This is a genomic window from Citrobacter sp. Cu233 (assembly GCF_030332225.1).
Classification (GTDB): domain Bacteria; phylum Pseudomonadota; class Gammaproteobacteria; order Enterobacterales; family Enterobacteriaceae; genus Citrobacter.
The window spans coordinates 1-115,343 of the sequence record NZ_JAOWIF010000021.1 but is presented as its reverse complement, the minus strand read 5'-3'; the positions used below and the strand labels follow the sequence as shown (position 1 = coordinate 115,343).

Genomic DNA, 115,343 nt, shown 5'->3' with positions numbered 1-115,343 from the left:
GGATCTGGGCGTATCTCGTGAGGAATGTGCAGCCAAAGCCGCGAGCCTGCTCACCCGCCTGAATGTTCCTGATCGCTTATGGCATCTCGCGCCATCAACCTTTTCCGGTGGTGAACAGCAGCGCGTTAACATTGCCCGGGGCTTTATTGTCGATTACCCCATTCTGCTGCTCGATGAGCCTACCGCGTCACTGGACAGCAAAAACAGCGATGCCGTGGTGGCACTGATTGAAGAAGCCAAAGCCCGCGGCGCGGCCATTGTCGGTATTTTTCACGATGAGACCGTACGCGAGCGCGTGGCGGATCGTCTGCATCTGATGGGAATAACAGCATGATTATCAACAATGTAAAGCTGGTGCTGGAAGATGACGTGGTGCAAGGATCGCTGGAGATTGAAGGCGGGGTTATTCGCACTTTTGCCGAAAGCCAGAGCAGCTTACCTGACGCGCTGGACGGTGAAGGCGGCTGGCTGCTGCCGGGGCTTATTGAACTGCATACCGATAACCTCGACAAGTTCTTTACCCCACGCCCAAAAGTAGACTGGCCTGCCCACTCGGCGATGAGCAGCCACGATGCTTTAATGGTTGCCAGCGGTATTACCACCGTGCTGGACGCGGTAGCGATTGGCGATGTGCGAGACGGTGGCGACCGTCTGGAAAACCTGGAAAAAATGATCAATGCGGTGGAAGAGACACAAAAGCGCGGGGTCAACCGTGCCGAACACCGTCTGCATCTGCGCTGCGAGCTGCCACACCACACCACCCTGCCGCTGTTTGAAAAGCTGGTCGGCCGTGAGCCAGTGACGCTGGTGTCACTGATGGATCACTCACCGGGCCAGCGTCAGTTCGCCAACCGTGAGAAGTACCGCGAGTACTATCAGGGCAAGTATTCGCTGACCGACGAGCAGATGGCCCGCTATGAAGAAGAGCAACTCGCCCTGGCGGCCCGCTGGTCACAACCCAACCGCACCGCCATCGCACAGATGTGCCGTGAACGGCAGATTGCACTGGCGAGCCACGATGACGCCACGCATGACCATGTCCTTGAATCGCATCAACTTGGCAGCGTGATCGCCGAATTTCCCACGACTTTCGCAGCCGCCGAAGCCTCACGCCAGCATGGCATGAACGTGCTGATGGGCGCGCCGAATATCGTGCGAGGCGGTTCGCACTCCGGCAACGTAGCAGCCCATAAGCTGGCCGAACTGGGGCTACTGGATATCCTCTCTTCCGATTACTACCCCGCCAGCCTGCTCGACGCAGCATTTCGTGTCGCGGATGACGATACCAACCGTTTTACACTTCCACAGGCTATTCGTCTGGTGACTCGTAATCCAGCGCGGGCGTTGAATCTTGACGACCGTGGCGTGGTTGCCGAAGGAAAACGCGCGGATCTGGTGCTGGCACACCGCAAAGGCGGCAACATTCATATCGATCACGTCTGGCGTCAGGGCAAAAGGGTATTCTGACTATGGGTAAACTGATCTGGCTGATGGGGCCATCCGGCTCAGGAAAGGACAGTCTGCTGGCGGAACTCCGCCTACAGGAACCGGCACAATTGCTGGTAGCACATCGTTACATCACCCGGGCGGCCAATGCCGGGAATGAAAACCACATCGCCCTCAGTGAACAGGAGTTTTTTACCCGCGCCGGGCAAAACCTGCTGGCGCTAAGCTGGCATGCAAACGGTTTGTACTACGGCGTCGGCGTGGAGATTGACCTCTGGCTACATGCCGGTTTTGATGTGGTGGTCAACGGTTCACGCGCCCATCTGCCGCAGGCGCAATCACGTTATGGCACGGCTTTAATGCCCATCTGCTTACAGGTTTCTCCGGCAATTTTACGCCAACGTTTGCAGGCGCGCGGGCGGGAAAGCGAAACAGAAATCGCCGCCCGCCTTGAACGCGCGGCTCGCTACGCGCCTTACGACTGCCACGTCCTGAATAACGATGGAAGTTTGCTACAGTCAGTCGATACACTGCTCACCCTGATGGGACGCAAGGAGAAGAAACATGTCTGTCTGTGAATTACGCCGCGCTACGCTGTACGACACCGATGCGGTTTACGCGCTTGTCTGCGAACTGAAGCAGGGTAAGTTCGACCACCAGGCCTTTAGCACCGGGTATATAGCAAATCTGCAAGACCCCAATATGCATTACCAACTGGCGCTGCTTGACGGACAGGTCATCGGGTTGATCGGTCTGCATTTGCAGTTTCATCTGCACCACGCTAACTGGATCGGTGAGATTCAGGAACTGGTAGTGATGCCACAGGCGCGGGGGTTAAAGGTAGGCAGCCAGTTACTGGCCTGGGCCGAAGCCACCGCGCGCGAAGCGGGTGCGGAAATGACTGAGCTTTCTACCAGCACGCAGCGCCTTGATGCGCATCGTTTTTACCGCCGCGAAGGTTATACGCAGAGCCATTTTCGCTTTACCAAGCCGCTGTAGGGGGATGCAATGAGTCTGACCATTACGCTTACAGGAACCGGCGGCGCACAGTTGGTACCGGCTTTTGGCTGCGACTGTGCCGCCTGCCAGCGAGCTCGTTTACAGGCGCAATACCGCCGGCGCCCCTGCAGTGGCGTGGTCAAATTCAACGACACGGTAACGCTTCTGGATGCAGGGATCCCACATCTGATGGACGACTGGCCGGCAGGCAGTTTCCAGCAGTTCTTGCTCACTCACTATCATATGGATCATGTACAGGGACTGTTTCCGCTGCGCTGGGGGGTGGGGAAAACGATCCCGGTGTACGGCCCACCGGATGAACAGGGCTGCGACGATCTGTTTAAGCACCCCGGTATTCTCGATTTTAGCCAGACCGTCGCGCCGTTTGTGGTGTTAGATTTGCAGGGATTACAGGTCACGCCACTGCCGCTCAACCACTCTAAGCTGACGTTTGGCTATTTGCTGGAAACAGCGCACAGCCGCGTGGCGTGGCTCTCCGATACCGCCGGGCTTCCCGACAAGACGCTGAAGTTTCTCCACAATAACCAACCTCACGTGATTATCATCGACTGCAGCCACGCCCCACGCGCCGAGCCGCCACGCAATCACAGCGATGTAAATACCGTCATCGCCCTCAACGAGGTGATCCGCTGCCCACGAGTGATCCTGACGCACATCAGCCATCAGTTCGATGTCTGGCTCATGGATAACCCGCTGCCGGAAGGATTCGAAGCCGGATACGACGGCATGGCGATTGTGATGGATTAACGGGTTATGCCGACAGAGAGTTCAGGCGCGAATGACAGTAACTGCCGGAAGCGTCAACGCCATGCCTCTGCGGAATCAATTTGCGGAAGGTTTAACCATATACATGGACAGAACCACGCGGCAGAAGGCATTGAAGAATTGTTCAAGTCGGCTAAAGCTTCCCGAGTCTTGCGCAAAAACCGATGAGCTGTCTACCAGATGAGTGAGAAGCAGGACCAGATCCTGACGCGGCGTATCCGCTTTTAATTGCCCCTGCTGCCAGGCGTATTCAACGGCCTGACCAATAACATCCTGCATAAGTTGAGTAAATGATGCAAGAGAACGGCACATTTCTTCTGTAAGTACATCCTTTTCCAGACGTAACCGACCAATAAGGCTCCACGGATGACATCCCTCGCCATCCGGATTATATTTTTTGTAAAGCTGGTAGTTATATGCCACCACATTAGACACTTTTTGTTCCAGCGTTGTGGTTTTATCCAGCCAAATAGTGCTTTGTTTTTTTTTGGCTTCAGCGACATATTCACTGACCACAATCTCAACAAGGTTATTTTTATTACCGAAGTGGTAATGAATATTGGTCGTCGTCACCTGTAACGCTTTGGCAATCACGCCGAACGTTGTTTTATGGTAGCCATGCGCAATCAGTAAGTTACGAGTAAGTTCTTTGATCTTATCCTGCATGGTGCTGTTTACTGTCGCACTCTGTTTCTGATCTGGTATTGACACAATCCCTCCCTGAGTCTGGCTCCGATATTCAACTTCATCATAATTTGAATACAGCGCCTGAACAGCTGATATCGGCGTAAAATCTTTAGCACTTTTTCAGGGAGATAGCAAAAACTCTGACAGAAGCAACGTCAGAAGACATGTTGGTGAAGAAAAAGAGAGCGCACAGTAAGCGAATCGCGCCCTCTTATAGATGTATCAGTATTGCATCATAAGTAACGTTTCGCCCTGCTGAATAACGACGTCCTGCTGGTTGATGACTTGCAACGCGAACGTAACAATCCCGCGCTCGCTATTCTTCGTTGGGCGTTTTTTCACAACACAGATGCGTGCGGAAATACGGTCACCGGGCAGTAAAGGTGCGCAGAATGACCAGTTCCAGCCTAATGTCGCGATGCCGCGCAACCGCACCGTGCAACGGGTTTTCAAACCATCGGTCAGCGCTAATCCTAATAAGCCATGAGCAATACGGCCAGGAAACCCCTGCTGACGGGCAAACTCGTCGTCCATGTGCACATCAAAAAAATCGCCTGTAATGCCAGCAAAGGCAACAATATGCGCTTCTGTCACAGTAATGGCTGAGGTGTGCCAGTAATCGCCAGGCTGCAAACTGTCGTAACCATACTCACCAGCCGACAGCCGCTTTTCCGTCGCGGGTAAAATCTTATCCATACGCTGTCTCCCTGCGTCTTAAAGACGTTGTAATGTTAATCCGCCGTCAGCGTGAATGACTGAGCCAGTGGCGAAAAACGCATCTGGTTTCAGCACCATGCTAACCGCCGCAGCGATGTCATCGCCTTTTCCCCAGCGTCGGGCGGGCACCGTTCCTTCGCCGATCAAGCGGTCATATTTTTCATTCACGTTGGCGGTCATATCGGTGCGGATAATGCCTGGACGGATTTCAAAAACGCCGATGCCGTCCGCCGCAAGCCGTGTTGCCAGCCCCTGAGCGACCATTGACAATCCGGCTTTCGAGATGCAGTACTCCAGCCGATTGACCGACGCCATTTCCGCAGAACAAGAAGTGATGAAGACAATACTGCGTTCACCTTCGGCAGTCGGGCGGGTAAGCATTCGTCGGGCCATTGCCTGGGAGAGAAAAAACGCCCCGCGCAGGTTGGTGTTCATCACCGAGTCGAAATTAGCCCCGGAGGTTTCAAGTACATCAAGCCTTTCAGGCGGTGCAATACCGGCATTGGAAACCAGCACGGAAACGGCTCCCAGTTGTTGCTCGACCCGATCAAGCAGCAGGTCATGCTGCGTAATATCGGCGATATCGCTGGCGAAATAACCGGCCTGTATACCGCAGTTTTCCAGCTGCGCTATAGCGGCGTGCGTGGCGTCGTCAGCATCACCGCTACCGGTAATCGCAATGTGATAACCATCTCTTGCCAGCCGTCTGGCGATGGCAAGACCAATTCCCCGACGCCCTCCGGTGATCAGGGCGACACGAATGGAACATAACGAACTCATTGCTCACCTCCTGCCGCGCTGAAAAAAGCGACATAGGGTTCGTTGTTGGCCAGACGCTGAACATAAAGCGCCAGCTCGCGCAGATGGTAATCTCCCCACATAGTCGCTTCGCCGAACGGGTTTTTATGCCCGGAACGCACGTAGTCCCAACCGTTGGGCCGATGATACTGGCTATGCAGCAAAAGCCCCTGGTGCTGCCTGTCCAGACTCAGGTAGCGGTCATCCAGTAGCGTTCTCAGCACCGACAACCCGGCCTGATGATAACGATCTGCGCCCGTGTGCCCGCTGGCGCGAAGCCAGGCCGCAAACCGAAGTAAGCCTTGCGCCGCAATCGCCGCCGCGGAGCTGTCCACGGGTTCGACTGCATTTTCAGGATCAGATTCACGATCGTAGGGCGCATCCACCGTCGCCAGACCTGGCGCGCCGGTATCCCAGTAGGGGATACCGTCCCACAGAGTAAAATCGAGATAAAAATCACACACAGCGGCAGCGGCCTTTTCCAGCGTCGCCATCGTGGTGGGTTTATCCCGTTCTGTTTGCCATTTTTCTGCAGGCAATACCTGGAGATATTCCAGTATTTCCGCGAAACCGCACATGGCCCAACTCAAACCACGAGTCCAGGTAGAGAAACCCGAATACCCTTGCTGTGTCCCCACGCAGCGGAATGCGCCGTTACGCGGGTTGAAGATAGCTTCGTGCGCCGTTCTGCCGCGAATGTCGTAAATATCCCGCCCTTCGCCATAGAAAATGCAGTAGCGCGCGCTGGTGAGCGCATGCGTCAGCGCCCGATCCAACAAAGAGATCGCCACATCACCCTCAATTTTCATGACATGCCCCAGGCTGTGCGCCAACAGCAGCGTGCGTAGGGTACGTAAGGTATCAATGAATAATGAATGCGCGCCGTTGAAAGAGTGGATGTATCCCTGTCCATCGCCCAGATCGGTCCAGCGATAGGCCTGTACCGCCCCGGAACAGCGAACGGCTAACTGGTAATAGTCCCTGACGCCCGGGTCTGTCGGCAGTTTTCCTTCCGCCATCAGGCGCAGTAACTGCCCATAAGTGCTGATTTGATTAAAGCCATGATCGTGTACGCCGAAATGAGTGATGTGCTGCGGCATATCGTGACGAATACGCGCCAGCGCCGTTTCCAGAAACGAGCGCTCGCCTGTAGCGTCAAACTGCAATAACGCGCTGCCGTACTCAAAACCCTGCGTCCAGTCCGTCCACCCTTTTGGTTGATAACGTCCGGCAATGGTATGTACAGGTGCGCCTTTGGTACGATCGGCGCTGGCGTCAATCGCAATGATTTTCCCGGCAGAGGCGTCCCACATACGTTCAATCGCGGGCAGCAAATCATGAGGCGTCAGCGTATTATCAATCTTCATGACGATCTCCTGTATTATTAAGATGTTCCAGGCGTGTAACGAGAGTGCTTAAGGTTGTATCTACCGGTTGTCGCCACCAGTTTTCCGCAGAGAAAATCTCCACCTCATAAAGCCCCTGATAACCAGTGTCGGCAACGGTTTGACATAAATGAGAAAGATTGATGACGCCATCGCCCGGCATGCCGCGATCGGTCAACAGGTGGCGGGTAGGCACCAGCCAGTCACTGAGATGAAAAGCCAGCAGACGCTGCATATTGGCTGCTCGCTGAAGTTGCGTGACAATATCGGGATCCCACCAGATGTGGTAAACGTCAGCGGCAATACCAACATCGGCCCCCAACCGTTCGCACAAACTCAGCGCCTGCGCCAGTGTGTTGATGCAGGCGCGATCGCCTGCATACATTGGGTGCAACGGTTCAATCGCCAGGCGAACATTTGCCATGCGCGCATGTTCCAGCATATCGGCGATGCCGTCTTCAACCTGCTGTCGGGCGTTGTCCAGATCTCTGGAACCGGCAGGCAAACCACCGACCACCAGCACCAGACAAGCAGCATCCAGCGCTGCGGCTTCGTCAATCGCCCGCAGATTATCCGCACGAATTTTTTCACGTTCAGTACGACTGGCAGCAGAAAACATTCCGCCACGGCACAATCCGCTCACCTGTAATCCCGCATCACGAATCAGACGACTGGCCTGGGATAAGCCGATTTCCGCCACTTTGTCGCGCCAGGGAGCGATGCCGCCAAAACCGTATTTCACACATCCCTGAACGGCATCATGCAGCGACGCGCCAGGCCCTAACGTGGCAGTGTTCAGGGAAAGATGTTGCGGAGTCAGCGTGAGCGGGCGCATAGCGACTCCTTATCGGCCAAACCAAAGAAATGAATAAACTCCGCCAGTTGTCCCTCAATCATCGGTTTGCCATTGACAGCATGACAGCCCGCACGTCGGGCATGGGCAAGCAGAGGGGTTTCAGCAGGGTGCATAATGATATCCACGACCTGCAACGATGGACTGAAGTCAGCGAATGGCGCAGGCAGGCCGTCATCAGGTTTCATACCTATGGGGGAACAGTTGATCAGCAGGTCAATGCCCACCAGTTCAGCCGGGGCGTCGCTGACGCGAGCGGGGTGTTGCGAATAGCTGGCGTTAATGCGTTGTGCCAGCGCCTGCGCCGCGTTGTCGTCAGGATCGCACAGAGTGACAGACGCCGCTCCCGCCGCCAGCAGAGCAAACGCAACGGCAGCGCCGCTCCCGCCAGCGCCGAGTTGCTTAACATGCTGCCCTTTCAGTACAAAGCCCTGCCTGAGCAGGCCAACAATAAGCCCCGTTCCGTCAAACATATCGCCATGCCATCCGCCATCTTCACAACGACGTAGTACATTGACGGCTCCCACGCGCTGCGCCTCTGCAGAAAGGGATTCCGTCAGCGCACAGGCGCGGACTTTATGCGGGACGGTGATCACCAGACCATCCAGATTACTCAACTGCATTACGCCGCGCAGACTGGCTTCAAACCCGCTCGTCGCCACCTGTAGCGGTACGCAGACCGCATTAATGCCGGTTTGCTGAAAAAATGAATTCAACAGCTCCGGGGTTTTGACCTGGGCAACCGGGTCGCCTGCGATGCCATACAGCCGGGTGCTGCCATTAATGACCATCGGCTTCATGGTTGTACCTTTGAGGATAATGACGCCAGTCGCGGGTGACATGAGCGGGGTTTAACCGCCATCTCCGCAGACAATCCCATCGGTTCCGGCGAAAAGAGCCTGGCGTCCATCAACTTCAGTTCGGCTGCGATACGAGGACGAAAACGCATTTGCTGCAAAATATCGCGTTCCAGATCAATGCCCGGCGCGATTTCAATTAACTCGAGTTCACCGTCCTTCACCTGGAATACCGCGCGTTCGGTCACAAACAGCGTGACCTGACCACGCTGACTGGCGTAAGGACCGCTGTAGGAAACCTGCTGTAATTGGCTGACGAATTTTTGATGCGCGCCTTCCTGCATAATCCGCAACTGCCCGCCCTGACAGGCTACGCGAAGCCCTCCGGCGGTAAAGGTGCCACCGAAGACCATTTTTTTCGCATTCTGGCTAATATTGATAAATCCGCCCACGCCAATCAGCTTATTGGCGAAACGGCTGATGTTGACGCTACCGCCGCCGTCAATTTCTGCCGCTGACAGGAAGGCGATATCAATGCCGCCGCCGTCGTAGAAATCGAATTGATAAGGTTGATCGATCATCGCGCTATAATTACGCGCCGCGCCAGCGTCCAGACCTGCGGCTGGCGCGCCGCCGATCAGCCCCTGCTCGTTAGTGAGGACGATCTGGTCGAGAATATTCTCTTCAGCGCCGACGAGACCGATACCCGTACAGATCCCCGAGCCAACGTTGCATACCGCCCCAGGCTGCAATTCCATCGCGCAGCGGCGGGCGACGATTTTACGCTCATCCAGCGGCAGTACCGGGAATCCATCAAGCGGAATGCGCAGTTCTCCGGTAAAGGCCGGGTCATTTGGACTTTGGTAGGTGACTGACTGCCCGGGATCGACAACCACCAAATCCACCAGCATTGCCGGAATTTTGACGCTTTTGGCGGGTAACGTACCGCGTTTGGCAATGCGTTTTACCTGGACTATCACTAACCCACCGTTGCGCCGGGTAGCCTGAGCCATCGACAGCATGTCGCCAAAAATAGCTTCCTGCTCCATGGTGATATTGCCGTCTTCATCCGCCGTCGTGCCGCGTAAAAATGCGATATCAACGTGAAAAGGCTTGTAATAAAGCCACTCCTTACCGGCAATTTCTATCAGACTAACGAGTTCCTCAGAACAGCACTCGCTTTGCCGACCGCCGCGTTGACGAGGATCGACGAAGGTATGCAGCCCGACATGGCTTATCAGGCCAGGCCGGCCGGCGGCCATTTCTCGGGTCAATTGTGAGAGTACGCCCTGCGGCAATGTCCAGGCTTCAATTTCATTATTCAGCGCCATTTTCGCCAGCGGCGGGGAATCAACCAGCGTGCCGCAGACGACCCGTTTTAATAAACCAGGGTATGCCAATCGCGACGCCCCGCGAAAGGTACGATCGCCCAGACCAACCGGATGAAACGCAGTAAGTTGTCGGGGGGAATTCTGCGCCTGATAACGACGCTCCAGCGCTTCCAGCAATGCCTCTGGCGTAGCATGCCCCGCACCAGACCCACTGATCATCAGAGTATCGCCGTCACATAACAACGAAACGGCTTCATCCGCTGTAACAATTCGCATAATAATTCTCCATAATAAAACATTGAAATAAATCCACACCTGTATATTGACGCCGAAGAAACGCCCATCGCAAAGAGGCAGAATTGAAATACCCGCAGCTGTAGAATTATTTCGTTTAGCGTTAATTAAATTTCGACAATATTAAATTGATGAGATTTGTTTCCCATTTATTGGCGATGAAACCAGCTCTGTCTTGTGATGCCGTGATAAGTGTTGCCCCAATCCGACAGAAACGGCAGTGAGCAGGCAAAAGAATCCTAAATAAACCATAACCCAGGTCGGCCTGCCATCAGCCAGTGCAACTAATGCGGTTGCAATAAAGGGCGTCGGCCCACCAATAACAGCACCTGAACATTCCCTGCACATCGCAATACCTGAAAAACGGTATTTTGTGGGGAAAAGGTTAGATAAAAATGCGCCTTGCGCTCCGCCGGTACATCCCCAACTGATACCATAAATAATGCTGACGCCCAGCGTTGCCAGTAAAGTATCTTTGGTATCGACCAAATAAAAGAGGGGATAAACAAAACAAAGAGCAAATAATGCACCGCAGATATATATTCTCGCACTACCAAAACGATCAGATAACCAGCCGCCGATTGGGCCGCAGATGAGAGTAAATGAAAGTGCGATAATTAATACCATAAGCCCGTCAGATTTAGGCATCCCCAGGGTATTAATCATATAGCTTAGCGCAAACGTATTGAGTACATATGTCAAAGCCTGGTGTCCTCCCATCGCAAAAAAACCACACAGCAGTTCACGCGGGCTTTCTTTAAATAGCTGACGGATCGGCGCTTTTTGCTGTTGTTTCTGACTGTGCGCTTTTTCCATTGCCTGGACATATTCGGGGGTTTCATCCAGCTTCGCGCGAATGTACAACGCAACGCCGAACAGCAGCACAGAAATCAGGAACGGAATACGCCATACCCATCCCAATAAAGTTTCTTCCGGCACCCACGAAAAGGCCAAAAAGGTCATTGTGGCAATGAGTACGCCAAAGTTTGTTGCGGTATTGGGAATAGACGTAAAAAATCCGCGTCGGTGAATTGGCGTATACTCTGCAACTAACGTAATCGCTCCGGCCAGTTCCGCCCCTGCGCCGAAACCTTGTAACATTCGTAAGAAAATAAGCAATATCGGCGCCCATATGCCTATGGTCTGCCAGGTCGGAAGAATACCGATACCAACGGTGGCGATCCCCATAATGGAAATACAGAAAATAAGCGCCGGTTTGCGTCCAAATTTATCACCAATATGAGAAATAACCACACCGCCAATGGGTCTGATAATAAAACCAATAGCGAATGTAGCAAATGCAGCCAGCGTTCCCCCAAGTTGACTCATCTCCGGGAAGAACAGTTTATTAATAATTAAACCGGAAGCGGCTGCATACAGACCATAATCATACCATTCAATTATTGTTCCCAATGTCGACGCAAAAATTGCACGTTTGACATTTTTATTCGCCCTGTATTCTTGTGATGATGCCTGACTCATAGAACATTCTCCTGCATATAGGGTAAGATGTTCTTCTTCACAGCATAATAAGAAGATCGTTTTGCCTTACATTTTTTTTACCATCCGATTGATTAGTGTGCCGATGTGATTGCACAATAATTTATCTTTGCAAACAAATACCCTATGGCCGCTGTTTACTGAATGCAGCCGTTCCTTGTTGGTAATTACCCACCGCAAAACAGAGTGTCGTAAGCTCATTTTCATATTGCATCCCCGCTTCAAGCGGCATAGACAATGCACCCCGCACAGCGCTTTTCACTGCCTGTACCGCCAGTGGATTATGCTCAGCCAACTTCTGACACAAGATCATCGCAACGTCATTAACCTCATCATCAGCCACCAAATATTCGATCAGCCCAATACGCCAGGCTTCCTGCGCATCAATATTGTCGCCACTTAACAGTAAACGCATCGCCTGACCGTACCCGACTAAACGGGGAAGAAATTGTGATGCGCCGCCCCCTCCAACCCAGCCACGGATAACCTCCGGTGCGCCAAATTTGGCGCTATGGCCAGCAATACGAATATCTGCCGCCAGCATCATTTCCAGACCACCGCCCAATACCCAACCTCTCAGGGCGGCAACCACCGGTTTGCGGGCGCGACGTACCGTTGTGCCGTAATCGATACGCTGGCGGAAATTGGCCGCGGAGGGGTAACTATCCAGCGCCTTTAAATCGCTACCCGCGCAAAATGCCCGCTCGCCTTCGCCACGAAGTAGTATTACACGGATCTCTTCATCATCATTGAGTTGTGTAAAACAACGCGCCAGTACTTCGCTCATTTCTGGCGTCATGGCATTCATTTTTTCCGGCCGATTGATCACCACTTCGGCAATCGCCCCGTGTCGATACACTACAATTTGATTGTTCATTGTCTGTTCCTGTGTAGAAAAAACATTCTCAGATTGCTGACAAAGCGCCCTGTTTTATTGCCGGACGGCACCTTATCAGACAAAATATCAAATAAATTCAAAAAATTATGAACACGCCATAGATCCGATAAGCCTGCGCCATTGGACGACCAGGGTTTTGTCATCGGTTTCCCTTCTGCGTTTATATTTATACTTACTTACTAGTAAGTAAGTAGTGATCGACATAACATTTTTATCACGTCGTATCCAATATGCTTTCAGAGAAGTCATTCGTAAAAACAAACAATGTGCTATGAATCAGGAGGATCTATGCAGAAAGTGGCTCTTATTACTGGCGGAAGTAAAGGCATTGGTTATGAGGCAGCAAAAGCGCTGCGCCAGATGGATTACATTGTGATTATTGTCGCCCGCCATGCGGAACAACTCATTCTTAATGAGGGTTATTCATCCCCAGAGCGTTTTGTCGCAATCAACGCGGATGTCACCAATCCCGCCGAGGTTGAACGCCTGTTCCAACACATTCAACACAGATTTGGTCGGTTGGATCTGCTGTTTAATAATGCCGGAATTAATAGCCCCAGCAAATCTGTAGAAGAGATCAGCGTTGAAGAGTGGTTGCGCGTATTTAATATCAATGTGCACGCCAGTTTTCTTTGCTCCAGAGAAGCAATCCGATTGATGAAACAGCAGCGACCAATGGGGGGAAGGATCATTAACAATGCGTCTATTTCTTCTGTCACACCTCGCCTGTTCAGCGCCGCTTATACATCTTCGAAACACGCGATAACGGGTTTAACCAAGTCGATCGCCCTCGATTGTCGAAAATTTAATATCGCTTGCGGACAAATCAATATTGGTAATGCGCGAACGCAGATGTCGGAACGCATGTCTGAAGGCGTTCAGCAAGCAGATGGGAATATGCGAGTCGAACCCGTGATGGATGTGGCTGATGTCACTGCGGCAATCCAAATGATAGCCGCCTTACCGACAACCACGAATGTGCTCGAATTAACTATCATGGCGAATGAAATGCCATTTGTTGGACGTGGCTAGCGATCGTAGTCCTCTTCCATTCTGCGCTCTTCATCTTCCAGTTGACGCCGTTCCTGATCGAGCTGCCGCTGGCGATCGTCTAACTGACGGCGGCGGTCTTCAAACTGGCGCCGGCGATCATTATATTGCCTGCGGCGATCGTCACTCATCTGACGCTGCCAGCCATCATCACGTGAGTCGTCATAATCCCGATTGTTATCCGGGTTATAAGCATCGCTGACGGCACGTTGAATATTGCCAATGGCGTCATCAATAATGTCTGCATGCGCCGAAATCGTCGTCAACATCAGCAAACTGAATAAAAAGAGCGTCGGGGAGCGTTTCATCAAACCAGCCTCATAAAGAAACTGGCTCCACGGTAATCAAAGTGCTTTGACGCGAGTAGCGGAGGAATCTCAATTACGTGCGCGTCGCAGCGCCTGGGCCAGTTCCCCTCGGGTAAACGGTTTACGCAATAGCGCCACATCCGGCAGCGCCGGATTATGCGCCGGACGTAAATCCTGACCGCTAATCAGCAGAATATTCAGTTGCGGATAATGCTTCAGGACATGATTGACCACATCCGCGCCACTCAATCCGCCTGGCAACATTAAGTCGCTGACAAGAATATCAATCTCTGCTGAAGCCGCCAGCATATGCATTGCCTGTTCGCCGTTAGCGGCTTCGAGCGTCAGGTAGCCCAAAAGATGTAATTGTTCGCACAACGTCTGACGCACATCGGCCTCATCTTCGAGCACCAGAACCAGCTTCTCACCGCTGGTCGCTGGATGCTCTGCTATCGGTTCGACCGGAACTTGCACCGGCACAATGGCACGAGGAAGCTGTAGCCTGACAGTGGTTCCCTGCCCTGGCGCACTTTCGATCTCTACGCGACCGCCAGATTGACGCACAAAGCCGTACACCATCGACAGCCCCAGTCCACTCCCACTACCGGTTTGTTTGGTCGTGAAGAACGGTTCGAAGACCTGTGCCTTAATTTCCTGTGACATGCCACTGCCCTGGTCAGCCACTTCCAGCATCACCATGTCCTGTTTGCGACCATCGCTACGCGTAACACGCTGATTCCACGAGCGGATCTTAATCATACCGGCCTGCCCATCCATCGCATCACGAGCGTTCATCACCAGATTGATAATGGCGTTTTCCAGTTGGCTGACGTCAATCCACGCCGGCCAGGCGGGCGATTGGGCCTCGATTTCCAGCATAAACGTGTTAGGTAGCGAATGGCGCATCAGTTCGCCCAGGTTCTCCAGCAGCGTTTTCAGCTCTACCGCGTGCGGATGCAAAGACTGTTTGCGTGAAAAGGCCAGCAGTCGCTGGGTCAGCATCGCCCCACGTTCAGCCGCTTTTAGCGCCCGGTTGATCCGTGGCGCATCGGGCGAATCCGGATTCACCAGATCCAGACTGCCGATAATCACCGCCAGCAGGTTATTGAAATCATGCGCTAATCCGCCGGTCAGTTGCCCTACCGCTTTCAGCTTTTGGCTGTGTAGCAGTGCTTCTTCCAGCCCCTGGCGTTCGGTGCGATCGATTTCCATCTGGGTGGTTTTTTCTTTCAGTAGCCGGGTGGTGTGCTCGAGCGACGCCGTATTGCGGGCAAACACGCTAAAGGCGCGGGCCAGTTCGCCCAGTTCATCACGCCGTTGCAGGGCCGGGACGCTGACATCTGATTCCCCATGCGCCAGGCGGGTCATCGCGCGCGAGATAGCCGTCAGGTTGGAGCCAAGATTGCGGTAGATATACCAGCCAGCAAAACCGGTGATCACCACCGCCAGCAGCGCAAAGGCCAGAATAAACAACGCGCCGGACTGTAACTCCTGGTGGCTTTGCGCCACCCGCTGTTCGGAGATTAACGCCACCTGCGAAGCATACTGGTTGATATCACTGTTGAGGATCGCTACCAGCGCTTTGATATGAAACATATACCAGTTGATCGCCAGGTCGCTTTGTTCCAGTGCGGCAGAAAGCGGTTCCAGCTTATGCAGTTCCTGATTGAAATCGTTGAGAATGCGGCTAATCAGCAGGTTACTGGCTTGCAGAGGCAGCGCGGGCATCACGCCGTCCAGTTGTTTGATTACCGAGCGCGGTGCGGGCGTCTCAATGGCAGCGACGATCAGGCGGTCCATCTGCGTAAGCAACGTGTCATCCTGCGCGCCGGTGAGTTTTTGCAGATGGCGTAAGTAGCTTTGATTCTGGTACAGCGAACTGAGCAGCGCGTTACGCTCCAGATGCCGCCGCTGTCCGCGCTGCAACATACCTTCCACACTGCTTTGCAGTTCATTGCTGCGTTGAATAATACGCTCGACCAGCCCCGGCTCCTGCTGTGCCAGCGGCGCAGCAGCCAGTTGTTCCAGTGAATGCTTCAGCGCCCGCTGGGTCTCCTGCAGACGTTCCGCTTCACCTTTGTATTCCAGCGCCCCCACCACCTGCGACAGTCGCACCGCCGCCGTTGCTACATTTGCCGTATCGCGCGCCAGATTCATGCTGCCGGTCATGTCATCAACCGTTTGCTGTTGCACCTGCTCCTGAATCTGACTGGCATGCTGAAAACCCAGCACCGCTACGCCGCTGACCATCAACGTAACAGCCACCACCAGCAGGTTGAAAAACAGTAATCGCCCGCGCGCACTGGCGAAAAAGAGATGTCCTGGTTGCGGCATATCACGCCCCATGAAGAAAAATCGCAATATGACAAATATGAACGGCTTCTGACATTTTGCATTTACATTCCTGTGATGGACTGCTGATATCGGCCACCCCGCAGGAGATCCGCTATGAGCAGGACACCGGTTCTGGAAATGCGCAACATTGCCAAAGCGTTTGGCAAATTTTACGCGCTGAAAGGGGTCGATTTAACGGTCTGGCCGGGTGAGATCCATGCCCTGATGGGCGAAAACGGCGCGGGGAAAAGCACCCTGATGAAGATCCTCGCGGGGGCCTATACCGCCACCAGCGGCGAGATCCTGATTGACGGACAACCTTTTCATATTCGTGGACCCAAGGATGCGTTAAGTGCAGGCATTACCCTGATTTATCAGGAGATGCAACTCGCACCAAATCTGACGGTGGCGGAGAATATCTTCCTCGGCAGTGAATTGTCGCGCGGTGGTCTGGTCCAGCGTAAAGAGATGGTGACGCAGTCGCAGAAGGTTATCGACCGACTCGGTGCCCAGTTTAAGGCCAGCGACCGGGTCATGACGCTGACCATTGCCGAGCAGCAGCAGGTCGAAATCGCCCGCGCCCTGCACCGTAACAGCCGTATCCTGGTCATGGATGAACCCACCGCTGCCCTCTCCTCGCGTGAGACGCACCGCCTGTTTGAACTGATCATGCGCCTGCGCGATGAAGGCATGGCGATTATCTATATCAGCCACCGTATGGCAGAAGTCTATGAACTCTCCGATCGCGTCAGCGTACTGCGCGATGGGCAGTATGTCGGTAACCTGACCCGCGACAAGCTTAATGCTTCGGAACTGGTGCGCATGATGGTTGGCCGCCCGTTAAGCGATCTGTTCAACAAAGAGCGCGATATCCCGCTCGGCAAAGCGCGCCTGAACGTGCATCACCTGACTGACGGCAACAAAGTGCAGCCGTGCAGTTTATTAGTGCGTTCCGGGGAAATTGTCGGCCTTGCGGGTCTGGTGGGCGCCGGGCGATCCGAACTGGCGCAGCTGATTTTTGGCGTACGCAAAGCGATCGGCGGCATGATTGAAGTCGACGGCGAGCCAGTGGTTATCCACTCCCCGCGTGAAGCCATTGACCACGGCATTGGCTTTCTGACCGAGAACCGCAAAGAACAGGGGCTGTTTTTGGAACTGGCGGCGGCAGAGAACATCACCATGGCGACGCTGGAGCGTGACGCCAACTGGGGCATGCTCGATCGCAAAAAAGCGCAGGCCATTTCCGATGACGCCATCCAGTTGCTCAACATTCGCGTGCCGCATGCGCAGGTCCGCGCGGGCGGCTTGTCCGGCGGCAATCAGCAAAAATTACTCATCTCGCGTTGGGTGGCGATTGGCCCCCGCATTTTAATCCTCGATGAACCCACGCGCGGCGTGGACGTCGGTGCCAAAAGCGAGATCTACCGGATCATGAACGATATGGCACGCAAAGGCGTGGCGATCCTGATGATCTCCAGTGAATTGCCGGAAGTGGTCGGCATGAGCGATCGGGTATATGTCATGCGGGAAGGCAGTATTGCTGGCGAGCTGGACGGGAAAAGCATTACCCAGGAAAATATTATGACGCTTGCAACCGGCGTGAACGACTCCCATCATCAGGCGGTGCCCCATGAATAATTCAACCCCTCCCCGGCAGGTGGCGAAATCCGCCTCCGCAAAAAAAATGTTGATGAGCGATCTGATGCAAACGGTCGGCATCTTACCCATTCTGATCCTGATTGTGGCGGTATTTGGCTTTATCGCGCCAAACTTTTTTACGGAGAGCAACCTGCTGAATATTACCCGTCAGGCATCGATCAACATTGTGCTGGCGGCGGGCATGACGTTCATCATTCTCACCGGTGGGATCGATCTCTCCGTCGGTTCAATTCTCGGCACCACTGCCGTTGCGGCGATGGTCGTTTCTCTTATTCCTGAGCTGGCCATGCTGTCGATTCCGGCAGCGCTGATGCTCGGCCTGGTACTGGGGCTGTTTAATGGCGCACTGGTCGCCTTCGCCGGACTGCCGCCGTTTATCGTCACGCTAGGGACTTATACCGCGTTACGCGGCGCGGCCTACCTGCTGGCGGATGGCACAACGGTGATCAACTCCAACATCAGCTTTGAGTGGATCGGCAACAACTATCTCGGTCCGGTACCGTGGCTGGTGGTGATTGCACTGGCGGTGGTGGTGGTGTGCTGGTTCATTCTGCGCCGCACGACGCTCGGCGTCCATATCTACGCGGTTGGCGGCAATATGCAGGCAGCACGCTTAACCGGTATCAAAGTATGGCTGGTGCTGCTGTTCGTCTATGGCATGAGCGGTTTGCTCTCAGGTCTTGGCGGGGTGATGAGCGCCTCCCGGCTGTATAGCGCCAACGGTAACTTAGGCATGGGTTATGAGCTGGACGCCATTGCCGCAGTGATCCTCGGCGGCACCAGTTTTGTCGGCGGGATCGGCACCATTACCGGCACGCTGGTGGGTGCGCTGATTATCGCCACGCTCAATAACGGCATGACGCTGATGGGCGTGTCTTATTTCTGGCAACTGGTGATCAAAGGGGCGGTGATCATCATAGCGGTGCTGATCGACAAATACCGTACCCGGCATCATCAAAGTGCATAACAACAAAACCCTACAGCTACGAGGAATACAACATGCGTTTGAAGCCATTAGTTACCGCGCTCTGTGCTGGCGCACTGCTTGCCGCGACGCCATATGTGCAGGCAAAAGAACTGAAATCAATCGGCGTCACGGTGGGCGATCTTGCCAACCCGTTCTTCGTGCAGATAACCAAAGGCGCGGAGCTGGAAGCACGCAAGCTGGCAGGCGATAGCGTTAAAGTGACGCTGGTTTCCAGCGGTTACGATCTGGGACAGCAGGTCTCGCAGATCGACAACTTTATTGCCGCCAAAGTGGACATGATCATTCTTAACGCGGCAGACTCCAAAGGCATCGGCCCGGCGGTCAAACGCGCGAAAGACGCGGGCATTGTGGTGGTCGCCGTTGACGTGGCAGCGGAAGGCGCAGACGCCACCATCACCTCCGATAACACCCAGGCCGGTGAAATGGCCTGTAAATACATTACCGACCGCCTGAAAGGGAAAGGTAACGTGGTGATCATCAACGGGCCACCGGTTTCCGCCGTACAGAACCGCGTGGAAGGCTGCCAGACCGAGTTCAAACGCCACCCGGACATCAAGGTGCTGTCGCATAATCAGAACGCCAAGGGCAGTCGTGAAGGCGGTCTGGAGATCATGACCGCCCTGCTGGCGGCTAATCCGAAGATCGACGGCGTATTCGCCATTAACGATCCTACCGCGATCGGTGCCGATCTGGCGGCAAAACAGGCGCAACGTAGCGAGTTCTTTATTGTTGGCGTAGACGGTTCGCCGGACGGTGAAGAAGCGCTGAAGCGCGAAAACTCATTATTTGTGGCGACCCCGGCACAAGATCCGCAGGTCATGGCTGCCAAAGCGGTCGAAATCGGCTATGACATATTACAGGGGAAACCCGCACCGAAAGAGCCCGTGCTGATCCCGGTGACGATGATCGATAAAAACAACGTCGGCAGCTATAAGGGTTGGACGGTGAAATAACCCGCCACAACAACGCCGGATGGCGGCAAAAATGCCCTGTCCGGCATGATATAAGGAGAATTCTGCCCATGAAACGCTCCGCAATAAACGAAATTCTTGGCCACACACGCCAGTTTTTTTCCCAGCACGACGTGCATCTCCCCGCTTTCGCCAGTTTCCCGCCCACGCAATGGCGAAAACTTGATGCTTCCGCCTGGAGCGAAGTCTTTGACCTTAAATTGGGTTGGGATGTCACCGCATTTGGCGGCAACAATTTCGCCGCTCAGGGCTTAACGCTGTTTACCCTGCGTAATGGCTCGCCAAAAGGTATGCCATACGAGAAATGCTACGCAGAGAAAATCATGCATGTTCGCGATGCCCAGCTTACGCCGATGCATTTTCACTGGCGCAAGCGTGAAGACATCATCAATCGTGGCGGCGGCAATCTGATTATCGAACTGTGGAACGCCGGTATCAGAGAACAAACGGAGGACAGCGACGTCAATGTGGTCATTGATGGTTGCCGACAAACCCATGCTGCAGGTAGCCAGTTACGCCTGGCACCAGGGGAAAGCATCTGTCTGACGCCCGGTCTGTATCACAGCTTCTGGGCTGAAGAAGGGTTTGGTGACGTGCTGGTCGGTGAAGTTTCTTCCGTCAATGACGACGACCACGATAACCATTTTCTGCAACCAATAGCCCGCTATAACGACATTGAAGAAGACGAACCGGCGCATCTGGTGCTGTGTAACGAGTACCGCCTGTTCCGTTAACCAAGGAGCGTATTATGCCGTTAATTTCCCTCGCCGATGGGCTTGCCCATGCCCGCGAGCACCGCTATGCCTTAGGGGCATTTAACGTACTGGACTCACACTTCCTGCGCGCGCTGTTTGCCGCCGCAAAACAGGAACGTTCGCCTTTCATTATCAACATTGCCGAAGTGCATTTTAAATATATCTCGCTGGATTCCCTTGTCGAAGCGGTCAAGTTCGAAGCCGCCAGGCATGACATTCCGGTGGTGCTAAACCTTGATCACGGTCTGCACTTTGAGTCAGTGGTTCGGGCGCTACGCTTAGGCTTCAGTTCGGTCATGTTTGATGGTTCCACGCTGGAATACGAAGAAAATATCCGTCAAACCCGCGAAGTCGTGAAGATGTGTCATGCGGTGGGTGTATCGGTGGAAGCTGAGCTCGGCGCGGTGGGTGGCGATGAAGGCGGCGCGTTGTACGGTCATGCTGATGAATCATTGTTTACCGACCCCATGCTGGCACGGGACTTCGTCGACAGAACCGGTATTGATGCGCTGGCCGTTGCTATTGGCAATGCACACGGCAAGTACAAAGGCGTGCCACAACTCGATTTTCCCCGTCTGGACGCGATTCGCCAGCAGGCGGCAATTCCGCTGGTACTCCACGGCGGCTCCGGCATTAGCGACGACGATTTCCGCCGGGCAATCGAGCTTGGCATTCACAAAATCAACTTCTACACCGGTATGTCGCAGGCGGCACTGGCTGCGGTAGAGTCGCGTATGGCTAATCGCCAGCCGCTGTACGACGAATTCGCCGAACTGCTGCTGAGTATTGAGGAAGCCATTACCGATACCGTTTCTGAACAGATGCGTATTTTTGGTAGCGCGGGGCAGATCTGATGGAACGTAAAGGCATTATCGCCGCAGGAAATATGCTGGTCGATCATGTACATCAGATTGTGCAGTGGCCAGAACGCGGCTGGCTGGCGGAGATCACCCGTAGCGAACGTGCAACAGGGGGGGCTCCGCTGAACGTGTTGCTCACGCTGGCAAAAATGCACACCGGGCTACCGTTGCAGGCAGTGGGCTTAATTGGCAAGGACAGCGATGGCGACTACATCATGGCGATGCTGGAACAGTATCACGTTAATCGCCAGCATGTTCAGCGCACGACATCAGCCCCCACGTCGATGTCGCAGGTGATGACCGATCCCAGCGGCCAGCGCACCTTTTTTCACTCACCGGGCGCCAATCGGCTACTCGATCTGCCTGCGTTTGAGCTGCTGGATACCTCGATGAAAATCTTCCATCTCGGCTATCTGCTGCTGCTCGATAGTCTGGATATGCCGGATGTGGAATTTGGCACTCGTAGCGCACGGCTGCTGGCGCAAATGCGCGACAACGGCTTTGAAACATCGCTGGATCTGGTCTCACGCAAAGGCGATCCACGCTACCAGCCACTGGTGATGCCAGCGCTGCGCCATCTCGACTATCTGGTGATCAATGAACTGGAGGCCGGGGAATTCAGCGGACTGGAGATCCGCCAGCCCAACGGCGAGTTGCATATTCCGCACATCGCGACAGCCGCCCGCGAACTCCTGGACGCAGGCGTGCGCCAGCGGGTGGTGATCCACTGTCCGGAAGGCGCATGGGGTGAAGCTCCTGATCAGGCTGGCACCTGGATACCCTCACAATTACTGGCCCAGGAAGAGATCGTCGGCAGCGTCGGCGCGGGGGATGCGTTTTGCGCCGGTTTTCTGTATGGCTGCCACGAACGCTGGTCACTGACGGATAGCGTCAGACTGGCACACGCCTGCGCACGGGCCAGTTTGCTGTGCGCCAACGCAATAGACGGCGCCAAAACGCTGGCAGAGTTAAAAACCGCAATGACTGATGCCTGATTACGCCGCCTTATCGTGATGCTGCACGTCGGCGGCAAAAACATAACCCAGCCCGCGCAGGGTTTTAATCAACATCGGCTGATGCGGGTTAGTCTCTATCTTTCGCCGTAGTCGCATGATTAACACATCAATAGTGCGGTCAAACACCTCAACGCTGTCACTGCGCGTGAATTCTAACAGTTGTTCGCGACTCAGCACCCGACGGGCGTTCTGTGCCAGCGCCAGCAGCAGACTGTATTCGCCCTGCGTCAGGTCCACCTTCAACTGCTGAGGATTACGTAACTGACAACCTGCGGTGTCCAGATGCCAGCCATTAAAGGATAACCCCGTGGTGTGTGGACCACTGCTTTCGGGTGTTAAAACACCGACACGCCTGAGCACGGCTTTTACCCGCGCCACCAGTACCCGCGCATTGAACGGTTTGCCGATATAATCATCAGCCCCCATTTCCAGCCCCACGACCACATCCGATTCGCTACCTAACCCTGTCAGCATCACCACCGGTAATCCTGGCCTTATTTTTTGCACCTGCTGAAGCACCATCAGGCCATTAATATCGGGCAACATCATGTCCAGCAATACCAGCGCGATATCCGGCTGAGTATCAATGCAACGCAGCGCGTCCTGTCCGGTATGACAGGCGGTCACCGCAAAGACGTGTTCACTCAGCACATCCTGGAGCAGTGTGCAGATTGCCTCGTCATCATCCACAACCAGTATGGCTGGCTTCATCGTTCCTCCCCATTTCTGGCCAACTTAAATGAGTGTGATTGATTCTGCACAGAGTGACAGTGATAAGGCACAAGGACATGTGGGAAACATAACCGCGGTCACACTGCCGGGGCGTCACGTATTGAAGATTCGTCACGTCAAATATGACGACAGGCTGTTTTTCGTCAGGGTTTTGCGCAAAATTCGCCCGTATTATCGGCGAATGCCCCTGATAAAAACATGGCATAAAAGATGCATAACGAAAGCGACAAGCGCGTATGCGCGATTTGATTAACTGGAGCGAGACCGATGAAAAAAGTCGTCACGGTTTGCCCATATTGCGCATCAGGTTGCAAAATCAACCTGGTGGTCGATAACGGCAAAATCGTCCGGGCTGAAGCGGCGCAGGGGAAAACCAACCAGGGTACCCTGTGTCTGAAGGGCTACTATGGCTGGGATTTTATCAATGATACCCAGATCCTGACCCCTCGTCTGAAAACCCCAATGATCCGTCGCCAGCGTGGCGGCAAACTGGAATCCGTTTCCTGGGATGAAGCGCTTAATTACGTCGCCGATCGCCTGAGCGCCATCAAAGCGAAGTATGGCCCGGACGCCATTCAGACGACCGGTTCATCTCGCGGTACGGGTAACGAAACCAACTATGTAATGCAAAAATTTGCGCGCGCCGTTATTGGTACCAATAACGTTGACTGCTGCGCTCGCGTCTGACACGGCCCTTCGGTTGCAGGTCTGCACCAATCGGTCGGTAACGGCGCAATGAGTAATGCCATCAATGAAATTGATAACACAGATTTAGTGTTCATCTTCGGGTATAACCCGGCGGATTCCCACCCTATCGTGGCGAATCACGTGATCAACGCTAAACGCAACGGGGCGAAAATTATCGTCTGCGATCCGCGCAAAATTGAAACTGCGCGTATTGCCGACATGCACATCGCGTTGAGAAACGGCTCGAATATCGCGCTGCTTAACGCTATGGGTCATGTCATCATCGAAGAAAAACTGTACGACCAGGCATTCGTCGCCTCGCGTACGGAAGGATTCGAAGAGTACAGCAAGATTGTCGAAGGCTACACGCCGGAGTCCGTCGAAGATATTACTGGCGTTAGCGCTCAGGATATCCGTCAGGCTGCACGTATGTATGCTTCGGCGAAAAGCGCAGCCATCCTGTGGGGCATGGGTGTTACCCAGTTCTATCAGGGCGTGGAAACCGTGCGCTCACTGACCAGCCTCGCAATGCTGACCGGTAACCTCGGTAAGCCAAGCGTCGGTGTTAACCCGGTTCGTGGCCAGAACAACGTTCAGGGCGCATGTGACATGGGGGCGCTGCCGGATACCTATCCGGGCTATCAGTACGTGAAAGATCCGGCTAACCGCGAGAAATTCGCCAAAGCCTGGGGCGTGGAAAGCCTGCCTGCACATACCGGCTATCGCATCAGCGAGCTGCCGCACCGTGCGGCCCATGGCGAAGTGCGTGCGGCCTACATTATGGGTGAAGATCCATTACAGACCGATGCTGAACTCTCCGCAGTGCGCAAAGGCTTTGAAGATCTGGAACTGGTCATCGTGCAGGATATCTTCATGACCAAAACCGCCGCTGCCGCAGACGTTATTTTACCGTCTACGTCATGGGGCGAACATGAAGGCGTATTCTCCGCGGCTGACCGTGGCTTCCAGCGCTTCTTTAAAGCTGTTGAACCGAAGTGGGATCTGAAAACGGACTGGCAGATTATCAGTGAAATTGCCACCCGTATGGGTTACCCGATGCACTACAACAACACCCAGGAAATCTGGGACGAGTTGCGTCATCTGTGCCCGGATTTCTACGGTGCCACTTACGAGAAGATGGGCGAACTGGGTTATATCCAGTGGCCTTGCCGCGACACCTCAGATGCCGACCAAGGTACGTCTTACCTCTTCAAAGAGAAGTTCGACACCCCGAACGGCCTGGCGCAGTTCTTCACTTGTGACTGGGTAGCGCCAATCGACAAACTCACCCCAGAGTACCCAATGGTACTGTCAACGGTGCGTGAAGTCGGCCACTACTCTTGCCGTTCTATGACCGGTAACTGTGCGGCACTGGCAGCGTTGGCAGATGAGCCGGGCTATGCCCAGATCAACACAGCTGACGCTGAACGCCTGGGTATTCAGGATGAAGATCTGGTGTGGGTTAACTCTCGCAAAGGTAGAGTTATCACCCGTGCGGCAGTGAGCGATCGCCCGAACAAAGGCGCGATTTACATGACCTATCAATGGTGGATTGGTGCATGTAATGAACTGGTAACCGAGAACTTAAGCCCGATTACCAAAACGCCGGAGTACAAATACTGTGCCGTTAATGTTGAACGCATTGCCGATCAGCGTGCTGCCGAACAGTATGTGATTGATGAGTACACCAAGCTGAAAGCCAGCCTGCGCGAAAGCGCAATGGGTTAAGCTTGTCTCTACGGCCTCCATTCGGAGGCCGTTTTTTTATGCCAATAATCTCTCTATACTGTCCATTCCCTACTCTAAATCTAAATATAAGATGAAACGACTTTTCGCCTTGATGTTGCTAATAACAGGCTTTGTTCATGCCGAAGAGCCTGGCAGTCAGTTTCTGAAGGCAGCCGAATCTGGAGACCGACGCGCACAATACTTTCTCGCTGATACCTGGTTTAGTTCAGGCGATTTGAGCAAAGCCGAATACTGGGCGCAAAAAGCAGCCGACAGCGGTGATGCGGATGCCTGGGCCTTACTGGCACAAATTAAGATAACCAACCCGGTCAGTCTGGATTATCCACAAGCCAAAACGCTGGCCGAAAAAGCGACCCAGGCGGGCAGTAAGGCGGGGGAAATTACGCTGGCAAGAATTCTGGTGAACACGCAGGCCGGGCGCACAGATTACCCCAAAGCGATTACATTGCTGCAAAACGCCTCGGAAAACCTGGAGAACGACTCCGCTGTCGATGCGCAAATGTTGCTCGGGCTGATTTACGCCAATGGCGTAGGCATTCCCGCTGACGATGACAAAGCGACGTGGTATTTCAAACGCAGCTCCGCCATTTCTCGCACCGGGTATTCCGAATACTGGGCCGGGATGATGTTCTTAAACGGTGAGCAGGGTTTTATTGAGAAGAATAAGCAAAAGGCGTTGCACTGGTTAAATCTGAGCTGTACGGAAGGGTTTGATACCGGTTGCGAGGAGTTTGATAAGTTAACGAATGGCTAGTACTGGCAGATTGCCGGATGGCGCTATGCTTACCCGGCAATCTGTTAATCGTTACTGAGCGGTCTTTTCAAATTTGCCCAGCACGTCGCGCTCATAAGCCAGCGCTTTCTTACGGTCAAACTTGTGTTCCCACTTGGCAATCACCAGCACCGCCAGCGCGTTACCCACCACGTTCAGCGCGGTACGTGCCATATCGAGGATACGGTCAACACCGGCGATAAATGCCAGACCTTCCAACGGGATCCCCACACTGCCCAGCGTCGCCAACAGCACCACAAACGATACGCCCGGCACGCCTGCAATCCCTTTCGAGGTTACCATCAGCGTCAGTACCAGCACGATTTCCTGCCACAATGACAGGTCAATACCGTACAGCTGGGCAATAAAGATAGCCGCGATACTCTGGTACAGCGTCGAACCATCCAGGTTGAATGAATACCCGGTCGGCACCACAAAACTGGTGATTGATGCCGGTGCGCCATAGGCCTCCATCTTCTCAATAATTCGCGGCAGCACGCTCTCAGAGCTGGCGGTAGAGTACGCCAGAATCAGCTCGTCTTTCAGGATACGAATCAGGATCCAGATACTCAGACCACAGACACGCGCCACGATACCCAGCACCACCAGTGCAAAGAACAGGATGGCAAAATGCACCAACAGCACCAGCTTCGCCAGCGGCCACAAGGAGGCAAAGCCAAAGTTTGCGACCGTGACGGCGATCAGCGCAAAGACACCGACCGGCGCATAACGCATGACCATGTGGGTCACTTTAAACATGGTTTCGGAGATAGAGCGGAACACGGTAACCAGCGGCTCACGGTGCGTGGCAGGCAGAGAAGACAGACCTAAACCGAACAGCACCGAGAAGAAGATAATTGGCAGCATGTCGCCTTTCGCCATTGACGCAACGATGTTGGTCGGCACCAGTGACAAAATTGTGCCCATCAGGCCATGTGCATGACTCTGCACTTCTGCCGTTGTGCTTTGATATTTCGAAATATCCACGGTCGCCAGCTGCGACATATCAACGCCGGTACCTGGCTGGAATACGTTCGCCAGCGTAATACCGAGGATAATCGCCACGGTAGTGATCACTTCGAAATAGATAATGGTTTTAGCGCCAATACGGCCCAGCTGTTTTGCATCCCCCACCCCGGCGATACCCACAATCAGCGTGGAAATCACAATGGGCACGACGATCATTTTAATCAGGTGGATAAAAATATCACCCGCCGGTTGCAACAGGTTTAATACCAGCCATTCGCGGCTGTCACTATGATAGTGCAGGTAACTCCCTAGCAAAATGCCCAGCACCATGGCGATTAAGATCTGCCATGCCAGGCTGACTTTCAAATTTTTCATAACAACGGACTTCCTCGATGGAGCGCTATTCCGCATATAAAAATGCAAGAACAGTACATACTGAAAGGGTATGATTTGTGTTGCGTTCGTTTATAGAGTTTTTTAACGCTTATTATCATTATCATTTGCACGCTATCTCGCGCAAGCCTTTCAGAACAGGGGGTTTAGCTGAAATTATGCATAAAAACGCGAGTTTATGTCGGTAATCATGAATAACTTTTTGTTATAAAAGAATTTTTATTTGATAAAAAATGAAGAAGTTCTGCCATGAGTTTTTTTTGTCCACTTGTTCAACTGCCTGTTTTTTAAACAGGCAAAATGATGCAAATCACAAAAAAAACAAATTTATTTTTGCCGATTCTGCAACAACTTCGCCATATTAATGGAGTCGATCAACTGCGCACGATTCACCCTTGGCGAGTTTAAATCCATTACTTTTTGCCACATTGAAATCGCCTGTACGTAATCAGCCTGCATAAACGCATCGGAAGCCAGCAGCATTAGCGCGGTGACTTCATTGCCGTCCAGCGCCAGGGATTTATCGATCATTTCGCGCGTTTGCGGCGTCATATGCTGCCCGGCCTGGTAATACAATACCGTCGCCAACGCCGAGTAGATTTCGGCGTTTTCCCCCCGAAAACGCAGCGCCTGCTCATAGGCCAGCAGTGCATTGTGATACGCATTTTGCCAAAGATAATATTCCCCCAGTTGCGCCCATAACACACCGTCCTGTGGAGTAGCACGGATCTGTGCCTGCAAGGAAAGCAGCTGTTTTTCCTGAACATTTTCATCAGAGAACGCGTGTAATGGATCGGCCAGTCGTGTTTGCTCCTGGCGGACAGCCTGCCATTTTGGCGTCATCAGATAAGCCCCAATGCAGGCAGTAACCATCAGTACAGCCGCTGCGGCCAGCCGTTTCACTGGCATCGGGCGGAACGGTGCCACGGCGCGTTCAGACTGACTCATCGCTCGTCCTCCTCGGTACGCTGGTGCGATCTCACCCGCCAAATCGCCACGCCCACCAGCAGCAATAACACGCACGGTAGCGCCCACAGAAACAGCGTTTGCTCATTCAGAGGGGGATTATAACGAACGAAATCACCGTAACGCGCGGTCATCCAGGCAGTGATCTCTGCTTCGTTTTTACCCTCTTCAACCATGCTGTAAACCTGATGACGCATACTGACCGCCACCGGCGCATTGGATTCCAGTAAGTTTTGGTTTTGGCACTGCGGACACCGCAGTTGGCTGGCAATAGACAGGGCTTTTTCCTGCTGTTGCGGGTTATCAAAGTGCCAGGTGTCCACAACCTGGGCATGCGTCGAGAAAGTGATGAAAAACAGGATGATAAAACCGCAGATACTACGCATCGCGCGTCCTCCCCCGCCAACCGCTGAGCAGTACGCCGAGCACCATCAGCAGTCCTCCTCCCCAAATCCAGCGCACACCGCTTTGCACGTACAGGCGCATCGCGTAGCGGTCCTGTCCGGTTTTTTCGCCCATTACCGCATACCAGTCATGCAGCAGGTTCCAGCGGATACCCGGCTCCATCATTTGCTGGCGACGCGCGGCATAGAAGCGTCTCTCCGGTTGCAGACTGCCGATACGTTTTTCATTCTGCCACAGCGTAATTAGTGCTTTTTCACTGGTGTAATTTCCTTTTGCTTCCAGATCGAGGCGCTCAAAACGGAAGAGATAACCAGCCAGCTCAACCTGCTGGCCCGGGCTCAGATTCAGGCTAATCTCCTGGCGGCTGCCGCTGGAAAACACGATCCCCGCCGCGAAAACCAGTACCCCACTATGCGCTAACAGGGCAGGAAGCTGGCTTCGTAGCGATCCTTTCCAACTTCTGATGGTTGCGATAACGATGACCGCCAGCATCAATAACCCAAACGGCAACGTGGCACGGTTAAAGTACGGCGCGCCAACCGAAAGTCGCCCCCAGCCAAACAGACCGTAAATCATGGGATAGAGCGTGCCGATCAGTACGATCAGTAGCACCGCGCAAAACAGCAGTAACGCAACCAGAATTAACATCTCGCGCGACCAGCCGCCGAAACGCGCAGTCTGGCGACCATCCTGTGCCCGCCAGGCGTACAGCCCGAGCGACGCCAGGCTTAAGACAGAAAATAGTGCAAACAGTGGCGCGGCACGGACATTATCCAGTGCGAAAGCATGAACAGACACCAGGATGCCGGAACGCACAATCAACGTACCCAGCAGCGATAAAATCAGCGTGACGATTGCCAGCAGCAGCGACCAGTGACGGAAGAGCCCACGCTGGCGCGAGACATACAAACTGTGCAGCAATGCGCTGGCAGAAAGCCAGGGTAATAAAGAGGCATTTTCCACCGGGTCCCAAAACCACCAGCCGCCCCAACCCAGTTCGCAGTACGCCCACCAGGAACCAAGGATGATGCCCAGCGTCAACGCACACCAGCCGGGTAAAGCCCAGCGCCAGCAGACCCATGCAGTTTCTGCGCTAAAGCCGCCACGCAGCAGCGAAGCCAGCGCCACCCCAGCCGCCACCATCAGACCACCGTAGCCCAGATACAGCAGCGGTGGATGCAGGATCAGCCCCAGGTGTTGCAGCATCGGGTTCAGGTCGCGCCCTTCAATAGCTGGCGGGAAGATACGCACGAACGGATCGGACCACACCACCACGAACAGCAGCAGTAAGGCCAACATCATTGACAGGACGCTGAGCGTCAGCGGGAACAGTGCATCAGACTCACGTCGATAACGTAAAGCGAACAGCGCACTCCAGCCGGAAAGAAACAGCACCCACAGCAGCAATGAACCTTCATGACCGCCCCATACCGCCGCCAGTTTTAATCCCCACGGCAGCAGGCTATAGCTGTGCTGAGCAACATAGACGACCGAGAAGTCGCTGGTCATAAAACAGAAGACCAGAATGGCAAAGGCGATCAGCTGTAGCATAAATTGCGTCCACGTTCCCACGCAGGCCAGCTGCATCACACCCTGCCAGCGCCGGCGGAGCCCCACCAGCGCGGCAAGCGGGGTCAACACGTTAACCCCGAAACTTAACAACAGAGCCAGAAAACCGGCTTCAGGAAGGAAGACGTCCAGATATCACCTTACGCAACGGTTAGCTGTCCTGCATACAAAATAAAGAAACGCAGCAGTAAAACACCAGTCAGGCTGGCACCACATACCGCCAGTACACCATGAAACGTTGAGCTACGATTAGCCCACGGTTTCAACAGCATCGGGAGGATCAGTCCAAGCCCGGCCACACCCAGCCAGAACCACCAGGTCCAGAACCCGCCGCCCAGTGCTGCCACCAGCGCGCGCATTTTGCCGTCATCACCCAGCGCCAGCCCGACAAAGAACGCCGCCAGCAGGAAGATTTCCAGCCACACCACCGGCGTTTCCATACGGTGGACAAAGTGCGCCTCGGTGCTATGCGGGTTACTGCGATGACGCAGCGCCATAGCGATCAGCGCCACCGCCGCACCGGAGGAAATCCCGGAGAACAGGAACAGCACCGGCAGGATCGGGTTATTCAGGAACGGGTAGGATTTCAACGCCGACAGCAGGAATCCGGTGTAGGCCCCGAGCAGAACCGCCAGCACCAGCATCACCGTTTCAAGCAACCGATGGAACGGTGCGATTAGCGTCAGGAGTTTTGGCACGATCGTCAGTCGCGGCACGAACCGCTGTTGCAGGGCAATCACCTCTTTTTCAAAGATTTTTGCCAACCACAGCACCAGCACCACCATGTACAACTGAAACAGCATGACCCCCATCGACATCACCGAGGTGAAGCTGTAGTGGAACATCAGCTTCCAGAAAGTCCATGGACGCGTCAGGTGGAATACCAGGATCAGCAGACCAAGAATAATGGCTCCCGGTCCCAGTACCAGCGTGGTGCGCAGCAACGTGCTGTCAGCACCGCCCGCTTCCGGGTGCAGCCGTCGTAACAATACCGACAGCGTCACCAGCCCGGCAGATATGCCTATCAGAAACAGATAGATGGCAATGGGCCAGTCCCACACCAGTGATTCAAAATGAAATGCAGAAGCGGGTGTCATTGGCTCACCTCCCCATATTTAAAGGGAACGCGGTAGACCTTCGGTTTCGTGCCCAGCGCCAGCTTGTAACGGTAGGTATTTTTCTGGTGCAACAACCGCGAGATTTCGCTGTTGGGGTCGTCCAGATTACCAAACGTCAGCGCTTTCGTCGGACATGACTCCACGCAGGCGGGCTGCTTGCCCGCTTTCAGGTTGGTTTTGCGGCAAAAATCGCATTTATCCGCCGTCTTGCTGACCGGATGAATAAAGCGCACGCGATAAGGACAGGCGGCGATGCAATACTGGCAACCGACGCACAAATCCGGGTTCACATCCACAATGCCGCTGGCGGCATCGCGATACGATGCCCCCGTCGGACAGACGTCAACACAGGGCGCGTGATCGCAGTGCTGGCACGAGTGACGGAAGAAACGATACTTCACATCGGGAAACGTCCCCAGCGGTTCACTGCGAATGATCGTCAGACGCGAGACGCCTTCCGGTACGCTGTTAACTTCCCGACAGGCATCCATGCACGCGGTACAACCGATGCATAATGACTCATCATGTACCATGCCGTAACGCACGCCATTAATGTTTAACGTCTTCGCTACGACGCGTCCCGCCGTCCCGCTAACAGCCACTAGCGCGCTGACGCCGGTGATAAACTGGCGACGAGAGCAACTCATGGATGCTCCTTAAGCAAGGGAATCGACGCCGGGTTAAAGTTTGGATTGTTACGCTGATCGCTGTGGCAATCGACGCAAATCTTGATCCGTCCTTTATCGCTTAACGTCTGCATCGTGTCTTGCTTCGGATGCAGTGAGTGACAGCTGGCGCACGCTACTTTCGTCACGTGAACATCGTGCGGCCAGAACGCTTTTTGCAACTGCTCAGGCAGGTGACAGGACATACAGACGCTGTTCTGCTGCTCCACGTTGTACATCGGCTCGTTAAAGCGCATCACATCCTTCACCCCTTCACGGTGCTTCGGCGACGGCTGGCCGTGACAGTTGGTGCAGGTAACCGGCAGTTTATTATTGGGGTTGATGACTTCTGCATGTTTACCATGCATACCTTCGGTATCCGGCTTGTGACAATCAAGGCACGCCGCATCCGGGTTACGCTGTTGGGTGACCGTCCAGCGTTGTTCTGACTCCTGCGGTGTTGGCGTGGCGGTTATCCCGCTCAGGCTCCAGAACAGACCTGACGCCAGCACCCCAGCAGTTAATAACGAACGTAATACGCTCATATTCACTCCGTTGAGTTATCCGCCCCTTACGAGGCGGAATGGGGTTATTGGCTTAACAGACCGTTTTTACGCGCCTGATCTTCCCATTGCGGAATCACCGTTTTGATGAAGTCCTGCTTCTCAGCGTTGATTTGCTGCATGTTCAGACCAATTGCCTGCTGGGCTTTCTCTTTGGTCGAGATATCCGGCAGCGGGATTTCATGCGTGATGCCTTTGGTCGCCAGCAGACGGACCAGTTTGGTACGCGCATCAGCGGCTTTATCCATCGCGCTCCCCAACATGCGCAGACCTTCTTCCGGTGCGTGCATATGGATACCATGAGAAGCAATCGACAGATCCCAGCGCCATTGTGCGTGGCGAATGTCTTCCAGAATCGGCTTCATTTCCGCTTCCGTCGCACCCGCATCCCACGCAGCCTTCGCTTCGAAGTGCGCATGTACCAGTTGATCTTCAACTTTGATTTTCAGGTCATGAATCGCTTGCTTACGCTCAGCAACCACTTTTTGCAGGGACGCTTTGTCCTGGGTGTGGCAGTTGGCGCAAGTCTGTGGGAAGTTGTCGAACGGATTACCAATCTTATGGTCGGTGTAGATTTTGCCTTCTGCGTTCTGCACTTTCGGCATGTGACAATCGATACAGGTCACGTTGTTCTTACCGTGAATGCCTGCACTCCAGGTTTCATACTCCGGGTGCTGCGCTTTCAGCATTGGGGTTTTAGACAGAGAGTTCGTCCAGTCGGAGAACGCGATAGCATCGTAATATTTCTCCATGTTCTCGACTTTCATACCGTCATCCCATGGGAACTTAACGGCTTTGTTCTTACCGTCAAAGTAGTACTCCACGTGGCACTGACCGCAAACCATGGATTGCTGATCAAAGCGGCTGGCTTTTTCAAACGGTTTGCCGATGGTTTCCATCGCACGCTCGGCATAAGGACGCGACAGCGTCAGTTCCGGCTTCCCTTTCGCGAAATCTGCTGATGCCGTGTTATGGCAGTCAGCACAGCCGAGGTTGTTAACAATTTCCGGGCCGCCACGCGCCCATTTACCGTGGAAGTACCCATCTTCACCGTCTTTCTGGATCAGACGCGCGACGTCCGGGCTTTTACAGCTCCAGCAGGCCATCGGCAACGGACCATCTTCTGTCGTTTTTGGCGCACCGGTACGTAACGTTTCACGCACATCGGTCACCGCATACGCGTGTCCACGCGGTTTGTTGTAATCGCGGGAGAAAGGATATCCCGCCCACAGGATCACCAGACGAGGGTCTTCTGCCAGCGCATCTTCACGGGCTGACTGTTCAGACGTGGCTTTCCAGGAGAGGTATTGATCAGGATGCTGAGGGGCGAAGGTTTCATTCTTCGCTTCAACGGTGACGGTCTTTGCGGGTACAGAGGTTTGCTCAGCGTGAACGGCAGTAATAAATAAAAACGGTAATATCAGGCTGAAGAAACGGCGTACGCGTGATTTTGTCCTTGCCATAGGGGTCTCATCCAGATGTCGCCATTATCTGCAATGGCGGTTCTTTTATTGTTTTCCATAACAGCAACCACACAATACTGTCATGACATTGCTCCACCCTATTTGTAACAAGAAACCCCACAAGAAATGTTGTTTTTAATCAATTGTAAGTGTATGTAAAATACCACTTTAGAGTTATTCACCCCCTCTAATCCCTCACTCTTTTGTCTATACCCGACACAGATCACCTTTTCAAAACTCTCTATATAACCGCATGTTATCGCGAGGTTTAATCAATTTTTGCTAGTTCTCTTCAAAATTCAGTTTGCCGCTAATTTGCACAATTCGGTTATTGCGTGATCTGTCGCCCAAATACTAAACAAAACTCGCAAAGCCCCTACATTTAACGTTTGTGCGACATATTATTAACATCCTACAAGGAGAACAAAAGCCATGAGCCAAATACACAAACACGCTATTCCCGCAAATATTGCGGACCGTTGCCTGATAAACCCGGAGCAGTACGAAGCGAAATACCAACAGTCCATTACCGACCCCGACACATTTTGGGGCGAGCAGGGAAAAATTCTTGATTGGATCAAGCCGTACAGCCAGGTAAAGAACACCTCTTTTGCCCCTGGTAACGTATCCATTAAATGGTACGAAGACGGCACGCTGAATCTGGCAGCAAACTGTCTTGATCGCCACCTACAGGAAAACGGCGATCGCACCGCCATTATCTGGGAAGGCGATGATGCTACCCAGAGTAAAAACATTACCTATCGCGAACTGCATCGCGATGTCTGCCGTTTTGCTAATACCCTTCTGGATTTGGGGATTAAAAAAGGCGATGTCGTGGCTATTTATATGCCAATGGTCCCGGAAGCCGCGGTTGCCATGCTGGCCTGCGCCCGTATTGGCGCTGTACATTCGGTCATCTTTGGCGGTTTCTCACCAGAAGCCGTTGCCGGACGTATTATCGATTCCAATTCACGTCTGGTGATCACCGCCGATGAAGGCGTACGTGCCGGACGCGGTATCCCGCTGAAAAAGAACGTGGATGATGCGCTGAAAAACCCGAATGTGAAGACGGTTGAGCATGTCATTGTCCTCAAACGCACCGGCGGAAAAACGGACTGGAAGGAAGGCCGCGATCTGTGGTGGTCCGATCTTATTGAAAAAGCGAGCCCTGAACATCAGCCGGCAGAGATGAACGCGGAAGATCCGCTGTTTATCCTGTATACCTCTGGTTCAACCGGTAAGCCAAAAGGCGTGCTGCACACCACGGGGGGATATCTGGTTTACGCGGCAACGACCTTTAAGTATGTGTTTGATTACCATCAGGACGATATCTACTGGTGTACCGCTGATGTGGGTTGGGTTACCGGCCACAGCTACCTGCTGTACGGCCCGCTGGCCTGCGGTGCCACCACGCTGATGTTTGAAGGCGTACCTAACTGGCCGACCCCGGCGCGTATGTCACAGGTCGTGGACAAGCACCAGGTCACAATCCTCTATACTGCGCCAACGGCTATCCGCGCCCTGATGGCAGAAGGTGATAAGGCGATTGAAGGCACTAACCGTTCATCACTGCGTATTTTAGGCTCTGTTGGCGAGCCGATTAACCCGGAAGCATGGGAGTGGTACTGGAAAAAGATCGGCAACGAAAAATGCCCGGTCGTCGACACCTGGTGGCAGACCGAAACCGGGGGGTTCATGATCACCCCACTGCCGGGTGCAACCGAGCTGAAAGCCGGTTCGGCAACGCGTCCATTCTTTGGCGTACAACCAGCCATCGTTGATAACGAAGGCAACCCGCTGGAAGGTGCGACCGAAGGCAACCTGGTGATCACCGACTCCTGGCCGGGTCAGGCAAGAACCCTGTTTGGCGATCACGATCGCTTTGAACAGACCTACTTCTCCACGTTCAAAAATATGTACTTCAGCGGCGACGGCGCACGCCGTGACGAAGACGGTTACTACTGGATCACCGGGCGCGTGGACGACGTGCTGAACGTGTCCGGCCACCGTCTGGGCACCGCTGAAATCGAGTCGGCGCTGGTGTCACATCCAAAGATTGCCGAAGCCGCCGTGGTGGGGATTCCACACAATATTAAAGGCCAGGCCATTTACGCCTACGTCACGCTGAATCACGGCGAAGAGCCATCACCTGAGTTGTACGCCGAAGTTCGCAACTGGGTACGAAAAGAAATTGGCCCGCTGGCAACGCCAGACGTGCTGCACTGGACCGACTCACTGCCGAAAACCCGCTCCGGCAAAATCATGCGCCGCATTCTGCGTAAAATCGCGGCGGGCGATACCAGTAATCTGGGCGATACCTCGACCCTCGCCGATCCTGGCGTGGTAGAGAAACTGCTCGAAGAGAAGCAGGCCATCGCGATGCCATCATAACCATAACCGTGAAATGCCCGATGGCGCGCTGCTTATCGGGTCTACAGGTTCAGCATCCCTTGTAGGCCCGATAAGGCTTTAGCCGTCCTCCGGCAAAATAAACAATACCCCCTACCCTTTCTCTGCATGGGAGAGGGAAATATAAAAAACCTCCCCCAAAGGATTTCGTGTTACAGGAAGGCGGAAAACGAGCACATCTCCAGGAGCATAGTTCACTATGTAACTGGGGTGGGCGAGTGCGGCCAACGAACCTGTAGCACGAAAGACGCAGGGGGACCTCTGGAGAGCTCTGTGATGAATGACCAAATTTATCAGCGGATAGAAGACAGTGCGCGTTTCAGGGAGTTAGTTGAAAAACGGCAACGGTTTGCCACCATTCTGTCCATCATCATGCTGGCGGTTTATATCAGCTTTATTTTATTGATTGCCTTTGCGCCGGGCTGGCTGGGTACACCGCTGCATGCGGGCACCAGCGTTACCCGGGGTATACCGATTGGGGTCGGCGTGATCCTTATCTCCTTCATCCTGACCGGGATCTATATCTGGCGGGCAAACGGTGAATTCGACCGTCTTAATAACGCGGTTCTGCACGAGGTTAAAGCATCATGAAGAGAGTCCTGACGGCGCTTGCCGCCACGCTGCCCTTCGCTGCAAACGCGGCGGATGCTATTAGCGGTGCAGTCCAACGCCAGCCAACAAACTGGCAGGCGATTATCATGTTCCTGATTTTCGTCATTTTCACACTTGGCATTACCTACTGGGCGTCTAAGCGCGTGCGTTCGCGTAATGACTATTACACGGCGGGTGGTAATATCACCGGCTTCCAGAACGGGTTAGCGATCGCGGGCGACTATATGTCGGCGGCCTCGTTCCTCGGGATTTCCGCGCTGGTCTTTACTTCTGGCTATGACGGGCTGATTTACTCGCTCGGCTTCCTGGTGGGCTGGCCAATCATTCTGTTCCTGATTGCCGAACGTCTGCGTAACCTCGGTCGCTACACCTTTGCCGACGTGGCCTCTTATCGCCTGAAGCAAGGCCCCATCCGTATTCTGTCAGCATGTGGGTCGCTGGTGGTGGTCGCGCTGTATCTGATCGCGCAGATGGTTGGCGCAGGCAAGCTGATTGAACTGCTGTTTGGTCTGAACTATCACATTGCCGTGGTGCTGGTTGGCGTACTGATGATGATGTACGTGCTGTTCGGCGGCATGTTGGCGACCACCTGGGTGCAAATCATTAAAGCGGTACTGCTGCTGTTCGGCGCCAGCTTTATGGCTTTCATGGTCATGAAACATGTCGGCTTCAGCTTCAATAATCTGTTCACTGAAGCAATGGCAGTACACCCGAAAGGCTCCGCAATCATGAGTCCTGGCGGGCTGGTTAAAGATCCGATATCCGCGTTGTCGTTAGGCCTCGGTCTGATGTTCGGTACGGCAGGCTTGCCGCATATTCTGATGCGCTTCTTCACGGTCAGCGATGCCCGCGAAGCGCGTAAGAGCGTGTTTTACGCCACCGGTTTTATGGGTTATTTCTACATCCTGACCTTTATCATCGGCTTTGGTGCCATCATGCTGGTCGGTGCAAATCCGGCATATAAAGATGCGGCAGGCGCGCTGATCGGTGGTAACAACATGGCGGCAGTACATCTGGCTAACGCGGTGGGCGGTAACCTGTTCCTCGGCTTTATCTCCGCCGTGGCATTTGCCACCATTCTGGCAGTGGTCGCTGGCCTGACGCTGGCGGGTGCTTCAGCAGTCTCTCACGACCTGTATGCCAACGTGTTCCGTAAAGGCGCAACCGAGCGTGAAGAGCTGCGTGTTTCAAAAATCACCGTGCTGGTGTTGGGCGTGATTGCCATCCTGCTCGGCGTGATGTTTGAAAACCAGAACATCGCCTTCATGGTGGGCCTGGCGTTCGCCATCGCGGCAAGCTGTAACTTCCCCATCATTCTGCTTTCCATGTACTGGTCAAGACTGACCACGCGTGGTGCAATGATGGGCGGCTGGTTAGGTCTGCTGACAGCCGTTGTGCTGATGGTGCTTGGCCCGACAATTTGGGTACAAATCCTCGGCCACGAAAAAGCCATTTTCCCGTATGAATATCCGGCGCTGTTCTCGATAAGCGTAGCATTCCTCGGGATCTGGTTCTTCTCTGCCACCGATAACTCAGAAGAAGGTAACCGTGAACGTGAGCAGTTCCGTGCTCAGTTCATCCGTTCCCAGACCGGGTACGGTGTGGAGCAAGGTCGCGCGCATTAATCTCTCTTTTCCTCCGGCCTTCGGGCCGGAGGATGTCGCCAAACCTCAGAACATAACTCTGGCAACCAGTGGTGCTGCCAATACTGTCACTACCCCCGAGAGCATCATCACCAGGCTGGCAACCACGCCCTCCTGCTGGCCCAGCTCATAAGAGCGAGCCGTACCTGCACCGTGCGATGCTGCGCCAAACCCAGCCCCTTTAGCCATACCTTCGCGGATAGAGAGTCGTAAAAACAACACATCGCCGACTGCCATACCGAATACACCGGTCACGACCACAAACAACGCCACCAGATCCGGCTGCCCGCCCAAGGGTTCTGCCGCTGCCAGCGCAAAAGGCGTGGTGACGGAACGTACCGCCAGGCTACGTTGGATCTCATCAGGCAGCATAAACAGGCGCGCCAACCATACGGAACTGGTGACAGCCACCAGCGTCGCCGTGATGACCCCCGCCGTCAACGACATCCAGTGACGCTTAATCACCGCGAGGTTATCGTAAACCGGAACTGCGAAGGCAATGGTCGCGGGACCTAATAGCCACAGCAGCCAGTGTGATTCGCCAATATAGTTTTGCCAGGAGATATGCCCGAAGACCAGCATCAGCACCAGTAACGCGGGCGTGAGAACCAGCGGCATCAGCGGCAATTTGCGAAAACGGCGATACAGACGCTTGTTGGCAAAATAGATCCCCAGCGTAATCACCAGACACAGCACGCTTAGCTGGAAGTTACTCACGGTTTAACCTGCTCATTTCATAGCGATACACTTTATCCACAACCCACGCGGTTGCGCCGAGAACCATCAGCGTGCTTATCGCAATGACAGCAAAAATACGCCAGCCATCGACTAACAGCAGCTGCGTATAGTTGACGACGGCCACCACCGCTGGAACAAAAAACAGCAGCATTTCAGCCAGTAACCAGCGGGCACCGGCGCGTATCCAGCTCAGCGGGATAATCCGACAGACAATCAGCGCCAACATCAGCACCATCCCAACCAGATTGGCGGGAAGCGGTAAATGCAGCCAGGAGACAAGATATTGAGCAAATACAAATAAACCTGCGTACAACAGTACCTGGACAGGTATCTGGAGTCGGTGAATGACAGCAGGCGTCACGCGGCTTATCGCCACAGCCATGAGGGTATGTCCTTAAAAAATAGAGAGCGCCAGTATAGAGAGCGCCCGTCCAGGACTGAAATGAATTAAACTCATTGCAGGCATAGTCTTAAGGAATAATCATGGATATCAGAACGCTGCGATATTTTGTTGAGGTGGTGCGTCAGCAGAGCTTTACCCGCGCAGCGGAGAAGCTTTTTGTCACCCAACCCACCATCAGCAAAATGTTGAAGAACCTTGAAGATGAGCTGAACTGCACGCTGTTAATCCGCGACGGACGACGGCTGTTGCTGACCGATACCGGGCAGGTTGTTTTTGAACGCGGTCTGGCGATTTTGGCCGAGTTTCGCCAGCTTGAAGCCGAACTTAGCGACATTAACCACCTGAACAAAGGGCTATTGCGCCTTGGTATCCCGCCAATGGTCGGTATGTTGATGGCAGGTCCTATCAGCCTGTTTCGCCAGCGTTATCCCGGCGTTGAACTTAAAGTATCAGAGTTTGGCGGCTTAACCGTCCAGCAGGCAGTAATGAACGGTGATTTGGATGTCGCAATGACGGCACTTCCGGTCGAAGAAGAGAGTGGACTGGCAACCTTGCCGCTTTTCAGTCATCCGCTCTGCGTGCTGGTCCCGCGCTCGGGCCAGTGGACAACCTGCGAATCCATTTCCCCCGAGGCGCTGGCGGAACATCCACTGCTTATCTACAACGAAGATTTCGCCCTCAGCCGTCAGTTACTGGAATTGTTTAACCAGCACGATGTAAAACCCCGCATCGCGGTACGTAGCGGGCAGTGGGATTTTCTGGCAGCCATGGTACAAGCCGGGGTCGGTATCGCCATTTTACCGGAGCCAATTTGCCAACGGCTGGATAAACAGACGCTACGCTGGATCCCTCTGGAGAGCGATTTACGCTGGCAACTCGGCATGATTTGGCGCGAAGGTGTGTATCTGTCGCACAGCGCTCAGGCGTGGCTGACATGCTGCGAAGGGTTTTGGTTAACGCAAGAATCGTAAGTGCCGGATGCGGCGTAAACGCTTTATCCGGCCTACCACTGTTTATTGATTTTCGATCAGTAACGCTTCCAGCAAATCCAGGTCGTGCAGCAGTTTTTGCAGCGTTTCATTACTGATTTCGCGCGTGGCGCGCAGGTGATAAAGTTCTGCTCGTTCCGAACGCAGCGCCGCCAGGCGGAAACGTCGCTCAAGGTTCTCTTCCTGTAATGAGCTTTCCACATCGTTACGTCCATCGACGCGACGACGCAGGTTACCGATTACACGAGAGCTCACTTCGGTCAGCAGTTGATTATCAATATTCTCTTCGCTGTCCGCCGCCAGACGCTCTTCCATTTTCTGGATAGCGACAATCGCGACTTCCGCCGTCGCAGCGCGGGCAATCCTTTCTTCTTTCAGTTGCTGTGAGTGATCCGCCACTTCCAGGTGTTGCAGCAGAATCGGCAGCATCACCACGCCAACAAACAGCGAGAACAGGATCACGCCCGCCGCCAGGAATACCAGTTCGTAGCGCGCCGGGAAGCCGCTACCATCCGGCAACAGCAGCGGGATGGAGAGCACACCGGCAAGCGTAATCGCCCCGCGAACCCCCGCAAAGGAGGCGATCAGGATTTCACGCGTTGTCCAGGAGCCAAACTCCATTGGTTTTTTCTTCAGGAAGCGCAGACTGAATTTTTTCATCGTCCACAGCCAGCCAAAACGCACCAGCATCAGCGCCACGTAAATCAGCACGATATCGGTAAACAGCATCCAGGTTTCAACGTTCGGATCGGCTTCTGCCGCCACCAGCGAAGACTCCAGAATCCCCGGTAATTGCAGTCCTAACAACAGGAAGACCATGCCGTTAAAGACGAACTCCAGCATTGCCCATGTGCTGTTAGCACGTAAACGCATCGCCAATGGCGCACGACGCATTACGCCTGAACGGGTTATCGTCATCCCGGCTGCGACCGCCGCGAGGATCCCGGAAACACCGATGTGTTCGGCAATCAGATAAGAAGCAAACGGCAGCAGGAACAACAGAACGATTTGCGTTGCTGGCTCATCACCCCCCCAGCGGCTAAGAAAGCGCAGAGAGCGTCCATACAACCAACTGACGACAAAACCCGCCAGGATGCCGCCAATCGCTACCTTGAAGAACTCAACCGTCGCACCGCCGACGGTAAACACCATCGTCCCCATTGCCACGGCCACAGCAAATTTCAGCGATACCAGGCCAGACGCATCGTTCATCAACGCTTCGCCCTGCAGGATACCCATGATTTTCTTCGGTATACGCCCCTCACCTACAATGCCAGAAAGGGCAACGGCATCGGTTGGCGACAGCACTGCGGCCAGCGCAAAAGCGGGGATCAGCGGAATCCCCGGGACCAGCCAATAAATCATAAAACCAATGCCGACCACCGTAACCAGTACGAGCGCCAGTGCCAGACCGAAGATCTCTCGTCCATGCTCCAGAAACTCCCGCGTTGGCGTCTTCCAGCCATCGGCAAACAGCAACGGCGGGATGAACAGAACCAAAAACAGTTCAGGGTCAAATTCCACATGCAAACCAAACGTCGGCCACGCCAGCAACGCGCCAATGGCTATCTGCATAAGGGGCAAAGGGACCTGAAAGGGCAATACGCGAGTAAATACCCCCGACAACGAGACCACAAGGGTCATGATGAGTATGGTAAAAAAGATTTCCATGCGTTCCCTGTTTGCGATGTTTCTTATGATTGGTGATGAGAGGCGTCGTGCCTCAATTCTATCTTCTTCAGAGTAACGCAAAAGACAACGGGATGTGTTCTGAAAATCAAAACGGGCGGCAAAAGCCACCCGTTTTCAGGATCAAGAGCGTATCGGGATTAAATAGCCCAACCGCCCGCATAGAATGCTACCAGCGCCACGGCAATCACCACCGTTCCGATATTCAGTTTGCGCCATTCACCCGAAACAATACGGCCAATGACCAGGGTGGCAAAACCGATCATAATGCCGGTAACAATATTACAGGTCAGCACGATAAAGACGGCAGTAATCAGTCCCGCCATCGCATCGACGAAGTCGGTAAAGTCGATTTTCGCCACGTTGCTCAGCATTAGCAAACCAACATACATCAGCGCCGGTGCCGTTGCGTAAGCAGGAACAAGGTAAGAGAGCGGAGAAAGGAACAGGATCAGCAGGAACAACACACCTACAGTGATCGCCGTCAGACCGGTTTTACCACCTGCCGCGGTCCCCGCTGCAGATTCAATGTAAACCGCTGCCGGAGCTGCCCCTACCAGACCAGAGAACACGCTGCTCAGGGAGTCAGTCGTTAACGCTTTGCCGCCATCGATAATCTGACCGTCTTTATCCAGCAGATTCGCCTGACCCGCAACCGCGCGGATGGTTCCGGTCGCATCGAAGACCGCAGTCATAACCAGCGCCAGCACGCTCGGCAGAACGACAGGGTTCAGCGCCCCCATAATGTCCAGGCTGCCAATCAGAGAGTTACCTTCAGCATCACTCAGAGAAGGCATGGCGAAGATACCGGAAAAATGCACCGCGGGATCGAAAATCAGACCAACAACGGAAATACCAATAATGGTCAACAGAATGCCACCCGGTACTTTCAGTTTTTCGAGACCAATAATCACCGCCAGACCAATCAGCGACATAATTACCGGGAAGGTGTCGAAGTCACCCAGCGCAACCGGCAGGCCGTCCAGCGGGTTCTTAATGACCAGACCCACACCGTTTGCCGCAATCAGCAGCAGGAACAGGCCGATACCAATACCTGTACCGTGCGCAACACCCTGTGGCAGGTTGCGCAGGATCCAGCTACGGATACCTGTCGCGGAAATGATGGTAAACAAAACACCCATCAGGAACACCGCGCCCAGCGCAACAGGCACGCTAATATGCTGCCCCAGCACCAGGCTGAATGCGGTAAACGCCGTCAACGAAATGGCGCAACCAATCGCCAGCGGCAGGTTCGCCCACAGGCCCATCACAATAGAGCCGACACCGGCTACCAGGCAGGTTGCCACAAATACAGCGGCTGGCGGGAAACCGGCTTTACCCAGCATTCCTGGAACCACGATAACAGAGTAGACCATCGCCAGAAACGTCGTTAATCCGGCAACGACTTCCTGTCGAACGGTACTGCCACGGTGCGAAATTTTAAACCAGGCGTCGAGTGAACCGCCGGTACGCGCTGAAGGCGTAGACATAGAAAACATCCCCTGAGAGTTTATTTTTCGTCATTATGCGTGCTGGACAATCCACTGCCTGCTTAACGTTTTCTCCCTGTGCCAGGTTTGCGTCAGTAGGGGTGTCGCAAAAAAGCAAACGTTTAGCTCCGCGCATAAAAAACGGGTGGTAAAAAAAAGCAAACGATTATCTAGCGATCATGTGCCGGTTTTCAACTGAACTTTGCCGCTTTTTACTCATTTCTTCTTATAACGCACAAGAAATAGCCAGTCGATGCGCAAACGTTATCGTCAATGCGCAATCTGGCAACAAATTTCGCGCAGTTATCACAACCTCGACAGTGACCTTTCACGTTCACTCGCACAAAAAAATGGATGAAGATGCGGAAAATCTTTCGGCTAAAAAATCATCAATTGGCTGGTAAATAGACGAGGGTGGCATACACTTATCTTATCAACACAAGCCGGAACCTCCCCTAATGTGCTCGATTGAGGGGTGTTGATGTCGGGGGAAACCCTCCCGTGAACCAGCGGGATAGAGTGAAAGACAAAGACCGGAACCAAACTAAAGCGCCCTCTGTGGCGCTTTAGTTTTATATCCGTAATAGTCGGCACATATTTTAAACCCATCAATCATCTTCCAGCAGGCGCGCCCCGGTTCCCTGCTCGCCAAGCTGGTCGCCCGGGTTACGTAACGGACAATCACTACGCGACAAACAACCACAGCCAATGCATCCATCCAGTTCATCACGCAACGCCACCAGGGTATGAATACGCCGGTCCAGCTCTTCACGCCATTGCGACGAGAGCTGTTTCCACTCTTTGGCGCTGAGCGAATGTCCTTCGGGTAATACCCCTAGCGCGTCGCCAATCGTCGCCAATGGTATACCGATACGCTGGGCAATCTTGATAATCGCGACATAACGCAACACATCACGTTTGTATCGACGCTGATTGCCGCTGTTGCGCATGCTGCTGATTAACCCTTTGCTTTCATAGAAGTGCAGAGTTGATACCGCTACACCGCTACGTTTTGCGACTTCACCTGGCGTGAGCAGCGCTTTTATCCGGGGTAATTTCTTTTCCATAAATCGCTTTACCTCAAGTTAACTTGAGGAATTATACTCGCCCACAGACAAAACGACGAATCGAATACTGAGAAAGAGGCAGCCCTATGTCCCATCAGCAGATAATTCAGACCCTTATTGAATGGATTGATGAACATATCGATCAACCGCTGAACATTGAGGCGGTGGCGAAAAAATCAGGTTACTCGAAGTGGTATTTACAGAGGATGTTCCGCACGGTGATGCGTCAGACGTTGGGTGACTATATCCGCCAGCGCCGACTTTTGTTAGCCGCCGTGGAACTACGGACGACCGAACGACCTATTTTCGATATCGCGATGGATCTCGGCTATGTGTCGCAACAAACGTTCTCACGCGTGTTCCGCCGCGAGTTTGATCGTACTCCCAGTGACTACCGTCATCGCCTGTAAGATTATTGCCCGCTCTGCGTCAGTATGGCGGGCGAGCGCTGTAGCCAGTGCATAAACTCCTGCGGCGGTAACGCTTTGGCAAAGTACCACCCCTGACAATACTGAACGCCACGCTCAAGCAGCCATTCAATTTGATCTGCCGTTTCCACCCCTTCAGCAATTGTCTTCAGCTGTAAGCTTTGCGCCATCTCGATGATATGTTCGGCAATCAGGTGGCTGGTACTGTTGGTCGCCAGCGTACTAATAAAAGATTTATCAATCTTCAGAATATCCACGTTCAGTGCCGCCAGATTGTGCAGATTGGAATATCCCGTCCCAAAATCATCAAATGCCACTTCATAACCTGCCTGACGGAATGCCTGGATTACCGGGGTCATTTTCTGCACATCAATAAATCCACGCTCCGTCACTTCGACTTTAATTTGCTGAGCAGCCACTGAGTAATCACGCGCTTTCTCAGCGATCAGGGCAATCAGACGGGATGAATGGAAATCAGAAGCTGAGAGGTTAATTGAGATATAAATCTGGGGATGCGCAGAAAGAAAATACCCTAAATCATTGAACACTTCTTCGACCACGTAATCCGTGATCCTTTCAATCATGCCTTCTTTTTCAGCCAGCGGAATAAATTCCGTCGGGCTCATGACCTCACCTTTACAACCTGGCCAACGCATCAGCGCCTCGGCCCCCACACATTGACCATTCTTGATATCGATGATCGGCTGGTAATGCAGGCGTAGCTGGCGTTTTTCCAGTGCACGTCTTAACAAACGACGAGGGGAATGGTATTGCTGGCGCGTGCGCCACCACATCAACAGCATCAGAATGCTGCAGATCACCCCAAAGGGGATCGTTAGTGCGGCTTCGTGATAGAAATTTTGATGGACGCGATCGCTGGTAGTCGAAACAATAATCGCGATCGGGCGTTTCTCAGAGCGAACGATGGTATAGAACCGATCGTCCAGTTGGAAGGTAGAGGCTTTACCGCGCACCAGTGGCAGAAATTGCTTAACATGCGACTGATTGCTGGCGGAGAAGAAAGTATCCGTTATCGTGTCATAGACGCCCCACAATAGGCCAGGGTCATCTGACATGACTTCGCTGTAAGATAATGGGTTAATGACAACGACGTAGTTTCCTCTTTGCATATACGTCATGTTGTAGCCAGAGAAAAAAGGCGTATCGCGATAGTAATAGATCGAAACGTCCGGCGTACGTTTATAGTCAGCGGTTGGCATAATATAGGGAACTGACGGCGCCATCGACGTAGAGCACAAAAAATGATCAGCCTGTGCATAAATTAGCTCGCTGATATATAAACGCCCGCGAATAATATTCAGCATACTTTTCTGATGTGCAGGGGTACACATCTTGCCCTGATACAGTTGAGCCATATCACGCGCTAAATCAGCTTGCTGGATCACCAGTTCCGTTTTATTTAACACCAGTTGAGCAAAAGAGTGGAGTTGAGTGCGGGTTTCGGACATCGCCCGGATATGAGCAAACCATAGCGCCAGCACCACGGGGAGCAATACCACCGTAAGCGTGCCGAGGAGCTTCAGCATCTTGCTTTGCGCACTGAGATTCATGTCAGCCCTATATCCCTGTTTCGTATATGCCAGTACCCATCAAGGCAGGATGCTATAAACACCAGCTGGTTAAGTTTCATGAATCTATCAACATTATCAACAGACGTCTCTATGTAAAAGTCTGATAATAGTGGATGATGATATTATTTTCCCGTAAGGCAAACTTAAAGTTACGCTTATTTTGCAACATCATTATCAAGAAGGAGTAATGTTTTACACGCGTTATACTGACGGCACGTATAAAACACATTAACTTTTTTAACGATTAATTTCGGATAAAGAAAACAAGCAACATGAATGCATCTTACATAACGCATAATTTATTATTCGTTTATGAATCATAATAACCACATAATAACAATGGGTAAAGACAGGCAAAAATAACGTCAGATACTGGTGAACAAACGAACAGTTGTGATATAGTTCACAGAAATGATGTAACAGAAACATTGTTTCATTCATGTTATTGCCCTCGGTAGCCAGAGTACCACACCCCCTGTGAACAACCCCGCGCTGTCCTGGGCATCAAGACTTTCTGAGGACGTTTTTCATGGCAACAATAACAACTGGCGTGGTTCTTCTGCGGTGGCAACTGCTTAGCGCAGTACTGATGTTTTTAGCCAGTACACTCAATATTCGTTTTCGTAAATCAGATTATGTTGGACTGGCCGTTATCAGTAGCGGTTTAGGGCTTGTTTTTGCCTGCTGGTTTGCAACCGGATTACTCGGTATCACCCTGGTCGATGTATCCACGATCTGGAATAACATCGAATCCGTGATGCTCGACGTGATGAGCCATACTCCGCCAGACTGGCCGATGGTGTTGAACTGATAACAGAAAGGAATGGGGTTACCCCGACACTGGGGCAACCCTGATTTACGAAATAAAGCAGAGGGATTAGAACGGAATATCGTCGTCGAAGTCCATCGGCGGTTCGTTAGACGGTGCTGCCGGAGCGGATTGCTGCGGGCGAGACTGTGCGCCACCGCTGAACTGGTTGCCGCCCTGTGGCTGCTGAGGCTGACCCCAACCACCCTGCTGCTGACCACCACCTGCCGGTGCGCCGCCGCCCTGACGACCACCCAGCATTTGCATGGTGCCGCCAACGTTAACAACGACTTCAGTGGTGTATTTTTCTACGCCGGATTGATCGGTCCATTTGCGAGTACGCAGTTGGCCTTCAATATAGACCTGAGAACCTTTACGCAGATATTCGCTGGCAACTTCCGCCAGTTTGCCGAACAGCACAACACGGTGCCACTCAGTCTGCTCTTTCATTTCGCCGGTCGCTTTATCACGCCAGGATTCGGAAGTAGCCAGCGTAATGTTGGCAACTGCGCCACCATTCGGCATATAGCGTACTTCCGGGTCCTGGCCCAGATTACCGACGAGAATCACCTTGTTTACGCCTCTGCTGGCCATGATCGTGTCTCCTGAAAAACGTTACTGAATAAGTGTAAGCGCGGGATTGTAGCATTTCCAATAGCGCTTTTACTACGTTGCGTAGTTGATTCCAGTAAACAACCTCAGCCAGACATTGTTGCACAGACGCCTGTGTTTTGCATTCCAATACTGTATATCCATTCAGGTTAGGTTGTGTCATAATTAACCGTTTGTGATCGCCGGTAGCACCATGCAGCCAGGCAAAAAAGCGTTTAATCCGGGAAAGATGAATGGATAAGATCGAAGTTCGGGGCGCCCGCACCCATAATCTCAAAAACATCAACCTCGTCATCCCGCGCGACAAGCTGATTGTCGTCACCGGGCTTTCGGGCTCAGGCAAATCTTCGCTCGCTTTCGACACCTTGTATGCCGAAGGGCAGCGTCGTTACGTTGAATCCCTTTCCGCGTACGCACGTCAGTTTCTGTCGCTGATGGAAAAACCGGACGTCGACCACATTGAGGGGCTCTCTCCTGCCATCTCAATCGAGCAGAAATCGACGTCGCATAACCCGCGATCCACGGTTGGGACAATTACCGAAATTCACGATTATCTGCGCCTGCTGTATGCCCGCGTTGGCGAGCCACGCTGCCCGGATCACGACGTGCCACTGGCGGCGCAAACTGTCAGCCAGATGGTGGACAACGTCCTGTCACAGCCAGAAGGCAAGCGCCTGATGTTGTTGGCACCAGTAATTAAAGAACGTAAAGGTGAGCACACCAAAACGCTGGAAAACCTGGCAGGCCAGGGCTATATCCGCGCGCGTATTGATGGTGAAGTGTGCGACCTTTCCGATCCACCTAAACTTGAGCTGCAAAAGAAACACACTATCGAAGTGGTGATTGACCGCTTCAAGGTACGTGACGATCTCACCCAGCGACTGGCTGAATCGTTTGAGACCGCACTGGAGCTTTCCGGTGGTACGGCGGTGGTCGCTGATATGGATGATCCGAAAGCAGAAGAGCTGCTCTTCTCCGCCAACTTCGCCTGCCCTATTTGTGGCTATAGCATGCGCGAGCTGGAGCCACGGTTGTTCTCGTTCAACAACCCGGCTGGCGCGTGTCCAACCTGCGATGGTCTTGGCGTACAACAGTACTTCGACCCGGACCGCGTGATCCAAAATCCGGAGCTGTCGCTGGCAGGTGGGGCGATTCGTGGCTGGGATCGCCGTAACTTCTATTACTTCCAGATGCTTAAGTCTCTGGCTGAGCACTATCAATTCGATGTAGAAGCCCCGTGGGCCAGCCTGAATCCTGCGGTTCACAAAGTGGTGCTATACGGTTCCGGAAAAGAGAATATCGAATTCAAATACATGAACGATCGCGGCGATACGTCAGTACGTCGCCACCCGTTTGAAGGTGTATTGCACAATATGGAACGTCGCTATAAAGAGACGGAATCCAGTGCAGTCCGCGAAGAGTTAGCCAAGTTTATCAGCAACAGACCTTGCGCCAGCTGTGACGGAACCCGTCTGCGCCGGGAAGCTCGTCATGTGTTTGTCGAGAATACGCCATTGCCTGCGATTTCCGACATGAGCATCGGCCATGCAATGGATTTCTTCAACAACCTGAAACTTGCAGGTCAACGGGCGAAGATTGCCGAGAAAATCCTCAAAGAGATCGGCGACCGCCTTAAGTTCCTGGTCAACGTAGGCCTGAACTATCTGACGCTGTCCCGTTCAGCAGAAACGCTCTCCGGTGGCGAAGCACAACGTATTCGTCTGGCAAGCCAGATTGGTGCCGGTCTGGTCGGTGTAATGTACGTGCTGGATGAACCGTCAATCGGTTTGCATCAGCGCGATAACGAACGTCTGCTCGGAACACTTATCCATCTGCGCAATCTGGGTAACACCGTGATTGTGGTTGAGCACGATGAGGATGCCATTCGCGCCGCCGATCATGTTATCGATATTGGCCCTGGAGCAGGCGTTCACGGTGGTCAGGTTGTGGCCGAAGGGACGCTGGAAGATATCATGGCGGTGCCTGAGTCGCTGACCGGCCAGTACATAAGCGGTAAACGCAAAATTGAAGTGCCAAAACAACGCGTTGCGGCTGACCCGGAAAAAGTGCTGAAGCTGACCGGCGCACGCGGCAACAACCTGAAAGATGTCACCCTGACGCTGCCGGTGGGCCTGTTTACCTGTATTACCGGCGTGTCCGGTTCCGGGAAGTCGACGCTGATTAACGACACATTGTTCCCGATTGCCCAGACTCAGCTTAACGGCGCCACGCTGGCAGAGCCCGCGCCATACCGGGATATCCAGGGTCTGGAACATTTCGACAAAGTGATCGACATTGACCAAAGCCCGATTGGTCGTACGCCGCGTTCCAACCCGGCAACCTACACCGGCGTGTTTACGCCTGTGCGCGAACTGTTTGCCGGCGTACCGGAATCCCGTGCGCGTGGTTACACGCCAGGTCGTTTCAGCTTTAACGTTCGTGGTGGACGCTGCGAGGCCTGCCAGGGCGATGGCGTGATCAAAGTCGAAATGCATTTCCTGCCAGATATTTACGTGCCGTGCGACCAGTGTAAAGGTAAGCGTTATAACCGTGAAACGCTGGAGATTAAGTACAAGGGCAAGACCATCCACGAAGTGCTGGATATGACGATTGAAGAAGCTCGCGAGTTCTTCGATGCTGTTCCTGCGCTGGCGCGTAAGCTGCAAACGCTGATGGATGTTGGCTTGACGTACATTCGACTGGGCCAGTCCGCGACCACGCTTTCTGGCGGTGAAGCCCAGCGTGTGAAGCTGGCGCGTGAGTTGTCAAAACGCGGCACCGGACAGACGCTGTATATTCTCGATGAGCCCACAACCGGGCTACATTTTGCCGATATTCAGCAACTGCTTGACGTGTTGCATCAGCTCAGGGATCAGGGCAACACCATTGTGGTGATTGAGCACAATCTGGACGTGATTAAAACAGCCGACTGGATTGTCGATCTCGGTCCGGAAGGGGGTAGCGGCGGCGGCGAAATTCTGGTTTCCGGTACGCCAGAAACAGTTGCTGAGTGTGAAGCCTCACACACGGCCCGCTTCCTCAAACCGCTGCTGTAATCGCGCTGCGCTGATCAGGCCTGCAGTATAGGCATAAAAGCTGTGCCTGATGGCGCGGTGCTTATCAGGCCTACGAATCGGCTCGAAAATCGATAAATAGCTGTAGGCCGGATAAGGTGCTTGCGCCGCATCCGGCGAAACAGATCAGGGCTGCGCCAGTATCCGGCGTTTATCTTCCGGCAGCGTGTTCACCGCCTGTTGATAAGAGGCATCGACCAGATAATAAATTTGCGAATCCGGCAACGAGCCATCCAGATACACCGTACTCCAGTGTGCTTTGTTCAGATGCCGGCTTGGTCGGACATCACTATGCTGCTGGCGTAACAACTCCGCCAGTTCCGGACTGGTTTTCAGAGAGACCGCCGGGCGTTCTTCCACCTCTTTTACCATGGCAAAGAGCACATCTTCGACTTTGATTTGTGTGGCTTTCCAGTCACTGTGCACGCTCTGCTCCGCACCGGTTTTCGCCATGCAGTATTGCAGCAACTCCGAATTCGTCATTTTTATTCCCCTTACCAGCAAGTCGCCTAATGAGAACATCATTTATTCAGTGTGCAGCAAGTCCGCAAAAGGTAAAAGCCGGCAACGTAATTTTGTTTAAAAAATCACCAATCCGCATTCGGTGACCTCAGTACTCTGAGTTTATGATCACCTCTTCGCCAAACCCTCCTGCCTGTGGCAGCGGCTTATAGGTAGAGTTAGAGGCGCGCAAAATACGAATCCCGCGGATACCAACATCGCGAGCGGCGGTGATGTCATTATCGGAGTCGCCGTAGAACATGCGGATATTTTTTTCCTGCAACCACTGCGTTTTGGTGTTCTGACCTGGCTTGTCACCGGCAAAAATAACCGGATTCATATTTGCAGACGGGATGTGGAAGTTATCAGATAGCGTTTTAGAGACCGTTTCGGTCTTCGTCGGGCTGCGTCCGGTCACGAAAAAGATGCTGTCCCCACGACGCACGTGCATATCAATCAACTGCCGCGCGACTTCTTTCGGAATGCTGAACTCATCCCAACCGTTGTTCATTTTCTCCCAAAAAGCCGGGTTTTTCAGGTAATCCTCGCTGTCCGGGGAGTATGTTTTTTTACCGCGCCAGAAGCCCGGGCTGGAAAAGAGAACCGTATCATCGATATCAAAGCCAACGGCCATCGGCGGGCGGCCCGTCAGACTATTTTCAATTTGTGCAACAGAGACCCAGTGAATGGGGGCCTGCTCAGCAAGTTTAGCAACGTTAGTACCGGGATTAAGCTGAGAAGGAGAAGAAACTAAAGCCTGGGCTGACTGATTCAACGTGAACAATAAACAAACGGCACTCAATGCCAACGTAATCTTGCGCATATTTTTCCCTAAGTAGTCAGTTAGTTATGATTTTTTATTTAACAACTGGTCAAAAAACTATCTGACCTTACCCCCTGAGGGAAGGGAAAGGAAGGATTTTCTCTGGTTTTGTTACAGAAAAAGAGGATGATCACACAGGAAAGCGTGCCTGATGGCGCTGCATTTATCAGGCCTACAAATGAAAAATCCATATGTCCTTGTAGGCCGGATAAGGCATTTACGCCGCCATCCGGCATCACAGTCCGATAAATGACAAACCCGGTTACATGACTGCGGCGAATGCCTTCGCAACCCGCTTCACGTTGCCGTGATTTAAGCCCGCAACGCACATGCGTCCGCTGGCAATCAGGTAAACACCAAACTCATCACGCAGGCGGTCAACCTGAGCCGCACTCAGCCCGGTATAGCTGAACATACCACGCTGTTGCAGCAGGTAGTCGAAATTACGGCCCGGAATCTCAGCGTTCAGCACGTTTACCAGTTCCTGACGCATCGCCAGAATGCGGGTACGCATGACCTCAACTTCCGCCAGCCAGCTGGCTTTCAGCTCTTCATCACCCAGTACCGCGGCAACGACCTGTGCGCCAAAGTTTGGCGGGCTGGAGTAGTTACGACGAACCGTCGCTTTTAGCTGCCCCAGAACACGACTCGCGGTATCTGCGTCTTCACACACCACAGAAAGCCCGCCAACACGTTCGCCATACAATGAGAAAATTTTAGAGAATGAGTTGCTAACCAGAGTCGGTAAACCAGCACTCGCAATCGCGCGGATGGCGTACGCATCATCTTCCATTCCGCCACCAAAACCCTGGTAGGCAATGTCGAGGAACGGGATCAGGTCGCGCGCTTTCAGGATCTCAATAACCGCATCCCACTGTGCTGGTGTTAAATCCGCACCCGTCGGGTTATGGCAGCACGGATGCAGCAGCACAATGCTACGTGCCGGTAAGGTGCTCAATGTTGCCAGCAGGTCGTTGAAACGAACGCCATTAGTCGCGTCGTCATACCATGGGTAAGTACTTACTTCGAATCCCGCACCTTCAAAAATCGCGATATGGTTTTCCCACGTCGGATCGCTGACCCATACGCCAGAATCAGGGAAGTAACGCTTCAGGAAGTCCGCACCTACTTTTAACGCACCAGACCCCCCCAGCGTCTGAATCGTTGCCACGCGTTGTTGCTGGAGTACCGGATGCTGCGCCCCAAACAGTAGCGGCGCAATGGTATGGCGATACGTGTTCAGGCCTTCCATCGGCAGATACAGCGAAGCGCCATGCGGCTTCGCATTGAGACGAGCTTCCGCTTCTGCAACGGCTTTAAGCTGAGGAATAATCCCCTCTTCGTTGTAATACAGACCAATGCTGAGGTTCACTTTGTCGCTACGTGAATCCTCTTTAAAGCGCTCCATGAGCGATAAAATCGGGTCGCCAGCGTAGGCGTCAACTTTTTGAAACACGTGTGGTTCTCCAGGTTTACAGGCAGTGGGGTAAGAACACAATAAACCGGAAGCGGGAGAAGATCGAGAGGATGTTGCCGTTGGTGAGAATATTGCCGGATGGCGGCGGTAGAGCCTTATCCGGCATATCAGGTAATTAATCGATATATTTCATCGCAACCCTTGATGTCAGGCGAGTGATAAGTTCGTAAGCACTTACTTTCGTCATTTCTGCGATGCGTTCCACAGGCAGGCCATCGCCCCACAGGATCACGGGATCGCCCGCTTTATCCTGCGCCTCTGGGCCTAAATCCACGCAGATCATATCCATCGCAACACGACCGACAATCGGCACTTCACGGCCGTTAACCAGCACCGGCGTACCCGACGGCGCAGCGCGTGGATAACCATCGCCATACCCCATCGCCACCACGCCGAGACGTGTGTCGCGTTCGCTCTGCCATGTGCCACCATAACCCACTGGCTCACCTGCTTTATGCTCTCGCACAGCAATCAGGCTCGATGTCAGTGACATCACGGGCTGGCAGCCAAAATCTTCTCCGATGGAGTGATTTTCCAGCGGCGATACACCATACAGAATCAGACCCGGACGCGCCCAGTCGAAGTGAGACTGCGGCCACAGCAAAATACCGCCTGATGCAGCAATTGATCGCTGCCCCGGTTTACCTTCGCAAAAGCTATTGAAGATATCGAGCTGCTTTTCGGTCGCGCCACACTCAGGTTCGTCGGCACGGGCAAAGTGGCTAACGATATTGACCGGCTGGCGCACGTTTTCACATTGCGTTAAGCGCTGATAAAACGCCTCAGCCTGCTCCGGACGTACACCCAGGCGGTGCATACCCGTATCGAGCTTCATCCAGACCGTGACAGGTTCAGCCAGCTCGGCCGCTTCCAGAGCATCGAGCTGCTCCTGGTTATGTACGGCAGTATGCAGACGCTGCGCGGATATCGTCGGCAGATCGGCTGCATCAAAAAATCCCTCCAGCAGCAGGATGGGCTGCGTGATCCCTCCCGCGCGTAGCCGCAGGGCTTCTTCAAGACGAGCGACACCAAAAGCGTCCGCATCAGGGAGCGTTCGCGCGGTCTCTAACAGACCATGGCCGTAAGCGTTCGCTTTCACGACCGCAACCAGTTTACTGGCGGGTGCCAGTTCACGCAGACGTTGCAGGTTGTGTCGCAGAGCGCGGCGGTTAATGACTACAGTTGCCGCTTGCATTTGTGTTCCTTAGAAATTACTCATCATCATACTGAGGGCCCGCATAGTTATCAAAGCGCGACCATTGACCATTAAACGTCAGACGCACCGTACCGATTGGACCGTTACGTTGCTTACCAATAATAATTTCAGCGATCCCTTTCAGGTCGCTGTTCTCGTGATAAACCTCATCACGATAGATAAACATGATTAAGTCAGCATCCTGCTCGATGGAGCCTGATTCACGCAAATCTGAGTTAACCGGGCGCTTGTCAGCACGTTGTTCCAGAGAACGGTTAAGCTGTGACAGCGCCACCACCGGCACATGCAGTTCTTTCGCTAACGCTTTCAGCGAGCGGGAAATTTCTGCAATTTCCAGCGTACGGTTATCGGAGAGTGACGGTACACGCATCAACTGCAGGTAGTCGATCATGATCAGTCCGATACCGCCGTGTTCACGGGCGATACGGCGTGCGCGCGATCGCACTTCCGTTGGCGTCAGACCGGAGGAATCATCAATATAGATGTTTCGTTTCTCCAGCAAAATACCCATTGTTCCGGAAATCCGCGCCCAGTCTTCATCATCCAGTTGACCCGTACGGATTTTGGTCTGGTCCACGCGCGAAAGCGAGGCCAGAGAACGCATCATGATCTGTTCTGATGGCATTTCGAGACTGAAGATAAGAACCGGCTTATCCTGCAACATCGCCGCATTTTCGACGAGGTTCATCGCAAATGTCGTTTTCCCCATCGACGGACGTGCCGCGACAATAATCAAGTCCGACGGCTGTAGACCCGCGGTCTTTTTGTTGAGGTCGTCATAGCCGGTATTCACCCCGGTGACGCCGTCGTGCGGCTGCTGGAACAACTGTTCAATACGCGCGACGGTGGCGTCGAGTACATCGGTAATATTTTTCGGGCCTTCGTCTTTATTGGCGCGGCTTTCGGCGATTTTAAAGACACGGGATTCCGCGAGATCCAGCAGGTCTTCACTGGAGCGCCCTTGCGGATCGAAACCGGCTTCCGCAATTTCATGGGCCACCGAAATCATGTCACGAACAACGGCGCGTTCGCGGACGATATCAGCATAGGCGCTAATATTCGCCGCACTTGGCGTGTTTTTAGATAACTCAGCCAGGTATGCAAAACCGCCGACGCTATCCAGCTGTCCCTGAACCTCCAGCGACTCTGCCAGCGTAATCAGGTCGATAGGTTTTCCCATCTCCTGCAGGCGATGCATTTCGGTGAAAATATGCCGATGCGGGCGGGTGTAGAAATCCTCCGCAACCACGCGCTCGGCCACATCGTCCCAGCGTTCGTTATCCAGCATTAAACCGCCCAACACCGACTGTTCCGCTTCAATCGAGTGCGGCGGTACTTTCAGCCCGGCGACCTGGAGATCGCGCTCACGAGCATCAGTCTGTTGTTTGTTGAAGGGTTTATTTCCTGCCATAGTGAATGGAGTTACCGAGATAATGATTGGGTCGAAAGATTACCACATTTCTGGAGGAAGCATGGCAACACGTATTGAATTTCACAAGCACGGCGGCCCTGATGTACTGAAGGCTGTGGAGTTTACGCCCGTTGACCCGGCGGAACATGAAATCCAGGTCGAGAACAAAGCGATTGGCATCAACTACATCGACACCTACATCCGCAGTGGACTTTATCCGCCCCCCTCGTTACCCAGTGGTCTGGGCACAGAAGCAGCAGGCGTGGTCAGTAAAGTCGGCAGCAAAGTGACGCACATTAACGTTGGCGATCGTGTGGTTTATGCCCAGTCAACACTTGGCGCGTACAGTTCTGTGCACAACGTGCCAGCCGATAAAGCCGCCATTCTGCCTAATGCCATCTCTTTTGAGCAGGCAGCAGCCTCATTTCTGAAAGGGTTAACCGTTTTTTATCTGTTACGTAAAACCTACGAAATCCAGCCCAATGAGCCCTTCTTGTTCCATGCTGCAGCGGGCGGCGTCGGGCTGATTGCCTGCCAGTGGGCAAAAGCGCTGGGAGCGAAGCTGATTGGTACTGTCGGCAATGCGCAGAAGGCGCAAATAGCGCAGCAGGCCGGGGCATGGCAAGTGATTAACTACCGTGAAGAAAGTATCGTCGAACGGGTTAAGGAGATCACCGGTGGTAAAAAAGTGCGGGTGGTATACGACTCGGTGGGAAAAGATACCTGGGAAGCCTCACTGGATTGCCTGCAACGCCGGGGATTGATGGTCAGCTTTGGCAACGCCTCCGGGCCGGTAACCGGCGTTAACTTAGGTATTCTGAATCAGAAAGGCTCACTGTATGTAACGCGCCCTTCTCTGCAGGGTTACATCACCAACCGCCATGAATTAACTGAAGCCAGCAATGAGCTTTTCTCATTGATTGCCAGCGGGGTGATTAAAGTGGATGTCGCGCCTGGTCAGACATTCGCGCTGCACGACGCGCGGCGTGCCCATGAAGTGCTGGAAAGCCGCGCCACGCAGGGGTCGAGTTTGCTGATACCGTAACGCCATCATGTCCCCTAAATAATTCAATCCCCAGGCGCTTACTGGAGTCAGTGACTGGGGTGAATGAAAGCAGCCAACACACCTGAAGTTTGAATTATGATGGGGAAAGAATTAGGGCTTCCCGCAGGAAGCCCTTTCTTTTTTTAGTTCGGCTGTATGTAGGGTACAGCTCGATGAATTCGTTAACCGCGCAATAGTGACAGATTTGATTATCAATTCCTATTTGGTTCTAAAGGCAATGTTTCAGGTTGTGACGCACCGCTCAATACCTTAGTAAAACCGACGGTTATTGCGCTGATACTGTGGGACTTTTGGCGCTTTTATCGCCTTGATCGCCCACACGACGGCGACAGCCAGTAACAGCCAGGGTAACAGTTTAATCATCAACGCAAACATCCCGCCGAGGAACATCACTGCCGTCGCCACCATCAGCGCGGCGAGGATGCCCAACAGTGATATGCCAGTGACCATCAGCATGACAAAAAAGCCAATCACAAAAAGTAGTTCCAGCATGATACTCTCCCGAAATGAAATTCTCTCCATTGCATTACAAGAAACATGCCAAAATTAATACTTTGATTTATAAAGAAAATGCCCCGCGACAAAACGCAGGGCGTGGTGAAATTGACTAACTTTTGGTGAGAACTTAACGCTTATCCGCTACCAGTTTCAGCGCATGTTCCAGAACGTTAATATCGGCCCCGGCTTTATGCGCATTTTCGCTCAGATAACGACGCCATTGGCGTGCGCCTGGAATGCCCTGGAACAACCCCAGCATATGGCGGGTAATATGCCCCAGATAGGTCCCCTGGCTCAGTTCACGCTCAATATACGGGTACATGGCACGCACCACGGCGACAGGGTCAGCATCCGGAGTGGTCGCAGCAAAAATTTCACGGTCGACCGATGCCAGAATACCCGGGTTTTGATAGGCTTCCCGGCCCACCATTACGCCGTCCATATATTGCAGATGCGTCTTTGCTTCTTCCAATGATTTAATTCCACCGTTTATCGACATCGTCAGGTGCGGAAAATCACGCTTCAACTGATAAACACGGTCATAATCCAGCGGCGGGATCTCACGGTTCTCTTTCGGGCTTAGCCCGGACAGCCAGGCCTTGCGGGCGTGGATGATAAACATCTCACATTCACCTTTACCGGAAACCGTATTGATGAAGTCACACAGGAATTCGTAGCTGTCCTGATCATCGATACCGATACGCGTTTTAACCGTCACCGGAATCGACACCACATCACGCATCGCTTTCACACAATCGGCGACCAGTTGCGCATTCCCCATCAGGCAAGCGCCAAACATCCCGTTTTGTACGCGATCGGAAGGGCAGCCGACGTTGAGGTTAATCTCGTCATAGCCTCGTGCCTCAGCCAGCTTTGCGCACTGGGCCAGTGCCGCCGGGTCGCTTCCGCCCAGCTGTAAGGCTATCGGATGCTCTTCGTCGCTATACGCCAGATAGTCGCCTTTGCCATGAATGATTGCCCCGGTGGTCACCATCTCCGTATAGAGCAACGTCTGGCGGGACAGCAGGCGCAAAAAGTAACGGCAGTGTCTGTCCGTCCAGTCAAGCATCGGCGCGATAGAAAAACGATGAGCGGGAAAAGCGGTAGACTGAGATTCAGGCAGCATGGCGAATATTCAAGCATCCGGTTAAAAAAGGGGCGCTACTATAGCATAGACCGTTGCGATAGTGAGCCACATCATCGTGGATAGCGCTCTTCGTCCGCGTAGATCGTCATTTCCGTCCGGGTTTTCCGTCGTGTGGACCAAAAAACTGTGGCGGATGGTCAACCCAGCGATCTTCGCGCGTGGCCGCATACACCGGATTGAGCGGATAGTAGATGCGGTTATGCTTCTTGTTCGCTTCACCGACGACCAGCAGCCGCACCTCATCACTGGTGTTGTTGATAAAAGTGTGGCACACACCGGTTCCTGCCGGAAAACCGACGCTATCGCCGGGTTCCAGCTTCCATAAGTAACCATTTATCCAGGCTTCCGGGTAGCCTTCCAGCACGTAGATAAACTCTTCTTCATCACTTTCAGCGTGTGGATAAGAAGTACGACGCCCCGGCGGCAGACGTTCGTGATGAATGCCTAATCGCCCTAACCCCAACCTGCGGGCCAGCGGCGCGCCAATAGAAAAAAGCTCATCGCTGCCTGGATAGGTGGAGTCATCAGCCCCCTCAACTTCACGCCAGTGGCGAATACAATCGGGTTTTTTCATGGTAATTTTCCAGTGTTGCGATGCGTCAGGTATAGCACACAGCGGTGGATCTCGGCGTTTTAAGCAGAACATGATAAAGTAAGGGATTAACCTTCCACACAAATCGAGGCGCCAAATGGACAAAACCACCACGCAGGAGTTATTGGCTCAAGCTGAAAAACTCTGTGTGCAACGTAACGTGCGACTAACGCCACAACGCCTCGAAGTGCTGCGCCTGATGAGCCTGCAGGAAGGTGCGATCAGCGCCTATGATCTGCTTGATCTGCTGCGGGAAACCGAGCCGCAGGCCAAACCCCCGACAGTGTATCGTGCGCTTGATTTTCTGCTTGAACAAGGTTTTGTGCACAAAGTAGAGTCCACCAACAGCTATGTGCTCTGTCATCTGTTCGATCAGCCAACCCATAGCTCGGCAATGTTTATTTGTGACCGCTGTGGTGTGGTAAAAGAAGAGTGTGCGGAAGGCGTGGAAGATATTATGCATACGCTGGCAGCTAAAATGGGATTTGCTCTGCGCCATAACGTGATCGAAGCCCACGGCCTGTGTCCGGCATGTGTGGAAGTTGAATCATGCCGCCATCCTGGCGATTGCCAGCATGACCATACCATTCAGGTGAAGAAGAAAGTCGGGCGGTAAATAAAAGAGCGTACATCCTTGTACTCTCAGGAGGGAGGGGTGAATTACCAGCGGTAATCGTTGCGTTTTTCCCAATCTTTAACTTCTTTCTCCGCCTGATCTTTCGCGTACCCGTATCGTTCCTGGACTTTACCTACCAACTGGTCGCGTTTACCTTCAATGACCGTCATATCATCATCGGTCAGTTTGCCCCATTGCTCTTTCACTTTACCTTTGAACTGTTTCCAGTTACCGCTGACTTCGTCTTTATTCATCATCAAGTCCTCATCGTTAGGTTGTGAATAGCGAGAGTGCTGCGCCCGGATACATGCTGTTTTTGCCGGGCGTGATAATAAGTGTAGTCAGGGATTCTGGGTTTTATTTACTATTCAGAATTTTTAACCATAGGCATCAGGCAAACCAGGTACCCTTACGCCAGTGACGTCGCCAGATGAAGGCCAGTGAAAGCCCGCGCAGCGCGAGAAAAACGGTTAACGCCAGCCACAAGCCGTGGTTTCCCAGCAGCGGTAAAGCCAGTAGCGTTAACGCGAAACCCGCGGCCGCAACGGCCATGCTGTTACGCATTTCCGCAGCACGCGTTGCGCCAATAAACATCCCGTCCAGCAGATAACACCAGACGCCTACCAGCGGTAAAATCACCTGCCAGATGAGATAGCGATCGGCCAGCAGTTGGATCTGCGGCAATGAGGTCAATAGCGCAATGATCTGCTCGCCGAACAGGGCATAGACCAGGGAAAACAGGATCGCCACGATACCCGACTGCCGGCAAGCCGCCCGCCAGACATCCAGCAGTTGGCTGCCATCCCGCGCGCCATAAGCCTGACCAGAATGTGCTTCCACGGCATAGGCAAATCCGTCCAGCGCGTAAGCGGTGAACGTCAGCAGGGTCATCAGAACGGCATTGACAGCAATGACATCGCTACCGAGGCGAGCCCCGAGTACCGTGATAGCACCAAAGCAGAGTTGTAACAGCAGCGAACGCAGCATAATGTCACGGTTAAGCGCCAGTAAACGACGGAAGTTGCCGCGCCACGCAAGCTTCAACATCGCCAGCGAAACCCCACGCAAATGCAGAACGTTGCGTACCATCATCAGGCCGATCAGTAACGTGACATATTCAGCAATCACCGTCGCCAACGCCGCGCCCTGCACGTTCATATGCAGGCCCATCACCAGCCACAAATCGAGCGCGATGTTAAGCACATTGCCAACAATCAGCAGGATCACTGGCGCGCGTGCATACTGGACGCCAAGCAGCCAGCCAAGCAGCACCAGATTGGCCAGTGAGGCGGGCGCGCTGAGCCAACGGATTTCAAGGAAACGTCTGGCCTGCTCCAGCACCGCTTCACTACCTCCCACGATATGCAACGCCAGGCTGATAACCGGTGTACGAAACAGTGCGATAAGCAATCCGGCACCCAACGCCAGCATCAGCGGCTGAACCAGCGCTCGTGCCAGTGCCTGCGGATTTTTCGCGCCGAACGCCTGAGCTGTCAGACCGGTGGTACTCATGCGTAAAAACAGCAGTAACATAAAGAGAAAACTGGTCGCTGTTGCGCCAACGGCAACGCCACCAAGGTAGACCGGGCTATCCAGATGACCAATCACCGCCGTATCCACCAGCCCCAGCAGTGGAACAGTGATGTTGGAGAAAATCATCGGTAAGGCAAGGTGCCAAAGTGCTTTATCAGAGGAGGTAAAGAAAGGCATGGAAAGGAGCCTGAAAAGGAATTAACGCGTTTTTGTAGGCCCGACAAGCGTAACGTCATCGGGCAACTTGCCGGAAAGCGATATAAACGCCTTTTCCGGCCTACAGGAAATCAGCAGATCATTACAGCCATTCACCGTTACGAATCACGCCGACAGCCAACCCTTCAATAGTGAAGCTTTGCTCACGCAGGTCAACGATGATCGGTTTGAACTCGCTGTTTTCTGGCAGAAGTTCAACCTTATTGCCCTGCTTTTTCAGGCGCTTAACCGTGACTTCATCATCAATACGGGCAACAACAACCTGGCCATTGCGCACGTCCTGCGTTTTATGCACAGCCAGTAAATCGCCATCCATAATCCCGATATCTTTCATCGACATGCCGCTGACGCGCAGCAGAAAATCGGCGTTCGGTTTGAACAGTGATGGGTCAACCTGGTAATGACCTTCAATGTGCTGCTGTGCCAGAAGTGGCTCACCGGCCGCGACACGACCAACAAGCGGTAAACCTTCCTCTTCTTCCTGCAGCAGGCGAATACCACGCGATGCGCCAGAAACGATTTCCAGCACACCTTTACGTGCCAGCGCTTTCAGGTGTTCTTCAGCCGCGTTTGGGGAACGGAACCCCAAACGCTGCGCGATCTCCGCACGCGTCGGTGGCATACCTGTCTGGCTGATGTGATCTCTAATGAGATCAAACACCTCTTGCTGCCTGGCCGTTAACGCTTTCATTCCGCCCCCTGGGTGTATATACAGTTATGCTGTGAGTATATACAGCTAAAGGCGAATTTGGAACCGCAAACTGCACAAAAAACAGGAGATTTATGAAGTTGTGGAATCTTTATCGCAAATGCGACCACAACAGGATGCCCCAGGTGATCAGAGCGACAAAAATAGAAAGCAATACCGCAGCCGATCCCATATCTTTCGCCCGGCCAGAAAGCTCATGATACTCAGAACCAATCCGGTCGACGACCGCCTCAATGGCGCTGTTCAGAATTTCAACGATCATCACCAGCATCACCGAACCAATCAGCAGTACGCGGGTAATCGCGTCAACGTCCAGCCAGCAGGCAATTGCTACCCCCAACAGTACGGCAACGCTTTCCTGACGGAATGCCGCCTCATTGATCCATGCGGCGCGGAAACCTTTCCAGGAATAGCCTGCTGCTTTGATAATCCGAGTGAATCCAGTGGTATTATTGGCCATCAAAAGAACCTTTTTACATTATTAGCGTTAGTATCATTGTATCGTTACCCTGTTTGTTTCAGGGCATAAGCAAAGCTGCGCGAAGTATGACGGGATACCACAGAAATTCACTAAACTTTCTGATATCCTTGCAGCGCATTTGCATTATTAACCAGAGGCTTTACATCGTTTATGTCCGGCTGGCCACGAATTTACTACAAATTACTGAATTTACCATTAAGCATCCTGGTAAAAAGCAAGTCTATCCCGGCGGAACCCGCCCCGGAATTGGGACTCGATACCTCTCGTCCCATTATGTACGTCTTACCGTACAACTCAAAAGCTGACTTGCTGACACTGCGTGCCCAATGTCTGGTGCACGACCTCCCCGATCCCCTGGAACCGCTGGAGATAGACGGGACTTTGCTGCCGCGCTACGTGTTTATACACGGCGGCCCGCGTGTATTCACCTATTACACGCCAAAAGAAGAGTCCATCAAGCTGTTCCATAACTATCTCGATCTGCATCGCAGCAACCCCGATTTGGATGTGCAGATGGTGCCGGTATCGGTGATGTTTGGCCGTGCCCCAGGGCGCGAGAAAGGCGAGGTCAATCCGCCACTTCGCATGCTGAATGGCGTACAGAAATTCTTTGCCGTCTCCTGGCTGGGACGCGACAGTTTTGTCCGCTTCTCACCTTCCGTCTCCCTGCGCCGCATGGCAGACGAACACGGCACAGATAAAACCATCGCACAGAAACTGGCACGCGTCGCGCGTATGCACTTTGCCCGCCAGCGCTTAGCCGCGGTTGGCCCTCGCCTCCCTGCCCGCCAGGATCTGTTTAATAAACTGCTGGCCTCAAAAGCCATCGCGCGCGCGGTGGAAGATGAAGCTCGCAGCAAAAAAATCTCCCATGAAAAAGCGCAGCAAAACGCTATCGCATTGATGGAAGAGATTGCCGCGAATTTCTCCTATGAGATGATCCGCCTGACAGACCGTATCCTGGGCTTTACCTGGAACCGACTGTACCAGGGAATTAACGTTCACAATGCCGAGCGCGTACGCCAACTGGCGCACGACGGGCATGAAATCGTCTATGTGCCGTGCCACCGCAGCCATATGGACTACATGCTGCTGTCGTATGTTCTGTACCATCAGGGGCTGGTTCCACCGCACATCGCTGCAGGGATCAACCTGAACTTCTGGCCGGCTGGTCCGATTTTCCGCCGTCTGGGCGCATTCTTTATTCGTCGTACGTTTAAAGGCAATAAGCTCTATTCCACCGTATTCCGCGAATACCTGGGCGAGTTGTTCAGCCGTGGTTACTCGGTTGAATACTTTGTCGAAGGTGGCCGCTCACGTACCGGCCGTCTGCTTGACCCGAAAACCGGCACGCTGTCGATGACCATCCAGGCGATGCTGCGCGGCGGTACGCGTCCCATTACACTGGTGCCTATCTACATCGGCTACGAGCACGTGATGGAAGTGGGGACTTACGCAAAAGAGCTGCGTGGCGCGACTAAAGAGAAAGAGAGTCTGCCGCAAATGCTACGCGGTTTGAGCAAGCTACGTAATCTGGGTCAGGGCTACGTTAACTTTGGCGAACCGATGCCATTGATGACCTACCTGAATCAGCATGTGCCGGAGTGGCGCGAATCTATCGATCCTATCGAGTCTATTCGCCCGGCCTGGCTGACGCCGACAGTGAATAACATTGCTGCCGATCTGATGGTACGCATTAACAACGCGGGCGCAGCAAACGCCATGAACCTGTGCTGTACCGCGTTACTGGCTTCCCGTCAGCGTTCTCTGACTCGCGAGCAGCTAACCGAACAGCTCGATTGCTACCTGAGCCTGCTACGCAATGTACCGTATGCTGCGGATTCGACAGTTCCCACACAAAGCGCCAGTGAACTGATCGACCACGCCTTGCAGATGAACAAGTTTGAGGTTGAGAAAGACACCATCGGTGACATCATCATTCTGCCGCGTGAGCAGGCGGTACTGATGACCTACTACCGCAACAACATTGCGCACATGCTGGTTCTGCCTTCGTTGATGGCAGCGATTGTAACTCAGCACCGTCGGATTTCACGCGCCGCATTACAACAGCATATTGACGCGCTGTACCCGATGCTGAAAGCAGAGCTGTTCCTGCGTTGGGAGCGCGATGAGCTTGCCGGCGTGATTGACGAGCTGGCCAACGAAATGCAGCGTCAGGGTCTGATAACTCTGCAGAACGATGAGCTGCATATCAACCCGGTTCACTCTCGCACGCTTCAGCTGTTGGCTGCGGGCGCGCGTGAAACACTACAGCGCTATGCCATTACCTTCTGGCTGCTGAGTGCAAACCCGTCCATCAACCGCAGTACGCTGGAGAAAGAGAGCCGTACCGTGGCGCAACGTCTTTCCGTACTGCACGGTATCAACGCGCCTGAGTTCTTCGATAAAGCCGTGTTCAGCTCTCTGGTGCTGACGCTGCGTGACGAGGGCTACATCAGCGATACCGGTGATGCCGAACCGGAAGAAACGATGAAGATCTATCAGATGCTGGCCGAGCTGGTCACATCCGATGTGCGTCTGACCATCGAAAGCGCAACGCAGGGCGAGTAAGCATAAAAAAACCGGTCAAAATGAACTGACCGGTTTTTATTTTGCAGGTTAACCCAGAATCAAAGGTGCCAGTAGCTCATCGCCAGCCCTAAGAACAGCACCAACCCCACATAGTTATTGTTCATAAACGCTTTAAAGCAGGCATCCCGTTCACGATCGACAATCAGTTTCTGCTGATAGACAAACAGCGCGCCCGCCACCAGTAGTGACCAGTAATAGCCCAGTCCTAAGCCATTCAACCAGCCCACCATCGCCATCAGCGCCAAAACACCAACCTGCAGAATGCCAATAATCAGCTTATCGTTCTGACCAAACAAAATGGCGGTCGATTTAATGCCAATCTTCAGATCGTCATCACGATCAACCATCGCGTACTGGGTATCATAAGCCACCGCCCAGAGAATATTGGCGAGGAACATCAACCAGCAGCTCAGCGGTACAGATTCACTGACGGCGGCGAACGCCATGGGAATAGACCAGCCAAACGCCGCCCCCAACACCACTTGCGGCAGGTGTGTATAGCGTTTCATAAAGGGATAAACCCACGCCAGTGCTAACGCCGCAACGGACAACAAAATCGTCATCGTGTTAAGCGTCAGAACCAGCAGGAAGGCGAGCAACACCAGCACAACAAACAGTATTCGGGCTTCTTTCTCTGTCACCGCACCGCTCGGCAGCGGTCGGTTTGCCGTGCGTTTGACGTGTCCGTCAAATTTGCGGTCGGCATAATCATTCACGACGCATCCGGCGGCGCGCATCAGCCACACACCGGCGACAAACACCGCCAGTATCCACAATTGCGGTACGCCAGGGGTCGCTACCCACAGCGCCCACAGCGTCGGCCAGAGCAGCAGTAAGGCACCGATTGGCTTATCCGTACGCATCAAGCGGTGAAACGCCAGCAGCTTATTCTGCGTCAGACTCCACTCCATCTTTATCTTCCTCTCAGTACAACGGCGATGCAGGCAAAAAAAGCTCGGTAAGCATCAGCGGCTTACCGCTCAGCCGCAGGCGGGAACGACGCCCCCATAGCGCTGCATCGCGGCCAATCTCAATAAAATCGCGGGTCAATGTCGATGATGTAAACAGATAGCGCCCGAGCGGAGTTTTCCCCAGATTTTGTAAAGCCAGTTCGGGGCCGCACAAGGTGGATTCCGGCACTACGGTCCGACCGGCAAGCCACGGCTCACCATCTGCGCATAACAGGATTTCCCGCAACCAATAGCGGGGTTCTGTCGGCAGCAACGTCAACTCTTCAGCGACCTCATTTTGCCCAACGAATCCTTCTCGTATCAATGTTACGGTGACCTGTTTTCCCTGCTGCTCAAAACGTTTGGTCATGGAATCTTCCAGTAACAACCAGTCGAGCAATTGGGGGGCAAGCGACGGGATCGCATCAAAATAACGCAGAGCACGCAGTTGCGTTAACGCGGGGTGTGGCATGCCTTACTCTCCGATTCATAACCTGAGGGCATTGTATCGCAGAAAAGGCTTTGCGGGGTGAGCAAACACGATTAAGTGATCGGTAGAGCAACATAAGTGTAACAATCAGCATCGAAGGATAAAAAAAGGTGCGCCAGGAGACGCACCAGTTGTTGCAAAATCAACAATGTGGGGAGATGGTTACCCCTTGCCTTTTACACTGCTGATAAAGGTGGAACGGGCAGATTTTGATCCCAGACGTTCAGCTTCATCAAGCAGCTTCAGCGCTTTATCAACATCACCTTTCGCCACGGCATCTTTAATCGCCTGGTTAAAATAGTTCTCAGTGTCATTCAGCATCGGTTCGCTTTTCTTCACCGGTTGCGGTGCCGGCGCGGCGACCGCGGTAGCCGGAGCCGCATAGGCTACTGCAGGCGCTGCGGTATTACCCACCGTCACTGGACCTGGGCCAGAGGAACCAAATAACGGCCCAACCAGCACGCTGGAGGTGCTGTTAGTTTTCACCTGTAGTTTCACCAGACCATCGGTAGTATGGCGGGCAATCGGGTCCGGAATATCCGGAACAGCGTTGCCCACGCCCTTGGCATACGCTTTCGCCGGGTCAAGCAGGGTGGTGGTCTGCTGGAGATCTTTCTCGGTGGTAAAGACCAGAACATAAAGCTTCTGCTGTCCCAGCGCTGGCGTCAGACGCATCACCCCTTCCAGGCGATCCGCACTCATCACACCCGGAGCCTGGTAGGTAAAGTAACTGCTGGGGAAGAACGCAGATGGCGTCATATTCTGATCAAGAATTAAGACGTTTGGCGCAAATACACTGGTTTGTTTGTTAACTTCACTGCTCAGTGTCAGGGTCAGTTCACCAATGTTGGCCGGTACGCTATAGGCGGCAACCGGGCCGCTAATACCAGCAATGTCCAGACGCTGCCCCGCTGTCGCCAACGGGGTTGACTGGGTTTTCGATTGATCGACTGGCGTCCAGGCCAGCTGTTGCAACGCAGCCGTCGGAATCGACGGTGCAGCGGCGGTGTCCTGCGGAACGATATTCACATCGGCCAGGCTGATTCCAGGGACGCTGGCAAATAACCCTGCCGATAAACAAAGGGCAACGAGACTTTTCTTCATTTTCATTGTTATCACCTCAGATAGCATGGGTTCAGCGGTGGCCAGGCAATAGCGCGCTAAACCGTAAGTAAGAGGGGCTTACGCCCCTCTTTAGGTCATTACGTCAGGTTAATGCCGGATTACCACCAGATTTCCATCTGGGCACCGAAGGACCACTCGTCGCTATCGCCACGGCTGGTGGTGCTGATACCGGAGTTGGTTGCAGCAGCATATTTAGAGACCGAATCTCCGTTTTTCACGTAGCCCCATTCTTCATCCCATTTGGCATAGGTTGCAAAGACGCGGATTGCCGGACGAGACCAGATGCTGTCGCCTGCCTGCCACTGTTGCGCCAGGGTGATTTTGTATTGGCTGTTGCGATCGCCAGTCTGTTGAGATTTGACGTTGTCGTAGCCGACTTCCATCAGGGTGCTCATGATTGGTGTCCATTTGTACATCGGACGAATACCCACGGTGTACCATTCAGTACCCAGGTCGTTATCCATGTCGATATTCTGATACATACCGACGTACATCAGGTCCCACTTGTCGCCCAGAGAGATAGCACCGTGGTCAAGTACGCGCACCAGGCTACCGTTGTTATTGATGTTGTTGTTTACATGATGGATAACGGGATCATTTGGTGTTGCCTGGGTATCGAAGGTTGAACCGTAAGTACCCTGCGAGCCACCTTTACCCTGCGTGGTCATCGCATCAGTTGCATACTGAACCACGAACTTGTTATAGCCCTTCAGCATGCTCTGGGTATGTTCTGCAGTGAACATCCAGCCATCTTTAGAAGCGCTATCCGCGTAGCTATAACCGTCAGTTTTATTCGCACGACCGTAGTCAACACCCAGTTCCAGCATGCCGTCCGGGTTAATGGCCATCTGCGCTAAACGCATGTCGAATACGTCGTTCGCGGTATCTTTGGATGTGTCGTAGATATTCTGGCTACTGAAGGTGTAAGAACCACCCGCTTCCTGAGAACGGGTTGCGGCCAGAGACAGTTTACCGAAGCCCAGATCGATGTTTTCAATACCGGCACCAGGACCTGAAATATCCCAGTAGTAGAAGTCGATCATATGGACGTCGTGACGCTGATAGAAGCGCTTACCGGCCCAGATGGTGGAACCCGGCAGCCATTCAATCAGGTTTTTACCCTGCACGTTGGCTTCGCGGAAAGCAGGATCGGTCGCTTCCCAGTCATTCTGCTGTGCAACGGAGTAGGCAACGTTGGTGTCGAAGTAGAAGCTCTTATCGCCCTCTTTCCACACTTCCTGACCTAATTTGATTTCCGCATAGGTTTCACATTCGTTACCAAGACGGTATTTACTTTGGGCACCGGTTGCCTGGAAACATTGTTGTTCACCGCCGCTACCTGTCCAGCCAATGCCGGAACGAGCATAACCATGGAAATCCACAGCCATTGCCTGAACAGACATAATGCCTGCTGCCACAGCAACCGCCAGAGGGAGTTTGCGCAGAGTAATCATCGTTCTATCTCCTGAGATCATTGCTTTTCTTTAAACGCTGCCACCTTCTGCAACTACGAATGGTTTTGCGTTTCGTTTTTTTATGGGGACCTTAAACGCCCGGCTCCTGATGCAACCGACGACATGCAGTGCCATCCTCACGGAACAGATGGCAACGCTCTGGCGGCAGGCCGATAGCGAATGTGGCACCCTCTTCTACCAACACCACGTCGTTCTGGCGGTAAACCAGGTTCTGACGGATGGCGGGGATCTGGATATGGATTTGTGTTTCGTGACCCAGCTGCTCGACTACCTGTACTTCACCTTCGAGGGTGACATCAGCAATATCGCTGGGCAGCAGATGTTCCGGGCGGATACCTAAAGACATATTGGCGCCGACCTGCACCGCGCGGCTTTCCACTGGTAGCCATATTTGCTGGCGGTTAGGCAGCTCAACCTGAACCTGATCGATCGCCGTTGCCGTCACTTTCACCGGCAGGAAGTTCATCTTTGGCGAACCAATAAACCCGGCAACAAAGCGGTCTGCCGGGTAGTGGTACAGCTCCAGGGGTTTGCCAACCTGCGCAACGCGACCGGCATCCAGCACCACAATTTTATCGGCCAGGGTCATCGCTTCGACCTGATCGTGGGTGACGTAAATCATCGTGCGACCAAGACGCTTATGCAGGCGGGAGATTTCTATACGCATCTGCACGCGCAGTGCGGCATCGAGGTTTGACAGCGGTTCGTCCAACAGAAAGACACGCGGCTCTGCAACCAACGTTCGGCCAATCGCCACACGCTGACGTTGTCCACCGGAGAGCGCTTTGGGTTTACGCTCCAGCAGATGGGCCAGTTGCAGCACCTCCGCAACCTGATTAACACGCTGGTTCATCACCTCTTTTTTCGCACCAGCGAGTTTGAGGCCGAATGACATGTTTTCTGCGACGGACAAATGGGGATACAGCGCATAGGACTGGAAGACCATCCCCACACCACGTTCGGCGGGCGGGATATCGTTCATCCGGGTCTCCCCGATAAACAAATCACCACTGGTGATTGTTTCAAGTCCGGCGATCATACGCAGCAAGGTTGACTTACCGCAGCCTGACGGTCCGACAAACACCACGAATTCCCCTTCGTGAATGTCGAGATTGATATCTTTCGATACCACCACGTCACCCCAGGCTTTCGTTACATTTCGCAGCTGTACGCTCGCCATGCCCTTCTCCCTTCGTTACAACCTGTCATCGACAGCAACATTCATTGATGGATTGACTATGCGTTATCCCTTAACTGCGTAAATCCTCCACCCCCCAGCTTTTTTATGGGGGAGGAGGCGGGAGGATGAGAGAACAGCGTCTGAGACCCTGGCTGTACGCCGTGGAGGAATTTCGTGATGTCGGTTGCAAAAATCACTGGGTTTTTATGTGCGCCAGTACGCATTACTCACATTTATGTAACACAGATCACATAAAGAACCGGTGGGGCGTAGGGGTAAGGAGGATGGAAAGAGGTTGTCGTATAAAGAAACTAGTAACCGTTAAGCCACCTCTGCAAAATCACCAAACAGGATGGGAACTATGAAAATCAAAACTGGCGCACGCATCCTCGCATTGTCCGCATTGACGACGATGATGTTCTCCGCCTCGGCTCTCGCCAAGATTGAAGAAGGTAAGCTGGTTATCTGGATTAACGGCGATAAAGGTTACAACGGCCTCGCTGAAGTGGGCAAAAAATTCGAGAAAGACACGGGTATCAAAGTCACCATTGAGCACCCTGACAAGCTGGAAGAAAAATTCCCGCAGGTTGCCGCGACCGGCGATGGCCCGGACATTATCTTCTGGGCGCATGACCGTTTTGGCGGTTACGCACAGTCTGGTCTGCTGGCCGAAATCACCCCGGACAAAGCGTTCCAGGACAAACTCTATCCATTCACCTGGGATGCCGTACGCTATAACGGCAAGCTGATTGCCTACCCAATCGCGGTTGAAGCACTGTCACTGATTTATAACAAAGACCTCGTTCCGAACCCGCCAAAAACCTGGGAAGAAATCCCTGCGCTGGATAAAGAGCTGAAGGCGAAAGGTAAATCTGCACTGATGTTCAACCTGCAAGAACCGTACTTCACCTGGCCGCTGATTGCTGCCGACGGTGGTTACGCATTCAAGTTTGAAAACGGCAAGTACGATGTGAAAGACGTCGGCGTGGATAACGCTGGCGCGAAAGCCGGTCTGACCTTCCTGGTTGATCTCATCAAGAACAAACACATGAACGCGGATACCGACTATTCCATCGCTGAAGCGGCCTTTAACAAAGGCGATACCGCGATGACCATTAACGGCCCGTGGGCATGGTCGAACATCGACAAGAGCAAAATCAACTACGGCGTAACGCTGCTGCCAACCTTCAAAGGCAAAGCGTCTAAACCGTTTGTTGGGGTACTGAGCGCCGGTATTAACGCCGCCAGCCCGAACAAAGAACTGGCGAAAGAGTTCCTCGAAAACTACCTGCTGACCGATCAGGGTCTGGATGAAGTGAACAAGGACAAACCGCTGGGTGCCGTTGCGCTGAAATCCTTCCAGGATCAATTAGCAAAAGATCCACGCATCGCTGCCACCATGGATAACGCCCAGAAAGGCGAAATTATGCCGAACATCCCGCAGATGTCAGCATTCTGGTACGCCGTTCGTACCGCAGTGATCAACGCCGCCAGCGGTCGTCAGACTGTTGATGCTGCACTGAAAGACGCGCAGGGTCGTATCACCAAGTAATACGGTTTCCCTTATTTCTTAGGGAATCAGGTTTATTGAATACGTTGTTACGCAAACCATTCGCGCTACATCGAGGCGGCAAGGAGGCAAATCCCCAGGAGCTTACATAAGTAAGTGACTGGGGTGCGCTTCCGCAGCCAACAAAGAGGTAGTGCGAAAGATAAAGCGTAAAGAGGATTGAACCCCATGGATGTCATTAAAAAGAAACACTGGTGGCAAAGCGACACGCTGAAATGGTCAGTGATGGGTCTGCTTGGGCTACTGGTCGGTTACCTTGTTGTTTTGATGTATGCTCAGGGGGAGTACCTGTTTGCCATCATGACGCTGATTTTAAGCTCTGCTGGCCTGTATATTTTCGCTAACCGTAAAACTTATGCCTGGCGCTATGTTTATCCTGGCGTCGCCGGTATGGGACTGTTTGTCCTGTTCCCGCTGGTTTGCACCATCGCCATTGCTTTTACCAACTACAGCAGTACTAACCAGCTGACCTTTGAACGCGCTCAACAAGTTCTGATGGAGCGTTCATATCAGGCAGGCAAAACCTATAATTTCGGCTTGTATCCGGCGGGTGATGAGTGGCAACTGGCCCTTACCGACGGTGAAACAGGAAAAAATTACGTTTCCGACGCCTTTAAATTTGGCGGCGAGCAAAAACTGCAACTGAAGGACGCTGATGCACTGCCAACTGGCGAACGCGCGACGCTGCGTACCATCACCCAGAATCGTCAGGCGCTGACGCAGTTAACGGCCATTCTGCCGGATGAAAGCAAAGTTATCATGAGTTCACTGCGTCAGTTCTCCGGCACGCAGCCGCTCTACTCCCTGGCTGATGACGGCACGCTTACCAATAACCAGAGCGGCGTAAAATACCGTGCTAACAACGATGTTGGTTACTATCAGGCAATTAACGCTGACGGAAGCTGGGGGACAGAAAAACTCAGTCCAGGCTATACCGTCGCTATTGGGTGGGACAACTTCACCCGCGTCTTTACCGATGAAGGCATCCAGAAGCCGTTCTTCGCCATCTTCGTCTGGACAGTGGTGTTCTCAGTCCTGACGGTAATCCTCACCGTTGCGGTAGGGATGGTTCTGGCCTGTCTGGTGCAGTGGGAATCCCTGAAAGGCAAAGCGATTTACCGCGTCCTGCTGATCCTGCCCTACGCCGTCCCGTCGTTTATCTCGATCCTGATTTTCAAAGGCTTGTTCAACCAGAGCTTTGGTGAAATCAACATGATGCTGAGTGCGCTGTTTGGCGTCAAACCGGCCTGGTTCAGCGACCCGACCACTGCCCGTTCGATGATTATCATCGTCAACACCTGGTTGGGCTATCCGTACATGATGATCCTGTGCATGGGCCTGCTGAAGGCGATTCCGGACGACCTGTACGAAGCCTCAGCAATGGATGGCGCAGGCCCGTTCCAGAACTTCTTTAAGATTACGCTGCCGTTGCTGATTAAGCCGCTAACGCCGCTGATGATTGCCAGCTTTGCCTTTAACTTTAACAACTTCGTGCTGATTCAGCTGTTGACCAACGGTGGCCCGGATCGACTTGGCACCACCACGCCTGCCGGTTATACCGACCTGCTCGTGAGCTACACCTACCGTATTGCCTTTGAAGGTGGTGGCGGGCAGGACTTCGGTCTGGCGGCCGCGATTGCCACACTGATCTTCCTGCTGGTAGGCGCACTGGCCATCGTGAACCTGAAAGCCACACGTATGAAGTTTGATTAAGGGAGACAACGAACATGGCTATGGTACAACCCAAATCTCAGAAACTGCGTCTCTTAACAACGCACCTGCTGCTGCTGATTTTTATCGCGGCGATCATGTTTCCGCTGCTGATGGTTATTGCCATCTCGCTACGTGAGGGTAACTTTGCCACCGGCAGTCTGATTCCGGAAACGATCTCCTGGGAGCACTGGAAACTGGCGCTGGGCTTTAGCGTAGAGCACGCGGATGGCCGTGTGACGCCACCGCCTTTCCCGGTGCTGTTGTGGCTGTGGAACTCAGTGAAGGTGGCCACCATTACCGCGATCGGTATCGTGACACTCTCCACCACTTGTGCTTATGCCTTTGCCCGCATGCGTTTCCCGGGCAAAGCAACACTGCTGAAAGGGATGCTAATTTTCCAGATGTTCCCGGCGGTGCTGTCTCTGGTGGCGTTATACGCGTTGTTTGACCGTCTGGGCCAATATATTCCGTTTATTGGTCTCAACACCCATGGCGGCGTGATCTTCGCTTATCTTGGCGGTATCGCACTGCATGTGTGGACGATTAAAGGCTATTTCGAAACCATCGATGGTTCGCTGGAAGAAGCGGCCGCGTTGGATGGCGCCACGCCGTGGCAGGCTTTCCGCCTGGTGTTGTTGCCGCTCTCGGTACCGATTCTGGCGGTCGTGTTTATTCTGTCGTTCATTGCCGCAATTACTGAAGTCCCGGTCGCATCACTGCTGCTGCGTGATGTGAACAGCTACACCCTTGCGGTAGGCATGCAGCAGTACCTCAATCCACAGAACTATTTGTGGGGCGACTTTGCCGCCGCAGCTGTACTTTCCGCCATTCCGATCACGCTGGTATTCCTGTTGGCGCAGCGCTGGCTGGTCAACGGCCTGACCGCGGGTGGTGTGAAAGGTTAAGTTTCATCAAAGTAGTTGTGTTACCCCGCCCGGCAACGGGCAATGCCACTGCAACCCTCAACTTATGTTATCCCAACCTGTGACTGTTATTCGGCGCTCTACGGAGCGCCCTTTTTTTATGTTATTTTGCATTACCGTTATGATTATTTCCTTTCGTGCTCTCCATCACTGCAATTCAATTCCCCACCTGGCTTGCAACATATTAAACAGAGCTAAGATCACAGAAAAGACAAAACGTAATTGCAATGTAAAAAATGATAATTGTCTTCCCTGCCTGTTAAATCCACCATCTCCAACACTGATAAAAAGAGCTGTATCGTCTAAGGCAGGTCTGAATGAATACCCAATATAATTCCAGCTATATATTTTCGATTACGCTAGTGGCTACATTAGGAGGCCTATTATTTGGTTATGACACGGCGGTCATATCCGGTACGGTAGAGTCCTTAAATACCGTTTTTGTTGCCCCACAAAACCTCAGTGAATCCGCTGCTAACTCGCTGTTGGGTTTCTGTGTTGCCAGTGCACTGATTGGCTGTATCATCGGCGGTGCGCTTGGCGGATATTGCAGTAACCGGTTTGGTCGCCGGGATTCTCTGAAAATCGCCGCGCTGTTATTTTTTATTTCAGGCATCGGTTCCGCATGGCCAGAATTAGGTTTTACCACCATAAACCCCGATAATGCTGTGCCTGTTTATTTAGCAGGATACGTCCCCGAATTCGTTATTTATCGCATCATCGGTGGTATTGGCGTAGGTTTAGCTTCCATGCTTTCACCTATGTATATTGCTGAGCTGGCTCCGGCACACATTCGTGGGAAACTGGTTTCCTTTAACCAATTCGCGATTATTTTTGGCCAGTTGCTGGTGTACTGTGTTAACTATTTTATTGCCCGTTCTGGTGATGCCAACTGGCTGAATACCGATGGCTGGCGATATATGTTTGCCTCCGAAAGTATCCCCGCCCTGCTGTTTTTACTGCTGCTGTATACCGTACCAGAAAGCCCACGTTGGCTGATGGCGCGCGGCAGACATGAGCAGGCAGAAGGTATTCTGCGCAAGATTATGGGCAGCACACTCGCCACTCAGGCAATGCAGGAGATTAATCAGTCACTCGAACATGGCCGCAAAACCGGTGGTCGTCTGTTGATGTTTGGTGCAGGCGTGATCGTCATCGGCGTGATGCTATCCATCTTCCAGCAGTTTGTCGGCATCAATGTCGTACTGTACTACGCACCTGAAGTCTTCAAAACGCTTGGCGCTAGCACCGATGTGGCGCTATTGCAGACCATTATTGTCGGCGTAATCAACCTAAGCTTCACCGTGCTGGCTATCATGACGGTGGACAAATTTGGTCGCAAACCGCTGCAGATCATTGGCGCACTCGGCATGGCAATTGGGATGTTCAGCCTCGGCACTGCATTTTATACGCAGGCTTCCGGCCTGGTGGCGCTACTGTCGATGCTGTTTTATGTCGCAGCATTCGCTATGTCCTGGGGACCGGTGTGTTGGGTATTGCTGGCAGAAATCTTCCCGAACGCGATTCGCGGTAAAGCACTCGCCATTGCGGTCGCGGCCCAGTGGCTGGCGAACTACTTCGTCTCCTGGACCTTCCCGATGATGGACAAAAACTCCTGGTTAGTTTCCCATTTCCACAACGGTTTCTCCTACTGGATTTACGGTTGTATGGGCATTCTGGCTGCGCTGTTCATGTGGAAGTTCGTGCCGGAAACCAAAGGCAAAACACTGGAAGAACTTGAAGAGCTGTGGGAACCCGCAGCAGAGAAAACCAGACCTGTCTCTGCACAATAAGACTGACCTGCAACACGCCGCCTCAACGGCGTGTTATTTTTTTACTCTCGCTTCAACCGCTTCGAGTTGCACAGCCACAGGGTGATCACCAGCAGCAGGATCGCCGCAGAATAGATCAGCACATCCATGGGTGCTTTATGATCGACAATGATCAACCGCACAATCGCAGTGATCCCAATATAGACAAAGTAGCGTAGCGGAAAGTGAAACCCTGACTGAAAGTACTTCACAATCAGCGCGATAAATTCAAAGTACAGAAAATAAACCACCAGCCCTTCCACCAGCTCATATTTGCTGGTTTGTTCCGGCGCGAACAACACATCTGCCAGATGCAGCGTTTCTTTCCCGAGGAATACGACCAGGATCAGGCCCAAACTCAGCAGCCCCAGATTCAGCACGGTCTGCAAGATGGTGGAGATAAACTCCACGCGCGGACGAGATAGCGACGTCATAACAGCACCTCTTACTCAGTGGCGAGGTTCCTGTATAACGCAAAAATGTGACAGAGATCTACATTTTTTGTTTATATTTTGTTCGCACAAAGATTCTTGCCGGATAGTGGCTTGCCTTATCCGGCCTACCGTAGGCCCGGTAAGCATTGCGCCACCAGGCGATCAACATTCACATCAACGGAAGTTCTCACTCCTGTCACTGGTCATATCGTACAAACCAAACTTACGCCCAAGCTGCTGACCACCATCACGCGTTAACGGTGTCCAGCCTATCGCCGCACGGCTGCGGGTTGGGCCAGAGGAGAACAGATCCAGCGGCACGGAAACGTACACCCCTTTGGTGAAATCCCCCTCTCCGTACTCGTCCGGCGATGCATTGGTCATGGTCGCATAGCCGCCAACTACCACGCCGCTATCGAAGCGTTTGGCGATCTCCAGCGTTCCACCTTTATCCCCGGCCAGATACTGACCCACACTGGCTTTCACCAGAACATCCTGAGCAAACGAAGGATTCCAGTAAGCCGTCAAATGCCCGGTCTTCACGCTGTAGTCGGTGAACTTCATCATGTCCTGTGCGCTACGCCAGTCACGCTGTTTCACGTAGTTGGCGTCAATGCCAAACGCCCAGTTACCGTCCAATGGGCGGTACAACACTTCCGCACCCACCCCGCCATACATGGTTTCCAGATAACCGCCATAAACCTGTCCGTAGAATCCATTACCGAGAGACTGGAAGTAATTGGCCTGCAGGTTATTCACGTAGACGTCGTTCTGTACATACTCACGCACATGGGTACGCACCCGCGGTAAATGCGAGTCCTGCGGTGGGTTAGTGTAGTTAAACTTGTCGTAGTTATTGGCGAGGTTGGCAAACAAGCTACCGGTGGTCAGCAGGTGATCCGTGACCCACAAATCCGCCGTTCCCATCACGCCCAGTTGATACATATAGAAGTTTTCCGGGCCGCCCACCGACTGGTTAAGAACCGGATCGATATGAAAATCAAAACGTGATTTGTCGATATACCAGCCCTGCTCAGTGGTTTGTGGCACGACAGGCTCGATGCGTTTTTGCGCCAGTTGGGTTTCATGGCCCAACGGCTCGCCTTCCAGATGGCGCTTGAGGCTGGAAACCTCCGTTTCGGTCGTCACCTGCGGCAGGTTCAGGCGATTCTCCGTAATGCGGATCGTGCGGATCCCGTCGGGGAGATCGTTCATCACGATCCGGTTGGCACGTTCGATCCCTTCACGTGAGTCCCGATATTTCATCTGTTCACCGGTGACGTACAGCGTATCGCCCTGTACCTGGATTTTAGGGTCTGCCAGGCCGGCGTTGTATTTCAGCAGCGTTAGCTGATTCGCCACCACCGAATGTTGCAGGATGGCATCCTGGGGCTGGGGCTGATATTTCGGGCGGGCATTGTCATTATACGCGGGTCGCAGATCGTTAAAGTTGGTACGCAGCGTGAAGCCAAACATAAAAGTGTTGCCGCGTTCGTAGCTGAGGTTAACGTCGGCCCAATCGGTGACGCGATAAATAGCGCCGACGTTAAACTTGCTCTTCTGATCCAGCTTACCCGCAAAATCCTGCTGATAATTATTGCCTTCATACTCCAGCTTCAAACGCAGCGGCTGCCAGGGTGTTTGATATTCCACACCGCCAAACAACGATGCCGGACCATGGAACATCTGACTACCATCGATAGAACCCGCCTGTTTGTAGCTATTGTCGCGATAACAGAATTTATCGCTGTAGGAACACAGCGGGTTGCTGACATTACCGCTGGTCCCGAGATACCCCCAGCCAAGGCCCAGTGAGAAATCAAACGGTCCCCAGGTTTTACTCGCCACAATGTACTCCGCATCAAACAAACCGGTTCCACCAATATCCCGTGCACCAACCGCGACCTGCGGCATCCAGTAGCTCTCTTCCCACAACCGCAGTTTGAGGTCAAACGCCTTATCCTTGTATGTCTGATCGCCAGAAAACGACGCCACACTGCTGTACTTTTTAGTGCGAACATCGGTATAGCGCAGCGTGGTTTCCAGCCAGGGGAAAAGCTGCACCGACCCTGAGTAGTAACGGTATTGATCGTTATCGCGGTAGTTGAAGCTCATTTCACCTTCACGGGCCATCCGCGCAGTCGGGGTTTGCAGCAGCCCCACGCCGCCAAAATCGGACTGTGATGGTCCAACAGGTGCAGGCCAGGTTTCACCGTGGCAGGCAACGCTCACGCCCAGCCCCAACAGGCTGAGCAGATAAGTTTTTCTCATTATTCAGGGATCCGCTGAGTCAGGGTGCGAAGAACATCGGCATTGATTTCATCTGGAACGTTGCTCCAGACGGCTTCGGAAAGTCCGACAAAAATGATGCTGCCGGGCATCGGCTCAATGTGACGTTTGTTCCAGTAGGCGACCGGTACTTTTTGTGTGCGTCCGTCGGGATAGACGACCCAGGCGTAGCTACGATCTGCACCGCTGAGCCGATATTGTTCAGCGAGATAACTGGCCACATCGCGGCCGGGCATAAACGGTTGTTTACCCGGACGACTTAGCAAGCCAAATAGCGTTATCTCCGTTGGCTGTGGACCAACCCACAGCGTGTAATTGCCCTGCAACGGCGGGTTGCCTCGTTCGCTGACGCGCACAACATCCGGGTCGAGGTTAATCTTCTGCCTGCCGGTTATCTTCACTGCCTGAATCTGCTGGCGTAGCGCGTTAATCGCTGCAGCATCCTCACCACTTTCCTCTGCACTCAGCGCCGCCAGGCGTGCCAGTAATGCCTGCTGCTGACGTTGCGCCGTGATAGTGGCTTGCGCTTCACCGAGAGCCGCTGCCGGCCACCAGCTGTTGCTTAATCGTGGCTGCCCCACCAGATCGATCAGATGTTCAGCACCGGTCAACGTCTGCGGTTCTGAGTGGCCTGCGATCATCACGTTTACGTCACCAGCGGCAAAAACAGATGACATGCTCAGACTGACGAGCAACGCGGTAATTGTCTGTTTCATCATGGTTTTGCCGCCTTAATCAGCGTGGTTTTCACCAGGAAGAAATGTGCGCCCAGATACTGCTCTGACTGACGGATTTGTCCTTCACTGTCGATCCAGTAGCGGTTATGCCAGTGCGCCTGATCGGTCGTCACTTCTTCGACCAGCACCCGAACCGCGGTCTCTTCGCTGCCCACGCTGATGCTATCAGGGCCATCCCATTTGAAGACGGAACGAGCGATGGCGTAGCGCACCTGCTGATACTCGGTCCAGCCCATCGTGCGAGTCCACGTTACGCCATCGACTATCTGATTGGGCTTGATCAGTGGATCAGCCGCCAGATTATTCACCTCGATCAGGTTGTCGCCACCGAGTTGCGTTTTCACCAGTCGCCCATGCTGCGTCACGAGAATAGCCTGATCCTGAGTCACCCATTTCTGCTGCCCGTTTTCGGTAAAAGCGAGCACGACAAACAGCTGGGGACCGCCGTTGAGCTGCATATACTGGCTGGCGTAAGGCATATTTTGGATTTCATCATCCGTCATCAGAACGCCGGGTGACTCAAACACACTCTCCCACAGCGAATGACCCAGCCCTTCGGTGGTAGCTGAACACGCTTGTAATAACAGGCAAACCAATATCAGCGCTGGTCGCTTCACGACGCTTCTCCGCATTATTGCCGGGGTGACGCTATGTTTACCCGGCCTACAAATCCCACAGGCGTATGACAATCCAAAATAACCACACCGAAGTGTGGTTATGGTTAAACGTACCGGTATTACTGGGTACTGGTGGTTGTGGTGGTGGTCGTTCCGGTATTAGAACCATCGCCACCACCGGTCGCCGCCAGGGCGACACCCACCGCAGAACTTACGGTGCTCACGCTGGTTGCGGAGGAACTTCCTGCCGAAACCGACGCAGCTGCCGACCCTGCGGCCTCCCCCACCTGAACGGGGGCGGCATAAACAGAGGTCGCCGTAAGCGCAGATATAGCCCACAGGCCATACAGAACTTTTTTCATCACAAATTCCCTTCATTGCATGAATGGAGATTTACCCAAAAGAATTTCGGGCGAGGTCGAGTATACACAAGCGAAGTGTGCAAATTAGGTCGGGAGGGAATTTAGGACAATTAGATAACGAGAGAGAAAATGATTAACAACAAATAATAAAAATAATTAAAATCAATTAATTAAAATATGATAATAAAAAACACAATATCCGGTAAATCTGAAAACATTAGAAATAGAGCAACGTTGAATAAATTATTTTAGGATTAAGCTCAATTAAAAGATGAAGAAAAAACGTAAATATCCCGGAGTAATCTTATAAAAAAAGCCGATATTAATATCGGCTTTTTTATTTCATTCTTGCTTGCCGGATGGCGGCGAAACGCCTTATCCGGCCTACAGGGTATGTACCTGCAGGCCGGATAAGCGCAGCGCTATCAGGCACGCCAGGCTTTGTAACGGTTAATCAACCCATTAGTAGAAACATCATGGGAAGAAACAGTTTTATCATCGTTCAGCTCAGGCAGAATGCGGTTTGCCAGCTGTTTGCCCAGCTCAACGCCCCACTGGTCGAAAGTGAAGATGTTCAGGATTGCGCCCTGAGTAAAGATTTTATGCTCATACAACGCAATCAACGCACCCAGGCTAAACGGCGTGATTTCACGCAGCAGAATAGAGTTCGTCGGACGGTTGCCTTCAAACACTTTGAACGGCACAACGTGTTCGAGCTGGGCCGGATCTTTACCCTGATCGCGATATTCCTGCTCTACCACTTCACGCGATTTACCAAATGCCAGCGCTTCGGTCTGCGCGAAGAAGTTAGACAGCAGTTTCGGATGGTGATCCGACAGCGGGTTGTGCGTAATCGCCGGAGCGATAAAGTCACAAGGAACCATTTTGGTGCCCTGGTGAATCAGCTGGTAGAACGCATGCTGGCCGTTAGTCCCCGGCTCACCCCAGATGATTGGGCCAGTCTGGTAGTCCACGGCGTTACCGTTACGGTCAACGTATTTACCGTTGGATTCCATGTTGCCCTGCTGGAAGTAGGCCGCGAAGCGGTGCATATACTGGTCGTACGGCAGGATTGCTTCGGTTTCGGCACCGAAGAAGTTGTTGTACCAGATACCGATCAGCGCCAGCAGCACTGGCAGGTTTTTCTCCGCCGGGGTGGTGGAAAAATGTTTGTCCATCGCATGCGCACCGGACAGCAACTCAACAAAGTTGTCGAAGCCCACGGACAGAATGATGGACAGGCCAATGGCAGACCACAGAGAGTAACGACCGCCAACCCAATCCCAGAACTCGAACATGTTGGCAGTATCAATACCAAACTCGCCAACCGCTTTACCGTTGGTGGACAGCGCCGCAAAGTGTTTCGCAACGTGCTTGTTGTCGCCAGCGGTCGCCAGGAACCAGTCACGCGCGCTGTGGGCGTTGGTCATGGTTTCCTGAGTGGTGAAGGTTTTAGAAGCGACCAGGAACAGCGTGGTTTCCGGGTTCACTTTCTTCAGCACTTCAGCAATGTGCGTACCATCGACGTTAGACACAAAGTGCATGTTCAGGTGATTTTTATATGGACGCAGCGCTTCGGTCACCATGAACGGGCCGAGGTCGGAGCCACCGATACCGATGTTCACCACATCCGTGATCGCTTTGCCGGTGTAGCCTTTCCAGCTTCCGGAGATAATCGCTTCAGAGAAGGATTTCATTTTCTCCAGCACCGCATTCACTTCCGGCATCACATCTTTGCCATCAACGATGATCGGCGTATTGCTACGGTTGCGCAGCGCCACGTGCAGCACCGCACGGTCTTCGGTGCGGTTGATTTTCTCACCGGAGAACATGGACTTGATAGCACCAGCCAGATCGGTCTCTTTCGCCAGCTCCTGCAGCTTGGCCAGCGTTTCTTCTGTGATACGGTTTTTAGAGAAATCCACCAGCATCAGATCATCAAACGTCGCGGAAAACTTAGTGAAACGATCGCTATCTTTCGCGAACAGGTCCGCGATAGTAACGTCTTTCATCTCTTCAAAGTGTTTTTGTAGTGCCTGCCAGGCGGAGGTCTGCGTTGGATTGATGTTTTTCATTAGCAATACTCTTCTGATTTTGAGAATTGTGACTGAGATCGATTGTAACGCCAGTCACCGAAAAGTGTGATTGTTTTAATGCCATTGCCCTTGTGTCCATCGAACCCGGGTAAAAAGTATATACACAAAATCTTTCAACCTGCGTCAAGGCGACAAGCCGGTGCGTCCCCAGAAGTTTACTGAAGTATGTGGCTGAGGTGAGCAGGCGCAGTCAACACAGAGGCAGTTTGAAGGATGACGTGTAGGGCTGTTATAAGCACTGTTACTCAGCGCTAATGCAGCATGAAAAATCCGCATAATCCCAGCGTTGACAGTACAGGCTACACATTTTATTTATAAATACGGTATTTGCATTTGCGCCTGCACCGGTTTCTGTTCTGCCTTATGTGCCATGGTCGCTCTATTTATTCCCTGACACGAGGTAGTTATGACTGATGTAGTTGTCTCCAAGTTTGGTGGTACCAGCGTGGCGGATTTTGACGCCATGAATCGCAGCGCGGATGTCGTACTTTCCGATACTAACGTCCGCTTAGTGGTGCTTTCCGCTTCAGCAGGCATTACCAATCTCCTGGTTGCACTGGCAGAAGGGCTGGAGCCGACTGAGCGCTTCGAGAAACTCGACGCCATTCGTCAAATTCAGTTCAATATTCTGGAACGCCTGCGTTATCCGAACGTGATCCGCGAAGAAATTGAGCGTCTGCTGGAAAACATCACTACGCTGGCCGAGGCGGCCTCACTGGCTACCTCCACGGCGCTGACGGATGAACTGGTCAGCCACGGTGAACTGATGTCTACCCTGCTGTTTGTTGAGATCCTGCGCGAGCGTAACGTTCAGGCCCAATGGTTTGATGTACGCAAAGTGATGCGCACCAACGATCGCTTTGGTCGTGCTGAGCCAGATGTAGCGGCGCTGGCCGAACTGGCAGCCATCCAGCTTGCCCCGCGGTTAAGCGAAGGTCTGGTCATTACTCAGGGCTTTATCGGTAGCGAAAGCAAAGGCCGCACCACCACACTGGGACGCGGCGGCAGCGATTATACAGCAGCCCTGCTGGCCGAAGCGCTGCACGCAACGCGCGTCGATATCTGGACCGATGTTCCCGGCATTTACACGACCGATCCACGCGTTGTTCCCGCAGCGCAGCGTATCGATGAGATTGCCTTCGAAGAGGCCGCGGAAATGGCCACCTTCGGTGCGAAAGTCCTGCACCCGGCAACCCTGTTACCTGCCGTACGTAGCGATATTCCGGTATTTGTTGGCTCCAGCAAAGATCCCAAAGCAGGCGGCACGCTGGTGTGCAATAAAACCGCGAATCCACCGCTGTTCCGGGCGCTGGCCCTGCGCCGCAAACAAACACTGTTGACGCTGCATAGCCTGAATATGCTGCACTCTCGCGGATTTTTAGCGGAAGTGTTCGGTATCCTGGCACGCCACAATATCTCGGTAGATTTGATCACCACATCCGAAGTCAGCGTGGCGCTGACGCTGGACACCACAGGCTCCACCTCCACCGGCGATACGCTGTTAACACAGTCTCTGCTGATGGAACTGTCTGCACTGTGTCGGGTTGAAGTTGAAGAAGGTCTGGCGCTGGTCGCGCTGATTGGTAATGACCTGTCAAAAGCCTGTGGCGTAGGCAAAGAGGTGTTCGGTGTACTGGAGCCATTTAACATTCGCATGATTTGCTACGGCGCATCCAGCCATAACCTGTGCTTCCTGGTCCCGGGCGCCGAAGCCGAGTTGGTCGTCCAGAAGCTGCACCACAATTTGTTTGAATAAGTAGAAGTCAACGCCCGATGGTTCTTACGCCATCGGGTATTTTCACCGCATCACCGTGTCATATAACAGTCTGTCCAGTTCCCTGGCATCCCCTTCCCGGCTGTCCGGTAACGTCGGTGGGATTTCTCCTCTCTCCAGTTCGGCGCGGATAAACGCATGTAGCAATGGACGACGCGGACCATACTCAGCCTCACCTGACCGCTGTTTGCGTGCCAACAATTCGTCGATTTCCTGACACAATGGCGCATCCAGTTCACTTCCCACCAGCAGATCGGCAAAACGCATCGGCGGCACACCCTTCCCTGCTTCCACCCAACGCACCGCCAACAGTGGTCGCAGAACGTAGAAGTACTTCTTCAATCGCACGTCGTCACCCTGCAGATAACCGCGAAAGTTTTTCCGCGCCATCGAATAGTAGTGCCAGCGGGCACGTAGCGGGGAAAACCATTTAGGCACCAACGTTTTCAACGCCGACACCGCCACTTCGTCCTGCAGATAGATCACCGGCGAATCCAGCCACTCGATAAGCGTCGGGTTTGCGTCTTTGAGCAACCCCAGCGCCTTGCGCCATTCCCAGCCGCACACGTCCAGCTCATCATCTATCGGCAGTTCGATAACATCTCGTGGCGCTTCGACCCGCAGATACCATTCGGGGGGATGAACATAGAGAAATCGCACGTCGTAATCGCTGTCCGGCGAGGCAAATCCCCAGCCACGGCTGCCGGATTCGCAGGCGTATAGCACTTTGACGTTATAGCGCCGCTCCACTTCTTTTAGCTGGCGAAACACCCGTTCGCGCATCGCGGCATTCACTCCGTTGTCGCTCATTTCACTTATCCTTTTATATTCACCAGACCGTGCAGCACCTGGTCAAGGCCACCGAATACCGAGATTTTATCGATACGCTCCGCCACTCTTTCGAGGGTTTCCAGCTCTTTTAAACGCAGCGCCACCGGGTTGTTTTCCATCACTTTTGCGGTATTCAACAGCGATCGCGTCGCGGCGGTTTCTTCGCGTCGACGAATGACGTTGGCCTGGGCGGATTTTTCCGCTTCAACCAGTTGCGACAAAATGGCTTTCATATCGCCCGGCAGGACGATATCTTTCACGCCCAGCGAATCCACCTCGATACCAAACGGCGTCATGCGGGTTTTCACCTGCGTGCTCACCACATCGTCAATCACCTGCTTATCTTCCAGCAGCTCGTCCAGCGTTCGAGTACCGACAGCCTCACGCAGCGCAAACTGCAACTCGCGGTAAAGGTGCTCCAGCGGTTTAGTCAGTTGGCCAAAAGCCAGCAACACATCGCTGTAACGCCAGTTCGCCGCCAGGTTTAAACGCAGGTTGACCTTATCTTTGGTCAGGATCTCCTGGCCGCCGACCTCCAGAACTTGTAAACGGGTATCAACGACTTCCGCTTCAATCAGATGGTTTACCTTCCAGTAAGCTGTTAATCCTGGCGGCAACAGCGCCTGGGTTTCGCCATCGATTTTCAACACGCCGACGTGCCACGCCGGAACCTGCACCGTTAAGATCGCGTCACGGCCTTTTACTGTACCGCTGCGGCGTGGCTGTAATACTGCATTCATAACGTCCGGTGGTACCTGAACCTGACGCGTATCCATGCGCACCAGGTTCAGTGCCTCATCGGCCTGCCAGTACAGACGGCGCGTTGCCGGTGGCAGGATCTCCTGCAAAACGCCATTGACATACAGCGCCCCGGCTTCGGTGTCCGTCGTATCCGCGACCAGGCAGTAACGTTCCACCCAGGAGGGCTGAAAGCGGCGCAAATACTCCGCTAACGCTTCCGGTACTTCGCTGCCATCCCTATTAACGATCAGCACTTCCGGGGTGTTAAACCACGGTAAACGGTGCTGACCCGCTTCCAGTGCCTGATAGTAATCGCCCTCGCGGGATAAAAGACCTAACTGCGCTTTTTGTATAGTGATTTTCTTCATCATTTATTATTCCTTATTGTGAGCCAGGCGCGGGTGCAGGGGCGAAGCGGCAGGGGAATTCCCTTTTGCCTGTCGCACGGCATCTTTACCGGCAGCCTGTTCTGGAGCGTGCTAACTGCGCATTGCTCCGTTTTATTTCTATGATTAACAACCAGTTTCATTGGGAGAATGAATCGGGAATCGAACCCGTTGGGTGGTCATCGGCTGACGGAACACTCCCGGAAAACAGCCTGTGCAGTTCCTGACGTGCCGGCGGGGTTTAACCCCCTGCGCTTTCAGCGTGATTGACTAAAGTGTTATTGCCAGAAGCGTGCCAGGAATTAACATTGGCATAATTAATTTTTAATTAATTGATTTTTATTATTTAAATTACCTCCACCAATAATGACGATTGTCTTGATGGGTTAAATTTTTTATCTTTTATTCTCTTATTTATCTTTTTGGATAAACCATGAAGAAGCGACGGGTAGTGATTGGCGTACTGGGAACGGTGCTGGATAAACGCGGCAAGCGAGCCAATCGGTTTAAGAAGTGGCGCCCCACAGTTGGGCTATGCCAACAGCCTGATTTCCCTGTCGACAGGCTGGAACTCCTCCACCAGCCACGCGATGAGAGCATGGTGCAAAGATTGATTGAAGACGTTGTGCTGCTTTCGCCTCACACCGAAGTCCGCCCGCATACCGTAACCATTAACGATCCGTGGGATTTTGAAGAGGTCTACGCCGCGTTTCTCGACTTTGCCACGAATTATGAATTTGATACGGAAAACGAAGAGTATCTGGTGCACATCACCACCGGCACTCACGTGGCGCAGATCTGCTGGTTTTTGCTGACGGAAGCGCGCTACCTGCCCGCCAGCCTGCTGCAAACCAGCCCGGCGCCAAAAGGTTCTACTGATGAAGCCGTCGCTGCTGGCGTCTGCTCGGTTATCGACCTCGATTTAAGTCGCTATGCCACGCTCACCAGTCGCTTTCAGCGCGAGCAGCAGCAGTCGGTCTCTTTTTTGAAAGCCGGGATTGATACGCGCAACGCCACGTTCAATAAACTGATCGATCGCATTGAGCGGGTGGCTCTGCGTTCGACCGACCCGATCCTGCTGACCGGCCCTACCGGCGCGGGCAAATCCTTCCTCGCGAAACGTATTTTTCAGCTGCGCCAGTCGCGGCATCTGATGGCGGGAAAACTGGTCGCAGTCAACTGCGCGACCCTACGCGGCGATAATGCGATGTCCACGTTATTTGGTCATGTGAAGGGGGCGTTTACTGGCGCACTCACGGCACGTAGCGGATTGCTGCGAGAAGCGGATGGCGGCGTGCTGTTTCTCGATGAGATTGCCGAGTTGGGGCTGGATGAGCAGGCCATGCTGCTAAAAGCGATTGAAGAAAAAACCTTTTTCCCGTTTGGGTCGGACAAAGAAGTACACAGCGATTTTCAGCTGATTGCCGGAACCCATCGCAACATGTCACAGTGGGTCGCTGAGGGCCGTTTTCGCGAGGATCTCTACGCGCGTATCAATATGTGGAGCTTCGCCCTACCCGGTCTGGCGCAGCGGCGGGAAGATATCGCCCCGAACGTCGAGTATGAACTGCAACGTTTTTCCAGCAATAAACAGACGCAGATCCGTTTCGATAAAGAGGCACGTGTTTGCTATCTGGCATTTGCCTGCTCCCCACAGGCGCAATGGCGCGGCAATTTTCGCGAGCTAAGCTCATCCATCGCGCGCATGGCGACACTTGCCGAACAAGGTCGCATCACCTTATCCCTTGTCGAAGAAGAGATTGCGCTGTTAAAGGAGAGCTGGCAGATCGCCGCTTCGCAACCTGAACTGAACATGGACATTGACCTGTTCGATCGCCGCCAGTTAGAAACGGTGCTGGAAGTGTGCCGCCGCTGTGCGTCGCTGTCGGAAGCCGGACGCGAACTGTTTGCCGTTTCGCGGCAGAAAAAAGCCAATCCTAACGATGCCGATCGCCTGCGAAAATATCTCGCCCGTTTTGGACTGAGCTGGGAAAGCGTTCGCTGCGGAACATGAACATAATTTGTTTGAATAATATTCCATCACGCGATAAACAATAACTATGGCCGGGCTCGATCCCGGCTTTTTTATAACAACACAACACATTTCAATCGCAAGGAATACAACATGCTCGCTACTCTCACGCGGCTGTTCCCGTTATGGGCGCTGCTGCTCTCTGTTATTGCGTATTACACGCCCCCCACCTTTACGCCAGTCGGGCCATTCGTGCCGTCATTACTGATGCTGATTATGTTCGGCATGGGTGTTCACCTGAAGGTAGATGACTTTAAACGCGTACTCTCACGCCCTGCACCGGTTGCTGCAGGTATTTTCCTGCACTATCTGGTGATGCCGCTCGCCGCATGGATTTTGGCGCTGGCTTTTAATATGCCGCCGGAATTGTCCGCAGGTATGGTGCTGGTCGGTAGCGTAGCCAGCGGAACGGCATCAAACGTAATGATCTATCTGGCGAAGGGTGATGTGGCGCTCTCCGTGACGATTTCATCGGTTTCAACGCTGGTCGGTGTCGTCGCCACGCCACTGCTCACCCGTCTTTACGTCGATGCGCATATTCAGGTGGATGTTATGGGTATGCTGCTGAGTATTCTGCAGATCGTGGTTATTCCGATTGCTTTAGGCCTGGTCATTCACCATCTGTTCCCGCGCGTCGTAAAAGCCGTGGAGCCGTATCTGCCCGCGTTTTCTATGGTGTGCATCCTGGCGATCATCAGCGCCGTCGTGGCGGGTTCCGCCTCGCACATTGCGTCAGTCGGCTTTGTGGTGATTATCGCCGTTATTCTGCATAACACCATTGGTTTGCTCGGCGGCTACTGGGGCGGAAAACTCTTCGGCTTTGATGAATCCACCTGCCGCACACTGGCGATTGAAGTCGGTATGCAGAATTCAGGGCTTGCCGCTGCACTGGGCAAAATCTACTTCGGTCCGCTCGCCGCCCTGCCCGGCGCGCTGTTCTCCGTCTGGCATAACCTTTCCGGCTCGCTGCTGGCGGGTTACTGGTCCGGTAAGCCGATTGAAGAGAAACCGCATCAGACGGCGGAAGAAAACGAATAAAGTGCCGGGTAGTGAAAGCTTACCCGGCCTACATGGGAAGCCAGTTGACCCGGAGGATGCAGAAACCGGGTCTAACCCACTTGCAGCGTTACTGGCTTGCCAAGTTTCACCAGCATCATGACCAAAGCGTCCAGGGTAAATTTGTTGGTTTTCTGGTTCACAACATCCGAAACCCGTGGTCGGGAGATATTTAATTTCAGGGCGGCGTCTGCCTGTTTCAGTTTGTGTTCGTCAATCCAGACGGAAATTTCCTGCATCAGCTGCTGTTTAAGCGCAATAAGTTGCTCAACTTCTCGTTCGGCATCCTGATAAAGCCGTTGGGATTCCTCGCCACTAAACCCCAGCTCAGAAAAAATATTGGCATCCGCAGGCGTCACGTGATGGATTTTGACATCAATGGAGGGGCTCATTTTCGTTTCCTTAGCTCTTGCTGTACCGCCTGATAACGGGCTTTTGCAATACGTTTATCCTGCTCAGAAGCGCGCTGTGTCTTTTTGCCGAAACAGTGCAACACATAAACAGCATCCTCGAGGCGGGCAAAATAGATAATCCGATAAATTCCGCAAACATGCCGTAATCGAACCTCTTCAACACCCGGCCCAATTTCTGTCATCGGTTTCCAGTCTGCCGCTTCCAGGCCAGCCTGCAAACGATGTAACTGATACCCTGCGTCTTTACGCACCTCTTCCGGGAAACGGCATAAATCATCGAATGACCGGCCGACCCAGGCAATAGGCTTCGACGCTTGCCTGACTGAAAGCATAGCACATCCTTGTATAAAATTTTATACACAAAGAGAGATGTCATTTTCACATACCCTGTCTCAATACGGGCATTACGCTAATTCAGGCGGTGTTATTCGTCACTTGGGAAAGAAATAATCTGCGATGCGCTTTCAGAATTAGTTTCTTTCGCATGATTTCCCGTACACTGGAACCTCTGGCTAACTGAGGGCAACCGTATGGCACTCCCCCGCATTACCCAAAAAGAGATGACCGAGCGCGAACAGCGCGAACTGAAAACACTGCTCGACCGCGCGCGTATTGCGCATGGTCGACTGCTCACCAACGCTGAGACCAACAGCATTAAGAAAGAGTACATCGATAAGCTGATGGCCTTGCGCGAAGCAGAGGCCAAAAAAGCCCGCCAGTTGAAGAAAAAGCAGGCTTATAAACCGGATACGGAAGCATCATTTTCCTGGTCAGCGAATACGCCAACGCGCGGCAGACGTTAACGCCCTTTCTTCTTTCGCCCCGGCGAGGTAAAACGCTTACCGTTTGCCGCCGGGCGCGATTTCTCTTTCTCCGCCGATTTTTCGATTTTCACCACCGGGCGCTTGATGCCTGCGGTGGTTGCTTTTGGCTTCGCTTTCGCCTTCGGTTTAGCTTCTGAAGAAGAATTCTCAATCAGCTTGAACAGTTCGATCAGTTCGTCCCCCGTCAGATCACGCCATTCGCCCAGCGGCAGGCCGGACAAACTGACGTTCATGATGCGTGTGCGCTCAAGCTTCGTCACTTCATAACCGAAGTGCTCGCACATACGACGGATCTGGCGGTTCAGCCCCTGAATCAGCGTAATGCGGAAAACAAACGGCGCTTCTTTCTTCACCTTACATTTTTTGGTAACGGTGCCGAGAATGGGCACACCGGCTCCCATCCCACGGATAAAGTCGTCGGTGACGGGTTTATCTACCGTCACCAGATACTCTTTTTCGTGATCGTTACCGGCACGCAGGATCTTATTCACCAGATCGCCGTGGTTGGTCAGAAAGATAAGTCCCTGAGAATCTTTGTCCAGACGACCAATCGGGAACACACGCTTGCTGTGGTTAACAAAATCAACAATGTTGTCGCGTTCGCTGTCTTCAGTGGTACTGACAATCCCCACTGGCTTGTTCAGCGCAATAAAAACCAGATCTTCCGCTTCACGCGGCTCAATCAACCGACCATTTACTTTCACGACGTCGCCAGGCATCACCTGATCGCCAATGGTGGCGCGTTTGCCATTCAGGAAGACATTCCCTTGTTCGATAAAGCGATCCGCTTCGCGACGCGAGCAGATTCCGCTTTCACTGATGTATTTATTTAATCGGATGGATGAGTCGGGCAGCATAATTTCTCCTGTATACACTGCATCCTTCAAACTGTCTCTGCGCTGGCTGCCCTCACTCACCCGGGTCACATAGCCATCTATGCTCCCAGGGGTTTGCTCCCTTGCCGCCGTGATACAACTTGAATGATTTTGTGTATTAAAAGCGAAATATACCCTACCTTGCGGGCGATAAAAAATAGTCGTGTTCTAACGCCCGGGCGCTATTTGTGATCCGTCACACCTTTCGACACAAAAGTGTCCGCAACCCATGCCTGCAATTTTGTTGCGCGAAAATACACAGAATCAAGGTATTACATCAATAAGCTCATATGTGCCGACAACGCACTATCGGTACATCAAATGTGCAACACAAACTGCCAGTTCATGGCGCTGAAAGAAGAGAAAATTACTTTGAACTGGGCCATCGATGGGGTTATATCAGATCAAGAAGACAATTTCGTGATTTGCACAAATGTGCAGGAGCCTAAAGATGGCAACGGAAAACAGCGATGATATCCGCCTGATCGTAAAAATAGCGCAGCTCTATTACGAACAGGATATGACGCAAGCGCAAATCGCCCGCGAGCTGGGAATTTATCGCACCACTATCAGCCGCCTGCTAAAACGTGGCCGCGAATCAGGCATCGTTACCATTGCCATCAATTACGATTTCAACGAAAACCTGTGGCTGGAACAGCAGCTAAAACAGAAATTTGGCCTGAAAGAAGCGGTGGTGGTCTCCTGCGACAGCGAACAGGAAGACGAACAACTCGCGATGATGGGTGTGCACGGCGCACAGCTGCTGGAGCGCTTACTGGAACCCGGCGATATTATCGGCTTCTCATGGGGGCGCGCCGTTCGGGGGCTGGTCGAAGGATTATCCCCGGCCAGCCAGTCACGCCAGTTGATCTGTGTGCCGATTATCGGCGGTCCCTCCGGCAAGCTTGAAAGCCGTTACCACGTCAATACGCTGACCTACGGTGCAGCGGCAAAGCTCAAAGGGGAATCGCACCTGGCAGATTTCCCGGCGCTTCTGGAAAACCCGCTGATCCGTAACGGGATTATGCAGTCCCGACACTTCCGCTCAATTTCCGCCTACTGGGATAATCTGGACGTCGCGCTGGTCGGAATTGGCTCCCCGGCGATTAGGGACGGTGCCAACTGGCACGCCTTTTACGGCAGCGAAGAGAGTGATGACCTGCATGCCCGCCATGTCGCCGGAGACATTTGCTCGCGCTTTTATGATATCAACGGCGTGACGGTAGAGACCAGTATGAGTGAAAAAACACTCTCGATCGAAACCAATAAATTAAAGCAGGCGCGTTACTCCATCGGCATTGCCATGGGGGAAGAAAAACTGAATGGAATACTTGGTGCATTACGTGGGAATTATATTAACGGTTTAGTCACTAACAGTCATACCGCTGAATTGTTGTTGAAGTAAATATATTCGAATTGATCCTGACATAATTTATTTTATGCAGGATCCCCTTATCTGAAATTGGGAGTTGATTATGCAAACGTGGTTAAATCTGCAGGATAAAGTCATTATTGTTACCGGTGGCGCATCAGGAATTGGCCTGGCCATTGTTGAAGAGTTATTAGCGCAAGGTGCTAATGTACAGATGGCAGATATTCATGGTGGCGACGGTAAATATACCGACCACAGCAAATATCATTTCTGGCCGACGGATATTTCCAGCGCCAAAGAAGTCAGCCACACCGTTGCTGAAATTATCCGGCGTTTCGGCCGTATTGATGGGCTGGTGAATAACGCGGGGGTTAATTTCCCGCGCCTGCTGGTCGATGAAAAAGCCCCGGCCGGGCAATATGAACTCAATGAAGCCGCTTTTGAAAAAATGGTCAATATCAACCAAAAAGGCGTTTTTTTAATGTCGCAAGCGGTAGCGCGCCAGATGGTAACACAGCATGACGGCGTGATTGTGAATGTCTCTTCAGAAAGCGGACTGGAAGGTTCTGAAGGTCAGAGCTGCTACGCCGCCACCAAAGCCGCGCTGAATAGCTTTACCCGCTCGTGGTCAAAAGAGCTGGGCAAACACGGGATTCGTGTGGTTGGTATTGCGCCTGGCATTCTGGAAAAAACCGGGCTGCGCACCCCCGAATATGAAGAAGCGCTGGCCTGGACCCGCAATATCACCGTCGAGCAGCTGCGCGAGGGTTATACCAAAAACTCGATCCCCATTGGTCGTTCAGGAAGGTTGGGGGAAGTGGCTGATTTTGTTTGTTATCTGTTGTCTGAACGCGCCAGCTACATCACCGGAGTAACCACTAACATTGCGGGCGGAAAAACGCGCGGCTAAGGAGGTTTTATGGTCAATGCAATCTTCTGCGCCCACGGCAAACTGGCCTGCGCCATGCTGGAATCGGTGCAGATGGTCTACGGTGAGACCAACGTTGAAGCCGTGGAATTTGTCCCCGGTGAAAACGCCAGCGATATCGTGGCAAAACTGAAAGAGTTAGTAAGCGTTCACACCAATGATGAATGGCTGATTGCCGTCGATCTGCAGTGTGGCAGTCCATGGAATGCCGCCGCGACGCTGGCGATGCAAAACCCGTCGATACGGGTTATTAGCGGGTTGTCACTGCCGCTGGCACTGGAGCTGGTTGACAACCAGAGCAGTATGAATGTGGATGAACTGTGCGAACACCTGACGACCATTGCTCAACAAACCTGCGTTGTCTGGAAGCCACTGGCAACGACCGAAGAGGATTTTTGATGAACATTACCCTTGCCCGTATTGATGACCGCCTGATCCACGGCCAGGTCACTACCGTCTGGTCGAAAGTGGCAAACGCCCAGCGGATTATTATCTGCAATGATGAGGTCTATAACGATGAAGTTCGCCGAACATTATTACGCCAGGCTGCCCCGCCGGGGATGAAGGTCAATGTCGTGAATATCGAAAAGGCGGTGGCGGTTTATCATAATCCGCAATATCAGAATGAAACCGTTTTTTATCTCTTTACCCGCCCGCAGGATGCGCTGGCCATGGTAAAGCAAGGGGTAAAAATCGCCACATTAAATATTGGCGGCATGGCCTGGCGACCGGGTAAAAAGCAATTAACCAAAGCCGTTTCTTTAGATGATGACGATATTAATGCTTTTCACAAACTGGACCAGTTGGGAGTGAAACTGGATTTACGCGTCGTTGCCTCCGACCCAGCAATTAATATTCTTGAGAAAATAAAAGAGCAGTCCGTTAGCAAATAATAAATAGCGCCTGTAGAAATATGCCGTAACAGGCAGGGATCGTCATATCTTTAAGGTGACATATCATGGAAATAAGTACCCTACAAATTATCGCCATATTTATATTTTCCTGTATTGCCGGAATGGGCAGCGTGCTGGATGAGTTCCAGACCCACCGCCCGCTCATCGCCTGTACCGTTATCGGCCTGATCCTTGGTGATTTAAAAACCGGGATTATGCTCGGCGGCACGCTGGAGTTGATTGCTCTGGGTTGGATGAACGTCGGTGCCGCGCAGTCCCCCGATTCGGCGCTCGCCAGTATTATTTCCGCCATTCTGGTTATCGTCGGCCAGCAGAGTATTGCCACCGGCATCGCTATCGCCCTGCCGGTGGCGGCGGCAGGCCAGGTGCTGACAGTCTTCGCCCGTACCATCACTGTGGTATTTCAGCATGCGGCGGATAAAGCCGCGGAAGACGCACGCTTTCGCACCATCGATATGCTCCACGTTTCCGCGCTCGGTGTGCAGGCGCTGCGTGTCGCCATTCCGGCGTTGGTTGTCTCGCTGTTTGTCAGTGCCGATATGGTCAGCAACATGCTGAACGCCATCCCGGAATTCGTCACCCGTGGGTTGCAGATTGCCGGTGGTTTTATCGTGGTGGTCGGTTACGCCATGGTGCTGCGCATGATGGGTGTGAAGTACCTGATGCCTTTCTTCTTCCTCGGGTTTATCGCCGGGGGTTATCTCGATTTAAGCCTGCTGGCTTTCGGTGGCGTAGGCGTGATTATCGCGCTGGTTTACATCCAGTTGAACCCGCAGTGGCGTAAAGCCGAACCACAGGCACAAGCCACCTCCCCTGATGCCCTCGACCAGCTTGAAGACTAATGGAGCCGACCATGGAACAGAAAAAACTGACCAAATCCGACCTGTTTAGCATGTTTGTTCGCTCCAACCTGCAACAGGCGTCATTCAACTTTGAACGTATTCATGGGCTGGGTTTTTGCTACGACATGATCCCCGCCATTAAGCGCCTGTATCCACTGAAAGAGGATCAGGTTGCGGCACTGAAACGTCATCTGGTGTTCTTCAATACCACTCCTGCCGTTTGCGGTCCGGTAATTGGCGTCACCGCTGCGATGGAAGAAGCGCGTGCCAACGGAGCAGAAATTGACGATGGCGCAATCAACGGCATCAAAGTCGGGCTGATGGGCCCGCTGGCCGGCGTCGGTGACCCGTTGGTATGGGGAACGTTGCGCCCGATTACCGCCGCGCTCGGCGCATCTTTGGCGCTCTCCGGCAACATTCTCGGCCCGTTATTGTTCTTCTTTATTTTCAATGCGGTACGTCTGGCGATGAAGTGGTATGGCTTACAACTTGGCTTTCGTAAAGGGGTCAACATCGTCAGTGATATGGGCGGCAATCTGCTGCAAAAGCTGACCGAGGGAGCATCGATTCTCGGCCTGTTTGTGATGGGCGTACTGGTCACCAAATGGACCAGTATCAACGTGCCACTGGTGGTATCGCAAACGCCAGGCGCAGACGGTACCACCGTCACCATGACCGTGCAGAACATACTCGATCAGCTCTGCCCTGGTCTGCTGGCGCTGGGCCTGACGCTGCTGATGGTGCGACTGCTCAACAAGAAAATTAATCCGGTATGGCTGATCTTCGCCCTGTTTGCGCTGGGGATTATTGGTAACGCGCTGGGCTTCCTGTCCTGATTTTTCCGCCCCGGCGATGTCGGGGCAACTTCAACAAATTGTCCTCAAAAGAGGAAGAGGTGGTAACAATGCAAACAACAGCTCTGAGATTATACGGTAAACGCGATCTGCGTCTGGAAACCTTCGACCTTCCCGAAATGCAGGACGATGAAATTTTGGCTTCCGTCGTGACTGACAGCCTGTGCCTTTCTTCCTGGAAAGAGGCGAATCAGGGTGAGAACCACAAAAAGGTGCCGGACGATGTGGCGACCAACCCGATCATCATCGGCCACGAGTTCTGCGGCGATATTCTCGCCGTGGGGAAAAAATGGCAGCATAAGTTTCAGCCCGGCCAGCGCTATGTGATTCAGGCCAACCTGCAACTGCCGGATCGCCCGGACTGCCCCGGCTACTCCTTCCCCTGGGTGGGCGGCGAAGCTACGCATGTCGTCATTCCCAATGAGGTGATGGAGCAGGATTGCCTGCTGGCCTACGAAGGTGAAACCTATTTTGAAGGCTCGCTGGTTGAGCCGCTTTCCTGCGTGATTGGCGCATTCAATGCCAACTATCATCTGCAGGAAGGCACTTATAACCATAAGATGGGCATTCGTCCGCAAGGGCGCACGCTGATCCTCGGCGGTACAGGACCAATGGGACTGCTGGCGATCGACTACGCATTGCACGGTCCGGTAAATCCGGCGCTACTGGTGGTGACCGACACCAACAACGATAAATTGAGCTACGCCCGCAAGCACTATCCGTCAGAACCACAAACGCTGATCCACTACCTCCACGCCCAGGATGCGGCTTACGACACGCTGATGGCGCTGAGCGGCGGTCACGGGTTTGACGACATCTTTGTGTTTGTGCCCAATGAACAGTTGGTCACACTGGCCTCTTCCCTGCTTGCCGCCGATGGCTGTATGAATTTCTTTGCCGGCCCGCAGGATAAGCAGTTTAGCGCGCCGATTAACTTCTATGACGTCCATTATGCTTTTACCCATTACGTTGGCACATCTGGCGGCAATACCGACGATATGCGCGCGGCGGTAAAACTGATTGAAGAGAAGAAGGTCCAGGCTGCAAAAGTGGTGACGCACATCCTGGGGCTGAATGCGGCAGGTGAAACAACGCTGGAATTGCCAAAAGTCGGCGGCGGAAAAAAGCTGGTCTACACCGGCAAAGCGTTACCGCTAACCGCACTCACGCAGATTGACGATCCGGCCTTACGCGATATCCTGGAACGTCATCAGGGGATTTGGTCACAGGAAGCCGAGCAGTACGTATTGTCTCACGCCGGGGAGATTTAACATGATTAACCGCGACACCCAATTGTGCATGTCGCTTGCCGGTCGCCCCGGTAACTTTGGCACGCGCTTTCACAACTATCTGTATGAAAAACTGGGATTAGATTTTATTTATAAAGCCTTTACTACGCAGGATATTGAGGCCGCAGTGAAAGGCGTACGGGCATTAGGTATCCGTGGCTGCGCGGTCTCGATGCCGTTTAAAGAGAGCTGCATGCCGTTTCTGGATGCCATCGATCCTTCCGCAAGCGCCATTGATTCCGTCAACACTATCGTCAATGACAACGGCACGCTGACAGGCTTTAACACCGACTACATTGCGGTGAAAAAGCTGATTGCCAGCCACCAGCTCGATAACCGCGCACGCGTCATGATCCGTGGCAGTGGTGGAATGGGCAAAGCCGTCATCGCCGCGTTTCGCGATGCCGGTTTTCGTGATGTGATTATTGCCGCACGTAACCGCGAGAACGGCCCGGCGCTGGCAAAACAATATGGGTATCAGTGGCAGCCACAGCCGGAAGGGATTGCCTGCGATATTCTGGTCAACGTGACGCCCATCGGCATGGCGGGCGGTAAAGAGCGCGACGAACTGGCCTACAGCGAAGCGATGGTCGCCGCCGCCAGCGTAGTGTTTGACGTGGTCGCCCTGCCGCCGGAAACACCGGTGATTAAGCTGGCGCAGCAGTTGGGTAAAAAGACCCTCAGCGGTGCAGAGGTCATAGCCTTACAGGCCGTGGAGCAATTCGCCATGTACACCGGCGTGCGCCCGGATGACGCGCTGATAGCCGAAGCCGCAGAATTTGCGCGAGCGGGGTGAGGGGGAAAGGGAAAGAGCGCCTGGAGGGGCGCTCTAATAACCGTTAATCAGGAAATTAATCGCATCCCGAAGTTCAGCCCTGTTTGCGGTCAGGTCACCCACACAATTACCCATATTTTTCAAAGGCATGCCTGTCATCATATGCGTCATCACCACATAAGCTTGCCCGTCAATGCTAACAACAGGACAAATTTTAGCTGGCGGTACTTCGTCAGGGAACTGACTTAGCGCTATAACGGGTGCAACCAGTACATGCTGCAAAACCGCGGCGACCGGATGCTGTAAGCTGATTAAAAACGGGTAAACACTTTTTCCACTTCCGGTGTTCTCATAAGCGCAATACTGCTCCATCAGAATGTCCTTTGAAAATCACTGAACGAACCGTTTTCTTCCACCCATTGATTTAATGCTTCTATCGATTTTTTATTATCCCGCAACCATTCTTCACGTTTATTCTCGCGGAATTTTTCGATTAGGGCTTCGGTTAAAACAGCCGAGAGATTGATTTTAAGCTTGCGCGCCTCTTCCAGTATTTCTGGATCCAGAGAGACATTGACTGATTTTTTTACCTTAGACACAGTGCGCATGATAACCCCCATAGCAGTGCGCATGGCATATCTAAGGTTAGCGTAATAAGCGAGCATTTTCTATTCCCTGACCAGAAAATCATCATGCCACACTAAGGTGGTTGCACAGGCCTGTCACGCCCCGAAGAACAAGTCTGCGAGGCGCTTTCCAGAACTCCACTTCCAACATCGTGAGCCATATCAGTGAGGTGTTAGACTGATAGTGGTAGCATTACTGTGGTTTGTAATTTACTGATTATCTGGAGAAATGATGGAACTGCTTTTATTGAGTAACTCGACGCTGCCAGGCAAAGGCTGGATGGAACACGCGCTGCCGCTGATTGCTGAGCAACTGAATGGTCGCCGCACGGCGGTGTTTATTCCGTTTGCAGGCGTCACGCAAACCTGGGATGAGTACACGGCGAAAACGGCTGCCATCTTTGCGCCAATGGGCGTCAACGTTACCGGTATTCATACCGTTGCCGATCCGGTTGCGGCGATTGAAAACGCAGAGCTGGTGATTGTCGGTGGGGGGAACACCTTCCAGTTACTGAAAGAGAGCCGCGAGCGCGGGTTGCTGGCCCCGATTGTGGATGTCGTCAAACGCGGTGCGCTGTACATCGGCTGGAGTGCCGGTTCCAACCTCGCCTGCCAGACTATCCGCACCACTAACGACATGCCGATTGTCGATCCAAAAGGCTTTGATGCCCTGGGTCTGTTCCCACTACAGATTAACCCGCACTTCACCAACGCGCTGCCGGAAGGCCACAAAGGCGAAACGCGTGAACAGCGTATTCGCGAGCTGCTGGTTGTCGCGCCGGAGCTGACGGTGATTGGCCTGCCGGAAGGCAACTGGATCAAGGTAAGCAACGATCAGGCCGTTCTTGGTGGCCCGAACACCACGTACATCTTTAAAGCAGGTGAAGAGGCGGTTGCCGTTGAGGCAGGTCACTGCTTTTAGTTGATGGGTTGTCTGATGCCGGATGGCGGCTTCGCCTTATCCGGCCTACAAGGTAGACGACAACATTGACGGTTATCCGTAGGCCCGGTAAGCATCAGCGCCACCGGGCAACATTTCACCGGTCCTCGTTAATACTCACGCTCATCATCCTCATCCGGTTGTTCCAGTACGCTGTAGGCCACGGAACAAAACAGCGAGTTCAGACGCTGCATGTCGCCCAGTAGCGCGAGGTGCAGGGAGCTGGTCTCAATGCTCTGCACGTTCTGCTGATGCAGACGGTCAACGTGCGCGTGCGAATAACGACGGTTCAGAATGCGAAAGCGGTGCTTGCTACGACGCAGACGACGGGCGCTGGTCACATCACCAGAGAAGAACACCGACATCGCCAGCTGCAGATTGCTGAGCAGTAGATCGTAGAGCGCATCCAGTTCTTTTAACCCTTCGACAGAAAATGCCCGCCGCGCAGCCAGCGACTTATCGGCAATCTCGCTGCCCATACGTTCAACGATATCAGAAGCCTGCTCGAGGTTGAGTGACATTTCGATAATTTCTGCCCAGCGACGCGACTCTTCTTCCGCCAGCTCATCTTTAGGCATGCGCGCCAGATAGAGCTTGATGGCCGTATACAATACGTTGATGTCATCGGCCATCCTGCGCAGCTCTTTCTCTTCGCGCGGTTCGCCATGCATCACCTTCTTTAACCCCTCCATCATTTGCTCCATCGCATCGCCAATACGCAGAGCTTCACGGGCAGCATTAGCCAGAGCGAGCGTTGGTGTATCCAGCGCGCTGACATCCAGATGCTTGGGTTTCAGATGCATGTCCAGTTCGGGTTCATCGCGGATGATGCGTTTACAAAAACGCGCCATCGGTTCGGCAAACGGCACCATCGCCACGCAGCGCACCAGGTTGTAGAACACGTGGAAGTAGATAACCAGTTCGGATTTCGGCAGCGGTAGTTCATCCATCAGATTCGCCAACGGATGAACAAATGGCAGGATAATCAGGCTACCCACCAGTTTAAACAGCAGGCTGCCGAGCGCCACACGACGGGCTGCGGCGTTCGCAGCACTGTTGTTGAGCATCGCCAACAGGCCAGAGCCGAGGTTAGCGCCAATCACCAGACACAGCGCCACCGGGAACGAAATAATGCCCGCCGCGGTCAGCGTTGCCGTCAGCAAAACTGCCGCCAGACTGGAGTAGCTGATAATCGCGAACATTGCGCCAATCAGCGCATCAAGCATGATATCGCCGGTGAGCGAGGCGAAAATAACCTGTACACCGTTAGCCTGGGTGATCGGCGTTACCGCCTGCACAATCAGCTCCAGCGCCAGCAAAATCAACCCCAGACCAATACCGACCCGGCCCAACTGTCCGGCACGAGACTGCTTGCGCCCAAGAAAGAAAATGACGCCGATAAAAATCAGCAAGGGCGACAGCCAGGAGAGATCGAAAGTCAGAATACGCGCCATCAGCGCGGTCCCCACGTCAGCGCCGAGTACAATCACCAGTGCAGGGGTAAGTGCCACCAGGTCCTGCGCGACGAACGAGGTGACCAGCATGGTGGTTGCGTTGCTGCTTTGTACCAGAGCAGTTACGCCGATACCGGCACAGAAGGCGAGTGGTTTCTTTTCAACACTACGGCTGAGCACAGTACGTAAGCGGGCACCAAAGACGCGCATCACACCGGTACGCACAATATGCGTACCCCAAACCAGCATAGCCACGGCAGAAAGCAGGTGTAACAACGTTAACACGGATTCTCCTTATTATCGTTTTCCCTTCAGTATACGGGTTTAAACGTAAGAAAGAGACAGGGCACTCATTGAGCGCCCTGTTTGTTGTAAAGAAAGATGACAGTTTTGTGAATCAATCGGCATCGTAGCCGAGATTCGGCGCTAACCAGCGCTCAACCTCCGCTACGCTCATCCCTTTACGGAACGCATAGTCTTCAACCTGATCGCGCTGGATTTGCGCCACGGCGTAGTACTTGCTGTCCGGATGACTGAAATACCAGCCAGAGACCGATGCACCTGGCCACATGGCGTAGGACTCGGTCAGCTTCATCCCGGTGTGCGTTTCCACATCCAGCAGTTCCCAGATAGTCGCCTTCTCGGTGTGCTCAGGGCACGCCGGGTAGCCCGGTGCCGGGCGAATCCCCTGGTAATTTTCGCGGATCAGCTCCTCGTTGCTGAGGTTTTCATTCGCCGCGTAGCCCCAGTAGACTTTACGCACGCGCTCATGCAGATATTCCGCGAACGCTTCAGCCAGACGGTCGGCTATCGCTTTCACCATGATCTTGTTGTAGTCGTCATGCTGCGCTTCGAAAGCATCCGCCAGCGCGTCTTCTTCCAGGCCACCAGTGACCGCAAAAGCACCGATATAATCCGCCTTGCCGCTCAGTTTCGGAGCCACGAAGTCAGACAGGCAATAGTTGGCGAAACCAACTTTTTCCGTTTGCTGACGCAGATGATGACTCACGTTAAGCACGTGCGTACGTGTTTCATCACGGTAGATCTCGATGTCATCGCCGACGCGGTTGGCCGGGAACAGACCCACAACGCCACGCGGATTCAGCGTCTTCTCAGCGCTGAGTTTATCCAGCATATCGTTGGCATCTTTGAACAGGCGCTTCGCCTCTTCACCCACCACTTCATCTTCCAGGATACGTGGATATTTTCCAGCCAGCGACCAGGTCATAAAGAATGGCGTCCAGTCGATGTAATTACGCAGCGTTTCGATACTGGCTTCAACTTCCTGTACGCCCAGGCGATGGGCCACCGGCGGGGTATAACTTTCCCAGTCAAAGGCCAGATCGTTTTCACGCGCCGCGGCCAGTGTGACCGGTGGGGTGCGCGGTTTTTTACGCGCATGCTGGATACGCACGGTTTCGTACTCTTTACGTGTACGGGCAACGAAGTCGTCACGCTGGGTATCGGAAAGCAACGCGGCAACAACGCCAACGGTACGCGAGGCGTTTTGCACATACACCGTCGGGCCACTGTAGTTCTGCTCGATTTTCACCGCCGTATGCGCTTTGGAGGTGGTCGCTCCACCAATCAACAGCGGAATGGTGAAGCCCTGACGTTCCATCTCTTTCGCCACGTTGACCATTTCGTCCAGTGACGGAGTAATCAGTCCGGAAAGACCAATCAAATCGGCATTCACTTCGCGCGCCGTTCGGAGGATTTTCTCCGCGGGAACCATCACGCCAAGATCGACGATTTCGTAGTTGTTACACTGCAGCACCACGCCGACGATGTTTTTGCCAATGTCGTGTACATCACCTTTCACGGTGGCAATGACCATCTTGCCGTTGCTGGAACCTTTCTCTTTGCTGGCTTCAATGTACGGTTCGAGGTAGGCCACTGCCTGCTTCATTACGCGGGCAGATTTCACCACCTGCGGCAGGAACATTTTGCCTTCGCCAAACAGGTCGCCAACGACGTTCATGCCATCCATTAGTGGCCCTTCGATAACTTCGATTGGACGGGCAGCCAGCTGACGCGCTTCTTCGGTATCCAGCTCAATAAATTCAGTAATGCCTTTCACCAGCGAGTACTCGAGGCGTTTTTTCACGTCCCAGCTACGCCATTCCGCCAGTTGGGTGTTGGCGGTGTCGTCAGTTTTACTGCCGCGGTACTTTTCGGCCAGCTCCAGCAGACGCTCGGTACCATCGTCACGACGGTTGAGGATCACATCTTCAACCGCATCTCGCAGTTCTGCAGGCAGGTCGTCGTAAATTGCCAACTGTCCTGCGTTAACGATCCCCATATCCATGCCGTTACGAATAGCGTAATAGAGGAACACGGCGTGGATCGCTTCGCGCACCGGGTCGTTACCACGGAACGAGAACGACACGTTGGAGACGCCGCCAGAGATCAGTGCATGCGGCAGTTCACGTTTAATATCTTCGCACGCACCGATAAAGTCCTGAGCATAGTTGTTGTGCTCGTCGATACCCGTTGCAACCGCAAAGATGTTCGGGTCGAAGATGATGTCTTCCGGCGGGAAACCCACCTCTTCGGTAAGAATTTTGTATGCCCGACGGCAGATCTCGATTTTACGCGCGCGGGTGTCGGCCTGCCCCTGCTCATCAAAAGCCATCACCACCACCGCGGCGCCGTAGCGACGCAGCAGCTTCGCATGATGGATAAAGGTTTCAACCCCCTCTTTCATCGAGATGGAGTTAACGATGCCTTTACCCTGAATGCACTTCAGCCCTTTTTCGATGACTTCCCACTTCGAGGAGTCGATCATAATCGGTACACGGGCGATATCCGGTTCCCCGGCGATCAGGTTGAGAAAACGCACCATCGCCGCTTCGGCGTCAAGCATCCCCTCATCCATGTTGATATCGATAATCTGCGCGCCGCTTTCCACCTGCTGACGGGCAACATCCAGCGCTTCACTGTACTTCTCTTCTTTAATCAGTCGCTTAAATTTGGCAGAACCGGTGACGTTGGTACGTTCACCAACGTTAACGAACAAACTGTCGTCGCCAATGTTCAGCGGCTCAAGGCCGGACAGACGGCAGGCCACCGGGATTTCCGGCAGCTGGCGCGGTGGTAAGCCATCAACCGCGCGACTCATCGCGGCAATATGTTCTGGTGTGGTACCGCAGCACCCCCCCACTACGTTAAGGAAGCCCGCTTCGGCCCATTCACGGATTTGCTTCGCCATGGTGTCCGCGTCGAGATCGTACTCACCGAAGGCGTTTGGCAAACCGGCGTTCGGGTGTGCGGTGACATAGCAGTCGGCAATGCGCGACAGTTCCTGCACATACTGGCGCAGCTCGTCCGGGCCTAATGCGCAGTTCAGACCAAAGGTCAGCGCATCGGCGTGGCGCAGCGAGTTATAAAACGCTTCGGTAGTCTGGCCGGAGAGCGTACGTCCGGAGGCATCGGTGATAGTGCCGGAGAGCATGATCGGCAGCTCAACACCCAGTGCTTCAAATTCTGTTTTCACCGCAAAAATCGCCGCCTTGGCGTTGAGGGTATCGAAAACAGTTTCAATCAGGATCAGGTCACTGCCGCCTTCCACCAGCGCTTTGGTGGATTCGCGGTAGGCGGCCACCAGCTGATCAAAGGTAATATTGCGGTAAGCCGGGTCATTTACGTCTGGCGAGATAGATGCCGTGCGGTTGGTTGGGCCAAGCACGCCAGCGACGTAGCGCGGTTTTTCCGGTGTACGGGCCGTCCACTCATCCGCGCAGGCGCGCGCCAGTTTCGCAGCGGCAAAGTTGATTTCCGCCGACAGGGATTCCATCTGGTAATCCGCCATGGCGATGGTCGTCGAGTTGAAGGTATTGGTTTCGATGATATCCGCGCCAGCTTCAAAGTAGGCGTTATGAATCGCGGTGATCACCTCCGGCTTGCTCAGCACCAACAGGTCGTTGTTGCCTTTTAGATCGCATGGCCAGTCGGCAAAGCGTTCGCCGCGGAAATCTTCTTCACTCAGACGGTAACCCTGGATCATGGTGCCCATACCGCCGTCCAATACCAGAATACGTTCTTTTAACTGCTGACGTAATTGTTCAACTTTGCTGCTCACACTCGCTCCCGACAACGCTCAACCAGACCGAAAAAAACTCAACAGGTCATACTGGCACAAACCTGAGAGACGGAAAAGCAAACAACGGGCAACATGAGACATGTTCAGCTTCACTCATCCGATCAGTGCAGGAATTCTTGCATTATAATCGAATAAAACGAAAATGATTTCCACGATACAGAAAAGGAGTCTGCCATGGTTGCCACTGTCCCCGCGAAACGCGGTAGAAAACCCGCTGCCACTACTACGCCCGCAACCGGGCAGGTTCAGTCTTTGACCCGAGGCCTGAAGCTACTTGAGTGGATTGCAGAATCCAACGGTAGCGTAGCGCTGACCGAGCTGGCACAACAGGCTGGCTTGCCTAACTCCACCACTCACCGGTTGTTGACGACCATGCAGCAGCAGGGTTTTGTCCGCCAGGTGGGTGAATTAGGACACTGGGCCGTCGGCGCACACGCGTTTATTGTTGGCAGCAGCTTTTTGCAAAGCCGCAACCTGCTGGCGATTGTCCACCCGATTCTGCGCAAGCTGATGGAAGACTCTGGTGAGACGGTAAATCTGGCCGTGCTGGATCAGAGCGACCATCAGGCCATTATTATCGATCAGGTTCAGTGTACCCAGCTGATGCGTATGTCCGCGCCCATCGGTGGCAAACTGCCGATGCACGCCTCTGGCGCGGGTAAGGCGTTTTTATCCCAACTGAGCGAAGAACAGGTTACCGGCCTGCTGCACCGAAAAGGATTACACGCCTACACTCACGCTACGCTGGTTTCTCCCGTCCATCTGAAAGAAGATCTCGCGCAAACACGTAAACGTGGCTATTCGTTTGATGATGAAGAACATGCGCTGGGTTTGCGCTGCGTGGCATCGTGCATCTATGACGAGCACCGCGAGCCGTTCGCCGCCATCTCTATCTCAGGGCCAATCTCACGTATTACCGACGACCGCGTTACCGAGTTTGGCGCACTGGCTATCAAAGCAGCAAAAGAGGTGACACTGGCGTACGGCGGGTTTCGTTAAGATGGGGTTGCCGGGTAGCGGCTACGCCTTACCCGGCCTACGGAGAATCATGCAAACCTTACGCTAAACCGTTGCTTTCGCCGATAAGCGTAAACATCCTCCACATGTCCTTCACGGATCCGCGTTTGCAGACCCCGCCAATAGTCGGCGCTAAATAACTCGGCGTGCATTTCTTCAAATAATGGTCCGATACGCGGATCGGCACATAGCCAGTGGCGAAACTCTTCCGGGAAGACATCACCCGGCGACACGCTGTACCACGGCTCTGCGCTCATCTCATCCTCCGGGTAACGCGGTGGTGGGATGTGGCGGAAATTCACTTCCGTCATGTAGCAGATTTCATCGTAATCGTAGAACACCACCCGCCCGTGACGGGTAACGCCAAAGTTCTTAAACAACATATCGCCGGGGAAAATATTGGCCGCCGCCAGTTGGCGAATCGCGTTGCCATACTCTTCAATGGCATCACGCAGTTGCTGGCCTTCGACCTGCTCCAGCCAGATATTCAGCGGTACCATCCGCCGTTCGATATACAGGTGGCGAATCGCAATCTGATCGCCGAGGTCGGTAATTTTTTCCGGTGCTTCCTGTAACAACAGCGCCATCAACGCCGGGTCGATTTGCCGTTTATCCAGCACAAAGTTCTCGAATTCCTGGGTATCAGCCATCCGACCGACGCGATCGTGCTCCTTTACCAGTTGATAGCAGGCCCGAACATGGGCAGCTGACATCTCTTTCTGCGGTGCAAATTTGTCTTTAATGACTTTAAAGACCCGGTCAAACCCCGGCAGTGTAAACACCAGCATCACCATGCCGCGAATGCCCGGCGCTTCAATAAACTGTTCATCGCTCCCGGCAAGATAGAGCAGATATTCACGATAGCTTTCCGTTTTCGCGTGCTTCTGGCAGCCAATCGCCATGTACAGTTCAGCGGTGGTTTTGCCAGGCAGGATCTCACGTAGCCACTCCACCGTTGCTGCGGGCAGTGGCGCATAAACCATAAAATAGGAGCGGGCGAAACCAAACACGATACTGGCTTCCGCCGTGGTCGTCAGGCAGGTATCGATAAACAACTCGCCTTCATCAGTACGGTGTATCGGTAATAGAAAGGGCAACGTCCCCGAAGGTGTAATGAGCTTACCCACCAACCAGGCGGCCTTATTGCGATAAAACAGCTCGTTCGCCACCTGCAAATGGCAGCGCAACAACACCTCCCCGCCAAAGGTTTCTGTCAGGTGCCTGATGATGTAGTGGATATCTCGCTGTTTGTTCTGCCACGGCAAACGCAAAGGGAGGTCGCTGAGGACACGCGTGAGCAGCCATTCCCAACCAGAATCGGGGAAAAAATCTTTCGCCAACGGGCGTGGGATAGTGCGAAATCGACGTTCCGGCTGAGAGCTGAAAATAAACAACCGCTCAGGAGTCAGCGAGCGGTGGTCAAATAACCGACAATATACGGAGTTAAAAAAACTCTCCGCAATCTCGAAGCGAGGGTAGTCCGGCAATAGCCGGGTATAGTGCTCTTTCACGCGAAGTAAAAAACCCGCGTCGGGACTTTTACCGTTAGTAATACAGCGCAGTTGTTCCACCACCAGACCCACATGATGATCGTAAAGGTGGATACGACTTTTCATCGCCTGTTGAACAGCATGCCAGTCGGCATGTTCAAAACGCTGTTGCGCGCCAGAGGTCACTTCCAGAAATCGACCATACTGCGCGTCAAAGCCTTGCAGGATGGTTTGAGCAATCAGTAATTCCAGGCCACGCGACATCGATTTCTCCCATCCGGCACAACGTCATGCCGGATGGCGCGTTCGCTTATCCGGCCTACATTCTTTTGTAGGCCCGGTAAGCACAGCGCCACCGGGCATTGATCAGAACTGCGATTCTTCGGTAGAGCCCGTTAATGCGGTCACTGAAGAGGCCCCCCCCTGAATGATGGTCGTCACTTTATCGAAGTAGCCCGTCCCCACTTCCTGCTGGTGGGAAACGAAGGTATACCCGTCTTTGGCTGCAGCAAATTCTGGTTGCTGAACTTTCTCAACGTAGTGACGCATGCCTTCACCCTGCGCATAGGAATGTGCGAGGTCGAACATGTTGAACCACATGCTGTGGATGCCCGCCAGGGTAATAAACTGGTATTTATAGCCCATGTCAGACAGCTGCTGCTGGAAGCTGGCGATGGTTTTATCGTCCAGATTTTTCTGCCAGTTAAATGACGGCGAGCAGTTATAGGCCAGCAGTTTACCAGGGTACTTAGCGTGGATCGCATCGGCAAAACGCTTAGCCAGTTCGAGATCCGGCGTGGAAGTTTCACACCATACCAGGTCCGCATACGGCGCATACGCCAGACCACGGCTGATCGCCTGCTCAATACCCGCATGCGTACGGTAGAAGCCTTCACTGGTGCGTTCACCAGTGATGAATTCACTGTCATACGGATCGCAGTCGGAGGTGATCAAATCTGCCGCATCGGCATCGGTACGGGCAATCACCAGTGTCGGTACGCCCATCACGTCAGCCGCCAGGCGAGCGGCTACCAGTTTCTGGATAGCTTCCTGGGTCGGCACCAGCACTTTGCCGCCCATATGGCCGCATTTTTTGACGGATGCGAGCTGATCTTCGAAGTGAACGGCCGCTGCACCGGCCTCAATCATCGACTTCATCAGTTCGAACGCGTTCAGTACGCCACCAAAACCCGCTTCAGCATCGGCCACGATCGGCAGGAAGTAATCCACGTAGCGCGGATCGTTCGGCTCAATGCCGGTTGACCACTGGATCTGATCCGCACGACGGAAAGTGTTGTTGATCCGATCCACCACAGCCGGGACAGAGTTCGCCGGATACAGTGACTGGTCCGGGTACATGCTGGACGCCAGGTTGGCATCCGCCGCGACCTGCCAGCCAGAAAGATAGACCGCCTCAATGCCCGCTTTCGCCTGCTGCAGTGCCTGACCTCCCGTCAGCGCGCCAAGGCTGTTGATATACCCTTTCTTCGACTCACCGTGCAGTAAACGCCACATTTTCGCGGCACCCAGTTGCGCCAGCGTGCATTCCGGGTTAATCGAGCCACGTAATTTCACCACTTCCTCCGCGCTATAGGGGCGAGTGATGCCCTCCCAGCGCGGTTGTGTCCATTCTTTCTGTAATTCTTCGATTTGTTGAGTACGGGTTTTCATGTGCAGATGCTCCATATTGTTATGTGGTGAGTTAGGCCAACAGGCGATAGCCCGGTAACGTAAGGAAATCAATTAACTCGTCGGATGTAGTGATTTGCTCCATCAGGCGCGCGGCATCATCAAAACGCCCGCTGCTGTAGCGGTGCTCGCCCAGTTCGTCCTGAATCACCAGCATTTCTTCGGCCAGCATTTGGCGGAACAGCGGTTTGGTGACCGGCTTGCCGTTGCTGAGCGTTTTCTGGTGGTGGATCCACTGCCAGATGGAAGTACGTGAAATTTCAGCCGTTGCTGCATCTTCCATCAGGCCATAAATCGGTACGCAGCCGTTGCCTGAGATCCACGCTTCGATGTACTGCACGGCAACGCGGATATTGGCGCGCATGCCTTCTTCGGTGCGTTCCCCCTCACACGGTGCCAACAGCTGTTCTGCGGTAATCGGGGCATCTTCATTGCGGGTCACGAACAGCTGGTTTTTGTGATCGCCCAGTACCTCATCGAAAATCGCCATCGCGGTATCAGCCAGCCCAGGGTGTGCAACCCAGGTCCCGTCATGACCGTTATTGGCCTCCAGCGATTTATCGGCTTTTACTTTGGCCAGAACCTGGTTGTTACGCTCGGCGTCTTTGCTGGGAATGAACGCAGCCATTCCGCCCATCGCAAAGGCACCACGTTTATGGCAGGTTTTAATCAGCAGACGTGAATAGGCGCTGAGGAAAGGCTTATCCATCGTCACCACCTGACGGTCAGGCAAAACGCGGTCTGGGTGATTTTTCAGGGTTTTGATATAGCTAAAAATGTAATCCCAGCGACCGCAGTTGAGTCCCACAATATGGTCACGCAGGGCATGCAGGATTTCGTCCATCTGGAAGACGGCCGGCAGCGTTTCAATCAGCAGCGTGGCTTTAATGGTACCGCGCGGCAGGTTAAAGCGGTCTTCTGCATAACTGAATACTTCGCTCCACCAGGCCGCTTCTTGCCAGGCCTGTGTTTTTGGCAGATAGAAATAGGGACCACTACCTTTTGCCAGCAACGCTTTGTAGTTGTGGAAGAAATAGAGGGCAAAGTCGAACAAGCTGCCAGGGATCGCTTCTCCACGCCAGGTGACGTGTTTTTCCGGCAAATGCAGACCGCGCACACGACACACCAGCAGGGCCGGGTCAGGTTTAAGTTGGTAAATTTTACCGGCTTCATTGGTGTAGCTGATGGTGCCATTCACCGCATCGCGCAGGTTAATCTGCCCGTCGATAACTTTGCTCCATTCAGGTGCCAGCGAATCCTCAAAGTCAGCCATAAAAACTTTAACGTTCGCATTCAGTGCGTTGATCACCATCTTGCGCTCAACAGGCCCGGTGATCTCTACACGGCGATCCAGTAAATCATCAGGAATACCGCGAATTTTCCAGTTACCATCACGAATGGAAGCTGTTTCCGAAATAAAATCAGGCAACTTACCGTCATCAATATCCTGCTGCTGCTGGATACGAGCAGCGAGAAGTTTATTGCGCTTTGGCGTAAATCGGGTCACCAGTTCAGTCAGAAACTCAACCGCCTCTGCAGTCAGAATTTGCTGTTCCTGCTCGCCATGCGGCCTGGTAAAGACCAGTTCATCGGTTGTTGTTGCCTGTTGATTCATTGCGTAGTTCCTCGTCATTGATCCAAACACATCCCCAATGCGAACGAAGGATCGTTGTGCGGTTTTCGTTCAGCACAACTAAGACTACCCATTTAAATTTCAAAATCAAAAACAATTTCCATTTTTAATTTAATTATATGTTAACTTATTGATAACAATAAAAATAAAAATTAATTACACCGTGAGGTGCATTTCGGAAATAAAAAAGGCACCCGAAGGTGCCTGATTCAACATGCTGAAACGCTTAAGGATCGTTTATCGCAGAAGATTAATCCAGCGTTGGATTCATGTGACGCAGATCATATGGCGTGATCTGGTAGACGTAATAGTTGAGCCAGTTGGTAAACAGCAAATTGCCATGGCTACGCCAGGTCGCTCGCGGTTTGTTTTGCGGATCATTTTTTGGGAAGTAGTTATACGGTACTTCCGGTGTTAAACCCGCCTCTACATCACGAAAATACTCACTCCCCAATGTGTGGGCATCATATTCCGGATGGCCCGTCACGAATGCAATACGCTTATCTTTGCTGGCAAACAGGTAGGCATCCCCTTCTTCTGTTTCCGCAAAGATCTCAAGATCGGTGTAGTCCCTGATAAGTGCAGCAGGGAAATCGGCATAGCGAGAGTGGGGAGCCAGAAAGGCATCATCAAAACCACGCGTCAACAACGCATGAGGATGCAGAATATGGTGCTCATAAACGCCAGAGAGTTTGTCTGTGCGGGTTTGCTTTGGAATGCCATAAAGAATATTCAGTGCGGCTTGTACCGCCCAACAGACAAATAGCGTCGATGTGACGTGATCTTTGGCCCATTCAAGCACCTGTTTAATCTGCGGCCAGTATGCCACATCGTTAAACTCAACCAGGCCCAGTGGCGCACCGGTCACGATCAATCCGTCAAAGTTCTGATCGCTGATATCCTCGAAATTACAGTAGAAGTTATTCAGATGTTCCGTTGGCGTGTTGCGTGACTCGCGGGCATCAATGCGTAACAGCTGAACATCCACCTGCAGGGGGGAGTTCGACAGTAAACGCAGGAACTGGTTTTCCGTTTCAATCTTCTTCGGCATCAGGTTGAGGATAAGCACCTTCAGTGGACGAATTTCCTGGCCGGAAGCGCGGGATGTCGTCATGACAAAGACGTTTTCCTCACGTAAGAAACTGACGGCGGGTAGCTCGTCCTGCACGCGAATTGGCATAGCCTGATAACCTCACTACATACGTTTAAACGTTTAGACATCCAGATAGCTGAAGATACCCAGGAATCACGTGAATGTCGAGCTTGCATGTTCAAGTTGAGAAAGTTTCACGGTTCCTTGCTGTAGAATAGTGCAGTAAATATAAAAGGAGAATGCTATGGCTCTGACCATTCGTCGTTCACGCCGGGATGAAGGTGAGAAGTTAGTTTCTATCTGGTGTCGTTCAGTCGATGCCACGCACCATTTTCTCTCACCTGATTACCGAACTGAGCTGGAAGAGCTGGTACGTTCGTTTTTGCCAGAAGCTCCGCTCTGGGTTGCGGTAACGGAAAAGGATGAGCCAGTCGCATTTATGCTGCTGACCGAACAGCATATAGATGCTCTGTTTGTTGATCCGGATATGCGCGGTAGCGGTGTCGGTAAGTTGCTGATTGAACATGCTTTATCGTTAGCATCGACACTGACGACTGACGTTAACGAACAAAATGATCAGGCGGTGGGGTTTTATAAGAAGATGGGATTTAACGTGGCGGGACGTTCAGAAGTGGACGATCTCGGACAACCGTACCCGTTACTCAACCTCGTGCGCGGGTAGCAGGACAAGCTTTTACTGGCCGGA

General features: G+C 53.2%; 105 protein-coding genes and 2 pseudogenes (1 of these 107 running past the window's edge). 44 read left to right on the top strand and 63 right to left on the bottom strand.

The features are described 5' to 3' along the window. The 5 genes in view from phnL to phnP are tightly spaced (at most 9 nt apart) and all read left to right on the top strand, a layout consistent with a single transcriptional unit that may run on beyond the window. Window positions 1-334: the end of a phosphonate C-P lyase system protein PhnL gene (phnL, locus tag OGX95_RS00610; RefSeq protein ID WP_286627928.1), read on the top strand. 347 nt of this gene lie to the left of the window's left edge; only the last 334 of its 681 coding nucleotides appear in the window; its start codon lies off the left edge, out of view; it ends in the stop codon at window positions 332-334. Continuing rightward, window positions 331-1,467, top strand: coding sequence for an alpha-D-ribose 1-methylphosphonate 5-triphosphate diphosphatase (gene phnM, locus OGX95_RS00605; RefSeq protein ID WP_286627927.1), 1,137 nt, complete (start codon window positions 331-333; stop codon window positions 1,465-1,467). The genes phnL and phnM overlap by 4 nt, the downstream gene beginning before the upstream one ends. Before the next feature lie 2 nt (window positions 1,468-1,469). Next, complete coding sequence (gene phnN / locus OGX95_RS00600; RefSeq protein WP_271440952.1) at window positions 1,470-2,024, top strand: ribose 1,5-bisphosphokinase; 555 nt, start codon at window positions 1,470-1,472, stop codon at window positions 2,022-2,024. Beyond that, window positions 2,011-2,445: an aminoalkylphosphonate N-acetyltransferase gene (phnO, locus tag OGX95_RS00595; protein ID WP_137382893.1), complete on the top strand. Its 435-nt coding sequence runs from the start codon at window positions 2,011-2,013 to the stop codon at window positions 2,443-2,445. The genes phnN and phnO overlap by 14 nt, the downstream gene beginning before the upstream one ends. Before the next feature lie 9 nt (window positions 2,446-2,454). Next, window positions 2,455-3,213 carry a phosphonate metabolism protein PhnP gene (gene phnP, locus OGX95_RS00590; protein WP_286627926.1) on the top strand — a complete coding sequence of 253 codons (759 nt, stop codon included), beginning with the start codon at window positions 2,455-2,457 and terminating at the stop codon, window positions 3,211-3,213. 75 nt (window positions 3,214-3,288) lie between these two features. On the opposite strand, the gene OGX95_RS00585 is transcribed toward phnP, so the two are convergent. The 9 genes from OGX95_RS00585 to OGX95_RS00545 form a co-directional block, all read right to left on the bottom strand. Next, a complete protein-coding gene (locus OGX95_RS00585) occupies window positions 3,289-3,942 on the bottom strand; it encodes a TetR/AcrR family transcriptional regulator (protein ID WP_286627925.1) in 654 nt (217 codons plus the stop codon). Window positions 3,943-4,140: 198 nt separating this feature from the next. Further along, entirely contained in the window at window positions 4,141-4,614 is a 474-nt protein-coding gene (locus OGX95_RS00580; protein ID WP_286627924.1) for a MaoC family dehydratase, read from the bottom strand. Window positions 4,615-4,632: 18 nt separating this feature from the next. Then, the gene (locus OGX95_RS00575; protein WP_286627923.1) at window positions 4,633-5,415 is read right to left on the bottom strand and encodes a 3-ketoacyl-ACP reductase; all 783 of its coding nucleotides are present in this window, start codon (window positions 5,413-5,415) and stop codon (window positions 4,633-4,635) included. After that, window positions 5,412-6,800 carry a glycosyl hydrolase gene (locus OGX95_RS00570; protein WP_286627922.1) on the bottom strand — a complete coding sequence of 463 codons (1,389 nt, stop codon included), beginning with the start codon at window positions 6,798-6,800 and terminating at the stop codon, window positions 5,412-5,414. Before OGX95_RS00570 ends, OGX95_RS00575 begins: the two co-directional genes overlap by 4 nt. Beyond that, entirely contained in the window at window positions 6,790-7,653 is an 864-nt protein-coding gene (locus OGX95_RS00565) for a sugar phosphate isomerase/epimerase family protein (protein WP_286627921.1), read from the bottom strand. The genes OGX95_RS00570 and OGX95_RS00565 overlap by 11 nt, the downstream gene beginning before the upstream one ends. Beyond that, window positions 7,635-8,471 (bottom strand): shikimate dehydrogenase family protein, encoded by an 837-nt coding sequence (locus OGX95_RS00560; RefSeq protein ID WP_286627920.1) that lies wholly within the window; start codon window positions 8,469-8,471, stop codon window positions 7,635-7,637. Before OGX95_RS00560 ends, OGX95_RS00565 begins: the two co-directional genes overlap by 19 nt. Further along, a complete protein-coding gene (locus tag OGX95_RS00555; RefSeq protein ID WP_286627919.1) occupies window positions 8,468-10,075 on the bottom strand; it encodes an acyl CoA:acetate/3-ketoacid CoA transferase in 1,608 nt (535 codons plus the stop codon). The genes OGX95_RS00560 and OGX95_RS00555 overlap by 4 nt, the downstream gene beginning before the upstream one ends. A gap of 141 nt (window positions 10,076-10,216) precedes the next feature. Next, window positions 10,217-11,575 carry an MFS transporter gene (locus OGX95_RS00550; protein ID WP_286627918.1) on the bottom strand — a complete coding sequence of 453 codons (1,359 nt, stop codon included), beginning with the start codon at window positions 11,573-11,575 and terminating at the stop codon, window positions 10,217-10,219. Between the two features lie 142 nt (window positions 11,576-11,717). Further along, complete coding sequence (locus OGX95_RS00545; RefSeq protein WP_286627917.1) at window positions 11,718-12,470, bottom strand: enoyl-CoA hydratase/isomerase family protein; 753 nt, start codon at window positions 12,468-12,470, stop codon at window positions 11,718-11,720. A gap of 309 nt (window positions 12,471-12,779) precedes the next feature. Here OGX95_RS00545 and OGX95_RS00540 point away from each other — a divergent pair, with 309 nt between their 5' ends. Then, window positions 12,780-13,523 carry an SDR family oxidoreductase gene (locus OGX95_RS00540; RefSeq protein WP_286627916.1) on the top strand — a complete coding sequence of 248 codons (744 nt, stop codon included), beginning with the start codon at window positions 12,780-12,782 and terminating at the stop codon, window positions 13,521-13,523. Here the strand turns inward: OGX95_RS00540 and yjdP are convergent. After that, window positions 13,520-13,849: a DDRRRQL repeat protein YjdP gene (gene yjdP / locus OGX95_RS00535; protein ID WP_286627915.1), complete on the bottom strand. Its 330-nt coding sequence runs from the start codon at window positions 13,847-13,849 to the stop codon at window positions 13,520-13,522. The genes OGX95_RS00540 and yjdP overlap by 4 nt on opposite strands. Window positions 13,850-13,918: 69 nt before the next feature. Continuing rightward, window positions 13,919-16,183: a hybrid sensor histidine kinase/response regulator gene (locus OGX95_RS00530; RefSeq protein WP_286627914.1), complete on the bottom strand. Its 2,265-nt coding sequence runs from the start codon at window positions 16,181-16,183 to the stop codon at window positions 13,919-13,921. A 114-nt stretch (window positions 16,184-16,297) separates the two neighbouring features. Between OGX95_RS00530 and OGX95_RS00525 the strand changes: the two genes are divergently transcribed. The 6 genes from OGX95_RS00525 (at window position 16,298) to OGX95_RS00500 (ending at window position 22,411) form a co-directional block, all read left to right on the top strand. Then, complete coding sequence (locus tag OGX95_RS00525; RefSeq protein WP_286627913.1) at window positions 16,298-17,821, top strand: sugar ABC transporter ATP-binding protein; 1,524 nt, start codon at window positions 16,298-16,300, stop codon at window positions 17,819-17,821. Then, on the top strand, window positions 17,814-18,809 hold the full coding sequence (locus tag OGX95_RS00520) for an ABC transporter permease subunit (RefSeq protein WP_286627912.1): 996 nt from the start codon (window positions 17,814-17,816) through the stop codon (window positions 18,807-18,809). The genes OGX95_RS00525 and OGX95_RS00520 overlap by 8 nt, the downstream gene beginning before the upstream one ends. Window positions 18,810-18,841: 32 nt before the next feature. Then, on the top strand, window positions 18,842-19,783 hold the full coding sequence (locus tag OGX95_RS00515; RefSeq protein ID WP_260862264.1) for an ABC transporter substrate-binding protein: 942 nt from the start codon (window positions 18,842-18,844) through the stop codon (window positions 19,781-19,783). 68 nt (window positions 19,784-19,851) lie between these two features. Continuing rightward, the gene (locus OGX95_RS00510; protein ID WP_286627910.1) at window positions 19,852-20,535 is read left to right on the top strand and encodes a D-lyxose/D-mannose isomerase; all 684 of its coding nucleotides are present in this window, start codon (window positions 19,852-19,854) and stop codon (window positions 20,533-20,535) included. Between the two features lie 14 nt (window positions 20,536-20,549). Beyond that, window positions 20,550-21,410 (top strand): ketose 1,6-bisphosphate aldolase, encoded by an 861-nt coding sequence (locus OGX95_RS00505; protein ID WP_286627909.1) that lies wholly within the window; start codon window positions 20,550-20,552, stop codon window positions 21,408-21,410. Continuing rightward, a complete protein-coding gene (locus tag OGX95_RS00500; RefSeq protein WP_286627951.1) occupies window positions 21,407-22,411 on the top strand; it encodes a carbohydrate kinase family protein in 1,005 nt (334 codons plus the stop codon). The genes OGX95_RS00505 and OGX95_RS00500 overlap by 4 nt, the downstream gene beginning before the upstream one ends. Here OGX95_RS00500 and OGX95_RS00495 read toward each other — a convergent pair whose 3' ends face one another. Then, window positions 22,412-23,143 (bottom strand): response regulator, encoded by a 732-nt coding sequence (locus OGX95_RS00495; RefSeq protein ID WP_286627908.1) that lies wholly within the window; start codon window positions 23,141-23,143, stop codon window positions 22,412-22,414. Window positions 23,144-23,431: 288 nt separating this feature from the next. On the opposite strand from OGX95_RS00495, the gene fdhF reads away from it, so the two are divergent. Both fdhF and yjcO read left to right on the top strand, forming a co-directional pair. Next, entirely contained in the window at window positions 23,432-25,579 is a 2,148-nt protein-coding gene (fdhF, locus tag OGX95_RS00490) for a formate dehydrogenase subunit alpha (protein ID WP_286627907.1), read from the top strand. A 91-nt stretch (window positions 25,580-25,670) separates the two neighbouring features. After that, window positions 25,671-26,354, top strand: a complete 684-nt coding sequence (yjcO, locus tag OGX95_RS00485) for a Sel1 family TPR-like repeat protein YjcO (RefSeq protein WP_286627906.1) — start codon at window positions 25,671-25,673, stop codon at window positions 26,352-26,354. Window positions 26,355-26,405: 51 nt separating this feature from the next. Here the strand turns inward: yjcO and gltP are convergent, their stop codons facing one another. From gltP to nrfA, 8 genes and pseudogenes are all read right to left on the bottom strand, one after another. Continuing rightward, on the bottom strand, window positions 26,406-27,716 hold the full coding sequence (gene gltP, locus OGX95_RS00480; protein WP_286627905.1) for a glutamate/aspartate:proton symporter GltP: 1,311 nt from the start codon (window positions 27,714-27,716) through the stop codon (window positions 26,406-26,408). A gap of 345 nt (window positions 27,717-28,061) precedes the next feature. After that, window positions 28,062-28,682, bottom strand: coding sequence for a heme lyase NrfEFG subunit NrfG (gene nrfG / locus OGX95_RS00475; protein ID WP_286627904.1), 621 nt, complete (start codon window positions 28,680-28,682; stop codon window positions 28,062-28,064). Beyond that, a pseudogene (gene nrfF, locus OGX95_RS22970) lies at window positions 28,679-29,053 on the bottom strand (heme lyase NrfEFG subunit NrfF); the annotation flags it as partial. The pseudogene nrfF and the gene nrfG, both read right to left, overlap by 4 nt. 25 nt (window positions 29,054-29,078) lie before the next feature. After that, window positions 29,079-30,806 carry a heme lyase CcmF/NrfE family subunit gene (locus OGX95_RS00470; RefSeq protein ID WP_502872737.1) on the bottom strand — a complete coding sequence of 576 codons (1,728 nt, stop codon included), beginning with the start codon at window positions 30,804-30,806 and terminating at the stop codon, window positions 29,079-29,081. 8 nt (window positions 30,807-30,814) lie between these two features. Further along, window positions 30,815-31,771, bottom strand: coding sequence for a cytochrome c nitrite reductase subunit NrfD (gene nrfD, locus OGX95_RS00465; RefSeq protein ID WP_286627903.1), 957 nt, complete (start codon window positions 31,769-31,771; stop codon window positions 30,815-30,817). Continuing rightward, the gene (gene nrfC, locus OGX95_RS00460) at window positions 31,768-32,439 is read right to left on the bottom strand and encodes a cytochrome c nitrite reductase Fe-S protein (protein WP_271454537.1); all 672 of its coding nucleotides are present in this window, start codon (window positions 32,437-32,439) and stop codon (window positions 31,768-31,770) included. Before nrfC ends, nrfD begins: the two co-directional genes overlap by 4 nt. Beyond that, the gene (nrfB, locus tag OGX95_RS00455; protein WP_286627902.1) at window positions 32,436-33,002 is read right to left on the bottom strand and encodes a cytochrome c nitrite reductase pentaheme subunit; all 567 of its coding nucleotides are present in this window, start codon (window positions 33,000-33,002) and stop codon (window positions 32,436-32,438) included. The genes nrfC and nrfB overlap by 4 nt, the downstream gene beginning before the upstream one ends. A 44-nt stretch (window positions 33,003-33,046) precedes the next feature. Then, on the bottom strand, window positions 33,047-34,483 hold the full coding sequence (gene nrfA, locus OGX95_RS00450) for an ammonia-forming nitrite reductase cytochrome c552 subunit (RefSeq protein WP_286627901.1): 1,437 nt from the start codon (window positions 34,481-34,483) through the stop codon (window positions 33,047-33,049). Between the two features lie 432 nt (window positions 34,484-34,915). Here nrfA and acs point away from each other — a divergent pair, with 432 nt between their 5' ends. From acs to actP, 3 genes are all read left to right on the top strand, one after another. Then, window positions 34,916-36,874 carry an acetate--CoA ligase gene (acs, locus tag OGX95_RS00445; protein ID WP_286627900.1) on the top strand — a complete coding sequence of 653 codons (1,959 nt, stop codon included), beginning with the start codon at window positions 34,916-34,918 and terminating at the stop codon, window positions 36,872-36,874. A gap of 294 nt (window positions 36,875-37,168) precedes the next feature. Further along, the gene (locus OGX95_RS00440) at window positions 37,169-37,483 is read left to right on the top strand and encodes a DUF485 domain-containing protein (RefSeq protein ID WP_003031750.1); all 315 of its coding nucleotides are present in this window, start codon (window positions 37,169-37,171) and stop codon (window positions 37,481-37,483) included. After that, complete coding sequence (gene actP, locus OGX95_RS00435; protein WP_286627899.1) at window positions 37,480-39,129, top strand: cation/acetate symporter ActP; 1,650 nt, start codon at window positions 37,480-37,482, stop codon at window positions 39,127-39,129. Before OGX95_RS00440 ends, actP begins: the two co-directional genes overlap by 4 nt. A gap of 45 nt (window positions 39,130-39,174) precedes the next feature. On the opposite strand, the gene OGX95_RS00430 is transcribed toward actP, so the two are convergent. Together OGX95_RS00430 and OGX95_RS00425 are read right to left on the bottom strand one after the other, a co-directional pair. After that, window positions 39,175-39,864, bottom strand: a complete 690-nt coding sequence (locus tag OGX95_RS00430; protein WP_286627898.1) for an LrgB family protein — start codon at window positions 39,862-39,864, stop codon at window positions 39,175-39,177. Further along, window positions 39,857-40,267, bottom strand: a complete 411-nt coding sequence (locus OGX95_RS00425) for a CidA/LrgA family protein (protein WP_271440966.1) — start codon at window positions 40,265-40,267, stop codon at window positions 39,857-39,859. The genes OGX95_RS00430 and OGX95_RS00425 overlap by 8 nt, the downstream gene beginning before the upstream one ends. Window positions 40,268-40,368: 101 nt before the next feature. On the opposite strand from OGX95_RS00425, the gene OGX95_RS00420 reads away from it, so the two are divergent. Further along, entirely contained in the window at window positions 40,369-41,259 is an 891-nt protein-coding gene (locus tag OGX95_RS00420) for a LysR family transcriptional regulator (RefSeq protein ID WP_271440967.1), read from the top strand. A 42-nt stretch (window positions 41,260-41,301) separates the two neighbouring features. Here the strand turns inward: OGX95_RS00420 and OGX95_RS00415 are convergent, their stop codons facing one another. The 3 genes from OGX95_RS00415 to soxR all read right to left on the bottom strand — a co-directional run bounded on the left by OGX95_RS00415 (window position 41,302) and on the right by soxR (window position 45,523). Then, entirely contained in the window at window positions 41,302-42,948 is a 1,647-nt protein-coding gene (locus tag OGX95_RS00415) for a Na+/H+ antiporter (protein WP_286627897.1), read from the bottom strand. Window positions 42,949-43,106: 158 nt separating this feature from the next. Then, entirely contained in the window at window positions 43,107-44,456 is a 1,350-nt protein-coding gene (ghxP, locus tag OGX95_RS00410) for a guanine/hypoxanthine transporter GhxP (RefSeq protein WP_137381172.1), read from the bottom strand. 608 nt (window positions 44,457-45,064) lie between these two features. Then, a complete protein-coding gene (gene soxR, locus OGX95_RS00405) occupies window positions 45,065-45,523 on the bottom strand; it encodes a redox-sensitive transcriptional activator SoxR (protein ID WP_003826630.1) in 459 nt (152 codons plus the stop codon). An 86-nt stretch (window positions 45,524-45,609) separates the two neighbouring features. Here soxR and soxS point away from each other — a divergent pair, with 86 nt between their 5' ends. Continuing rightward, window positions 45,610-45,933 (top strand): superoxide response transcriptional regulator SoxS, encoded by a 324-nt coding sequence (soxS, locus tag OGX95_RS00400; RefSeq protein ID WP_005132611.1) that lies wholly within the window; start codon window positions 45,610-45,612, stop codon window positions 45,931-45,933. A gap of 2 nt (window positions 45,934-45,935) precedes the next feature. Here soxS and pdeC read toward each other — a convergent pair whose 3' ends face one another. Continuing rightward, window positions 45,936-47,522, bottom strand: a complete 1,587-nt coding sequence (gene pdeC, locus OGX95_RS00395) for a cyclic di-3',5'-guanosine monophosphate phosphodiesterase PdeC (RefSeq protein WP_286627896.1) — start codon at window positions 47,520-47,522, stop codon at window positions 45,936-45,938. A gap of 550 nt (window positions 47,523-48,072) precedes the next feature. On the opposite strand from pdeC, the gene OGX95_RS00390 reads away from it, so the two are divergent. After that, window positions 48,073-48,354, top strand: a complete 282-nt coding sequence (locus tag OGX95_RS00390; protein ID WP_048213921.1) for a YjcB family protein — start codon at window positions 48,073-48,075, stop codon at window positions 48,352-48,354. A 66-nt stretch (window positions 48,355-48,420) separates the two neighbouring features. On the opposite strand, the gene ssb1 is transcribed toward OGX95_RS00390, so the two are convergent. Further along, a complete protein-coding gene (gene ssb1, locus OGX95_RS00385) occupies window positions 48,421-48,945 on the bottom strand; it encodes a single-stranded DNA-binding protein SSB1 (protein ID WP_003826621.1) in 525 nt (174 codons plus the stop codon). Between the two features lie 251 nt (window positions 48,946-49,196). Here ssb1 and uvrA point away from each other — a divergent pair, with 251 nt between their 5' ends. Then, window positions 49,197-52,019: an excinuclease ABC subunit UvrA gene (gene uvrA / locus OGX95_RS00380; RefSeq protein WP_286627895.1), complete on the top strand. Its 2,823-nt coding sequence runs from the start codon at window positions 49,197-49,199 to the stop codon at window positions 52,017-52,019. 144 nt (window positions 52,020-52,163) lie between these two features. Here uvrA and OGX95_RS00375 read toward each other — a convergent pair whose 3' ends face one another. Together OGX95_RS00375 and aphA are read right to left on the bottom strand one after the other, a co-directional pair. Then, window positions 52,164-52,520, bottom strand: coding sequence for an MmcQ/YjbR family DNA-binding protein (locus OGX95_RS00375; RefSeq protein WP_006688292.1), 357 nt, complete (start codon window positions 52,518-52,520; stop codon window positions 52,164-52,166). A 127-nt stretch (window positions 52,521-52,647) separates the two neighbouring features. Then, window positions 52,648-53,361 (bottom strand): acid phosphatase AphA, encoded by a 714-nt coding sequence (aphA, locus tag OGX95_RS00370; RefSeq protein WP_286627894.1) that lies wholly within the window; start codon window positions 53,359-53,361, stop codon window positions 52,648-52,650. 138 nt (window positions 53,362-53,499) lie between these two features. Here aphA and OGX95_RS22965 point away from each other — a divergent pair. Further along, a pseudogene (locus OGX95_RS22965) lies at window positions 53,500-53,610 on the top strand (hypothetical protein); the annotation flags it as partial. Between the two features lie 13 nt (window positions 53,611-53,623). On the opposite strand, the gene tyrB reads toward OGX95_RS22965, so the two are convergent. From tyrB to dnaB, 3 genes are all read right to left on the bottom strand, one after another. Continuing rightward, window positions 53,624-54,817, bottom strand: coding sequence for an aromatic amino acid transaminase (gene tyrB / locus OGX95_RS00365; RefSeq protein ID WP_286627893.1), 1,194 nt, complete (start codon window positions 54,815-54,817; stop codon window positions 53,624-53,626). Between the two features lie 136 nt (window positions 54,818-54,953). Continuing rightward, window positions 54,954-56,033, bottom strand: coding sequence for an alanine racemase (gene alr, locus OGX95_RS00360; RefSeq protein WP_286627892.1), 1,080 nt, complete (start codon window positions 56,031-56,033; stop codon window positions 54,954-54,956). A gap of 16 nt (window positions 56,034-56,049) precedes the next feature. Continuing rightward, window positions 56,050-57,465: a replicative DNA helicase gene (gene dnaB / locus OGX95_RS00355; protein WP_137381179.1), complete on the bottom strand. Its 1,416-nt coding sequence runs from the start codon at window positions 57,463-57,465 to the stop codon at window positions 56,050-56,052. A 61-nt stretch (window positions 57,466-57,526) separates the two neighbouring features. Here dnaB and OGX95_RS00350 point away from each other — a divergent pair, with 61 nt between their 5' ends. After that, a complete protein-coding gene (locus tag OGX95_RS00350) occupies window positions 57,527-58,510 on the top strand; it encodes a quinone oxidoreductase (protein WP_286627891.1) in 984 nt (327 codons plus the stop codon). A 270-nt stretch (window positions 58,511-58,780) separates the two neighbouring features. On the opposite strand, the gene pspG is transcribed toward OGX95_RS00350, so the two are convergent. The 3 genes from pspG to OGX95_RS00335 form a co-directional block, all read right to left on the bottom strand. After that, entirely contained in the window at window positions 58,781-59,023 is a 243-nt protein-coding gene (gene pspG / locus OGX95_RS00345; protein WP_286627890.1) for an envelope stress response protein PspG, read from the bottom strand. Window positions 59,024-59,156: 133 nt separating this feature from the next. Continuing rightward, entirely contained in the window at window positions 59,157-60,155 is a 999-nt protein-coding gene (gene dusA, locus OGX95_RS00340) for a tRNA dihydrouridine(20/20a) synthase DusA (RefSeq protein ID WP_286627889.1), read from the bottom strand. 106 nt (window positions 60,156-60,261) lie between these two features. Next, window positions 60,262-60,750 carry a cupin domain-containing protein gene (locus OGX95_RS00335; RefSeq protein WP_286627888.1) on the bottom strand — a complete coding sequence of 163 codons (489 nt, stop codon included), beginning with the start codon at window positions 60,748-60,750 and terminating at the stop codon, window positions 60,262-60,264. Window positions 60,751-60,865: 115 nt separating this feature from the next. On the opposite strand from OGX95_RS00335, the gene zur reads away from it, so the two are divergent. After that, window positions 60,866-61,384, top strand: a complete 519-nt coding sequence (gene zur / locus OGX95_RS00330) for a zinc uptake transcriptional repressor Zur (RefSeq protein ID WP_137381183.1) — start codon at window positions 60,866-60,868, stop codon at window positions 61,382-61,384. A gap of 44 nt (window positions 61,385-61,428) precedes the next feature. On the opposite strand, the gene OGX95_RS00325 is transcribed toward zur, so the two are convergent. From OGX95_RS00325 to OGX95_RS00310, 4 genes are all read right to left on the bottom strand, one after another. Further along, window positions 61,429-61,638, bottom strand: coding sequence for a CsbD family protein (locus OGX95_RS00325; protein ID WP_005132658.1), 210 nt, complete (start codon window positions 61,636-61,638; stop codon window positions 61,429-61,431). 136 nt (window positions 61,639-61,774) lie between these two features. Further along, a complete protein-coding gene (dinF, locus tag OGX95_RS00320) occupies window positions 61,775-63,094 on the bottom strand; it encodes an MATE family efflux transporter DinF (RefSeq protein WP_286627887.1) in 1,320 nt (439 codons plus the stop codon). Window positions 63,095-63,215: 121 nt separating this feature from the next. After that, on the bottom strand, window positions 63,216-63,824 hold the full coding sequence (gene lexA, locus OGX95_RS00315) for a transcriptional repressor LexA (RefSeq protein WP_103777801.1): 609 nt from the start codon (window positions 63,822-63,824) through the stop codon (window positions 63,216-63,218). Between the two features lie 109 nt (window positions 63,825-63,933). Further along, a complete protein-coding gene (locus tag OGX95_RS00310) occupies window positions 63,934-64,302 on the bottom strand; it encodes a diacylglycerol kinase (RefSeq protein WP_003826594.1) in 369 nt (122 codons plus the stop codon). A gap of 171 nt (window positions 64,303-64,473) precedes the next feature. Here OGX95_RS00310 and plsB point away from each other — a divergent pair, with 171 nt between their 5' ends. Next, window positions 64,474-66,894 (top strand): glycerol-3-phosphate 1-O-acyltransferase PlsB, encoded by a 2,421-nt coding sequence (plsB, locus tag OGX95_RS00305; protein WP_286627886.1) that lies wholly within the window; start codon window positions 64,474-64,476, stop codon window positions 66,892-66,894. Between the two features lie 59 nt (window positions 66,895-66,953). On the opposite strand, the gene ubiA is transcribed toward plsB, so the two are convergent. From ubiA to malK, 5 genes are all read right to left on the bottom strand, one after another. Continuing rightward, entirely contained in the window at window positions 66,954-67,826 is an 873-nt protein-coding gene (gene ubiA, locus OGX95_RS00300; RefSeq protein WP_286627885.1) for a 4-hydroxybenzoate octaprenyltransferase, read from the bottom strand. Window positions 67,827-67,839: 13 nt separating this feature from the next. Beyond that, on the bottom strand, window positions 67,840-68,337 hold the full coding sequence (gene ubiC / locus OGX95_RS00295) for a chorismate lyase (RefSeq protein WP_286627884.1): 498 nt from the start codon (window positions 68,335-68,337) through the stop codon (window positions 67,840-67,842). Window positions 68,338-68,517: 180 nt separating this feature from the next. Next, on the bottom strand, window positions 68,518-69,465 hold the full coding sequence (gene malM / locus OGX95_RS00290; protein ID WP_286627883.1) for a maltose operon protein MalM: 948 nt from the start codon (window positions 69,463-69,465) through the stop codon (window positions 68,518-68,520). Window positions 69,466-69,578: 113 nt separating this feature from the next. Continuing rightward, window positions 69,579-70,934 carry a maltoporin gene (locus OGX95_RS00285; protein ID WP_271449296.1) on the bottom strand — a complete coding sequence of 452 codons (1,356 nt, stop codon included), beginning with the start codon at window positions 70,932-70,934 and terminating at the stop codon, window positions 69,579-69,581. A 91-nt stretch (window positions 70,935-71,025) separates the two neighbouring features. After that, the gene (gene malK, locus OGX95_RS00280; RefSeq protein ID WP_005132674.1) at window positions 71,026-72,135 is read right to left on the bottom strand and encodes a maltose/maltodextrin ABC transporter ATP-binding protein MalK; all 1,110 of its coding nucleotides are present in this window, start codon (window positions 72,133-72,135) and stop codon (window positions 71,026-71,028) included. Window positions 72,136-72,496: 361 nt separating this feature from the next. Here malK and malE point away from each other — a divergent pair, with 361 nt between their 5' ends. The 4 genes from malE to xylE all read left to right on the top strand — a co-directional run bounded on the left by malE (window position 72,497) and on the right by xylE (window position 78,134). Then, window positions 72,497-73,687 (top strand): maltose/maltodextrin ABC transporter substrate-binding protein MalE, encoded by a 1,191-nt coding sequence (gene malE, locus OGX95_RS00275; RefSeq protein WP_003031680.1) that lies wholly within the window; start codon window positions 72,497-72,499, stop codon window positions 73,685-73,687. Between the two features lie 186 nt (window positions 73,688-73,873). Beyond that, a complete protein-coding gene (gene malF, locus OGX95_RS00270; protein ID WP_286627882.1) occupies window positions 73,874-75,418 on the top strand; it encodes a maltose ABC transporter permease MalF in 1,545 nt (514 codons plus the stop codon). Window positions 75,419-75,432: 14 nt separating this feature from the next. Continuing rightward, window positions 75,433-76,323, top strand: a complete 891-nt coding sequence (gene malG, locus OGX95_RS00265) for a maltose ABC transporter permease MalG (protein ID WP_286627881.1) — start codon at window positions 75,433-75,435, stop codon at window positions 76,321-76,323. Between the two features lie 335 nt (window positions 76,324-76,658). Then, window positions 76,659-78,134 carry a D-xylose transporter XylE gene (gene xylE / locus OGX95_RS00260; protein ID WP_286627880.1) on the top strand — a complete coding sequence of 492 codons (1,476 nt, stop codon included), beginning with the start codon at window positions 76,659-76,661 and terminating at the stop codon, window positions 78,132-78,134. Between the two features lie 41 nt (window positions 78,135-78,175). Here the strand turns inward: xylE and psiE are convergent, their stop codons facing one another. From psiE to pgi, 6 genes are all read right to left on the bottom strand, one after another. Then, a complete protein-coding gene (gene psiE / locus OGX95_RS00255; RefSeq protein WP_003031674.1) occupies window positions 78,176-78,586 on the bottom strand; it encodes a phosphate-starvation-inducible protein PsiE in 411 nt (136 codons plus the stop codon). Window positions 78,587-78,760: 174 nt separating this feature from the next. Continuing rightward, window positions 78,761-80,857, bottom strand: a complete 2,097-nt coding sequence (locus tag OGX95_RS00250) for a YjbH domain-containing protein (protein ID WP_286627879.1) — start codon at window positions 80,855-80,857, stop codon at window positions 78,761-78,763. After that, window positions 80,857-81,594 (bottom strand): capsule biosynthesis GfcC family protein, encoded by a 738-nt coding sequence (locus OGX95_RS00245; RefSeq protein ID WP_286627878.1) that lies wholly within the window; start codon window positions 81,592-81,594, stop codon window positions 80,857-80,859. The genes OGX95_RS00250 and OGX95_RS00245 overlap by 1 nt, the downstream gene beginning before the upstream one ends. Continuing rightward, window positions 81,591-82,229: a YjbF family lipoprotein gene (locus tag OGX95_RS00240; protein WP_286627877.1), complete on the bottom strand. Its 639-nt coding sequence runs from the start codon at window positions 82,227-82,229 to the stop codon at window positions 81,591-81,593. Before OGX95_RS00240 ends, OGX95_RS00245 begins: the two co-directional genes overlap by 4 nt. Window positions 82,230-82,348: 119 nt before the next feature. Further along, on the bottom strand, window positions 82,349-82,591 hold the full coding sequence (gene yjbE / locus OGX95_RS00235; RefSeq protein ID WP_286627876.1) for an exopolysaccharide production protein YjbE: 243 nt from the start codon (window positions 82,589-82,591) through the stop codon (window positions 82,349-82,351). Window positions 82,592-83,016: 425 nt separating this feature from the next. Then, on the bottom strand, window positions 83,017-84,666 hold the full coding sequence (gene pgi / locus OGX95_RS00230; protein ID WP_286627875.1) for a glucose-6-phosphate isomerase: 1,650 nt from the start codon (window positions 84,664-84,666) through the stop codon (window positions 83,017-83,019). 427 nt (window positions 84,667-85,093) lie between these two features. On the opposite strand from pgi, the gene lysC reads away from it, so the two are divergent. Then, a complete protein-coding gene (gene lysC, locus OGX95_RS00225) occupies window positions 85,094-86,443 on the top strand; it encodes a lysine-sensitive aspartokinase 3 (RefSeq protein WP_286627874.1) in 1,350 nt (449 codons plus the stop codon). 42 nt (window positions 86,444-86,485) lie between these two features. Here the strand turns inward: lysC and OGX95_RS00220 are convergent, their stop codons facing one another. Further along, window positions 86,486-87,271, bottom strand: a complete 786-nt coding sequence (locus OGX95_RS00220; RefSeq protein ID WP_286627873.1) for a nucleotidyltransferase domain-containing protein — start codon at window positions 87,269-87,271, stop codon at window positions 86,486-86,488. A 5-nt stretch (window positions 87,272-87,276) separates the two neighbouring features. Beyond that, window positions 87,277-88,404: a slipin family protein gene (locus OGX95_RS00215; RefSeq protein ID WP_286627872.1), complete on the bottom strand. Its 1,128-nt coding sequence runs from the start codon at window positions 88,402-88,404 to the stop codon at window positions 87,277-87,279. 448 nt (window positions 88,405-88,852) lie between these two features. Here OGX95_RS00215 and rtcR point away from each other — a divergent pair, with 448 nt between their 5' ends. Together rtcR and panS are read left to right on the top strand one after the other, a co-directional pair. After that, complete coding sequence (rtcR, locus tag OGX95_RS00210) at window positions 88,853-90,433, top strand: RNA repair transcriptional activator RtcR (RefSeq protein WP_286627871.1); 1,581 nt, start codon at window positions 88,853-88,855, stop codon at window positions 90,431-90,433. 111 nt (window positions 90,434-90,544) lie between these two features. After that, window positions 90,545-91,489, top strand: a complete 945-nt coding sequence (gene panS, locus OGX95_RS00205; protein ID WP_286627870.1) for a ketopantoate/pantoate/pantothenate transporter PanS — start codon at window positions 90,545-90,547, stop codon at window positions 91,487-91,489. Window positions 91,490-91,560: 71 nt separating this feature from the next. On the opposite strand, the gene OGX95_RS00200 is transcribed toward panS, so the two are convergent. Both OGX95_RS00200 and OGX95_RS00195 read right to left on the bottom strand, forming a co-directional pair. Continuing rightward, a complete protein-coding gene (locus OGX95_RS00200) occupies window positions 91,561-91,899 on the bottom strand; it encodes a helix-turn-helix domain-containing protein (protein WP_286627869.1) in 339 nt (112 codons plus the stop codon). After that, entirely contained in the window at window positions 91,896-92,252 is a 357-nt protein-coding gene (locus OGX95_RS00195; RefSeq protein ID WP_286627868.1) for a type II toxin-antitoxin system RelE/ParE family toxin, read from the bottom strand. Before OGX95_RS00195 ends, OGX95_RS00200 begins: the two co-directional genes overlap by 4 nt. A 198-nt stretch (window positions 92,253-92,450) precedes the next feature. Between OGX95_RS00195 and OGX95_RS00190 the strand changes: the two genes are divergently transcribed. Further along, complete coding sequence (locus OGX95_RS00190) at window positions 92,451-92,723, top strand: YjbD family protein (RefSeq protein WP_286627867.1); 273 nt, start codon at window positions 92,451-92,453, stop codon at window positions 92,721-92,723. Here the strand turns inward: OGX95_RS00190 and rluF are convergent. After that, on the bottom strand, window positions 92,720-93,601 hold the full coding sequence (rluF, locus tag OGX95_RS00185; RefSeq protein ID WP_286627865.1) for a 23S rRNA pseudouridine(2604) synthase RluF: 882 nt from the start codon (window positions 93,599-93,601) through the stop codon (window positions 92,720-92,722). The two genes, OGX95_RS00190 and rluF, sit on opposite strands and share 4 nt — an antisense overlap. 469 nt (window positions 93,602-94,070) lie before the next feature. Between rluF and OGX95_RS00180 the strand changes: the two genes are divergently transcribed. The 8 genes from OGX95_RS00180 to OGX95_RS00145 all read left to right on the top strand — a co-directional run bounded on the left by OGX95_RS00180 (window position 94,071) and on the right by OGX95_RS00145 (window position 100,614). Beyond that, window positions 94,071-95,024 carry a sugar-binding transcriptional regulator gene (locus OGX95_RS00180; RefSeq protein ID WP_286627863.1) on the top strand — a complete coding sequence of 318 codons (954 nt, stop codon included), beginning with the start codon at window positions 94,071-94,073 and terminating at the stop codon, window positions 95,022-95,024. Between the two features lie 70 nt (window positions 95,025-95,094). Beyond that, window positions 95,095-95,901, top strand: a complete 807-nt coding sequence (locus OGX95_RS00175; RefSeq protein WP_286627861.1) for an SDR family oxidoreductase — start codon at window positions 95,095-95,097, stop codon at window positions 95,899-95,901. 9 nt (window positions 95,902-95,910) lie between these two features. Continuing rightward, window positions 95,911-96,318 (top strand): mannose/fructose/sorbose PTS transporter subunit IIA, encoded by a 408-nt coding sequence (locus OGX95_RS00170; protein WP_286627859.1) that lies wholly within the window; start codon window positions 95,911-95,913, stop codon window positions 96,316-96,318. After that, on the top strand, window positions 96,318-96,812 hold the full coding sequence (locus OGX95_RS00165) for a PTS sugar transporter subunit IIB (RefSeq protein ID WP_286627858.1): 495 nt from the start codon (window positions 96,318-96,320) through the stop codon (window positions 96,810-96,812). The genes OGX95_RS00170 and OGX95_RS00165 overlap by 1 nt, the downstream gene beginning before the upstream one ends. Before the next feature lie 65 nt (window positions 96,813-96,877). Then, window positions 96,878-97,675 carry a PTS mannose/fructose/sorbose transporter subunit IIC gene (locus OGX95_RS00160; RefSeq protein ID WP_286627857.1) on the top strand — a complete coding sequence of 266 codons (798 nt, stop codon included), beginning with the start codon at window positions 96,878-96,880 and terminating at the stop codon, window positions 97,673-97,675. Between the two features lie 11 nt (window positions 97,676-97,686). Then, window positions 97,687-98,511, top strand: coding sequence for a PTS system mannose/fructose/sorbose family transporter subunit IID (locus OGX95_RS00155; protein ID WP_003031641.1), 825 nt, complete (start codon window positions 97,687-97,689; stop codon window positions 98,509-98,511). 68 nt (window positions 98,512-98,579) lie between these two features. Next, on the top strand, window positions 98,580-99,800 hold the full coding sequence (gene sorE, locus OGX95_RS00150) for an L-sorbose 1-phosphate reductase (RefSeq protein WP_286627856.1): 1,221 nt from the start codon (window positions 98,580-98,582) through the stop codon (window positions 99,798-99,800). 1 nt (window position 99,801) lies between these two features. Next, window positions 99,802-100,614 carry a shikimate 5-dehydrogenase gene (locus OGX95_RS00145; protein ID WP_286627855.1) on the top strand — a complete coding sequence of 271 codons (813 nt, stop codon included), beginning with the start codon at window positions 99,802-99,804 and terminating at the stop codon, window positions 100,612-100,614. A gap of 33 nt (window positions 100,615-100,647) precedes the next feature. Here the strand turns inward: OGX95_RS00145 and OGX95_RS00140 are convergent, their stop codons facing one another. Further along, window positions 100,648-100,965 carry a CcdB family protein gene (locus tag OGX95_RS00140; RefSeq protein ID WP_286627854.1) on the bottom strand — a complete coding sequence of 106 codons (318 nt, stop codon included), beginning with the start codon at window positions 100,963-100,965 and terminating at the stop codon, window positions 100,648-100,650. Continuing rightward, on the bottom strand, window positions 100,965-101,258 hold the full coding sequence (locus OGX95_RS00135) for a type II toxin-antitoxin system CcdA family antitoxin (RefSeq protein ID WP_286627853.1): 294 nt from the start codon (window positions 101,256-101,258) through the stop codon (window positions 100,965-100,967). Before OGX95_RS00135 ends, OGX95_RS00140 begins: the two co-directional genes overlap by 1 nt. Before the next feature lie 193 nt (window positions 101,259-101,451). On the opposite strand from OGX95_RS00135, the gene pepE reads away from it, so the two are divergent. Then, complete coding sequence (gene pepE / locus OGX95_RS00130) at window positions 101,452-102,141, top strand: dipeptidase PepE (RefSeq protein ID WP_286627950.1); 690 nt, start codon at window positions 101,452-101,454, stop codon at window positions 102,139-102,141. 128 nt (window positions 102,142-102,269) lie between these two features. On the opposite strand, the gene OGX95_RS00125 is transcribed toward pepE, so the two are convergent. Both OGX95_RS00125 and metH read right to left on the bottom strand, forming a co-directional pair. Next, complete coding sequence (locus OGX95_RS00125; RefSeq protein ID WP_286627852.1) at window positions 102,270-103,898, bottom strand: Na/Pi cotransporter family protein; 1,629 nt, start codon at window positions 103,896-103,898, stop codon at window positions 102,270-102,272. A 112-nt stretch (window positions 103,899-104,010) separates the two neighbouring features. Further along, the gene (metH, locus tag OGX95_RS00120) at window positions 104,011-107,694 is read right to left on the bottom strand and encodes a methionine synthase (RefSeq protein WP_286627851.1); all 3,684 of its coding nucleotides are present in this window, start codon (window positions 107,692-107,694) and stop codon (window positions 104,011-104,013) included. 195 nt (window positions 107,695-107,889) lie between these two features. Between metH and iclR the strand changes: the two genes are divergently transcribed. After that, on the top strand, window positions 107,890-108,714 hold the full coding sequence (iclR, locus tag OGX95_RS00115) for a glyoxylate bypass operon transcriptional repressor IclR (protein WP_137381219.1): 825 nt from the start codon (window positions 107,890-107,892) through the stop codon (window positions 108,712-108,714). Between the two features lie 47 nt (window positions 108,715-108,761). Here the strand turns inward: iclR and aceK are convergent, their stop codons facing one another. From aceK to metA, 4 genes are all read right to left on the bottom strand, one after another. Next, window positions 108,762-110,486, bottom strand: coding sequence for a bifunctional isocitrate dehydrogenase kinase/phosphatase (gene aceK / locus OGX95_RS00110; RefSeq protein ID WP_286627849.1), 1,725 nt, complete (start codon window positions 110,484-110,486; stop codon window positions 108,762-108,764). Window positions 110,487-110,588: 102 nt separating this feature from the next. Beyond that, complete coding sequence (gene aceA, locus OGX95_RS00105) at window positions 110,589-111,893, bottom strand: isocitrate lyase (RefSeq protein ID WP_286627848.1); 1,305 nt, start codon at window positions 111,891-111,893, stop codon at window positions 110,589-110,591. Between the two features lie 31 nt (window positions 111,894-111,924). Then, window positions 111,925-113,526, bottom strand: coding sequence for a malate synthase A (gene aceB, locus OGX95_RS00100; RefSeq protein ID WP_286627847.1), 1,602 nt, complete (start codon window positions 113,524-113,526; stop codon window positions 111,925-111,927). Between the two features lie 268 nt (window positions 113,527-113,794). Continuing rightward, a complete protein-coding gene (gene metA / locus OGX95_RS00095) occupies window positions 113,795-114,724 on the bottom strand; it encodes a homoserine O-acetyltransferase MetA (RefSeq protein ID WP_271441888.1) in 930 nt (309 codons plus the stop codon). Between the two features lie 157 nt (window positions 114,725-114,881). Between metA and OGX95_RS00090 the strand changes: the two genes are divergently transcribed. Next, entirely contained in the window at window positions 114,882-115,319 is a 438-nt protein-coding gene (locus OGX95_RS00090) for an acetyltransferase (protein ID WP_286627840.1), read from the top strand. The last annotated feature ends 24 nt before the right edge of the window (window positions 115,320-115,343 follow it).

What these genes read in the sequence shown, in the direction of transcription:
- OGX95_RS00545 (WP_286627917.1), bottom strand. Translation starts at nt 12,470, where the DNA reads ATGAACAATCAAATTGTAGTGTATCGACACGGGGCGATTGCCGAAGTG.
- OGX95_RS00420 (WP_271440967.1), top strand. Translation starts at nt 40,369, where the DNA reads ATGGATATCAGAACGCTGCGATATTTTGTTGAGGTGGTGCGTCAGCAG.
- OGX95_RS00325 (WP_005132658.1), bottom strand. Translation starts at nt 61,638, where the DNA reads ATGAATAAAGACGAAGTCAGCGGTAACTGGAAACAGTTCAAAGGTAAA.
- OGX95_RS00515 (WP_260862264.1), top strand. Translation starts at nt 18,842, where the DNA reads ATGCGTTTGAAGCCATTAGTTACCGCGCTCTGTGCTGGCGCACTGCTT.
- dinF (WP_286627887.1), bottom strand. Translation starts at nt 63,094, where the DNA reads ATGCCTTTCTTTACCTCCTCTGATAAAGCACTTTGGCACCTTGCCTTA.
- ghxP (WP_137381172.1), bottom strand. Translation starts at nt 44,456, where the DNA reads ATGTCTACGCCTTCAGCGCGTACCGGCGGTTCACTCGACGCCTGGTTT.
- OGX95_RS00575 (WP_286627923.1), bottom strand. Translation starts at nt 5,415, where the DNA reads ATGAGTTCGTTATGTTCCATTCGTGTCGCCCTGATCACCGGAGGGCGT.
- OGX95_RS00510 (WP_286627910.1), top strand. Translation starts at nt 19,852, where the DNA reads ATGAAACGCTCCGCAATAAACGAAATTCTTGGCCACACACGCCAGTTT.
- zur (WP_137381183.1), top strand. Translation starts at nt 60,866, where the DNA reads ATGGACAAAACCACCACGCAGGAGTTATTGGCTCAAGCTGAAAAACTC.
- OGX95_RS00090 (WP_286627840.1), top strand. Translation starts at nt 114,882, where the DNA reads ATGGCTCTGACCATTCGTCGTTCACGCCGGGATGAAGGTGAGAAGTTA.
- phnP (WP_286627926.1), top strand. Translation starts at nt 2,455, where the DNA reads ATGAGTCTGACCATTACGCTTACAGGAACCGGCGGCGCACAGTTGGTA.
- dusA (WP_286627889.1), bottom strand. Translation starts at nt 60,155, where the DNA reads ATGCTGCCTGAATCTCAGTCTACCGCTTTTCCCGCTCATCGTTTTTCT.
- OGX95_RS00580 (WP_286627924.1), bottom strand. Translation starts at nt 4,614, where the DNA reads ATGGATAAGATTTTACCCGCGACGGAAAAGCGGCTGTCGGCTGGTGAG.
- gltP (WP_286627905.1), bottom strand. Translation starts at nt 27,716, where the DNA reads ATGAAAAATTTGAAAGTCAGCCTGGCATGGCAGATCTTAATCGCCATG.
- malG (WP_286627881.1), top strand. Translation starts at nt 75,433, where the DNA reads ATGGCTATGGTACAACCCAAATCTCAGAAACTGCGTCTCTTAACAACG.
- aceA (WP_286627848.1), bottom strand. Translation starts at nt 111,893, where the DNA reads ATGAAAACCCGTACTCAACAAATCGAAGAATTACAGAAAGAATGGACA.
- xylE (WP_286627880.1), top strand. Translation starts at nt 76,659, where the DNA reads ATGAATACCCAATATAATTCCAGCTATATATTTTCGATTACGCTAGTG.
- lysC (WP_286627874.1), top strand. Translation starts at nt 85,094, where the DNA reads ATGACTGATGTAGTTGTCTCCAAGTTTGGTGGTACCAGCGTGGCGGAT.
- ssb1 (WP_003826621.1), bottom strand. Translation starts at nt 48,945, where the DNA reads ATGGCCAGCAGAGGCGTAAACAAGGTGATTCTCGTCGGTAATCTGGGC.
- malF (WP_286627882.1), top strand. Translation starts at nt 73,874, where the DNA reads ATGGATGTCATTAAAAAGAAACACTGGTGGCAAAGCGACACGCTGAAA.
- dnaB (WP_137381179.1), bottom strand. Translation starts at nt 57,465, where the DNA reads ATGGCAGGAAATAAACCCTTCAACAAACAACAGACTGATGCTCGTGAG.
- lexA (WP_103777801.1), bottom strand. Translation starts at nt 63,824, where the DNA reads ATGAAAGCGTTAACGGCCAGGCAGCAAGAGGTGTTTGATCTCATTAGA.
- plsB (WP_286627886.1), top strand. Translation starts at nt 64,474, where the DNA reads ATGTCCGGCTGGCCACGAATTTACTACAAATTACTGAATTTACCATTA.
- ubiA (WP_286627885.1), bottom strand. Translation starts at nt 67,826, where the DNA reads ATGGAGTGGAGTCTGACGCAGAATAAGCTGCTGGCGTTTCACCGCTTG.
- phnM (WP_286627927.1), top strand. Translation starts at nt 331, where the DNA reads ATGATTATCAACAATGTAAAGCTGGTGCTGGAAGATGACGTGGTGCAA.
- yjcO (WP_286627906.1), top strand. Translation starts at nt 25,671, where the DNA reads ATGAAACGACTTTTCGCCTTGATGTTGCTAATAACAGGCTTTGTTCAT.
- OGX95_RS00250 (WP_286627879.1), bottom strand. Translation starts at nt 80,857, where the DNA reads ATGAGAAAAACTTATCTGCTCAGCCTGTTGGGGCTGGGCGTGAGCGTT.
- yjdP (WP_286627915.1), bottom strand. Translation starts at nt 13,849, where the DNA reads ATGAAACGCTCCCCGACGCTCTTTTTATTCAGTTTGCTGATGTTGACG.
- OGX95_RS00160 (WP_286627857.1), top strand. Translation starts at nt 96,878, where the DNA reads ATGGAAATAAGTACCCTACAAATTATCGCCATATTTATATTTTCCTGT.
- OGX95_RS00560 (WP_286627920.1), bottom strand. Translation starts at nt 8,471, where the DNA reads ATGAAGCCGATGGTCATTAATGGCAGCACCCGGCTGTATGGCATCGCA.
- rluF (WP_286627865.1), bottom strand. Translation starts at nt 93,601, where the DNA reads ATGCTGCCCGACTCATCCATCCGATTAAATAAATACATCAGTGAAAGC.
- OGX95_RS00425 (WP_271440966.1), bottom strand. Translation starts at nt 40,267, where the DNA reads ATGGCTGTGGCGATAAGCCGCGTGACGCCTGCTGTCATTCACCGACTC.
- OGX95_RS00335 (WP_286627888.1), bottom strand. Translation starts at nt 60,750, where the DNA reads ATGAAAAAACCCGATTGTATTCGCCACTGGCGTGAAGTTGAGGGGGCT.
- OGX95_RS00530 (WP_286627914.1), bottom strand. Translation starts at nt 16,183, where the DNA reads ATGCCGCAACCAGGACATCTCTTTTTCGCCAGTGCGCGCGGGCGATTA.
- OGX95_RS00140 (WP_286627854.1), bottom strand. Translation starts at nt 100,965, where the DNA reads ATGGAGCAGTATTGCGCTTATGAGAACACCGGAAGTGGAAAAAGTGTT.
- psiE (WP_003031674.1), bottom strand. Translation starts at nt 78,586, where the DNA reads ATGACGTCGCTATCTCGTCCGCGCGTGGAGTTTATCTCCACCATCTTG.
- OGX95_RS00180 (WP_286627863.1), top strand. Translation starts at nt 94,071, where the DNA reads ATGGCAACGGAAAACAGCGATGATATCCGCCTGATCGTAAAAATAGCG.
- OGX95_RS00310 (WP_003826594.1), bottom strand. Translation starts at nt 64,302, where the DNA reads ATGGCCAATAATACCACTGGATTCACTCGGATTATCAAAGCAGCAGGC.
- OGX95_RS00440 (WP_003031750.1), top strand. Translation starts at nt 37,169, where the DNA reads ATGAATGACCAAATTTATCAGCGGATAGAAGACAGTGCGCGTTTCAGG.
- actP (WP_286627899.1), top strand. Translation starts at nt 37,480, where the DNA reads ATGAAGAGAGTCCTGACGGCGCTTGCCGCCACGCTGCCCTTCGCTGCA.
- OGX95_RS00565 (WP_286627921.1), bottom strand. Translation starts at nt 7,653, where the DNA reads ATGCGCCCGCTCACGCTGACTCCGCAACATCTTTCCCTGAACACTGCC.
- OGX95_RS00215 (WP_286627872.1), bottom strand. Translation starts at nt 88,404, where the DNA reads ATGATGAAGAAAATCACTATACAAAAAGCGCAGTTAGGTCTTTTATCC.
- OGX95_RS00415 (WP_286627897.1), bottom strand. Translation starts at nt 42,948, where the DNA reads ATGGAAATCTTTTTTACCATACTCATCATGACCCTTGTGGTCTCGTTG.
- OGX95_RS00555 (WP_286627919.1), bottom strand. Translation starts at nt 10,075, where the DNA reads ATGCGAATTGTTACAGCGGATGAAGCCGTTTCGTTGTTATGTGACGGC.
- uvrA (WP_286627895.1), top strand. Translation starts at nt 49,197, where the DNA reads ATGGATAAGATCGAAGTTCGGGGCGCCCGCACCCATAATCTCAAAAAC.
- phnN (WP_271440952.1), top strand. Translation starts at nt 1,470, where the DNA reads ATGGGTAAACTGATCTGGCTGATGGGGCCATCCGGCTCAGGAAAGGAC.
- OGX95_RS00135 (WP_286627853.1), bottom strand. Translation starts at nt 101,258, where the DNA reads ATGCTCGCTTATTACGCTAACCTTAGATATGCCATGCGCACTGCTATG.
- OGX95_RS00195 (WP_286627868.1), bottom strand. Translation starts at nt 92,252, where the DNA reads ATGCTTTCAGTCAGGCAAGCGTCGAAGCCTATTGCCTGGGTCGGCCGG.
- alr (WP_286627892.1), bottom strand. Translation starts at nt 56,033, where the DNA reads ATGCAAGCGGCAACTGTAGTCATTAACCGCCGCGCTCTGCGACACAAC.
- nrfA (WP_286627901.1), bottom strand. Translation starts at nt 34,483, where the DNA reads ATGGCAAGGACAAAATCACGCGTACGCCGTTTCTTCAGCCTGATATTA.
- yjbE (WP_286627876.1), bottom strand. Translation starts at nt 82,591, where the DNA reads ATGAAAAAAGTTCTGTATGGCCTGTGGGCTATATCTGCGCTTACGGCG.
- phnO (WP_137382893.1), top strand. Translation starts at nt 2,011, where the DNA reads ATGTCTGTCTGTGAATTACGCCGCGCTACGCTGTACGACACCGATGCG.
- malM (WP_286627883.1), bottom strand. Translation starts at nt 69,465, where the DNA reads ATGAAAATGAAGAAAAGTCTCGTTGCCCTTTGTTTATCGGCAGGGTTA.
- OGX95_RS00520 (WP_286627912.1), top strand. Translation starts at nt 17,814, where the DNA reads ATGAATAATTCAACCCCTCCCCGGCAGGTGGCGAAATCCGCCTCCGCA.
- aphA (WP_286627894.1), bottom strand. Translation starts at nt 53,361, where the DNA reads ATGCGCAAGATTACGTTGGCATTGAGTGCCGTTTGTTTATTGTTCACG.
- OGX95_RS00525 (WP_286627913.1), top strand. Translation starts at nt 16,298, where the DNA reads ATGAGCAGGACACCGGTTCTGGAAATGCGCAACATTGCCAAAGCGTTT.
- OGX95_RS00175 (WP_286627861.1), top strand. Translation starts at nt 95,095, where the DNA reads ATGCAAACGTGGTTAAATCTGCAGGATAAAGTCATTATTGTTACCGGT.
- ubiC (WP_286627884.1), bottom strand. Translation starts at nt 68,337, where the DNA reads ATGCCACACCCCGCGTTAACGCAACTGCGTGCTCTGCGTTATTTTGAT.
- OGX95_RS00350 (WP_286627891.1), top strand. Translation starts at nt 57,527, where the DNA reads ATGGCAACACGTATTGAATTTCACAAGCACGGCGGCCCTGATGTACTG.
- OGX95_RS00495 (WP_286627908.1), bottom strand. Translation starts at nt 23,143, where the DNA reads ATGAAGCCAGCCATACTGGTTGTGGATGATGACGAGGCAATCTGCACA.
- pepE (WP_286627950.1), top strand. Translation starts at nt 101,452, where the DNA reads ATGGAACTGCTTTTATTGAGTAACTCGACGCTGCCAGGCAAAGGCTGG.
- iclR (WP_137381219.1), top strand. Translation starts at nt 107,890, where the DNA reads ATGGTTGCCACTGTCCCCGCGAAACGCGGTAGAAAACCCGCTGCCACT.
- OGX95_RS00245 (WP_286627878.1), bottom strand. Translation starts at nt 81,594, where the DNA reads ATGATGAAACAGACAATTACCGCGTTGCTCGTCAGTCTGAGCATGTCA.
- OGX95_RS00540 (WP_286627916.1), top strand. Translation starts at nt 12,780, where the DNA reads ATGCAGAAAGTGGCTCTTATTACTGGCGGAAGTAAAGGCATTGGTTAT.
- malE (WP_003031680.1), top strand. Translation starts at nt 72,497, where the DNA reads ATGAAAATCAAAACTGGCGCACGCATCCTCGCATTGTCCGCATTGACG.
- OGX95_RS00170 (WP_286627859.1), top strand. Translation starts at nt 95,911, where the DNA reads ATGGTCAATGCAATCTTCTGCGCCCACGGCAAACTGGCCTGCGCCATG.
- OGX95_RS00570 (WP_286627922.1), bottom strand. Translation starts at nt 6,800, where the DNA reads ATGAAGATTGATAATACGCTGACGCCTCATGATTTGCTGCCCGCGATT.
- nrfD (WP_286627903.1), bottom strand. Translation starts at nt 31,771, where the DNA reads ATGACACCCGCTTCTGCATTTCATTTTGAATCACTGGTGTGGGACTGG.
- acs (WP_286627900.1), top strand. Translation starts at nt 34,916, where the DNA reads ATGAGCCAAATACACAAACACGCTATTCCCGCAAATATTGCGGACCGT.
- aceK (WP_286627849.1), bottom strand. Translation starts at nt 110,486, where the DNA reads ATGTCGCGTGGCCTGGAATTACTGATTGCTCAAACCATCCTGCAAGGC.
- nrfC (WP_271454537.1), bottom strand. Translation starts at nt 32,439, where the DNA reads ATGAGTTGCTCTCGTCGCCAGTTTATCACCGGCGTCAGCGCGCTAGTG.
- pgi (WP_286627875.1), bottom strand. Translation starts at nt 84,666, where the DNA reads ATGAAAAACATCAATCCAACGCAGACCTCCGCCTGGCAGGCACTACAA.
- soxS (WP_005132611.1), top strand. Translation starts at nt 45,610, where the DNA reads ATGTCCCATCAGCAGATAATTCAGACCCTTATTGAATGGATTGATGAA.
- aceB (WP_286627847.1), bottom strand. Translation starts at nt 113,526, where the DNA reads ATGAATCAACAGGCAACAACAACCGATGAACTGGTCTTTACCAGGCCG.
- panS (WP_286627870.1), top strand. Translation starts at nt 90,545, where the DNA reads ATGCTCGCTACTCTCACGCGGCTGTTCCCGTTATGGGCGCTGCTGCTC.
- OGX95_RS00190 (WP_286627867.1), top strand. Translation starts at nt 92,451, where the DNA reads ATGGCACTCCCCCGCATTACCCAAAAAGAGATGACCGAGCGCGAACAG.
- OGX95_RS00390 (WP_048213921.1), top strand. Translation starts at nt 48,073, where the DNA reads ATGGCAACAATAACAACTGGCGTGGTTCTTCTGCGGTGGCAACTGCTT.
- OGX95_RS00200 (WP_286627869.1), bottom strand. Translation starts at nt 91,899, where the DNA reads ATGAGCCCCTCCATTGATGTCAAAATCCATCACGTGACGCCTGCGGAT.
- OGX95_RS00285 (WP_271449296.1), bottom strand. Translation starts at nt 70,934, where the DNA reads ATGATTACTCTGCGCAAACTCCCTCTGGCGGTTGCTGTGGCAGCAGGC.
- pspG (WP_286627890.1), bottom strand. Translation starts at nt 59,023, where the DNA reads ATGCTGGAACTACTTTTTGTGATTGGCTTTTTTGTCATGCTGATGGTC.
- OGX95_RS00550 (WP_286627918.1), bottom strand. Translation starts at nt 11,575, where the DNA reads ATGAGTCAGGCATCATCACAAGAATACAGGGCGAATAAAAATGTCAAA.
- nrfG (WP_286627904.1), bottom strand. Translation starts at nt 28,682, where the DNA reads ATGAGTCAGTCTGAACGCGCCGTGGCACCGTTCCGCCCGATGCCAGTG.
- OGX95_RS00155 (WP_003031641.1), top strand. Translation starts at nt 97,687, where the DNA reads ATGGAACAGAAAAAACTGACCAAATCCGACCTGTTTAGCATGTTTGTT.
- OGX95_RS00505 (WP_286627909.1), top strand. Translation starts at nt 20,550, where the DNA reads ATGCCGTTAATTTCCCTCGCCGATGGGCTTGCCCATGCCCGCGAGCAC.
- OGX95_RS00375 (WP_006688292.1), bottom strand. Translation starts at nt 52,520, where the DNA reads ATGACGAATTCGGAGTTGCTGCAATACTGCATGGCGAAAACCGGTGCG.
- sorE (WP_286627856.1), top strand. Translation starts at nt 98,580, where the DNA reads ATGCAAACAACAGCTCTGAGATTATACGGTAAACGCGATCTGCGTCTG.
- pdeC (WP_286627896.1), bottom strand. Translation starts at nt 47,522, where the DNA reads ATGAATCTCAGTGCGCAAAGCAAGATGCTGAAGCTCCTCGGCACGCTT.
- metA (WP_271441888.1), bottom strand. Translation starts at nt 114,724, where the DNA reads ATGCCAATTCGCGTGCAGGACGAGCTACCCGCCGTCAGTTTCTTACGT.
- OGX95_RS00220 (WP_286627873.1), bottom strand. Translation starts at nt 87,271, where the DNA reads ATGAGCGACAACGGAGTGAATGCCGCGATGCGCGAACGGGTGTTTCGC.
- malK (WP_005132674.1), bottom strand. Translation starts at nt 72,135, where the DNA reads ATGGCGAGCGTACAGCTGCGAAATGTAACGAAAGCCTGGGGTGACGTG.
- OGX95_RS00165 (WP_286627858.1), top strand. Translation starts at nt 96,318, where the DNA reads ATGAACATTACCCTTGCCCGTATTGATGACCGCCTGATCCACGGCCAG.
- nrfB (WP_286627902.1), bottom strand. Translation starts at nt 33,002, where the DNA reads ATGAGCGTATTACGTTCGTTATTAACTGCTGGGGTGCTGGCGTCAGGT.
- OGX95_RS00145 (WP_286627855.1), top strand. Translation starts at nt 99,802, where the DNA reads ATGATTAACCGCGACACCCAATTGTGCATGTCGCTTGCCGGTCGCCCC.
- rtcR (WP_286627871.1), top strand. Translation starts at nt 88,853, where the DNA reads ATGAAGAAGCGACGGGTAGTGATTGGCGTACTGGGAACGGTGCTGGAT.
- soxR (WP_003826630.1), bottom strand. Translation starts at nt 45,523, where the DNA reads ATGGAAAAGAAATTACCCCGGATAAAAGCGCTGCTCACGCCAGGTGAA.